117 protein-coding genes and 1 riboswitch (2 of these 118 cut by a window edge) are annotated in these 105,103 nt (G+C 71.5%); of the genes, 61 read left to right on the forward strand and 56 right to left on the reverse strand.

The window, feature by feature from the left end; genetic code table 11:
* From soxX to ACY0MJ_RS12950, 4 genes are all read left to right on the forward strand, one after another.
* A protein-coding gene (gene soxX, locus ACY0MJ_RS12935) for a sulfur oxidation c-type cytochrome SoxX (RefSeq protein ID WP_462638878.1) crosses the window boundary here: on the forward strand, positions 1–32 show its 3' portion. It extends 622 nt beyond the left edge of the window; 32 of the gene's 654 nt are visible here — the last part of the coding sequence; its start codon lies off the left edge, out of view; the stop codon is at positions 30–32.
* A gap of 7 nt (positions 33–39) precedes the next feature.
* On the forward strand, positions 40–1,779 hold the full coding sequence (gene soxB / locus ACY0MJ_RS12940) for a thiosulfohydrolase SoxB (protein WP_462638879.1): 1,740 nt from the start codon (positions 40–42) through the stop codon (positions 1,777–1,779).
* 31 nt (positions 1,780–1,810) lie between these two features.
* A complete protein-coding gene (locus tag ACY0MJ_RS12945; protein WP_462638880.1) occupies positions 1,811–2,929 on the forward strand; it encodes a YeeE/YedE family protein in 1,119 nt (372 codons plus the stop codon).
* Positions 2,930–3,001: 72 nt separating this feature from the next.
* Complete coding sequence (locus ACY0MJ_RS12950; protein WP_462638881.1) at positions 3,002–4,897, forward strand: ABC transporter ATP-binding protein; 1,896 nt, start codon at positions 3,002–3,004, stop codon at positions 4,895–4,897.
* Here the strand turns inward: ACY0MJ_RS12950 and ACY0MJ_RS12955 are convergent.
* Positions 4,894–5,139, reverse strand: coding sequence for a hypothetical protein (locus tag ACY0MJ_RS12955; protein ID WP_462638882.1), 246 nt, complete (start codon positions 5,137–5,139; stop codon positions 4,894–4,896). The two genes, ACY0MJ_RS12950 and ACY0MJ_RS12955, sit on opposite strands and share 4 nt — an antisense overlap.
* A gap of 149 nt (positions 5,140–5,288) precedes the next feature.
* Here ACY0MJ_RS12955 and ACY0MJ_RS12960 point away from each other — a divergent pair, with 149 nt between their 5' ends.
* From ACY0MJ_RS12960 to ACY0MJ_RS12990, 7 genes are read left to right on the forward strand one after another with little or no spacing between them, the layout of a single operon-like run.
* Entirely contained in the window at positions 5,289–5,795 is a 507-nt protein-coding gene (locus ACY0MJ_RS12960) for a hypothetical protein (protein ID WP_462638883.1), read from the forward strand.
* A gap of 2 nt (positions 5,796–5,797) precedes the next feature.
* Positions 5,798–7,150 (forward strand): c-type cytochrome, encoded by a 1,353-nt coding sequence (locus ACY0MJ_RS12965; protein ID WP_462638884.1) that lies wholly within the window; start codon positions 5,798–5,800, stop codon positions 7,148–7,150.
* A 13-nt stretch (positions 7,151–7,163) separates the two neighbouring features.
* Positions 7,164–8,966, forward strand: coding sequence for a cytochrome c oxidase subunit I (locus ACY0MJ_RS12970; protein ID WP_462638885.1), 1,803 nt, complete (start codon positions 7,164–7,166; stop codon positions 8,964–8,966).
* A gap of 4 nt (positions 8,967–8,970) precedes the next feature.
* Positions 8,971–9,663: a cytochrome c oxidase subunit 3 gene (locus ACY0MJ_RS12975; protein WP_462638886.1), complete on the forward strand. Its 693-nt coding sequence runs from the start codon at positions 8,971–8,973 to the stop codon at positions 9,661–9,663.
* A gap of 11 nt (positions 9,664–9,674) precedes the next feature.
* Positions 9,675–10,388 carry a heme-copper oxidase subunit III family protein gene (locus ACY0MJ_RS12980; RefSeq protein WP_462638887.1) on the forward strand — a complete coding sequence of 238 codons (714 nt, stop codon included), beginning with the start codon at positions 9,675–9,677 and terminating at the stop codon, positions 10,386–10,388.
* 9 nt (positions 10,389–10,397) lie between these two features.
* Entirely contained in the window at positions 10,398–10,790 is a 393-nt protein-coding gene (locus ACY0MJ_RS12985) for a cytochrome C oxidase subunit IV family protein (protein WP_462638888.1), read from the forward strand.
* An 11-nt stretch (positions 10,791–10,801) separates the two neighbouring features.
* On the forward strand, positions 10,802–11,317 hold the full coding sequence (locus ACY0MJ_RS12990) for a DUF1269 domain-containing protein (RefSeq protein WP_462638889.1): 516 nt from the start codon (positions 10,802–10,804) through the stop codon (positions 11,315–11,317).
* Positions 11,318–11,383: 66 nt separating this feature from the next.
* Here ACY0MJ_RS12990 and ACY0MJ_RS12995 read toward each other — a convergent pair whose 3' ends face one another.
* Genes ACY0MJ_RS12995 through rfbC form a run of 7 tightly spaced genes read right to left on the reverse strand, consistent with a single transcriptional unit; the run spans position 11,384 to position 18,266 of the window.
* On the reverse strand, positions 11,384–12,349 hold the full coding sequence (locus ACY0MJ_RS12995) for a D-2-hydroxyacid dehydrogenase (protein WP_462639092.1): 966 nt from the start codon (positions 12,347–12,349) through the stop codon (positions 11,384–11,386).
* Positions 12,350–12,369: 20 nt separating this feature from the next.
* Positions 12,370–13,563, reverse strand: a complete 1,194-nt coding sequence (locus tag ACY0MJ_RS13000) for a mandelate racemase/muconate lactonizing enzyme family protein (protein ID WP_462638890.1) — start codon at positions 13,561–13,563, stop codon at positions 12,370–12,372.
* Positions 13,560–14,900, reverse strand: a complete 1,341-nt coding sequence (locus ACY0MJ_RS13005; RefSeq protein ID WP_462638891.1) for a Rieske 2Fe-2S domain-containing protein — start codon at positions 14,898–14,900, stop codon at positions 13,560–13,562. Before ACY0MJ_RS13005 ends, ACY0MJ_RS13000 begins: the two co-directional genes overlap by 4 nt.
* Before the next feature lie 22 nt (positions 14,901–14,922).
* The gene (locus ACY0MJ_RS13010; protein ID WP_462638892.1) at positions 14,923–15,744 is read right to left on the reverse strand and encodes a pyridoxamine 5'-phosphate oxidase family protein; all 822 of its coding nucleotides are present in this window, start codon (positions 15,742–15,744) and stop codon (positions 14,923–14,925) included.
* Positions 15,741–16,712 (reverse strand): Bug family tripartite tricarboxylate transporter substrate binding protein, encoded by a 972-nt coding sequence (locus ACY0MJ_RS13015; RefSeq protein ID WP_462638893.1) that lies wholly within the window; start codon positions 16,710–16,712, stop codon positions 15,741–15,743. The genes ACY0MJ_RS13010 and ACY0MJ_RS13015 overlap by 4 nt, the downstream gene beginning before the upstream one ends.
* A gap of 13 nt (positions 16,713–16,725) precedes the next feature.
* Positions 16,726–17,700: a Bug family tripartite tricarboxylate transporter substrate binding protein gene (locus ACY0MJ_RS13020; RefSeq protein ID WP_462638894.1), complete on the reverse strand. Its 975-nt coding sequence runs from the start codon at positions 17,698–17,700 to the stop codon at positions 16,726–16,728.
* A complete protein-coding gene (gene rfbC, locus ACY0MJ_RS13025; RefSeq protein WP_462638895.1) occupies positions 17,697–18,266 on the reverse strand; it encodes a dTDP-4-dehydrorhamnose 3,5-epimerase in 570 nt (189 codons plus the stop codon). Before rfbC ends, ACY0MJ_RS13020 begins: the two co-directional genes overlap by 4 nt.
* Positions 18,267–18,362: 96 nt before the next feature.
* Here rfbC and ACY0MJ_RS13030 point away from each other — a divergent pair, with 96 nt between their 5' ends.
* The 4 genes from ACY0MJ_RS13030 to ACY0MJ_RS13045 all read left to right on the forward strand — a co-directional run bounded on the left by ACY0MJ_RS13030 (position 18,363) and on the right by ACY0MJ_RS13045 (position 22,752).
* Entirely contained in the window at positions 18,363–19,343 is a 981-nt protein-coding gene (locus tag ACY0MJ_RS13030; protein WP_462638896.1) for a DODA-type extradiol aromatic ring-opening family dioxygenase, read from the forward strand.
* 25 nt (positions 19,344–19,368) lie between these two features.
* Positions 19,369–20,331 (forward strand): PDR/VanB family oxidoreductase, encoded by a 963-nt coding sequence (locus tag ACY0MJ_RS13035; protein ID WP_462639093.1) that lies wholly within the window; start codon positions 19,369–19,371, stop codon positions 20,329–20,331.
* A gap of 62 nt (positions 20,332–20,393) precedes the next feature.
* A complete protein-coding gene (locus tag ACY0MJ_RS13040) occupies positions 20,394–21,254 on the forward strand; it encodes an IclR family transcriptional regulator (protein ID WP_462638897.1) in 861 nt (286 codons plus the stop codon).
* Positions 21,255–21,273: 19 nt separating this feature from the next.
* Positions 21,274–22,752: a carboxylesterase/lipase family protein gene (locus ACY0MJ_RS13045; protein ID WP_462638898.1), complete on the forward strand. Its 1,479-nt coding sequence runs from the start codon at positions 21,274–21,276 to the stop codon at positions 22,750–22,752.
* 1 nt (position 22,753) lies between these two features.
* On the opposite strand, the gene ACY0MJ_RS13050 is transcribed toward ACY0MJ_RS13045, so the two are convergent.
* The 5 genes from ACY0MJ_RS13050 to ACY0MJ_RS13070 all read right to left on the reverse strand — a co-directional run bounded on the left by ACY0MJ_RS13050 (position 22,754) and on the right by ACY0MJ_RS13070 (position 28,458).
* Positions 22,754–23,479, reverse strand: a complete 726-nt coding sequence (locus ACY0MJ_RS13050) for an arylmalonate decarboxylase (RefSeq protein ID WP_462638899.1) — start codon at positions 23,477–23,479, stop codon at positions 22,754–22,756.
* Positions 23,476–24,447, reverse strand: coding sequence for a tripartite tricarboxylate transporter substrate-binding protein (locus tag ACY0MJ_RS13055; protein ID WP_462638900.1), 972 nt, complete (start codon positions 24,445–24,447; stop codon positions 23,476–23,478). The genes ACY0MJ_RS13050 and ACY0MJ_RS13055 overlap by 4 nt, the downstream gene beginning before the upstream one ends.
* 31 nt (positions 24,448–24,478) lie before the next feature.
* On the reverse strand, positions 24,479–25,633 hold the full coding sequence (locus tag ACY0MJ_RS13060) for a mandelate racemase/muconate lactonizing enzyme family protein (RefSeq protein ID WP_462638901.1): 1,155 nt from the start codon (positions 25,631–25,633) through the stop codon (positions 24,479–24,481).
* Positions 25,634–25,726: 93 nt separating this feature from the next.
* Positions 25,727–26,638 carry a LysR family transcriptional regulator gene (locus ACY0MJ_RS13065; protein ID WP_462638902.1) on the reverse strand — a complete coding sequence of 304 codons (912 nt, stop codon included), beginning with the start codon at positions 26,636–26,638 and terminating at the stop codon, positions 25,727–25,729.
* A complete protein-coding gene (locus tag ACY0MJ_RS13070; RefSeq protein WP_462638903.1) occupies positions 26,635–28,458 on the reverse strand; it encodes a CocE/NonD family hydrolase in 1,824 nt (607 codons plus the stop codon). Before ACY0MJ_RS13070 ends, ACY0MJ_RS13065 begins: the two co-directional genes overlap by 4 nt.
* Positions 28,459–28,547: 89 nt before the next feature.
* On the opposite strand from ACY0MJ_RS13070, the gene ACY0MJ_RS13075 reads away from it, so the two are divergent.
* Positions 28,548–29,528 (forward strand): Bug family tripartite tricarboxylate transporter substrate binding protein, encoded by a 981-nt coding sequence (locus ACY0MJ_RS13075; protein ID WP_462638904.1) that lies wholly within the window; start codon positions 28,548–28,550, stop codon positions 29,526–29,528.
* 128 nt (positions 29,529–29,656) lie between these two features.
* On the opposite strand, the gene ACY0MJ_RS13080 is transcribed toward ACY0MJ_RS13075, so the two are convergent.
* Positions 29,657–30,076, reverse strand: a complete 420-nt coding sequence (locus ACY0MJ_RS13080; protein ID WP_462638905.1) for a PACE efflux transporter — start codon at positions 30,074–30,076, stop codon at positions 29,657–29,659.
* Positions 30,077–30,133: 57 nt separating this feature from the next.
* Positions 30,134–30,964, reverse strand: a complete 831-nt coding sequence (locus ACY0MJ_RS13085; RefSeq protein WP_462638906.1) for an aldo/keto reductase — start codon at positions 30,962–30,964, stop codon at positions 30,134–30,136.
* 59 nt (positions 30,965–31,023) lie between these two features.
* Here ACY0MJ_RS13085 and ACY0MJ_RS13090 point away from each other — a divergent pair, with 59 nt between their 5' ends.
* Positions 31,024–31,755, forward strand: a complete 732-nt coding sequence (locus ACY0MJ_RS13090; protein WP_462638907.1) for a TerC family protein — start codon at positions 31,024–31,026, stop codon at positions 31,753–31,755.
* Between the two features lie 18 nt (positions 31,756–31,773).
* On the opposite strand, the gene ACY0MJ_RS13095 is transcribed toward ACY0MJ_RS13090, so the two are convergent.
* On the reverse strand, positions 31,774–32,985 hold the full coding sequence (locus ACY0MJ_RS13095; RefSeq protein ID WP_462638908.1) for a CaiB/BaiF CoA transferase family protein: 1,212 nt from the start codon (positions 32,983–32,985) through the stop codon (positions 31,774–31,776).
* Between the two features lie 84 nt (positions 32,986–33,069).
* A riboswitch (glycine riboswitch) is annotated at positions 33,070–33,164 on the forward strand.
* A gap of 158 nt (positions 33,165–33,322) precedes the next feature.
* Between ACY0MJ_RS13095 and ACY0MJ_RS13100 the strand changes: the two genes are divergently transcribed.
* A complete protein-coding gene (locus ACY0MJ_RS13100) occupies positions 33,323–34,582 on the forward strand; it encodes a D-amino acid dehydrogenase (RefSeq protein ID WP_462638909.1) in 1,260 nt (419 codons plus the stop codon).
* A gap of 104 nt (positions 34,583–34,686) precedes the next feature.
* Positions 34,687–36,615 (forward strand): FAD-binding monooxygenase, encoded by a 1,929-nt coding sequence (locus ACY0MJ_RS13105; RefSeq protein WP_462638910.1) that lies wholly within the window; start codon positions 34,687–34,689, stop codon positions 36,613–36,615.
* 12 nt (positions 36,616–36,627) lie between these two features.
* Here ACY0MJ_RS13105 and ACY0MJ_RS13110 read toward each other — a convergent pair whose 3' ends face one another.
* Complete coding sequence (locus ACY0MJ_RS13110; protein ID WP_462638911.1) at positions 36,628–37,527, reverse strand: LysR family transcriptional regulator; 900 nt, start codon at positions 37,525–37,527, stop codon at positions 36,628–36,630.
* Between the two features lie 52 nt (positions 37,528–37,579).
* Between ACY0MJ_RS13110 and ACY0MJ_RS13115 the strand changes: the two genes are divergently transcribed.
* From ACY0MJ_RS13115 to ACY0MJ_RS13135, 5 genes are all read left to right on the forward strand, one after another.
* Positions 37,580–37,906 (forward strand): hypothetical protein, encoded by a 327-nt coding sequence (locus tag ACY0MJ_RS13115; RefSeq protein WP_462638912.1) that lies wholly within the window; start codon positions 37,580–37,582, stop codon positions 37,904–37,906.
* A gap of 80 nt (positions 37,907–37,986) precedes the next feature.
* Complete coding sequence (locus ACY0MJ_RS13120; protein ID WP_462638913.1) at positions 37,987–39,096, forward strand: PAS domain-containing sensor histidine kinase; 1,110 nt, start codon at positions 37,987–37,989, stop codon at positions 39,094–39,096.
* Between the two features lie 70 nt (positions 39,097–39,166).
* Positions 39,167–40,513 (forward strand): hypothetical protein, encoded by a 1,347-nt coding sequence (locus ACY0MJ_RS13125; protein ID WP_462638914.1) that lies wholly within the window; start codon positions 39,167–39,169, stop codon positions 40,511–40,513.
* Positions 40,514–40,532: 19 nt separating this feature from the next.
* On the forward strand, positions 40,533–41,816 hold the full coding sequence (locus ACY0MJ_RS13130; RefSeq protein ID WP_462638915.1) for a DUF445 domain-containing protein: 1,284 nt from the start codon (positions 40,533–40,535) through the stop codon (positions 41,814–41,816).
* 88 nt (positions 41,817–41,904) lie between these two features.
* Entirely contained in the window at positions 41,905–43,143 is a 1,239-nt protein-coding gene (locus ACY0MJ_RS13135) for a CaiB/BaiF CoA transferase family protein (protein ID WP_462638916.1), read from the forward strand.
* Here the strand turns inward: ACY0MJ_RS13135 and ACY0MJ_RS13140 are convergent.
* From ACY0MJ_RS13140 to ACY0MJ_RS13150, 3 genes are all read right to left on the reverse strand, one after another.
* Positions 43,046–44,626 (reverse strand): amidase family protein, encoded by a 1,581-nt coding sequence (locus ACY0MJ_RS13140; protein WP_462638917.1) that lies wholly within the window; start codon positions 44,624–44,626, stop codon positions 43,046–43,048. The genes ACY0MJ_RS13135 and ACY0MJ_RS13140 overlap by 98 nt on opposite strands.
* Positions 44,626–45,645 (reverse strand): TRAP transporter substrate-binding protein, encoded by a 1,020-nt coding sequence (locus ACY0MJ_RS13145; RefSeq protein ID WP_462638918.1) that lies wholly within the window; start codon positions 45,643–45,645, stop codon positions 44,626–44,628. Before ACY0MJ_RS13145 ends, ACY0MJ_RS13140 begins: the two co-directional genes overlap by 1 nt.
* A gap of 133 nt (positions 45,646–45,778) precedes the next feature.
* Positions 45,779–46,381, reverse strand: a complete 603-nt coding sequence (locus ACY0MJ_RS13150) for a TetR/AcrR family transcriptional regulator (protein WP_462638919.1) — start codon at positions 46,379–46,381, stop codon at positions 45,779–45,781.
* A gap of 59 nt (positions 46,382–46,440) precedes the next feature.
* Here ACY0MJ_RS13150 and ACY0MJ_RS13155 point away from each other — a divergent pair, with 59 nt between their 5' ends.
* From ACY0MJ_RS13155 to ACY0MJ_RS13165, 3 genes are read left to right on the forward strand one after another with little or no spacing between them, the layout of a single operon-like run.
* The gene (locus tag ACY0MJ_RS13155; protein WP_462638920.1) at positions 46,441–46,884 is read left to right on the forward strand and encodes a cupin domain-containing protein; all 444 of its coding nucleotides are present in this window, start codon (positions 46,441–46,443) and stop codon (positions 46,882–46,884) included.
* Positions 46,885–46,927: 43 nt separating this feature from the next.
* Entirely contained in the window at positions 46,928–47,413 is a 486-nt protein-coding gene (locus ACY0MJ_RS13160; RefSeq protein WP_462638921.1) for an RDD family protein, read from the forward strand.
* 5 nt (positions 47,414–47,418) lie between these two features.
* Entirely contained in the window at positions 47,419–47,841 is a 423-nt protein-coding gene (locus tag ACY0MJ_RS13165) for a septal ring lytic transglycosylase RlpA family protein (protein WP_462638922.1), read from the forward strand.
* A gap of 18 nt (positions 47,842–47,859) precedes the next feature.
* On the opposite strand, the gene ACY0MJ_RS13170 is transcribed toward ACY0MJ_RS13165, so the two are convergent.
* On the reverse strand, positions 47,860–48,333 hold the full coding sequence (locus tag ACY0MJ_RS13170) for a GNAT family N-acetyltransferase (RefSeq protein WP_462638923.1): 474 nt from the start codon (positions 48,331–48,333) through the stop codon (positions 47,860–47,862).
* A 3-nt stretch (positions 48,334–48,336) separates the two neighbouring features.
* Positions 48,337–49,224 (reverse strand): LysR substrate-binding domain-containing protein, encoded by an 888-nt coding sequence (locus tag ACY0MJ_RS13175; RefSeq protein ID WP_462638924.1) that lies wholly within the window; start codon positions 49,222–49,224, stop codon positions 48,337–48,339.
* Between the two features lie 119 nt (positions 49,225–49,343).
* On the opposite strand from ACY0MJ_RS13175, the gene ACY0MJ_RS13180 reads away from it, so the two are divergent.
* Positions 49,344–50,327: a Bug family tripartite tricarboxylate transporter substrate binding protein gene (locus ACY0MJ_RS13180; protein ID WP_462638925.1), complete on the forward strand. Its 984-nt coding sequence runs from the start codon at positions 49,344–49,346 to the stop codon at positions 50,325–50,327.
* Positions 50,328–50,334: 7 nt separating this feature from the next.
* A complete protein-coding gene (locus ACY0MJ_RS13185) occupies positions 50,335–51,615 on the forward strand; it encodes an amidase (RefSeq protein WP_462638926.1) in 1,281 nt (426 codons plus the stop codon).
* Between the two features lie 20 nt (positions 51,616–51,635).
* On the opposite strand, the gene ACY0MJ_RS13190 is transcribed toward ACY0MJ_RS13185, so the two are convergent.
* Positions 51,636–52,310, reverse strand: a complete 675-nt coding sequence (locus tag ACY0MJ_RS13190; RefSeq protein WP_462638927.1) for an aspartate/glutamate racemase family protein — start codon at positions 52,308–52,310, stop codon at positions 51,636–51,638.
* A 38-nt stretch (positions 52,311–52,348) separates the two neighbouring features.
* Here ACY0MJ_RS13190 and ACY0MJ_RS13195 point away from each other — a divergent pair, with 38 nt between their 5' ends.
* Positions 52,349–52,705, forward strand: a complete 357-nt coding sequence (locus ACY0MJ_RS13195) for a hypothetical protein (protein ID WP_462638928.1) — start codon at positions 52,349–52,351, stop codon at positions 52,703–52,705.
* Positions 52,706–52,791: 86 nt separating this feature from the next.
* On the opposite strand, the gene ACY0MJ_RS13200 is transcribed toward ACY0MJ_RS13195, so the two are convergent.
* On the reverse strand, positions 52,792–53,391 hold the full coding sequence (locus tag ACY0MJ_RS13200) for a flavodoxin family protein (protein ID WP_462638929.1): 600 nt from the start codon (positions 53,389–53,391) through the stop codon (positions 52,792–52,794).
* Entirely contained in the window at positions 53,388–53,882 is a 495-nt protein-coding gene (locus ACY0MJ_RS13205) for a DUF2938 domain-containing protein (protein WP_462638930.1), read from the reverse strand. The genes ACY0MJ_RS13200 and ACY0MJ_RS13205 overlap by 4 nt, the downstream gene beginning before the upstream one ends.
* A gap of 78 nt (positions 53,883–53,960) precedes the next feature.
* Here ACY0MJ_RS13205 and ACY0MJ_RS13210 point away from each other — a divergent pair, with 78 nt between their 5' ends.
* Positions 53,961–54,398 (forward strand): helix-turn-helix domain-containing protein, encoded by a 438-nt coding sequence (locus ACY0MJ_RS13210; protein ID WP_462638931.1) that lies wholly within the window; start codon positions 53,961–53,963, stop codon positions 54,396–54,398.
* A 16-nt stretch (positions 54,399–54,414) separates the two neighbouring features.
* On the opposite strand, the gene ACY0MJ_RS13215 is transcribed toward ACY0MJ_RS13210, so the two are convergent.
* Positions 54,415–55,170, reverse strand: a complete 756-nt coding sequence (locus ACY0MJ_RS13215; RefSeq protein ID WP_462638932.1) for an IclR family transcriptional regulator — start codon at positions 55,168–55,170, stop codon at positions 54,415–54,417.
* Between the two features lie 106 nt (positions 55,171–55,276).
* On the opposite strand from ACY0MJ_RS13215, the gene ACY0MJ_RS13220 reads away from it, so the two are divergent.
* From ACY0MJ_RS13220 to ACY0MJ_RS13230, 3 genes are read left to right on the forward strand one after another with little or no spacing between them, the layout of a single operon-like run.
* Entirely contained in the window at positions 55,277–56,245 is a 969-nt protein-coding gene (locus ACY0MJ_RS13220; protein ID WP_462638933.1) for a Bug family tripartite tricarboxylate transporter substrate binding protein, read from the forward strand.
* Positions 56,246–56,251: 6 nt separating this feature from the next.
* Complete coding sequence (locus ACY0MJ_RS13225; protein WP_462638934.1) at positions 56,252–56,932, forward strand: RraA family protein; 681 nt, start codon at positions 56,252–56,254, stop codon at positions 56,930–56,932.
* On the forward strand, positions 56,929–57,864 hold the full coding sequence (locus tag ACY0MJ_RS13230) for a hydroxyacid dehydrogenase (protein ID WP_462638935.1): 936 nt from the start codon (positions 56,929–56,931) through the stop codon (positions 57,862–57,864). Before ACY0MJ_RS13225 ends, ACY0MJ_RS13230 begins: the two co-directional genes overlap by 4 nt.
* Before the next feature lie 10 nt (positions 57,865–57,874).
* On the opposite strand, the gene ACY0MJ_RS13235 is transcribed toward ACY0MJ_RS13230, so the two are convergent.
* From ACY0MJ_RS13235 to ACY0MJ_RS13245, 3 genes are read right to left on the reverse strand one after another with little or no spacing between them, the layout of a single operon-like run.
* Positions 57,875–58,291, reverse strand: coding sequence for a DUF3830 family protein (locus ACY0MJ_RS13235; RefSeq protein WP_462638936.1), 417 nt, complete (start codon positions 58,289–58,291; stop codon positions 57,875–57,877).
* A 32-nt stretch (positions 58,292–58,323) separates the two neighbouring features.
* Positions 58,324–59,673 carry a sensor histidine kinase gene (locus ACY0MJ_RS13240; protein WP_462638937.1) on the reverse strand — a complete coding sequence of 450 codons (1,350 nt, stop codon included), beginning with the start codon at positions 59,671–59,673 and terminating at the stop codon, positions 58,324–58,326.
* Positions 59,670–60,329: a response regulator gene (locus ACY0MJ_RS13245; protein ID WP_462638938.1), complete on the reverse strand. Its 660-nt coding sequence runs from the start codon at positions 60,327–60,329 to the stop codon at positions 59,670–59,672. Before ACY0MJ_RS13245 ends, ACY0MJ_RS13240 begins: the two co-directional genes overlap by 4 nt.
* Before the next feature lie 107 nt (positions 60,330–60,436).
* On the opposite strand from ACY0MJ_RS13245, the gene ACY0MJ_RS13250 reads away from it, so the two are divergent.
* Positions 60,437–62,449: a S9 family peptidase gene (locus tag ACY0MJ_RS13250; protein ID WP_462638939.1), complete on the forward strand. Its 2,013-nt coding sequence runs from the start codon at positions 60,437–60,439 to the stop codon at positions 62,447–62,449.
* Positions 62,450–62,488: 39 nt separating this feature from the next.
* Here the strand turns inward: ACY0MJ_RS13250 and ACY0MJ_RS13255 are convergent, their stop codons facing one another.
* Positions 62,489–63,370, reverse strand: a complete 882-nt coding sequence (locus ACY0MJ_RS13255; protein WP_462638940.1) for a DMT family transporter — start codon at positions 63,368–63,370, stop codon at positions 62,489–62,491.
* Positions 63,371–63,456: 86 nt separating this feature from the next.
* Between ACY0MJ_RS13255 and ACY0MJ_RS13260 the strand changes: the two genes are divergently transcribed.
* The 3 genes from ACY0MJ_RS13260 (at position 63,457) to ACY0MJ_RS13270 (ending at position 65,890) form a co-directional block, all read left to right on the forward strand.
* Positions 63,457–64,662 (forward strand): MFS transporter, encoded by a 1,206-nt coding sequence (locus ACY0MJ_RS13260; RefSeq protein ID WP_462638941.1) that lies wholly within the window; start codon positions 63,457–63,459, stop codon positions 64,660–64,662.
* Positions 64,663–64,818: 156 nt separating this feature from the next.
* Positions 64,819–65,388 carry a hypothetical protein gene (locus ACY0MJ_RS13265; RefSeq protein WP_462638942.1) on the forward strand — a complete coding sequence of 190 codons (570 nt, stop codon included), beginning with the start codon at positions 64,819–64,821 and terminating at the stop codon, positions 65,386–65,388.
* Between the two features lie 37 nt (positions 65,389–65,425).
* The gene (locus ACY0MJ_RS13270) at positions 65,426–65,890 is read left to right on the forward strand and encodes a redoxin domain-containing protein (RefSeq protein WP_462638943.1); all 465 of its coding nucleotides are present in this window, start codon (positions 65,426–65,428) and stop codon (positions 65,888–65,890) included.
* Here the strand turns inward: ACY0MJ_RS13270 and tcuB are convergent, their stop codons facing one another.
* Together tcuB and tcuA are read right to left on the reverse strand one after the other, a co-directional pair.
* Positions 65,891–67,039, reverse strand: a complete 1,149-nt coding sequence (tcuB, locus tag ACY0MJ_RS13275) for a tricarballylate utilization 4Fe-4S protein TcuB (RefSeq protein ID WP_462638944.1) — start codon at positions 67,037–67,039, stop codon at positions 65,891–65,893.
* A complete protein-coding gene (tcuA, locus tag ACY0MJ_RS13280) occupies positions 67,026–68,432 on the reverse strand; it encodes an FAD-dependent tricarballylate dehydrogenase TcuA (RefSeq protein WP_462638945.1) in 1,407 nt (468 codons plus the stop codon). Before tcuA ends, tcuB begins: the two co-directional genes overlap by 14 nt.
* A 79-nt stretch (positions 68,433–68,511) precedes the next feature.
* Here tcuA and ACY0MJ_RS13285 point away from each other — a divergent pair, with 79 nt between their 5' ends.
* Positions 68,512–69,603 carry an FUSC family protein gene (locus ACY0MJ_RS13285; protein ID WP_462638946.1) on the forward strand — a complete coding sequence of 364 codons (1,092 nt, stop codon included), beginning with the start codon at positions 68,512–68,514 and terminating at the stop codon, positions 69,601–69,603.
* On the forward strand, positions 69,600–70,337 hold the full coding sequence (locus ACY0MJ_RS13290; protein ID WP_462638947.1) for an RNA pseudouridine synthase: 738 nt from the start codon (positions 69,600–69,602) through the stop codon (positions 70,335–70,337). The genes ACY0MJ_RS13285 and ACY0MJ_RS13290 overlap by 4 nt, the downstream gene beginning before the upstream one ends.
* Before the next feature lie 10 nt (positions 70,338–70,347).
* Here the strand turns inward: ACY0MJ_RS13290 and ACY0MJ_RS13295 are convergent, their stop codons facing one another.
* On the reverse strand, positions 70,348–70,647 hold the full coding sequence (locus tag ACY0MJ_RS13295) for a hypothetical protein (protein WP_462638948.1): 300 nt from the start codon (positions 70,645–70,647) through the stop codon (positions 70,348–70,350).
* A 62-nt stretch (positions 70,648–70,709) separates the two neighbouring features.
* A complete protein-coding gene (sugE, locus tag ACY0MJ_RS13300) occupies positions 70,710–71,030 on the reverse strand; it encodes a quaternary ammonium compound efflux SMR transporter SugE (RefSeq protein WP_462638949.1) in 321 nt (106 codons plus the stop codon).
* A 220-nt stretch (positions 71,031–71,250) separates the two neighbouring features.
* On the opposite strand from sugE, the gene ACY0MJ_RS13305 reads away from it, so the two are divergent.
* Positions 71,251–71,766, forward strand: a complete 516-nt coding sequence (locus tag ACY0MJ_RS13305; protein WP_462638950.1) for a hypothetical protein — start codon at positions 71,251–71,253, stop codon at positions 71,764–71,766.
* 61 nt (positions 71,767–71,827) lie between these two features.
* On the opposite strand, the gene ACY0MJ_RS13310 is transcribed toward ACY0MJ_RS13305, so the two are convergent.
* Complete coding sequence (locus ACY0MJ_RS13310) at positions 71,828–72,445, reverse strand: EamA family transporter (protein ID WP_462638951.1); 618 nt, start codon at positions 72,443–72,445, stop codon at positions 71,828–71,830.
* 148 nt (positions 72,446–72,593) lie between these two features.
* Here ACY0MJ_RS13310 and ACY0MJ_RS13315 point away from each other — a divergent pair, with 148 nt between their 5' ends.
* Positions 72,594–72,809, forward strand: a complete 216-nt coding sequence (locus tag ACY0MJ_RS13315) for a hypothetical protein (RefSeq protein WP_462638952.1) — start codon at positions 72,594–72,596, stop codon at positions 72,807–72,809.
* 13 nt (positions 72,810–72,822) lie between these two features.
* Here the strand turns inward: ACY0MJ_RS13315 and fghA are convergent, their stop codons facing one another.
* Together fghA and ACY0MJ_RS13325 are read right to left on the reverse strand one after the other, a co-directional pair.
* Positions 72,823–73,656 carry an S-formylglutathione hydrolase gene (gene fghA / locus ACY0MJ_RS13320; RefSeq protein WP_462638953.1) on the reverse strand — a complete coding sequence of 278 codons (834 nt, stop codon included), beginning with the start codon at positions 73,654–73,656 and terminating at the stop codon, positions 72,823–72,825.
* Entirely contained in the window at positions 73,656–74,765 is a 1,110-nt protein-coding gene (locus tag ACY0MJ_RS13325) for an S-(hydroxymethyl)glutathione dehydrogenase/class III alcohol dehydrogenase (RefSeq protein WP_462638954.1), read from the reverse strand. The genes fghA and ACY0MJ_RS13325 overlap by 1 nt, the downstream gene beginning before the upstream one ends.
* Before the next feature lie 50 nt (positions 74,766–74,815).
* Here ACY0MJ_RS13325 and ACY0MJ_RS13330 point away from each other — a divergent pair, with 50 nt between their 5' ends.
* The 3 genes from ACY0MJ_RS13330 to ACY0MJ_RS13340 all read left to right on the forward strand — a co-directional run bounded on the left by ACY0MJ_RS13330 (position 74,816) and on the right by ACY0MJ_RS13340 (position 77,758).
* Positions 74,816–75,706, forward strand: coding sequence for a LysR family transcriptional regulator (locus tag ACY0MJ_RS13330; protein ID WP_462638955.1), 891 nt, complete (start codon positions 74,816–74,818; stop codon positions 75,704–75,706).
* A 94-nt stretch (positions 75,707–75,800) separates the two neighbouring features.
* A complete protein-coding gene (locus tag ACY0MJ_RS13335) occupies positions 75,801–76,769 on the forward strand; it encodes a Bug family tripartite tricarboxylate transporter substrate binding protein (protein WP_462638956.1) in 969 nt (322 codons plus the stop codon).
* The gene (locus tag ACY0MJ_RS13340) at positions 76,766–77,758 is read left to right on the forward strand and encodes a M14 family metallopeptidase (protein ID WP_462638957.1); all 993 of its coding nucleotides are present in this window, start codon (positions 76,766–76,768) and stop codon (positions 77,756–77,758) included. Before ACY0MJ_RS13335 ends, ACY0MJ_RS13340 begins: the two co-directional genes overlap by 4 nt.
* On the opposite strand, the gene ACY0MJ_RS13345 is transcribed toward ACY0MJ_RS13340, so the two are convergent.
* Positions 77,755–78,738 (reverse strand): LLM class flavin-dependent oxidoreductase, encoded by a 984-nt coding sequence (locus ACY0MJ_RS13345; RefSeq protein WP_462638958.1) that lies wholly within the window; start codon positions 78,736–78,738, stop codon positions 77,755–77,757. The genes ACY0MJ_RS13340 and ACY0MJ_RS13345 overlap by 4 nt on opposite strands.
* A gap of 52 nt (positions 78,739–78,790) precedes the next feature.
* Positions 78,791–79,531, reverse strand: a complete 741-nt coding sequence (locus ACY0MJ_RS13350; protein ID WP_462638959.1) for a sulfite exporter TauE/SafE family protein — start codon at positions 79,529–79,531, stop codon at positions 78,791–78,793.
* Positions 79,532–79,617: 86 nt separating this feature from the next.
* On the opposite strand from ACY0MJ_RS13350, the gene ACY0MJ_RS13355 reads away from it, so the two are divergent.
* Positions 79,618–80,505, forward strand: a complete 888-nt coding sequence (locus ACY0MJ_RS13355; protein ID WP_462638960.1) for a LysR family transcriptional regulator — start codon at positions 79,618–79,620, stop codon at positions 80,503–80,505.
* On the opposite strand, the gene ACY0MJ_RS13360 is transcribed toward ACY0MJ_RS13355, so the two are convergent.
* Genes ACY0MJ_RS13360 through ACY0MJ_RS13370 form a run of 3 tightly spaced genes read right to left on the reverse strand, consistent with a single transcriptional unit; the run spans position 80,502 to position 81,885 of the window.
* Positions 80,502–80,813 (reverse strand): ATPase with chaperone activity, encoded by a 312-nt coding sequence (locus ACY0MJ_RS13360; RefSeq protein ID WP_462638961.1) that lies wholly within the window; start codon positions 80,811–80,813, stop codon positions 80,502–80,504. The two genes, ACY0MJ_RS13355 and ACY0MJ_RS13360, sit on opposite strands and share 4 nt — an antisense overlap.
* A gap of 6 nt (positions 80,814–80,819) precedes the next feature.
* Positions 80,820–81,038, reverse strand: coding sequence for a hypothetical protein (locus ACY0MJ_RS13365; RefSeq protein ID WP_462638962.1), 219 nt, complete (start codon positions 81,036–81,038; stop codon positions 80,820–80,822).
* Between the two features lie 25 nt (positions 81,039–81,063).
* The gene (locus ACY0MJ_RS13370; protein WP_462638963.1) at positions 81,064–81,885 is read right to left on the reverse strand and encodes a YiiX/YebB-like N1pC/P60 family cysteine hydrolase; all 822 of its coding nucleotides are present in this window, start codon (positions 81,883–81,885) and stop codon (positions 81,064–81,066) included.
* Between the two features lie 158 nt (positions 81,886–82,043).
* Here ACY0MJ_RS13370 and ACY0MJ_RS13375 point away from each other — a divergent pair, with 158 nt between their 5' ends.
* Positions 82,044–82,481: a DUF1810 domain-containing protein gene (locus tag ACY0MJ_RS13375; RefSeq protein ID WP_462638964.1), complete on the forward strand. Its 438-nt coding sequence runs from the start codon at positions 82,044–82,046 to the stop codon at positions 82,479–82,481.
* Here ACY0MJ_RS13375 and ACY0MJ_RS13380 read toward each other — a convergent pair.
* Positions 82,447–82,746 (reverse strand): copper-binding protein, encoded by a 300-nt coding sequence (locus ACY0MJ_RS13380; RefSeq protein WP_462638965.1) that lies wholly within the window; start codon positions 82,744–82,746, stop codon positions 82,447–82,449. The two genes, ACY0MJ_RS13375 and ACY0MJ_RS13380, sit on opposite strands and share 35 nt — an antisense overlap.
* A 48-nt stretch (positions 82,747–82,794) precedes the next feature.
* Between ACY0MJ_RS13380 and ACY0MJ_RS13385 the strand changes: the two genes are divergently transcribed.
* From ACY0MJ_RS13385 to arfB, 3 genes are read left to right on the forward strand one after another with little or no spacing between them, the layout of a single operon-like run.
* Positions 82,795–83,091, forward strand: a complete 297-nt coding sequence (locus ACY0MJ_RS13385) for a hypothetical protein (protein ID WP_462638966.1) — start codon at positions 82,795–82,797, stop codon at positions 83,089–83,091.
* 49 nt (positions 83,092–83,140) lie between these two features.
* Complete coding sequence (gene dbpA / locus ACY0MJ_RS13390; protein ID WP_462638967.1) at positions 83,141–84,529, forward strand: ATP-dependent RNA helicase DbpA; 1,389 nt, start codon at positions 83,141–83,143, stop codon at positions 84,527–84,529.
* A gap of 4 nt (positions 84,530–84,533) precedes the next feature.
* Entirely contained in the window at positions 84,534–84,932 is a 399-nt protein-coding gene (gene arfB / locus ACY0MJ_RS13395) for an alternative ribosome rescue aminoacyl-tRNA hydrolase ArfB (protein WP_462638968.1), read from the forward strand.
* A 46-nt stretch (positions 84,933–84,978) separates the two neighbouring features.
* Here arfB and ACY0MJ_RS13400 read toward each other — a convergent pair whose 3' ends face one another.
* The gene (locus ACY0MJ_RS13400) at positions 84,979–85,353 is read right to left on the reverse strand and encodes a nuclear transport factor 2 family protein (protein WP_462638969.1); all 375 of its coding nucleotides are present in this window, start codon (positions 85,351–85,353) and stop codon (positions 84,979–84,981) included.
* 109 nt (positions 85,354–85,462) lie between these two features.
* Here ACY0MJ_RS13400 and ACY0MJ_RS13405 point away from each other — a divergent pair, with 109 nt between their 5' ends.
* Both ACY0MJ_RS13405 and ACY0MJ_RS13410 read left to right on the forward strand, forming a co-directional pair.
* Positions 85,463–86,734 (forward strand): BaiN/RdsA family NAD(P)/FAD-dependent oxidoreductase, encoded by a 1,272-nt coding sequence (locus ACY0MJ_RS13405; RefSeq protein WP_462638970.1) that lies wholly within the window; start codon positions 85,463–85,465, stop codon positions 86,732–86,734.
* 99 nt (positions 86,735–86,833) lie between these two features.
* Positions 86,834–88,066: an MFS transporter gene (locus ACY0MJ_RS13410; protein ID WP_462638971.1), complete on the forward strand. Its 1,233-nt coding sequence runs from the start codon at positions 86,834–86,836 to the stop codon at positions 88,064–88,066.
* Here ACY0MJ_RS13410 and ACY0MJ_RS13415 read toward each other — a convergent pair.
* Positions 88,040–88,723 (reverse strand): hypothetical protein, encoded by a 684-nt coding sequence (locus ACY0MJ_RS13415; RefSeq protein WP_462638972.1) that lies wholly within the window; start codon positions 88,721–88,723, stop codon positions 88,040–88,042. The genes ACY0MJ_RS13410 and ACY0MJ_RS13415 overlap by 27 nt on opposite strands.
* Positions 88,724–88,880: 157 nt before the next feature.
* Here ACY0MJ_RS13415 and ACY0MJ_RS13420 point away from each other — a divergent pair, with 157 nt between their 5' ends.
* Both ACY0MJ_RS13420 and wrbA read left to right on the forward strand, forming a co-directional pair.
* Complete coding sequence (locus ACY0MJ_RS13420) at positions 88,881–89,756, forward strand: pirin family protein (RefSeq protein ID WP_462638973.1); 876 nt, start codon at positions 88,881–88,883, stop codon at positions 89,754–89,756.
* 178 nt (positions 89,757–89,934) lie between these two features.
* Complete coding sequence (gene wrbA / locus ACY0MJ_RS13425) at positions 89,935–90,537, forward strand: NAD(P)H:quinone oxidoreductase (protein WP_462638974.1); 603 nt, start codon at positions 89,935–89,937, stop codon at positions 90,535–90,537.
* Here wrbA and ACY0MJ_RS13430 read toward each other — a convergent pair.
* Entirely contained in the window at positions 90,534–91,466 is a 933-nt protein-coding gene (locus ACY0MJ_RS13430; RefSeq protein ID WP_462638975.1) for a LysR family transcriptional regulator, read from the reverse strand. The two genes, wrbA and ACY0MJ_RS13430, sit on opposite strands and share 4 nt — an antisense overlap.
* Before the next feature lie 105 nt (positions 91,467–91,571).
* Here ACY0MJ_RS13430 and ACY0MJ_RS13435 point away from each other — a divergent pair, with 105 nt between their 5' ends.
* The 3 genes from ACY0MJ_RS13435 to ACY0MJ_RS13445 all read left to right on the forward strand — a co-directional run bounded on the left by ACY0MJ_RS13435 (position 91,572) and on the right by ACY0MJ_RS13445 (position 93,175).
* Complete coding sequence (locus ACY0MJ_RS13435; protein ID WP_462638976.1) at positions 91,572–91,847, forward strand: KTSC domain-containing protein; 276 nt, start codon at positions 91,572–91,574, stop codon at positions 91,845–91,847.
* Positions 91,848–91,922: 75 nt separating this feature from the next.
* Entirely contained in the window at positions 91,923–92,882 is a 960-nt protein-coding gene (locus tag ACY0MJ_RS13440; protein ID WP_462638977.1) for a DnaJ C-terminal domain-containing protein, read from the forward strand.
* A 2-nt stretch (positions 92,883–92,884) separates the two neighbouring features.
* Entirely contained in the window at positions 92,885–93,175 is a 291-nt protein-coding gene (locus ACY0MJ_RS13445) for a chaperone modulator CbpM (RefSeq protein WP_462638978.1), read from the forward strand.
* Positions 93,176–93,205: 30 nt separating this feature from the next.
* Here the strand turns inward: ACY0MJ_RS13445 and ACY0MJ_RS13450 are convergent, their stop codons facing one another.
* The 3 genes from ACY0MJ_RS13450 to ACY0MJ_RS13460 all read right to left on the reverse strand — a co-directional run bounded on the left by ACY0MJ_RS13450 (position 93,206) and on the right by ACY0MJ_RS13460 (position 94,771).
* On the reverse strand, positions 93,206–93,646 hold the full coding sequence (locus tag ACY0MJ_RS13450) for a DUF7673 family protein (RefSeq protein WP_462638979.1): 441 nt from the start codon (positions 93,644–93,646) through the stop codon (positions 93,206–93,208).
* An 85-nt stretch (positions 93,647–93,731) separates the two neighbouring features.
* Entirely contained in the window at positions 93,732–94,487 is a 756-nt protein-coding gene (locus tag ACY0MJ_RS13455; RefSeq protein WP_462639094.1) for an alpha/beta fold hydrolase, read from the reverse strand.
* Positions 94,409–94,771 carry a hypothetical protein gene (locus ACY0MJ_RS13460; RefSeq protein ID WP_462638980.1) on the reverse strand — a complete coding sequence of 121 codons (363 nt, stop codon included), beginning with the start codon at positions 94,769–94,771 and terminating at the stop codon, positions 94,409–94,411. The genes ACY0MJ_RS13455 and ACY0MJ_RS13460 overlap by 79 nt, the downstream gene beginning before the upstream one ends.
* A 162-nt stretch (positions 94,772–94,933) precedes the next feature.
* Between ACY0MJ_RS13460 and ACY0MJ_RS13465 the strand changes: the two genes are divergently transcribed.
* The 3 genes from ACY0MJ_RS13465 (at position 94,934) to ACY0MJ_RS13475 (ending at position 97,488) form a co-directional block, all read left to right on the forward strand.
* Entirely contained in the window at positions 94,934–95,350 is a 417-nt protein-coding gene (locus tag ACY0MJ_RS13465; RefSeq protein WP_462638981.1) for a hypothetical protein, read from the forward strand.
* Between the two features lie 20 nt (positions 95,351–95,370).
* The gene (locus ACY0MJ_RS13470; protein ID WP_462638982.1) at positions 95,371–96,108 is read left to right on the forward strand and encodes an ABC transporter substrate-binding protein; all 738 of its coding nucleotides are present in this window, start codon (positions 95,371–95,373) and stop codon (positions 96,106–96,108) included.
* Between the two features lie 87 nt (positions 96,109–96,195).
* Positions 96,196–97,488 (forward strand): lytic murein transglycosylase, encoded by a 1,293-nt coding sequence (locus ACY0MJ_RS13475; protein WP_462638983.1) that lies wholly within the window; start codon positions 96,196–96,198, stop codon positions 97,486–97,488.
* On the opposite strand, the gene ACY0MJ_RS13480 is transcribed toward ACY0MJ_RS13475, so the two are convergent.
* Both ACY0MJ_RS13480 and ACY0MJ_RS13485 read right to left on the reverse strand, forming a co-directional pair.
* Positions 97,485–97,958: a hypothetical protein gene (locus ACY0MJ_RS13480; protein ID WP_462638984.1), complete on the reverse strand. Its 474-nt coding sequence runs from the start codon at positions 97,956–97,958 to the stop codon at positions 97,485–97,487. The two genes, ACY0MJ_RS13475 and ACY0MJ_RS13480, sit on opposite strands and share 4 nt — an antisense overlap.
* Positions 97,959–98,132: 174 nt before the next feature.
* A complete protein-coding gene (locus ACY0MJ_RS13485) occupies positions 98,133–98,804 on the reverse strand; it encodes a hypothetical protein (RefSeq protein ID WP_462638985.1) in 672 nt (223 codons plus the stop codon).
* 164 nt (positions 98,805–98,968) lie between these two features.
* Here ACY0MJ_RS13485 and ACY0MJ_RS13490 point away from each other — a divergent pair, with 164 nt between their 5' ends.
* Positions 98,969–100,021, forward strand: a complete 1,053-nt coding sequence (locus ACY0MJ_RS13490) for an NUDIX domain-containing protein (protein WP_462638986.1) — start codon at positions 98,969–98,971, stop codon at positions 100,019–100,021.
* Here ACY0MJ_RS13490 and garD read toward each other — a convergent pair.
* From garD to kdgD, 5 genes are all read right to left on the reverse strand, one after another.
* Positions 99,999–101,549 carry a galactarate dehydratase gene (gene garD, locus ACY0MJ_RS13495; protein WP_462638987.1) on the reverse strand — a complete coding sequence of 517 codons (1,551 nt, stop codon included), beginning with the start codon at positions 101,547–101,549 and terminating at the stop codon, positions 99,999–100,001. The two genes, ACY0MJ_RS13490 and garD, sit on opposite strands and share 23 nt — an antisense overlap.
* 114 nt (positions 101,550–101,663) lie before the next feature.
* A complete protein-coding gene (locus tag ACY0MJ_RS13500) occupies positions 101,664–101,816 on the reverse strand; it encodes a hypothetical protein (protein WP_462638988.1) in 153 nt (50 codons plus the stop codon).
* 115 nt (positions 101,817–101,931) lie between these two features.
* Positions 101,932–103,254, reverse strand: a complete 1,323-nt coding sequence (gene gudD / locus ACY0MJ_RS13505) for a glucarate dehydratase (protein ID WP_462638989.1) — start codon at positions 103,252–103,254, stop codon at positions 101,932–101,934.
* Between the two features lie 2 nt (positions 103,255–103,256).
* On the reverse strand, positions 103,257–104,216 hold the full coding sequence (locus ACY0MJ_RS13510) for a Bug family tripartite tricarboxylate transporter substrate binding protein (RefSeq protein ID WP_462639095.1): 960 nt from the start codon (positions 104,214–104,216) through the stop codon (positions 103,257–103,259).
* A 24-nt stretch (positions 104,217–104,240) separates the two neighbouring features.
* Positions 104,241–105,103: the 3' portion of a 5-dehydro-4-deoxyglucarate dehydratase gene (gene kdgD / locus ACY0MJ_RS13515; protein ID WP_462638990.1), read on the reverse strand. It continues 49 nt past the right edge of the window; the window shows 863 of its 912 coding nt (coding positions 50–912); the start codon falls outside the window, past its right edge; the stop codon is at positions 104,241–104,243.

Here is a 105,103-nt window from a genome sequence, read left to right on the forward strand (position 1 = left end):
TGCTGGACCCCGCCTCGCCCGTCAACAAGTAAGTCGCGCATGAACCTGTCGAAACGGGACTTCCTGCAGGTCCTGGGGGCGGCTTCGGCCGCCGGAATGGGATTGGGCCGCTGGGCGGACGCGGACGCTGCGACGGCGGCCGAGGGCCTGTACGAGCTGCCGCGCTTTGGCAACGTGTCGCTGCTGCACATGACGGACTGCCATGCGCAGCTGCTGCCGGTGCACTTCCGCGAGCCGAGCGTCAACCTGGGCGTGGGCGACATGCGCGGGCGCCTGCCGCACCTGGTGGGCGAGCAGCTGCTCAAGATCGCCAAGGTGCCGCGCGGCAGCGCCGAGGCGCACGCGCTCACCTACCTCGATTTCGAGGCAGCCGCGCGCCGCTACGGCAAGGTCGGCGGCTTCGCCCACCTCGCCACGCTGGTCAAGCGCCTCAAGGCGAGCCGCCCCGGCGCGCTGCTGCTCGATGGCGGCGACACCTGGCAGGGCTCGGCCACCGCGCTCTGGACCAGGGGCCAGGACATGGTGGAAGCCGCCAAGCTCCTGGGCGTGGACATCATGACCGGCCACTGGGAATTCACGCTGGGCATGGACCGCGTGAAGGAGATCATCGAGAAGGACTTCGCCGGCAAGGTCGAATTCCTGGCGCAGAACGTCAAGACCACGGACTTTGGCGACCCGGTGTTCAAGCCGTACACGATCCGCGAGATCAACGGCGTGCCGGTCGCCATCATCGGCCAGGCCTTCCCCTACACGCCGATCGCGAACCCGCGCTACTTCGTCTCCGACTGGCAGTTCGGCATCCAGGACGAGCACCTGCAGGAGATGGTGGACGAGGCGCGCGGCAAGGGCGCGCAGGCCGTCGTGGTGCTGAGCCACAACGGCATGGACGTCGACCTGAAGATGGCCACGCGCCTGTCCGGCGTCGACGCGATCCTGGGCGGCCACACGCACGACGGCGTGCCCGTGCCCGTGCTGGTGGCCAACAAGGGCGGCGGCAAGACCATCGTCACCAACGCGGGCTCCAACGGCAAGTTCCTCGGCGTGCTGGACTTCGACGTGAAGAACGGCAAGGTGGCGGACTTCCGCTACCGCCTGCTGCCGGTGTTCGCCGACATGCTGCCGGCCGATCCGCAGATGCAGGCGCTGATCCAGCGCGTGCGCGGGCCCTACGAGGCCAAGCTGGCGCAGAAGCTGGCGGTGACCGAGGGCACGCTGTACCGCCGCGGCAACTTCAACGGCTCGGGCGACCAGCTGCTGCTGGACGCGCTGATGGACGTGCAGGGCGCCGAGATCGCGTTCTCGCCGGGCTTCCGCTGGGGCACCTCGCTGCTGGCGGGCCAGGAGATCACGCGCGAGTGGCTGATGGACATGACGGCCACCACCTACTCGCACACGACGGTGAGCGACATCAGCGGCGAGATGATCAAGACCATCCTCGAGGACGTCGCCGACAACCTGTTCAACCCCGACCCGTACTACCAGCAGGGCGGCGACATGGTGCGCGTGGGCGGGCTGCAGTACACCTGCAATCCCGCGGCGGCGATGGGCAAGCGGATCGAGGACATGCGCCTGAACGGCAAGCCGATCGACGCCAGGCGCACGTACAAGGTCGCCGGCTGGGCCCCCGTCTCCGAGGAAGCCGCCAAGGCGGGCACCCCGCCGATGTGGGACCTGGTGGAGCAGTGGCTGCAGGCGCGCGGCGGCAAGGTGGCCCCGCGGCGCATCAACACGCCCAAGCTCACGGGCGCGCTGCCCAATCCCGGATTCGCACGGGCGTGAGGGGGTTCCGGGGACTTCCTAGAATCCCCGCATGACGCCCGCCGAGCTGTCCACGCTGAACCAGCAGGTGCTGTGGGCGGCCTTCGTGCTGTCCGCGCTGTTCGGCGCGCTGGTGCAGCGCACCGGCTTCTGCACCATGGGCGCGGTGAGCGATGCGGTCGTGATGCGCGACTACACGCGCCTGCGCCAGTGGGCGCTGGCCGCCGCCGTCGCGACGCTCGGCTTCGCCGTGCTGGCCGCCACCGGCGTGCTGCGCGCGCCCCAGACCCTGTACGCGACGCCGCGCTGGCTGTGGCTCTCCGGGCTCGTCGGGGGCGGCGTGTTCGGCTTCGGCATGGTCCTGTCTTCCGGCTGCATCAGCAAGACGCTGGTGCGCGTGGGCGGCGGCAGCCTGAAGTCGCTGGTGGTGATGGTCGTGACGGCGATCACGGCCTTCGCGACGCTCAAGGGACTGACGGCGGTGTGGCGGGTGAACACGGTGGATCGGGTCGCGGTGGACCTCGGCGCGAACGCGGATCTCGCGACGCTGCTCGCGCGCGGCACCGGCCTCGAACTCGCCGCGGCCTCCCTGGTCGCCGGCGGCGTGCTGGGGGCGCTGCTGCTGTTCTTCGCGCTCGCGTCCGGCGAGTCGCGCCGGCCGATCAACCTGCTGGCCGGCGCCGGCATCGGCTTGCTGGTGCTGGGGATGTGGGGCGTGACCGGCGTGCTGGGTCACCTGGCCGAACATCCCGAGACGCTGGAGGAGAGCTGGCTCGCCACCAATTCCACGCGGGCCGAGGGCTTCAGCTTCGTCGCGCCGACGGCGTTCGCGCTGGACTGGCTGCTGTTCTACAGCGACGTGAGCAAGCGCCTCACGGTGGGCATCGTCTCGGTGGTCGGCGTGATCCTGGGCTCCGCCGCCATGGCGCTGGCGCGCCGCAGCTTCCGCTGGGAAGGCTTCGCCGGCACGCCCGACCTGGGGCACCACCTGGCGGGCGGCGCGCTGATGGGGATAGGCGGCGTGACGGCGCTGGGGTGCAGCATCGGGCAGGGCGTGACGGGGCTGTCGACGCTGAGCCTGACCAGCCTGGTGGCCGCCGCTTCCATCATCGGCGGGGCGGTGGCCGGGGTGAAGTACCAGGCTTGGCGGCTGGAACGCGAGCTGGCGTGAGAGAGAGTAAAGCCTCGGGATAACCCGTAATCCGTCGTCAACCGAACTCTTGCTCATCCGTTGGAAGGCCTTGTGAGCCGTGCCTTCCTGCTCCCTTTCCTGTTGTTCCTGCCCCGCCGCCGCGCGCGTCCCGGGCCGGACATGTGGGCGCTTGCCCACCGGGCATTGCCCTGGCTGCGCGGCTTCGGCCGGCCGATCGCCAAGGTGCTGGGCCTCGCGCTCGTCCTGGCCACCGTCAGCGCCGCGGCGCCGCTGGCCGTCATGCAACTGGTCGACACGCTGGGGCAGGTGGCCGCCCGGCCGGGCGCCGTCGCGCCGACGACCGGCCGCGCGATCCTGTTCGCGCTGGCGCTGGTCGCCGCCGCCGAACTGGGGCAGATCTGGCTGTCGCGCCTGCTGGAAGGGCGCAGCTGGCGGGTGCGGCTGGACATCGACTTCGCGCTGCGCCAGCGCGTCACGGCGCGGCTGCACGAGCTGCCCCTGACCTGGCACCAGCAGCACACCGTGGGCGGCACGGTCAGCCGGGTCAACAGCGCCATCAACGGGTTCGTCAGCGCCGTCGGCGAGCTCGCCTTCAAGGCGCTGCCCGCCGTCGCCTATCTCGTGCTCGCGCTGGCCGCCCTGGTGGAACTCGATTGGCGCCTGGCGCTGGCCGTCGTCGTGTTCGCGCCGCTGCCCGCCGTCATCGGCATGCTGGCGGCGCCGGAGCAGACCCGGCGCGACCGCGTGCTGCTGGATCACTGGACGGCCACCTTCGGCCGCTGGACCGAGGTGCTGGCCGGCATCCGCACCGTCAAGGGCTTCGCGATGGAGAAGGACGAGGAGAAGCGCTTCCTCGACGCCGTCGCGCAAGGCAACGACAAGGTCACGCGCGGCGCCCGCCGCGACGCCCGCACCAATGCGCTGCAGGGCCTGTCGGCCGCCGCCGCGCGCCTGTCCGTCGCCGGCCTGGGCGCCTGGCTCGTGCTGCGCGGCCACGGCACGGTCGGCACGCTGGTCGCCGCGCTGCAGTACGTGGGCGGCCTGTTCGGTCCCATCCAGGGCCTGACCAACGTGTATGCGACCGTGCGCCGCGCCGGCGTCTCGCTGGAGGCCGTCTCCGCCATCCTGCACGCGCCCGACCCGCTGGCCGATGCGCCGGACGCGCGCGAGCTGGTGGTCGAAGCGGGCGCCGTCAGCTTCGAGAACGTGTCCTTCGACTACGGCGACGGCCGCCCCGTGCTGCGCGAGCTGTCGCTGTCCGTCGCGGCCGGCGAGACGGTGGCCTTGGTGGGCCCGAGCGGCTGCGGCAAGACGACGCTCGTGTCGCTGCTGGAGCGCCTGCACGCGCCCACCGCCGGCCGCATCCTGGTGGACGGCACGGACGTGCGCGAGTGCACGCAGCGGTCGCTGCGCAGCCAAGTGGGCACCGTGATGCAGGACGTCCACCTGTTCCACGATACGGTGCTGGCCAACATCACCTACGGCACGCCCGGCGCCACCCGCGAGCAGGCGGAAGCGGCGGCGCGCGCCGCCAACGCGCACGAGTTCATCCAGAAGCTGCCGGCCGGCTACGACACCGTGGTGGGCGAGCGCGGCGCCGGACTCTCCGGCGGGCAGAAGCAGCGCATCGCGATCGCGCGGGCGCTGCTGAAGAACCCGCCGATCCTGGTGCTGGACGAGGCGACCAGCGCCCTCGACAACGAAAGCGAGGCGCTGGTGCAGGCCGCGCTCAAGCGCCTGACACGTGGGCGCACGACGCTCGTGATCGCGCACCGCCTGTCCACGGTGGTCGACGCCGACCGCATCGTGGTGCTGCGCGAAGGCCGCATCGACGCGATCGGCACGCACGCGCAACTGCTGGCGCAGGGCGGCTACTACGCCCGCCTGTTCGCGCGCGACGGCGCGGCCAACGACGACGGCGCGCCGCCGCAGGCCCTCACCCCGGCCCTCTCCCGCAAGCGGGAGAGGGAGCGCCGCGCGGGCTAGCTCTTCCGTTCGCTGCGCCGGGGCTGGCGGCCGGCGTTGCTGCTGCGGGAATTCAGGTCGCTGCGGGCGCTGGCCCGGTCGGCGCGGCCGCCGGTGCTGGCGCTGCGGCCGGCCGGCGCCTCGGCCGGCGTGCTGCGCAGGCCGCCGCCGCTCGCGCGTGCGCGCGTGGCCGCCGGTTCCGAGCGCTTCTTCTGCGCGGTGGTGCGGCCGGGCTTGCCGGACGATGCATTGCGGGATGCCATGGCGCTTGCTCCTTTGCTCCCCACCATCTGGGGGACGATCGTCCCGCGCACGTAGTCGCGGCACGCGGTCTGGCGTCGGCCGGTTCTTGCACAGCGCACGCGAACGGGTGTACAACGGCTTCCCCGTTTCGCGCGATTGGGAGTCCACCATGGACACTTCCCTGGATATGCGGAGTTGGAGCTGGCGCACGCCAGACTGGGCCGCCGCCGCGGTCTCCGGTCTCGCGGCCGGCGCGGTGCTGATGGTGCTCGACCTGCTGTGGTCGAGCTGGTTCACGCCGGAGGGGCCCTGGCGCACCTCGCACATGATCGCGCCGATCTTCCTGGGCAAGTCCGCCGTCGGCGCGGGCTACAGCTTCAGCATCACGGTCGTCAGCATCGCGCTGGTCACGCACTATGCGCTGGGCGTGATCTTCGGGCTGGTCATGGGCGCCGTGCTGGCGCAGCTGCGGCTGGATCGCACGCCGGGCCAGGCGGCGTCCGCCGGCGCGATCATGGGGCTGGTGCTGTACCTCGTGAACTTCGACCTGCTGGTCGTGTTCTTCCCGTGGCTCGCGTGGTTGCGCGGCTGGGACACGGTGGCCGCGCACGTCGTCTTCGGCGTCGCCGCCGCCTACCTGTACTGGAGACTCAAGAGAACCGGCGCGGAAGGCTGATCATGCCGATCGCCATCGCATTGCTGGTCCTGGCACTGGGCTCGGTGCTGTTCCACTTCCTGAGCCCCTGGTACTTCACGCCGATCGCGTCCAACTGGCACACGATCGACACCACCATCTCCATCACCTTCTGGGTCACGGGCATCGTGTTCGTGGCGGTGAGCGTCTTCATGGCCTGGTCGCTGGTGCGCTACCGCCACCGCGCGGGCGGGCGCGCCGCCTACCAGCCGGAAAACAGGAAGCTCGAATGGTGGCTGCTCGTCGTCACGGCCGGCGGCGTCGCGGCCATGCTGGCGCCCGGGCTGCTGGTGTGGGCCGACGTCGTGCACGTGCCGCAGGACGCGCAGGTCGTGGAAGTCGTGGCGCAGCAGTGGAACTGGAAGTACCGGCTTCCGGGGCAGGACGGCAAGCTGGGCACCGTGCACTCGCGCTACGTCAGCGACGCCAATCCCTTCGGCATGAACCCGGCCGACGCGCACGGCGGCGACGACGTGCTGCTCGCCGGCCCCGAACTGCACGTGCCGCTGGGCCAGCCGGTCAAGCTGCTGCTGCGCTCCAAGGACGTGTTGCACGACTTCGGCGTGGCGCAGCTGCGCGTGAAGATGGACATGGTGCCGGGCCTCGTCTCCTACGTCTGGTTCACGCCCACCAAGGCCGGCGCCTACGACATCCTGTGCGAGGAACTGTGCGGCACGGGCCACTTCGCGATGCGCGGCAAGATCGTGGTCGACGAACCGGCGGCCTACCAGGCGTGGCAGCAGCAGCAGGTGACGTACGCGCAGCTGCGCGACCGGCCGCAGGGCGACGTCGCCGCCGGCCAGGCCGCCTATGCGGTGTGCGCCGCCTGCCACGGCGCGCAGGGCGAAGGCAACGTCGCCCTGAACGCGCCCAAGCTGAGCGGGCAGGGCGCCTGGTACCTCGAGCGGCAGCTGAAGCTGTTCAAGGCCGGCGCGCGCGGCGCGAGCGACAAGGACACCTTCGGCAAGATGATGGCGCCCATGGCCGCGACGCTGGCCGACGACGCCGCCGTCGCCAACGTCGTCGCCTACATCGCGAGCCTGCCCGACACGCCCGTGCCGCCCACGATCCACGGCGACGTGGACACCGGGCGCGCGCGCTACGCCACTTGCGCCGCCTGCCACGGCGCCGACGGACGCGGCATCGCGGCCACCAACGCCCCCCGCCTCAAGGGAATGAGCGACTGGTACATGGCCAGGCAGCTGAGGAACTTCAAGGACGGCGTCCGCGGCGCGCACGCGCAGGACGTCCACGGCGCCCAGATGGCGCTGGTCGCCGGCATGCTGGCCGACGACGCGGCCATCGGCGACATCCTGGCCTACATCAACTCGCGCTGAGCCTGGAGGTGCGATGGCTGCTACCCACGTTGCCCACGACGAGTCCGACTTCGCGCCACCGGCGGAGGTGGCGGAGGTCGCCCTCTACCACCCCCGCACCTTCATCGGCAAGTACGTCTGGAGCCAGGACGCCAAGGTCATCGCCATCCAGTACGCGTTCACCGCGATCGGCATCGGCCTGGTCGCGCTTGTCTTCTCCTGGCTGATGCGGCTGCAGCTCGGGTTCCCGGGGCGCCTGGCCTTCATCACGCCCAGCGTCTACCTGCAGCTCGTGAGCATGCACGGGATGATCATGGTGATCTACCTGCTGACGGCGCTGTTCCTGGGCGGCTTCGGCAACTACCTGATCCCGCTGATGGTCGGCGCGCGCGACATGGTGTTCCCGTACGTCAACATGCTCAGCTACTGGGTCTACCTGCTGGCCGTGCTGCTGCTGGTGGCGAGCTTCTTCGTGCCCGGCGGGCCGACGGGCGCCGGCTGGACGCTCTATCCACCGCAGGCGATCCTGGACGGCACGCCCGGGTCGCACGCCGGCATCATCCTCATGCTCGTGTCGCTCGCCGTCTTCGTGATCGGCTTCACGATGGGCGGCCTGAACTACGTCGTGACCGTGCTGCAGGCGCGCACGCGCGGCATGACGATGATGCGGCTGCCGCTGACGGTGTGGGGCATCTTCATGGCCACCGTGCTGGCGCTGCTGGCGTTCCCGGCGCTGTTCGTGAGCGCCATCATGATGTTCCTGGACCTGACGCTGGGCACCAGCTTCTTCATGCCGGCCCTGGTCTCGCGCGGCGAGCAGATGGGCTACACGGGCGGCAACCCGCTGCTGTTCCAGCACCTGTTCTGGTTCTTCGGCCACCCCGAGGTCTACATCGTGGCGCTGCCGGCCTTCGGCATCGTCTCCGACCTGATCGCCACGCACGCGCGCAAGAACATCTTCGGCTATCGCATGATGGTCTGGGCCATCCTGATCATCGGCGGCCTGAGCTTCATCGTGTGGGCGCACCACATGTACGTGAGCGGCATGAACCCGTACTTCGGCTTCTTCTTCGCCACGACGACGCTGCTGATCGCGATCCCCACGGCCATCAAGGTCTACAACTGGGTGCTGACGCTCTGGAAGGGCAACATCCACCTGACGGTGCCGATGCTCTTCGCCATCGCCTTCGTCTTCACCTTCGTCAACGGCGGCCTGTCGGGCCTGTTCCTCGGCAACGTGGTGGTCGACCTGCCGCTGTCGGACACCATGTTCGTCGTCGCGCACTTCCACATGGTCATGGGCATCGCGCCGGTGCTGGTGGTGTTCGGCGCCCTCTACCACTGGTATCCCAAGATCACCGGGCGCATGCTGGACGACACGCTGGGCAAGGTGCACTTCTGGGTCACCTTCGTCGGCACCTACGCGATCTTCTACCCGATGCACTACCTCGGGTTCATGGGCATCCCGCGCCGCTACTACGCGATCTCGGGCACCGGCTTCATCCCCGACTCGGCGCACCTGCTCAATGCCTGGATCTCGCTGGCCGCCTTCGTGGTGGGCGCGGCGCAGATGGTGTTCCTCTACAACCTGTTCCACAGCTGGAAGTGGGGGCGGCCCTCCGGCGGCAATCCCTGGAACGCCACGACGCTGGAATGGCAGACGCCCGAGACGCCGCCCAAGCACGGCAACTTCGGCAAGGAACTGCCGGTGGTCTACCGCTGGCCCTACGACTACGGCGTGCCCGGCGTGAAGGCCGACTACATCCCGCAGAACGTGCCGCCGGCCGACGTGCCCGCGGAGGCGTGGGCGCGCCAGCAGCCGGCGACGCAGGGTTGACGCCATGACCATCGGGCTGGTCTTCCTGTCGCTGCTGATGGCGGTCATCGTCGGGTGGCTGTTCCGGCAGACGATGCACGTGCAGCCCTGGAGCGCGCAGGCCGCCCTCGCGACGACGGGCGCGCCGGTGGCGGCGCCGGCGCGCATGGCGCTGTGGGTGTTCCTCGGCGTCGCGAGTTCGCTGTTCGTGCTGTTCGTGAGCGCCTATGCGATGCGCCTGGGCCTGGCCGACTGGACGCCGCTGCCGCGCCCGCGCCTTCTGATGGTGAACACGGGGCTGCTGGTGGCGGCCAGCCTCGCGATGCAGTGGACGGTGCACCTCGCGCGCCGCGGCGACCTGCCGGGCCTGCGCCGCGGTCTCGCGGCGGGCGGGCTGTTCAGCATCGCCTTCCTCGCCGGCCAGCTCTACGTGTGGATGCAGATGGTGGACGCCGGCTACTTCGTCTCCACCAATGCGGCCACCGCCTTCTTCTACCTGTTCACCGCGGTGCACGGGCTGCACGTGCTGGGCGGGCTGGTGGCCTGGCTGCGGGCGTCGGTGCGCGCGTGGCGCGGCGTCGGGGCCGCGCGGCTGCGGCTGGCCGTCGAACTGTGCGCGACCTACTGGCACTACCTGCTCGCCGTCTGGGTGGTGCTGTACGCGCTGCTCGTCTCCAACGACTTCGGGCTGGCGATCTGCTCGCTGGCTCCCCTGTGAGGAGCACCGCCATGGCGAACCACGAGGCCACAGCCGCCCTGCCCGGACGCGAGGGCTGGCGCAGCGTCGTCGCCGACGCTTCCTCGGACCAGCGCGTGTTCAAGGGCGTGCCCTGGGGCAAGCCGATGATGTGGATCTTCCTGCTGAGCGACACCTTCATCTTCGGCAGCTTCCTCATCTCGTACATGACGGTGCGCGCCTCGACCACCGTGCCCTGGCCCAACCCGAGCGAGGTGTTCGGCCTCACGGTGTTCGGGCAGAGCGTCCCGCTGCTGCTGATCGCGATCATGACCTTCATCCTGATCACCAGCAGCGGCACCATGGCGCTGGCCGTGAACTTCGGCTACCGGCGCGACCGGCAGCGCACCTTCGCGCTGCTGCTGGCCACGGCGGCGCTGGGCGCGAGCTTCGTCGGCATGCAGGCGCTGGAATGGACCAAGCTGATCCTGGAAGGCGTGCGGCCCTGGGGCAACCCGTGGGGCGCGGCGCAGTTCGGCGCGGCCTTCTTCATGATCACCGGCTTCCACGGCACGCACGTGACCATCGGCGTGATCTTCCTGGTGATCGTCGCGACCAAGGTGCTGCGCGGCGACCTCGATCACGAGCGCCCCGGCTTCCTGACCGGCCGCAAGGGCAACTACGAGATCGTCGAGATCCTGGGCCTGTACTGGCACTTCGTGGACCTGGTCTGGGTCTTCATCTTCGCGTTCTTCTATCTCTGGTAAGGGGTCGCCATGGACATCGCCCACGAAGCGCACATCGCACCCGCCGCCCAGGAGCCCCAGGCGCATGCGCCGGGGCAGACGCACCCGCTGGGCATCTACTTCAGGATCTGGGCGCTGCTGTTCGTGCTGAGCACGGCGTCCTACCTGGTGGACTACTTCCACTTCCAGGGCCTGCTGCGCTGGACCCTGATCGTCGCGTTCATGCTGCTGAAGGCCGGCCTCATCGTCGCCGTCTTCATGCACATGCTGTGGGAACGGCTCGCGCTGGTGTACGCGATCGTCGTTCCGCCCCTGCTGCTGCTGGTGCTGCTGGGCATCGGCGCGCTCGAGGCCGACTACACCTTCCTGGCGCGCGGGGCGTTCTTTGCGCCGGTCGCCGGCGAGCAGCCGGCGAAGCCCTGAGGAGCTGCATCATGTACCGACGCATCTACTGGCTGCTGCCCGACGTCGAAAGCGCCCGGGCGACGATGGACGACCTGCTGCTCGCGCGCATCGAGGAGCGCCGCATGCACTTCGTGGGGCGCGAGGATGCGGACATGCGGGGGCTGCACGCGGCCGGCGTGCTGCAGACCTCCGACTTCGTGCGCGCCGCCGAACGCGGCCTGATCGTCGGCGCCTCGCTGGGCGGCCTGCTGGGCGCGCTGATCGCCGTGCACTACCCGATCGTGGGCGACGAGCCGCAGTGGGGCATCGCCGCGGGCCTGGCCATCGGCGGCGCGCTGTTCGGCACCTGGACGTCCACCATGATCGGCATCTCCATCCCGAGCAAGCGGCTGGAGCGCTTCACGCCTGCGATCGAGGAAGGCAAGATCCTGCTGATGGTGGACGTGCCGATGTGGCGCGTGGAGGAAATCGAGGCGCGGCTGCGGACCCTGCACCCCGAGGCGCACCTCGAGGGCACGGAGCCCGACATCCCCGCCTTCCCCTGATCCTCTCCCTCTCCCTCTCCCTCTCCCGCTCGCGGGAGAGGGCGGGGTGAGGGCAGGCGCGCTCCGCTAGCCTTCCGACACGACGTGCCTCAGCGGCTCCCCCGCCTTCAGCCGCCGCACGTTCCCCGCCACGCTCTCCGCCAGCCGCTGCACGCTCCGCGGATTCCCCGAGCCCGCGTAATGCGGTGAGATGAGCACGTTGGGGCAGTCCCACAGCGGGTCGTTCGCCGGCAGCGGCTCCGGGTCGCTCACGTCCAGCCCGGCCCCGCCGATCTGCCCGCCGTGCAGCGCCCGCACCAGCGCGGCCTGGTCCAGCACCGGCCCGCGCGCCACGTTCACCAGCAGCGCGCCGGGCCGGCAGGCCGCGAATTCCGCCTCGCCCAGCAGGTGCGTCGTCTCCGGCGTGAGCGCGATGCAGACGGCGACCGCGTCGGCTTGCCCCAGCGCCTCGCGCAGGGCGGAGAGCGGCAGGGCCTCGTCGACCAGCGCATCGCGCACGGGCGAGCGCGAGACGGTGACGATGCGCATGCCGAACGCGCGCGCCCGCTGCGCCAGCTCCCTGCCGATCTGCCCGTAGCCGACGATGGCCAGCGTGCCGCCTTCCAGCGAGCGGGCCTTCGGCGCCACCAGCGTGCGGTCCCAGGCGCGTTGCGGCATCACGGTGCGCACGAGGTCGGGCACCCGGCGGCCCAGCGCCAGCAGCAGCGCCATCGCGTGCTCGGCCACGCCGGGCGCCACGGCGCCGGCGGCGTAGGTGACGGTGACGCCCGGCGGCCAGCCCAGTTCCTCGTAACCCTCGCGGCCTGCGGAGATGAAGTGCAACCACCGCACCGTGCTGCCCGGCGCGCGCAGCACCTCGTAGACCTGCCTGGCTTCGTGCTGCGGCCCGTGCACGAGCACCAGGCCCGCGGCGCCGGGCAGGGCCTCCAGCGTCTCCGGCAGGGTCGTGGTCACCGTCAGTTCCACGCCGGGCACGGCCTGGACGGACGCGATGATCTCCTGCTTCGCCAGCTGCAGCCTGGCCCAGTACACGATGCGCAATGCGGTCTCCTTCAGGGGCGGCGCGGCGGGCGCGCGCGCAAGGCCTTCTCGTCGATGTCGGTTCCCCAGCCCGGACGGTCCGGGACGAGCAGGTCGCCGCGCTCCAGCACCGGCGGGTGCGTGAGCCAGTCGCGGATCCACGGCGCCTCGTCGACGCGCAGCTCCAGGATGCGCAGGTTGGGCGCCGCCGCCGCGAGGTGCAGGCTCATGAGCGTGCCGAGTTCGCCCACCGGATTGTGCGGCGCCATCGTGGTCTCGTGCGCGTCGGCGAAAGCCGCGATGCGCGCCGACTGCCAGCAGCCGTTCCACATGGGATCGACGATGCACGTGTCCACCGCCTGCGCCTGCAGGAAGGGCCGGTACTCGGCCAAGCCGTGCAGCGACTCCAGCGAGGCGATCGGCACGCGGCAGTGCCCGCGCAGGAAGGCCAGCGCCTGCGGATCGGGCGTGTCGACCTCCAGCCACGCCAGGTCCAGCGGCTCCAGCGCATGCGCGATGCGCAAATAGCCTTCCGTGCGCTGGCTGAAGCTGAGGTCCAGCATCAGGCCGACGTCGGGCCCGACCGCTTCGCGGTAGGCCGTCATCTGCTCGACGATCGCATGGAGCTGCCGCTCGGTGATGGAGCGATCCAGGAAACCCGGCGCCACGCGGAAGCCGCCGCTGAAGAAGCGCGGCTCGCCGCCATCGAAGAACACCGGGTTGGTCTTCACGGCGCGGAAGCCGCGCGCGACGGCCTCCTTCGCGACGGCGGCCAGGTCCTCCAGCGTGCGGATCGGCGGGCAGCCCAGCTCCTTCGTATAGAAGGCCGCGCGCGGCCCCACGCGGTAGCTGCCGCAGTGCGTCCAGTACACCGGAACGCGCTCGCGCAACGGCCCGCCCAGCAGCACGCACACGGGCACGCCCAGCGCCTTGCCCGCGATGTCGAGGCAGGCGTTCTCGATCGCGGCGATCGCCTGCTGCGCCAGGCCGCCCGCGGCGAGCCGCGTGGTGGCCAGCAGGGTCTCGCTCACCCGCCCGAACTGGCGCGGGTCCATGCCGATCGCGTGGCGGGCGAAGTCCTGGATCAGCGGATCGATGCGCGCGCCGGAGAAGCTGTCGTAGTACTCCGCCCAGCCGACGAGGCCCTCGTCGGTGCTGAGCTTGAGGTACGAGCAGGTCCGGTACCCGCCGTCGGCGTGCAGGCTCTCGGCGGCGGTGATCCTCACTTGGCCGGCACGGCTTCCCGCGCCGCGGCCGCCTGCTTCAGCACGCGGTCGGCGCTGCGCATCTTGTCCGCATAGGCCTGCTGCCACTCCACCGAATCCGGCATCTCGAAGTAGCCGCTGCGCGCGCCCATCATCACCTCGGGCGCCTCCACGCCGGGCGCGGGCGTGCCCGCCGCAAAGGCGCGGGCCGCCTGCAGCGCGCGCCGGCGCGTGCGCGCGATCATCAGGTCGCCGGGGCCCAGGTGCTCCCTCGAGTGGTCGGTGATCGGGCCCATGCTCTCCGTCACGGCCTGGTCCTGCAGGCCGATGTGGTCGATGCCGGAGTAGATGCGGTTGGTGCGCTGTGCCTCGCGGTCGATCAGCCAGTCGTTGGACTCGTCGGCGACCACGCGGTAGCGATCCAGCCAGCCCGTGCCCGTCGGGTGGAAGTCCGGCTGCGGGCGCGCGCCACCGAGCGGCTTGCCGTTCTTCAGCGGCTCGTTGCTGCTGCGCGGTCCGCCGGTGCGCCGGCGCCAGAAGATCATCATGGTGTGGTGGTCGTCCAGCGGAACCCAGGCGCGCGCCTGGATGTTGACCGGGAACTCGCCCTGCGGCGTCTGCGTCCAGAACGGGAACATGTAGTTGGCGAAGCGCCAGTAGAAGGTCTGCGGCTTCACCGTGCGGTAGGCGCCGTAGGTGGTGCCCCAGTCGGTGTCGCGCACGTGGTATTCGGGCGCGCGTTCGCCGGCGGTGTGTTCCAGCGGGTGGCCTTCGGGCACCTCGTCGGGGTCGAGGTGGCCGACGTGCAGGAAGCCGAAGTGCGAGGTGTCGATGTCGCCTTCCAGCGCCTGCATCCAGTTGCAGCTGCGCATCATGAAGGAGATGTCCACGTCCTTTTCGGCCAGCAGCGTGGCCTCCACCATCGGCAGCGCCGGCGGGTCGTCCTGGCGCGGGCCCATGTAGACCCACACGATGCCGTTGCGGTCCACCGCCTTGTAGGCGCGCGCGTGCACCTTGTCCTTGAAGCACTGGGCGGGCGGCACGCTGGGCATGTCCACGCAGCGGCCGTTCACGTCGAACTTCCAGCCGTGGTAGATGCAGCGCAGGCCGTCCTCCTCGTTGCGTCCCAGGACGAGCGAGGCGTTGCGGTGCGGGCACATGTGGTCCATCACGCCCACGCGGCCGGTGGAGTCGCGGAAGGCCACCAGCTTCTCGCCCAGCAGCAGCAGGCGCATCGGCGTGCCGTCGGCCGCCAGTTCGCTCGACTTCGCGGCGGGAATCCAGTACTGCCGCATGAAGTTGCCCATCACGGTGCCTGCGCCCACGTGGGTCAGGTCTTCGCTGTCTTTCGGTGTCATCGTTGCTCCATCAAGAATCTTGTCATGCGCCCGCCGGGTCGCGCAGCATGCGCACCTGGTCCACCTGGCCCATAGCGCCCAGGCCGGCGTAGCCCTCCACCCGGTCGAGGTCCACCACCACGGCCACGCCCAGCATCGCGAAGTCGTGGGCGCGCTCGGCCGCCGGGGCGCGGTCGAACACGCGCTGCCGCTCCTGCGGGACCTGCGTCACGCGGGCGCGGCCCTGGAACTGGTAGGTGGCCTTCGCCTCCTCGTCGCGGTACATCAGGGCGATGCGCGGGTTGGCGCGGATCGCCCGGATGAATCCGCCTTCCGCGCTGCGGATCCACATCGCCAGCTGGTCGTCGCCGAACACCTGCACCGAGCCGCGGAAGCTCAGCACCGGCTGGCCGTCCTCGCCGACGTGCGCCACCAGCATCGGGTGGCGCTCCACCAGCGCGTTGTCGATGCGCCGCCGCAAGGCCTCGGGCAGCACGATGGGCCGCGCATCCGGTGGCGGCGGGGGCGTGCGCTGCTCCTGCAGCAGCGCGATGGCGTCGCCGTCGAAGCGCACGGTGAGGACGAGACCGCGGTCGCGCGTGCCTTCGCGCCGCACGCCGCTCACGCGGGCTTGCGCGCCTGCGATCTCGGGCGCCTGCCAGTCGAGGCGGCGGGCCAGTTCGCCGTTGGCGCCCGCCAGCAGCTCGGTGGCGACGGCCTCCGCGCCCTCGGCGTTGCGGCCCAGCATCTCGTAGCGCGCCTGCGGATGCAGCAGCGCCAGCAGCCGCGCGCGCGCATCGCCGGTGCCGGCCTGGCGGGCCTGCACGAGTTCGCCGAGGCTGCGGGCGATGGCTGCCGAGGTCACAGCGTCTCCGGCTGGTAGCCGCTGTCCTTGGCCAGCTGGCCGAAGCGCTGGCGCTCCGCCGCGAGCCAGCTCGCCAGCTCCGTGCCCGTCATCGGCTGCGGCGCCATGCCCTGGCCGGCCATCTTCTCCAGCGCCGCGGGCGACTTCAGCATGGGCGCGAGCGCCGTGGACAGGCGCTCGACGATCTCGCGCGGCAGCTTCGCCGGGCCGTACAACGCCGCCGAGTTCTCGATGACGACGTCGATGCCCTGTTCCTTCATGGTCGGCACGTCCGGCACCAGCGGCGAGCGGTTCGCACCGGACACGGCCACCAGCTTCAGCTTGCCCGCCTTGTGCTGCACCGCGAGCGGGCTGGTGCCGGTGATCATCATCGGCAGCCGGCCGGCGCCGAGGTCGACGATGCCGACGCCGCTGTCCTTGTAGTGCACGGGCTTGAGCGGCAGGCCGCTCGCGCGCGCCAGCGCGATGCCGAAGAAGTGCGAGGACGATCCGGCGCCGGGTGCGTCGCCGTACACCGCGCCGTCCGGGCGGGCCTTGGCCCAGGCCAGCAGCTGCTTCAGGTCGGCGGCGCCCGTCATGGGCCCGGTGGCCAGGCCGACGTCGAAGGAGCTCACGCCGGCGATGGGCGTGAAGTCGCTCACCGGGTCGTAGTCGAGCCTGGTGTAGATGTGCGGATAGATCGCGAAGGGGCTGCTGGTGGAGAACATCAGCGTGCGCCCGTCCGGGGCGGCGCGCTTCAGTTCGCCCAGCGCCACGCGGCCGCCGGCGCCCAGCTTGCTGAGCACGACGACCGGCCGGCCGAGCGCGTGGTGCAGGTGCTCCGCGACCAGGCGCGCGGTGAAGTCCATCGAGGAGGCGGCGCCCACCAGGATGGTGATGGGCGTGTCGTTCTGCGCCAGGACGGCGGGCGCGGCGGTGGCGGCGGCCGTGGCAGCGAGCGATTGGAGGAGGGTGCGGCGTCGGATCATCGCGGTCTTCCTTTCAGGCGTCCTGCTTCACGAAACCGCTGGCGTGCGCCAGCTGGCCGAAGTGCTGCCGCTCCTGCGCGATCGACGCGGCGAGCCCCTTGCCGTCCACTTCCCAGATCGTCATCGCCTGCGCGACCAGCTTCTCCTGGATCGCGGGGTTGGACAGCATCGGCGCGATCGCGTCGTGGTAGCGCTGGACCAGCTCCGGCGCCATGCCGGCCGGGCCGAACACGCCGGTGGACGTGCTGCTGCTGATGGGGATGCCCGCCTCGGCCAGCGTCGGCACTTCCGGCACCAGCGGCGAGCGCTTGTCGCCGGAGACGGCGAGGATCTTGATCTTGCCGGCCTTGTGCAGCTGGATCTGCGGCTGCAGGCCGGTGATCATGATCGGCAGCCGCCCGGCGGACAGGTCGATCAGGCCGACCCCGCTGTCCTTGTAGGCCACGTGCACGAGCTTGGTGTTGGTGGCCAGCCCGATCGAGACGCCGAGGAAGTGCGAGAGCGAGCCGTTGCCCGGCGCGGAGCCGAACACCGCGTCCCCGGGCTTGCGCGCCTTGGCCCAGGCGATCAGCTGCTTGAGGTCGGTGGCGCCGGTGACCGAGCCGGTGGAGATCGCCACGTCGAACTTGGAGACGCCGATGATGGGCGTGAAGTCCGCGACCGGGTCGTAGTCGAGCTTGGAATAGACGTGCGGATAGATCGCGAACGGGCCGCTGGTGGCGAACACCAGCGTGCGGCCGTCGGGCGCTGCGCGCTTGCATTCGCCGAGCGCGAGCCGCTGGCCGGCGCCCAGCTTGCTCAGCACGACGGCCGTGCGGTTCAGTGCACCGTGCATCTGGTCGGCGATGACGCGGGCGGTGTAGTCCATCGAGGAGGCCGCGCCCACCAGGATGGTGATGGGCTGCGTGTCCTGGGCGAAGCCGCGGCCGGCCACCAGGGTGGCGGCTGAGGCGGCGAGACCGCGCAAGGCGGTACGGCGGGTGGTCATGTTTGTCTCCTGTGGTGGAAGGGGGAGTCCAGCGCCTCCAGGGCCGGCCACTGCCGGTCCACCGGAAACACCCAGGCCGGCCGGTCCCCGCATGGCCAGGCAATGCCCAGCGCCGGGTCGTCCCACAGCAGGCCTCCCGCGTGGTCGCGGTTGTTGTAGTCGGTCAGTCGAAAGGCGATCTCGGTATCCGGCTCCAGCGTGCAGAAGCCATGCGCGAAGCCGGGCGGGACGTGGAGCTGACGCCAGTCGCCGGCGGCGAGTTCCACGACCGCGTGTTTTCCATAGGTGGGGGAACCCCGGCGCACGTCGACGCAGACGTCCCAGATGCGCCCGCGCGTGACGCGCACCACCTTGTGCTGGGCGTGCGGCGGCTTCTGGAAGTGCAGCCCGCGCACGGTGTGCTTCAGCGCGTAGCGCGACGCGTGCTCCTGCACGTAGTGCGACGCCGCGCCGGCGGCGGCGAACGCCTGCTCGCTGTAGTAGCAGCTGTAGCGGCCATGGTCGTCCGAGCTGGTGTCCGGCTCGAGGACGAAGAGGCCTTCCATGCCCAGGGGGCTTGTCTCCATGGGGGCTTTCTTTGACGTCCGGGTTTGATCTGGATCAAAATATAATTCCATTTTTCGATGCACGCAAACAGGAAAGCCCCCACGGGGCGCAAGACCATGGCCAAGATCGTCCTGGGTATCGGCACCTCCCACACCCCCATGCTCAATGCGCCGGTCGGCGACTGGGCCCGCTTCATCGAGCGCGACCGCCTGCGCGCGCACCTCACCAAGGAGGGGCGCCCTGTCAGCTACGACGAGCTCGAGCGGCTCGCCCCCGCCGACGTGCAGGCGCAGCTCACGCCCGAGGTGTTCGCGGACAAGCACCAGCGCGCGCTGGCGGAAGTCGAGCGGCTCGGCGCCGTCGTGCGCAACGCGAAGCTCGACACGCTGATCGTCGTCGGCGACGACCAGAAGGAGCTCTACGACGACGACAACATGCCGGCCATGCTGCTCTACCGCGGCGAGACCATCCGCAACGTCCCGCTGCAGAGCCACCCGGGGCCGGAGTGGGCGCGCCAGGCGTCCGCGCGCTACTTCGAGCCGGAACGTCCCCGCGACTACCCGGTGGACGCGTCCCTGGCCGAGCACCTGATCTCGGAGCTGATGGAGGACTTCGACCTCTCCTGCGCCAACACGCTGGCCGATGGCTACGGCGAGGGCCATGCCTTCGGCTTCGTGCACAACCGGCTGCTCGCGGGCACGGTCGTTCCTGTGGTCCCCGTGTTCCTCAACACCTACTACCCGCCCAACCAGCCCACGCCGGGACGCTGCTACCGGCTCGGCCAGGCCATCCGCAAGGCCGTGGAACGCTTCCCCGCCGACAGGCGCATCGGCGTGCTCGCCTCGGGCGGGCTCAGCCACTTCACCGTGGACGAGGAACTCGACGGCCGCATCGTGCGCGCGCTGCAGGACAAGGACGCGGCCGCGCTGGCGGCGCTGCCGCGCGAGCAGCTGAATTCCGGCAGCTCGGAGATCCGCAACTGGATCTGCATGGCCGGCGCGGTGGAACACCTGGCCCTGCGGCACATCGCGTACATCCCGGCCTACCGCACGCCGGCGGGCACGGGCACGGGCCTTTGCTTCGCCGACTGGAGCTGAAGTGGACGCATCCACCAGTGCTGCCATGGACGCCGCGTCCGCCGAGCGCACGGCGACGCTGCGCGCGCGCCTCACCGCGATCCGCTACGCCGCCGAAGGCATCCATCTCTACGAGTTCTCCCCGCTGGACGGGGCGGACCTCCCGCCCTTCAGCGCCGGCGCCCACGTCGACGTGCACCTGCCCAACGGGCTCGTGCGCCAGTATTCGCTGTGCAACCCGCAGCAGGAGCGCCACCGCTACGTCGTCGGCATCAAGCGCGACCCGGCCAGCCGCGGCGGCTCCAGCTACGTGCACGAACAGCTGAGGGTCGGCGCGGTGCTGCAGCTGGGCGGCCCCCGCAACCACTTCGCCCTGCACGAGGAGGCGCCGCATTCGGTGCTGATCGCGGGCGGCATCGGCGTGACGCCGATCGCCTGCATGGCGCAGCGCCTGCGCGCCATCGGTGCCTCCTTCGAGGTGCACTACAGCGTGCGCCGCCGCGAGGAGGCGGCCTTCCTGGACGTGCTCGCGGGCCCCGGGCTGCACCTGCACGTCGATGCGGAGCAGGGCGGCGCGCCGCTGCCCCTGCAGCGCATCGTGGGCGGCGTGCCCGCGCCGGCGCACCTGTATTGCTGCGGACCGACGCCCATGCTCGATGCCTTCGAGTCCGCCTGCGCCGGCCGCCCCGCCGGCCACGTGCACCTGGAGCGCTTCGCCGCCAAGGCCGTCGCGGCGGCCGAGGGCGGCTTCACGGTGCAACTGGCCCGCGCCGGCCGCAGCGTGCACGTCCCGCCCGGCTGCTCCATCCTCGACGCGCTGCGCCAGAACGGCGTCGCCGTGCAGGCCTCGTGCGAGCAGGGCATCTGCGGCAGCTGCGAGACGCGGGTGCTGGGCGGCACGCCGGACCACCGCGACTCGCTGCTCTCCGACGAGGAGAAACGGGCCAACCAGGTGATGATGGTCTGCTGCTCCGGCAGCAAGGACCCCGTGCTCGTGCTGGACCTCTGACCATGGACCGCGATGCCGCCTCGCTAGACTTGCGGTCTTCGACGCAGGACAGGAGAGGACACGTGGGGCGCCCCAGCCGCAAGGACAAGCCGGTGCTGCCGGACTATTCCGAGGGCATCCAGATCAAGACCGAGGACGACGACCCGCGCTTCAACAACGCGGTCGCCCGCGGCCTGGCCATCCTGCGGACCTTCCAGTTCGACCGCAAGCTCCTGGGCAACGTGGAGATCGCCGCGGCCACCGGCCTGCCCAAGCCCACCGTCTCGCGGCTGACCTATACCCTCACGCAGCTGGGCTACCTCCGCTACCTGCCGGAGTTCGGCAAGTACGAGCTGGCCGCCGGCGTGGTGACGCTGGCGTATCCCTACCTGGTGAACATGCCGGTGCCGACCATCGCGCGTCCGTTGATGGAGGAACTGGCCGCGCGCACGAAGACCAACGTGGGCCTGGGCGTGCACGAGGGCCTGAGCGTGCTCTACCTCGAATACGCGCTGGGCGAGACCAACCCGAACCGGCGCCAGCGCGTCGGCTTCCGCGTGCCCCTGATCCGCACGGCCATGGGCCGCGCGTGCATCGCCGCGATGCACGCGCAGGAGCGCGCCGCCCTGTACGACGAACTGAAGGACCACTACCGCAAGGAGTGGCCGCAGCTGCAGGCCGACCTCGACGACGCCGTGGAGCAGGTGGACCGGCGCGGCTTCTGCATCGCCGCCGGCACCTTCCAGAAGACCACCAGCTCGGTCGCCGTGCCCTTCGTGCACACCGACGGCCGCACGCTGATGGCCTTCAATTCGCAGGCCAATGCGAGCCAGCAGACCGCCGCCGTGATGGAACGCAACGGCAAGCGCCTGCTCGAGATGGCCGCCGAGGTGCGCCGGCGGGTCGCCGCCGAGCCGCCCACGCCCTCGCTGGGGCGCCGCTGACAGGGAGAACGCAATGGGCATGGGCGAGACCCGGGGCTACGTCACCGTCGAAACGCAGGCCGGCGCCTTGCGCGGCTGGCAGCTGCGCGAGGGCGCCGTGTTCCGCGGCATTCCCTATGCCGCGCCGCCCGCGGGCCCGCTGCGCTGGCGCGCGCCGCAGCCGCTGCCGGGATGGCACGGCGTGCGCGATGCGCTGGAGTTCGGCCCCGACTTTCCGCAGGCCCCGAACACGCGCTTCCGGGCGCCGCGGCAGGACGAGGACTGCCTCTCGCTGAACGTCTGGACGCCGACGCTCGATCGCGGCGCCGCGCTGCCGGTGCTCGTGTGGCTGCACGGCGGCGGCTTCACCGGCGGCAGCGGCTCCGACGTGCGCTGCGACGGCGAGCGGCTCGCGGCCGAAGGCGCGGTGGTCGTGACGCTCAACTACCGCAGCGGCCTGTTCGGCTTCCTCGCGCATCCCGCCCTCAGCCGCGAATCCGACGCTGGCGTGTCCGGCAACTACGGCCTCCTCGACCAGCTCGCGGCGCTGGCCTGGGTGCGCGACAACATCGAGGCCTTCGGCGGCGATGCCGCGCGCATCACCGTGTTCGGAGTCTCGGCGGGGTCTGCCTCCATCTCGCTGCTGCTGGTGGCGCCGCAGGCGAAGGGCCTGTTCCACCGCGCCATCCTGCACAGCCCCGGCGCCGGGCGGCCGCTGGCCAGCCTCGCGGACGCGGAACGTGCCGGCCGCGCCTTGGGGGAGGACCTCGCCGCGCTGCGCGCGCTGCCGGCCGCCGAAGTCCTCGCGCGCACCTCGCTGCTGAATCCCGCCGTGCGCGGCCTCACCACGCCCCGCGTGCTGCGCCCGATCCGCGACGGCTGGCTGCTGCCCGAGGACGAGCGCCCGGCGATGCAGGGCGGCCGCATGCACGCGATGCCGCTGATCGTGGGCAGCAACCGCGACGAGGGCACGCTGCTCACGCGGACCTGGCCGGTCGACACGCTGGATGCCTGGCGCAAGCAGGTGGACCACAACTTCGGTCCGGCCGCCGCGGAGGCGGCAGCGCTGTATCCCGCCCGCAGCGACGCGGAAGCGCGGGCGGCCGTCGCGGCGATGTTCGCCGACACGCAGTTCAACTACGGCACGCGCCTGCTGGCCCGCAGCATGGCGCGGCTTGCGCAGCCCACGTGGAAGTACCTGTTCACGCGCCGCCGCCCGGGGCAGGCGGACGGGCCGCACCACGGCGAGGAAGTGGCGCACGCGTTCGGCAACGTCGAGGCGGGCGGGCGGGGCGAGACCGTCCGCAGCGACGAGCGCGACGCGGCCCTGTCACGCATGATGCGCAGGGCCTGGGTCGCGTTCGCGGCGCAGGGCGACCCGAATGCAGCGGGCCTGCCGCGCTGGGACGAGTACCGCGCGGAGGACGACAACCACCTGGAGCTCGGAGACGAGGTCCGCAGCGGCGCCGCGTGGCGCCGGGCCCAGCTGGATTTCCTCGAGCGCTTCTACAGCCGCTGAATCAGCCGGCGGCGAACAGCCGCCCGTGACCCGCGCTGGAGGCATCGCCTCCGGCGAGCCGCACCACGTCCCAGAAGCCCGCTGGCGAACTGGCCGTTGCCGGCAGCCCCAGTTCGTCCTCGAGACGCCTGATGGCATCCAGCGTCAGCAGCCCGCCGCAGGAGATGAAGATACCCTCGGCCGACGGGTCCTGCGCGTGGACCTTCTTCGCCAGCGCCACGAGCGCATCGGTGCCCACCTCGCCGACCTCCTTCACGCACGTGATCGACATGCCCTCGATCGCCGTCACCGTGAAGCCGGCGTGCGCGAGATAGGCCGCCAGCTTGTCGTTCAGTTCGGCGATGTAGGAAGTCGCGACGGCCACGCGCTTCACGCCCAGCTGCCGCAGCGCGCGCACGATCGCATGGCTCATCGTCGTGCAGGGAAGCCCGGTGGCCTCCTCCATCGCGCGCCGCAGCGACTCGGTGAACTCCGGTCCGCGGTAGAAGCTGATCGAGGTGCCCATCATCGAGACCACCTCGGCGCCCGCGTCCCGCAGTTCGACGGCGCGCTGCACGATGCCGTCCACCACGGGCGCGAAGCCCTCCGGCGACACGCCCGCGATGCCGAGGCCGCGCGCGATGAAGCGGTAGCGGTCGCCGTAGAGCGTCGCCGCGTCCTGAGGCACCTGCCCGTGGCCCGGCGGCACGACCAGGCCGATGCACTTCGCCGCGCGCGCCGTGCTCATTGCGCCGAGATCTTCTGCGCCTTGATGACCTTGCCCCATTCCGCCGATTCGCGCTGCATCTCGCGGCCGAGGGCGGCCGGCTCCATGTAGGCGGGAATGGCGCCCTGCAGCGCCGCGGCCTGCGCCAGGTCGGCGCTCGCGATCACCTTGTGCACGGCGGCATCGAGCTTCGCGATGATGGCGGCGGGCGTGCCGGCGGGCGCCAGCAGCATCAGGCGCGGCGCGACGTTGAAGCCGGGCAGCGCGTCGGCCATGGCCGGCACGTTCTCGGCGCCCGCGAGCTTCTCGGTGTTCATCAGGCCGATGGCGCGCAGCTTGCCCGACTTCGCCTGCGCCAGCCCCGCGGCGGCGCTCACCACGCCGATCGGCACCTGGCCGCTGATCACGTCCGGCACGATCTGCGAGGCGCCGCGGTAGGGCACGTGCACGACGAAGGCGCCGGTGCGCGCCTTCATCAGCTCGAAGCCCAGGTGGTGCACCGTGCCGACACCCGAGGTCGCGTAGGAATACTTGCCGGGGTTCTTCTTCAGCAGGTCGATCAGCTCCTTCGGGTTGCGCGCCGGCAGCTCGTTGTTGGCCACGATCATCAGCGGCGCGATGAAGGTGCCGGCCACCGGCACCAGCGCCTTCAGCGGATCGATCGGCGCCTTCGCCTGCAGGTAGGGCGCGACCAGCAGGCCGGTCTCGCCCATGAGCAGCGTGTAGCCGTCCGGCGCGGACTGGGCCACCAGGTCCGCCGCGATCATGCCGGTGGCGCCGGCGCGGTTCTCCACGACCACCTGCTGGCCCAGGATGGCCGGCAGGCGCGTGGACAGCATGCGGGCCAGCGCATCGACGCCGCCGCCGGCGTTGTAGCCCACCAGCAGGCGGATCGGCTTGTTCGGGAAGGCGGACTGGGCGCTCGCCAGCGGCGCGGCGGCGGCGAGGACGGCGGCCAGGACGGCGCGGCGCGTGAGGGAAGTGTTCATCGCTTGTCTCCTTGTGTTGTCGTTCGCGGGTTCAGGCCTTGCCGGCGCCGCGCGAGCCGGGGCGCTTCGCGAGTTCGGCGATGCGCTCCCGGTTCGGGCGGAAGCCGAGGCCCGGCGTCTCCGGCAGGGGCAGCACGCCCTGCACCGGTTCGGGGAGTCCGTCGAAGACCTGCTTGCAGACCTCGACGGCCACCGAGTGGTATTCCACCAGGGATCCGTTGGCCAGGCCCGCGTGCAGGTGCATGTTGTGGTGCGGCCAGGCGCCGCCGTTGGCGAACTGCGCGTTGAACGCCGCGGCCATGCCGGCGATGCGCAGGCACTGCGTGTAGCCGCCGGTGATGCACGCGTTGGGCTGCACCACGTCCACGGCCTGCGCCACCAGCATGTCGCGGAAGCGGCTGGCCAGGCCCTCGTTCTGGCCGGCGGCCAGCGGGATGCGCGTCTTCGCGCGCAGCTTCACCATGTTGGGGATGTCGTTCTGCGATACCGGCTCCTCGAAGAAGGCGATGCCCAGGTCCTCGATGCGCTGCGCCAGCGCGGACGCGTGGAACCAGTCCAGGCTGCAGTTGGCGTCGATGAAGATCTGCACGTCGGGGCCGACGGCGGAACGCACGGCCTCGATGCGCTTCACGTCCTCGGCGATCACCTCGGGCAGCGGCCGCGGCTCGTCGCGCCGCTGCAGCGCGTGGTGGCCCACGGTCATCTTCAGGCGCTTGAAGCCGCGCTCCACCCAGTTCTGCGCGGCCGCCGCCAGTTCCTCGCGGTCGTAGAAGGCGAAGCCGAAGGTGGCGTACACGGGCACCTGGGGCCGCGCGCCGCCGAACAGGCGCCACACGGGCTGGCCCAGGATCTGGCCCTTCAGGTCCCACAGCGCCAGGTCGATCGCGGCGATCGCATGGCTCGCGTAGCCGGACTGGCCGCGCGGCGTCAGCAGCCAGTACAGCTTGTCCCACACCTGCTCGTGGCGCAGCGGGTCCATGCCCACCAGGTGGTGCGAGGCGACGTCGTTGACGATGGAGGCGACCACCTCTTCCTCGGTGATCGCGGTCATGCCCGTGCCGACGCGGCCGTCGTCGAGCTCGACGTCGACCAGGCACAGGGACAGGAAAGTGGACTTGGCCCGGGCGCCCTGGCCCATGGTGACGGGCAGGTTGAGCGGGGTGGCACGAACGGCAGCGATCTTCATCGGTCCAGTCTCGGCCCACCCTCCGGCCGGGGCAAGCGGCCCGCGGCGAAGGGGCCTTTCGCCTTTGGCGAAATCCGGGTCATCCCTGAGTGCTCAGGCGCGCAGCGCCTGGGCGAGCGTGCGTGCCGCGGCGGGGGCTTCCTCGCCGGCGCGCAGCGCCAGTTGGTGCGTGCGCCGCGCCCAGTCCTCCGCCACGGGCACCGCCTTCAGGGGCAGGTGCGCGAGCTGCGGCGCGATGGCCTGCTGCGGCAGCACCGCGACGCCCAGCCCCGCCGCCACCATGCGGCTGGCGGCGTCGAAGCTGCGCATCTGCATGCGGATCTGGATCGGCTCGCCCAGGGCGGCGACGGCGTTGAACAGGCGCGTCTTCACGGCATTGGGGCCGGCCAGCACGATGAAGTTCTCGTGCAGCAGCTGGCGCAGCTGCACCTCGCGCTCGGCCGCGAGCACGTGGCCCGCGGGCAGCACCACCGCGAGCTGGTCCTGGAAGAAGGGCAGGAACTCGAGGCCGGGGTTCGGCGTCGCGGCGTCGACCACGCCGATGTCGGCGCTCCCATCGAGCAGCGCCACCAGGATCTCGGGGCTCATGCGCTCCTCCACCTCCACGTGGATGCGGGGATGGCTGTCCATGAAGGCCACCAGGCGCTGCGGCAGCACTTCCAGCAGCGCGGAGGCGTTGCTCAGCATGCGCACGTGGCCGGCCAGGCCCAGGCTCCAGGCGCGCAGGTCCACGGCCAGCCGGTCGGCGTCGCCCACGAGTTCGCGCCCGCGCTGCACCAGCATGCGCCCGGCGGGCGTGAGCGCCACGCCCCGCGGCGAGCGCTCGAAGATGCGCACGCCCAGCGCAGCCTCCAGCGAGGAGATGCGCGCGCTGGCGGCAGCGACGGCCAGTTGCAGGCGGTCGCTGCCGGCGCTGATCGAACCGGATTCGGCGACGGCCACCACCACGCGCAGGGTCAGCAGGTCCAGGCCTGCCGGTGCCGGTGCGCGCGGCGCGGAGCTCATGACCGCAAGGGCAACTCGACGCAGGAGGCGGCGTCGCCGCCGAGCGTGAATTCCAGCCGCGGCGGCCGCCCATGCGTGACCTGCGCGAAGTGGTCGGCGTCGGCGCCGGCGATCGCGATGCGCAGGCGGCTGCCGGCCTGCAGCGTCCACGAGACCGGAAGCAGCGCGAAGCGCACCGTTTCCGCGACGCCCGGCTGCATGTGCTTCGCGTGCTCGCGGCGGAAGCTGCGGTAGGGCCAGTTCGCGCGGTAGCTGGAAGGCGCGGGCGCTTCGGCGCGGTGCAGCAGGCGCAGCAGGCCTTCGGTGATGTACCAGGAGCGACCCTCGGCATCGACTTCCGAAAGGTACACGAACAGGCCGGCGTCGTGCTCCGAGGTGGAGACGTCCAGCTGCACGATCGTGTGGCCGGAGAGTTCCGTCGCGCGCTCGAAGGGCTGCGTGGCGAAGGTCAGCAGGCGGTCCTCGCGGCCGTTCCAGTCCTTGTAGTAGTCGACCACGGGCAGGGCGCCCAGGCGCTCGAAGCGGCTGTTCGGTCCCGTGCCGGTGGTGAAGCGCACGTCGTACGACGCGCGCGAGGTCTCGCGCGGCTTCTCCAGCGCCAGGCTTCCCTGCGGCGCCAGGTACAGGCGCGTGCGCGCGTCGTGCGGCGGCCAGGTGTCCGCGGCCTGCCACTTCTCCTCGCGCACGGTATGGAAGTGCACCGGCGCTTCCTTGCGCAGCCCGGTGTCGCGTCCGGCCAGGTGCTCGTCGAAGAAGCGCAGCACTTCGCCCAGCACGGGGAAGCGCGGCTGCGGCGGGCCGTCGCGCCACGGCGAGCCGTTGGTGCGCGCGCCGTGGTCCCAGGGGCCCAGCAGCAGGCGGTTGTCGGCCCCGGGGTTGCTCAGGAAGCGCGCGATCGAGCCGTTGACGAAGGCGCTGCCGTCGTACCAGCCGGACACCGACAGGATGTTCACCTTGCCCGGCACCTGCTCCAGGTACCAGTAGGGGCTGAAGGCGCCGCTGTGCAGGGACGGGTCGTGCGAAGCCGCTTCCTCGCGGAAGGCGAACTCCGGCGCGATGTCGCGCATCTTGAAGCTGTCGTGGTGCTGGTCGATCGCCTGGGCGAGCAGCTTGCCGTCCGGGTCCTCGTCCACCGGCGCCGGGCCGGCGTAGCGCTTGTCATTGAAGTACGGATAGGGCGCGAGCTGCTCGCGCTGGTCCAGGTCCAGCGCCTGCACCAGGGCGTCGTAGTTCTCCGTGACCGTGGTGCACTTGATGCCGCCGGGGAACACGTGGTCCGCGTAGGTGTCCTGCACGGCGAACAGCGGCGCGATCGCCTTCACGGCCGGATGGCCCGTGCTCGCGAGGAAGCAGGCAGCGGCGCCGAGGTAGGAGATGCCGGTGGAGCCGATCACGCCCGACGACCAGGGCTGCGCCACGATCCAGTCGGCGATGGCGCGGTGATCCTCGCGTTCACGCGGCGAGCGGAAGCAGTCGCGCGTGCCGAAGCTCGCGCCGCAGCCGCGCACGTCCACCGTGACCAGCGCGTAGCCGCGCGGCACGAAGAAGTCGCGGTAGATGGCGATGTTGGGGGCCGGCTCGGCGCCTTCGCCGACCACCTTGAAGCGGCGGTAGTAGGGCGTGAGCACCGCGATGGCGGGGATGCGGTCGGGCCGCTCCGCGCCTTCGGGCAGGTAGACGTCCACGGCCAGCCGCACGCCGTCGGGCATGGTGACGTAGCAGGAGCGCGGCGCGCCGGCCGTGAAGGTGGCGGGCCGTTGTTTCAGGTAGTCGGTGGGGGAGGTGTGCCAGGCTTGGCCGAGGTCGTCTCTGTCAGACATTGGTTCTTGGAGTGCGGGAGGCCCTTAAACTTCGGGGCGCTGGCATTGTGCCAGCCATGCAGTATCCACCCCGACAGGACATCTCGACCATGCGTTCCACGCGCCGCGTGCTTCTCGGCTCGCTTGCCTCCCTCGCCCTCGCTTCCAGCTCCGCCTTCGCGGCCACGCCGGAGTTCCCCTCGCGGCCGATCCGGCTGGTGATCCCGCAGGCGCCCGGTTCCGGCGCCGACGTCGTCGGCCGCATGCTGGCCGACTTCATGTCCAAGGACCTGAAGCAGTCGGTCGTCGTCGACAACAAGCCGGGCGCCAACGGCATCATCGCCTCGCAGATGGTGCAGCGCGAGGCGGCCGACGGCTACACGGTGCTGCTCACGAGCGTGTCGCTGGTGAGCTTCAACCAGTTCCTCTACAAGAACGTCCCCTACGACCCCCTGAAGGACTTCACCTTCGTGGCGCCCGTGTCGGACGCCGGATTCGTGTTCGTGGCCAGCAAGGCCAGCGGCATCACCTCCTGGGACGACTTCCTGAAGAAGGCCAAGGCCCAGCCCGAGGGCCTGACCTTCGCGAGCGCCGGCCTCGGCAACTCGACCCACCTGTACACCGAGATGATCGCGCTGCGCAACGGCATCAAGCTGCGCCACATCCCGTACAAGAGCTCGGGCCCGGCGCTGATGGCCGTGGTCTCGGGTGAGGCGGACGTGATGACCGTGACCACCGCCACCGGCCTGGCGCAGATCAAGGGCGGCAAGGTCGTCGGCCTCGCGCAGTCGGGCAACGCGCGCTCGCCGCAACTGCCGGACCTGCCGCTGCTGAAGGAACTGACGCCCGACGTGCCCGCGCTGCCCGGCTGGTACGCGCTGGTCGGCCCGGCGAAGATGGATCCCAAGGTCACGCAGAAGCTGGCGGCCTCGGTCAATCACTTCCTTGCCGACCCGGTGATGAAGCAGAAGCTGATCGACCAGTTCCTGTTCCCGATTCCCGGCACGCCCGCCGACATCCAGAAGCGCGCGGAGAACGAAGCGCGCATCTGGGGCGGCCTGATCCGCGACCTGAAGATCCAGATCGACTGATCGCGTGATCTGCTCCCTCTCCCGCTCGCGGGAGAGGGCGGGGGTGAGGGTCGTGCCGGCGCGCGGTGCCCTCACCCCGACCCTACCCAGAGGGAGAGGGAGGAAAACGGGAGCTGCCGTTCAGGCCACTACCGCGCCGACAGCGGCAACCCGAACAGCCGGTCGAACGCCAGGTTGAACAGGAAGTTGTAGGCGAGGAAGAAGGCGATCATCGCCAGGTTGAGCACCAGCGCTTCCACGAGGCCCACGCCCAGCACCCACGCGAACAGCGGCACCAGCATCACGACCAGTCCCGCCTCGAAGCCGAGCGCGTGCATCGCCCGGCGCAGCACGCTGCGGCCCTTGCGCGCCTGCCGCGACTCCCAGGCCTCGAACAGGGTGTTGTAGACGAAGTTCCAGGACATCGCGACCACCGAGGCGCCGACCGCCGCCGCCCCGGCGAACACCAGCGGGCTGTCCGACAGCAGCTTCAGCAGCGTGCTGGAGAGCGCGATGGCGATGATCTCGAAGGAAACGACGTAGACGATCTTGCGTTTGAGGCCTTGCACGCGGCGGGGCTCCTGGTGTCCGATGGGCGAAGCCGCGGATTCTAGGATGCGCGGGCTTCAGAGCATGGCGAGGGGCCGCGGCCCGTCCGGCGGCGCGAACAGCCCATCGAGCTCGCGCAGGTCCGCCGCGGACAGCGGGTGCGCCAGCGCGGCCGCGTTGTCCCGCAGCCGTTCGGGGCTGCCGGTCTTGGGGATCGCGATCACGCCCTCCTGCGCGAGCAGCCAGGCGATGGCCACCTGCGCCGGCGTCATGCCGCGCTCGCGCGCGAAGGCGAGCAGCGGGCGCTTGCGCAGCAATCGCCCCTGGTCGAAAGGCGAATAGGCCATCACGGGCAGGCCCTGCGCGCGCATCCAGGGCTGCAGGTCCCATTCGATGCCGCGTTCGCCGAGGTTGTAGAGGACCTGGTTGACCTGCGCGGCGCGCCCGCCGGGCGTGCGCCACAGCGCCTGCATCGCTTCCGCGTCGAAGTTGCTCACGCCCCAGTGCCGGATCTTGCCCGCGCGCTGCAAGGCCTCGAAGGCCTCCACCGTCTCGTCCAGCGGCACCGCGCCGGGCCAGTGCAGGAGGTACAGGTCGATGGTCTCCACGCCCAGGCGCCGCAGGCTCGCCTCGCAGGAGCGGGGCATCGCGCGGCGCGACGCGTTGTGCGGATAGACCTTGCTGACCAGGAAGACCTGGTCGCGCCGGCCGGCGATGGCCTCGCCGACCAGTTGCTCCGAGCGGCCGTCGCCGTACATCTCCGCCGTGTCGATCAGCGTCAGCCCGAGGTCGATGCCGCGCTGCAGGCTCGTGCGTTCCGCGTCGCGCGTGCGCGGGTCGTCGCCGAGGTTCCAGGTGCCCTGTCCGAGCGCTGCGACCCGTTCGCCGCAAGGGAGGATGCGTTGCATGCGCGGAGTATGCGTCTTACCATCGGCCGGGAGACCATCGAGCGAAGGCATCCCCCCGCATGGAAGAATTCCTGAGTCCCTCCTTCTGGGCCGCGGTCGGCCAGATCATCGTCATCGACATCCTGCTGGGCGGGGACAACGCCGTTGTCATCGCGCTGGCCTGCCGCGGGCTGCCGCCGAAGCGGCGCACGCTGGGCATCGTCTACGGCACGGCCGGGGCGATCGCGCTGCGCGTGATCCTGATCGCCTTCGCGCTGGCCCTGCTGGCCATTCCCTACCTGAAGCTCGTCGGCGGCCTGCTGCTCGTCTGGATCGGGGTCAAGCTGCTCGCGCCGCCGGAGGACGAGGGCCATGGCGACATCCAGTCCAGCGACAAGCTCTGGGGCGCGGTCAAGACGATCATCGTCGCCGACCTCGTGATGAGCGTCGACAACGTGCTCGCCATCGCCGGGGCGGCCGATACGGCAGGCGCGCACCAGGTGCCGCTGGTGATCTTCGGCCTGCTGGTCAGCATCCCCATCATCGTGGCGGGCAGCCAGCTGGTGCTGAAGCTGATGGACCGCTTCCCGATCATCATCACGCTCGGCGCGATGCTGCTCGGCTGGGTGGCCGGCCACATGATCTTCACCGACCCGGGACTCCAGGCCTACCTGCCTTCCGGCAAGCCCTGGGAGTACGGGGCCGGCGCGGCCGGCGCCCTGCTGGTGCTGGTGCTCGGCAAGCTGCGCGCGCTGCGCATGCTGGCCAAGGCCGCGGCGCCCCAACTGCCCCGGCACGAAACGGAGGGCTGACGGGCGCGGCCGCGCGGATCAGTCCACGATCCCGCGCTGCCTCAGCGCTTCGATCTGCTGCGCCGTGAGGCCGATCTCGCGCAGGACCGCATCGGTGTCCTGGCCCAGCGCGGGCGCGTTGCGGCGATGCCCGCCCGGCGTGCGCGACAGCTTGGGCACGATGCCCGGCACGGCCACCGTGCTGCCGTCGTCCATGCGCACCTGCTGCAGCATGCCTCGCGCCTGGTAGTGCGGGTCGGCGGCGATGTCCGCGATCGTGTAGATCTTCCCTGCCGGCACCGAGGCCCCGGCCAGCGCCGACAGCACCTCGTCCACCGAACGTTGTGCCGTCCACGCGCCGATGGCGGCATCGAGTTCGGCCACGCGGGCGACGCGGCCGGCGTTGTCGGCCAGCGCGGGATCGTTCGCGAGGTCGTCGCGCCCGATCAGCGTCATGAGGCGGCGGAAGATGCTGTCGCCGTTGCCCGCGACCAGCGCATAGCCGCCGTCCTTGCACAGGTAGGCGTTCGTCGGCGCGATGCCGGGCAGGGCGCTGCCCGCGGGGCCGCGCACCGCGCCGAAGGCGCTGTATTCCGGCAGCAGGCTTTCCATGCAGTTGAACACCGCCTCGTACAGCGCGACGTCGATCACCTGCCCCTGCCCCGTCGCATGGCGATGGTGCAGCGCCAGCAGGATGCCGATCACGCCGTGCAGCGCCGCCAGCGTGTCGCCGATGCTCACGCCCACGCGCACCGGCACGCGTCCCGGTTCGGCCGTGAGGTGGCGCAGCCCGCCCATCGCCTCGGCCACCACGCCGAAGCCGGGCCGGTCGCGATAAGGCCCGGTCTGGCCGTAGCCGCTGATGCGCAGCATGATGAGGCGCGGGTTTGCGGCGAGCAGCGCGTCGGGGCCGAGGCCCCAGCCCTCCATCGCGCCGGGGCGGAAGTTCTCGACCAGCACGTCGGCCTCGGCGGCGAGCTGGCGCACGATGGCCTGGCCTTCGGCCTCGCGCAGGTCCAGCGCCAGCGAGCGCTTGTTGCGCGACTGGACCTGCCACCACACCGAGGTGCCGTCCTTCAGCAGGCGCCACTTGCGCAGGGGATCGCCCGTGCCGGGCGGTTCGATCTTGAGCACGTCGGCGCCGAAGTCGGCGAGCGTCTTCGCCGCGAAGGGGCCGGCGATCAGCTGGCCGAGTTCCACGACTTTCAGGCCGGCGAGCGGGCCGGTGTTCGGGGTGCTTGCACTTTCCATGCGCGGAGTGTGGTGCGGCGCCACACCCCTGTCCACCGGATCGCCCCGGTCGCGCGCAGCTGGGTTACAGTGGATGCTCTGCCGAACCCCTGGTCGGGAGAGACCCGCGGCCCACCGCCGCGGGCGCCGAAGGAGCAACCGCCCCGGAAACTCTCAGGCAAAAGGACCGACCAGGCGCAAGAACTCTGAAGAGTTGCCGGAATCGTCAGCCGGCACACCGCAGGAGCAAGCGCAGCCCGCCGCGGCCGCGTGAATCTCTCAGGTACCAAACAGAGGGGGCGCGCGCCGCGCATGGGGCCCGGCGCGCTTCCACCCCCGACGTCTGGAGCCTGATTCCATGAAATCGATCGCCATCATCGGCGGCGGCATCACGGGCGTGACCACCGCCTATGCCCTCGCGCGCCGCGGCTTTGCCGTCACGCTGTTCGAGAAGAACCGCTATCCCGCCATGGAGACCTCGTTCGCCAACGGCGGACAGCTGTCCGCCTCGAACGCGGAGGTATGGACGCACTGGTCCACCCTGGCCAAGGGACTGAAGTGGATGCTGCGCAGCGACGCGCCGCTGCTGGTGAACCCGCGCCCCACCTGGCACAAGCTGTCGTGGTTCGCCGAGTTCATCGCGAGCATCCCGCACTACCGGCGCAACACGATCGCGACGGCCCGCCTCGCGGTCGCGGCGCGCGAGCACCTGTTCGCGTGGGCCGAGGCCGAGGGCGTGGACTTCGACCTGGAGAAGAAGGGCATCCTGCACATCTACCGCGACAAGGCGGGCTTCGACCACGCGGGCGAGGTGTCGAAGCTGCTGGCCGAAGGCGGCCTGCCGCGCCGCGCCGTCACGCCCTCCGAGATGCGCGCCATCGAGCCGACCCTTGCGGGTGACTACTACGGCGGCTACTTCACCGAGAGCGATTCCACCGGCGACATCCACAAGTTCACCGTCGGCATGGCCGCCGCGATCGAGCGGCTGGGCGTGCGCTGCGAATACGGCGCGCAGATCGCGTCGGTCCGCAGCGACGGCACGCGCGCGACGGTGATGCTCGCTCGCGATGGGGAAGCCGAGATGCGGGAGTTCGACGCGCTGGTGGTCTGCGCCGGCATCGCCAGCCGCAAGCTCGCCGCCCAGCTGGGCGACCGGGTGAACATCTATCCCGTCAAGGGCTACTCGATCACGGTGAACCTGCTCGACGCGCAGAGCCAGGCGGCCGCGCCGACGGTGAGCCTGCTGGACGACGAGACCAAGCTCGTGACCAGCCGGCTCGGCGCGGACCGCTTCCGCGTCGCCGGCACGGCCGAATTCAACGGCGCCAACAAGGACATCCGCGCCGACCGCATCAAGCCGCTGGTGGACTGGGTCAACGCCTGCTTTCCCGGCGTGAGCACGCGCCAGGTCGTGCCCTGGGCCGGCCTGCGGCCGATGCTGCCGGACATGATGCCGCGGGTGGGGCGCGGCAAGCGGGCGAACGTGTTCTACAACACGGGCCATGGGCACCTGGGGTGGACCTTGTCGGCCGTGACGGCGGACATGGTCGGCGGGATCATCCAGGAGGCGATGCCGCAGGGGCGGGCGGCCGTGGCGGGGCAGTTGCGTCCGGCCTGACGGCTCCGCTGCCGCCCCGGCCGGGGCATCGGCTTGGATGATAAGTATGCATACGATATCATCCGCCCATCCCCGCCACCGGCCAGAAAGCGAGCAGCGCAGCCATGCAATTCCACCTGAACGGCTTCAAGCCCGGCGACCCGCGCGTCGCCGAGGCATCCGCGGACGCCCTGCAGCACGGAGATGCCGTGCCGGCGCAGGTGGACGTGCTCATCGTCGGCTGCGGCCCGGCCGGCCTGACGCTCGCGGCGCAGCTCGCCGCCTTTCCCGACATCCGCACCTGCATCGTGGAGCAGAAGGAGGGTCCGCTGCAGCTCGGCCAGGCCGACGGGATCGCCTGCCGCACCATGGAGATGTTCCAGGCCTTCGGCTTCGCCGAGCGGGTGCTGCAGGAGGCCTGCTGGATCAACGAGGTCACCTTCTGGAAGCCGGACGAGAAGCAGCCGGGCGGCATCGTCCGCCACGGCCGCGTGCAGGACACGGAGGACGGCCTCTCGGAATTCCCGCACGTGGTGCTGAACCAGGCCCGCGTGCACGACTTCTACCTCGACGTCATGCGCAACGCGCCGACCCGCCTGGAGCCGCACTACGCGCGCCGGCTGCTGGACGTGCGCGTGGATGAAAGCGCCAGCGATTTCCCGGTGACCGTGACGCTGGAGCGCACCGATCCCGCGCACGCGGGGCAGGTCGAAACGCTCCGGGCCCGCTACGTCGTTGGCTGCGACGGCGCGCGCAGCGCGGTGCGCAAGTCGATCGGCCGGCAGCTGGTGGGCGACTCGGCCAACCAGGCCTGGGGCGTGATGGACGTGCTGGCCGTGACGGACTTCCCGGACATCCGCTACAAGTCCGCCGTGCAGTCGGTGCACGGCAACCTTCTCGTCATCCCGCGCGAGGGCGGCTACCTGGTGCGCCTGTACGTGGAGATGGACAAGCTGGGCGAGGAGGAGCGCGTGGCGAACCGCGGCATCACGCTGGAGCACCTCGTCGCCACGGCGCAGCGCATCCTGCATCCCTACACGCTGGAAGTGAAGGAAGTGCCCTGGTGGTCGGTCTACGAGATCGGCCAGCGCATCTGCGACAAGTACGACGACGTGCCGGCGCCGCAGGCGGGCGCGCGGCAGCCGCGCGTGTTCATCGCCGGCGACGCCTGCCACACGCACAGCCCGAAAGCGGGGCAGGGCATGAACTTCTCCATGCAGGACAGCTTCAACCTCGGCTGGAAGCTCGCGGCCGTGCTGCGCGGCCAGGCGGCGCCCGCGCTGCTGCACACGTATTCCGAGGAGCGCCAGCCCGCGGCCCAGGCGCTGATCGACTTCGACCGCGAGTGGGCCAAGATGTTCAGCGACCGGCCGAAGCAGGCGGACGGCAGCGAAGCCGAAGGCGTGGACCCGAAGGAGTTCCAGCGCTACTTCGAGCAGCACGGGCGCTTCACGGCGGGCATGGGCACGCACTATCCGCCTTCGCTGATCACGGGCGAGGCGACGCACCAGCACCTGGCCAAGGGCTTCGTGATCGGCACGCGCTTCCACTCCGCGCCGGTGGTGCGCATCACCGACGCGAAGCCGGTGCAGCTGGGACACGCGGGAGAGGCGGACGGCCGCTGGCGCCTGTACGCCTTCGCCGGCGCGAGGGACCACGTGGAAACGGAGCGCGGCCTGCGCGCGCTGTGCCGCTTCCTGGAGAATTCGCCCGATTCGCCGGTGCGCAAGTACACGGCTTCCGGCCGGGATCCCGACGCGGTGTTCGACCTGCGCGCGATCTTCCAGCCATCCCACCGCGATCTCGCCATCGAGGGCATGCCGGCCCTGCTGCTGCCGCGCAAGGGCCGCCACGGGCTGCGCGACTACGAGAAGGTGTTCTCGCCCGACCTGAAGAACGGGCCGGACATCTTCGATGCGCGCGGCATCGATCGCGCGCAGGGCGCGCTGGTCGTGGTGCGGCCGGACCAGTACATCGCGCACGTGCTGCCGCTGGATGCGCACGCGGAACTGGCGGCGTTCTTCGGGCGCTTCCTGCTGCCGCAGCAAGGCTGAGGCGGCGTCGCTTCAGGACAGCACGGACGGCCCTTCGCTGCGGACCATGTTCCAGAAGGCCCGCCCCGCGGGCGACAGGCGCCTCTCGTCCAGGCACGCCAGCGCCACGCGGCGCGCCGTGCGCGGCGTGAGCGGCAGGAACACCAGCCCCGCGCGCTTCTCGGGCACGGCGAGCGAGGCGAGCACCGAGACGCCGTTGCCGCGCGCGACGAACTCCAGGATGGAGATCACCTGCGAGAGTTCGTGCGCCACGTTGGGCCGCACGTCCGCGCGCTCGAACATGCGCAGCACCATGTCCTGCGAGCCGGCCTGCGTGAGCACCAGCGGATAGCGGGCGAGCTCCCGCACAGCCACCGTCTTGCCGCCCGCCAGCGGATGGCCCTGCGGCGGGACGGCCACCAGTTCGTCGGTGGCCAGGGCCAGCGTGTCCAGGTTCGGCTGCGGCAGCCGCACGACGCCGATGTCGACGCGCCGGCCGATCAGGTCCTGCTCGATCTCGGCGTCCGCCCGCTCGGTGACGTGCATCTCGACGCCCGGATACTTCTTGCGGAAGCGGTCGAGCAGCGGCGGCAGCAGGCGCAGCGAGGTGCTGGTGCCGATCGAGCCGATGCGCAGCCGCCCCGTCTGCAGCCCGCGCGAGGCGGAGGCCAGCGCGCGCACCTGCTGCAGCGAGGCGAAGACGTCGCGCGCGGCCGGCAGCGCGAGCTCGCCCGCGTGCGTGAGCATCACGCCGGGCGCGAGGCGGTCCACCACCTCGACGCCGAGCGCGCGTTCCAGCGCCCGCAGCGCATGGCTCGTGGCCGAGGCGCTCATGCCGACGCGTGCGCCCGCCGCCGCGATGCTGGTCGCGCCGGGCAGCGCCAGCAGGAGCTCGAGTTGCCGCAGCGTGGGCAGGTCCGGTTCGGTACGCATTGAAATCGGATTCAATTGAATGGGAGGCGGCTTGAATCCTAAACTGTCCCCCATGCAAGCCACCACCCGCTCCATTGCCCTCCAGCCCGGCGAGGCCCTGGCGCCCGACCGGCACGCGTCGACGCGGCTGTTCGTGACTGAGGGCGAGGTGCTGGTCCAGGCCCCCGCGCAATGGCTGGCCGAGGCGGTGGTCGTGAGTGCGCCCCGCCGGATCGTGGCGCCGGCGGCGATCGCCTGCAAGGACATCGCCGCGCTCACGGCGATCGGCGCCGTCAAGTTGCACATCGAGGAACCCGTCGGCTTGCTGGAACGATGGGGCGCCGCGTGGAAGGCCTGGCGCCCGGTGGGCGCGGGCGGCCCGCTGCTCTCGCGCGAGTAGTCGCGCCAGCATCGCGGCGGCGATGCAACTCGACCGTACGCGCCGCCACGGACGCCTGCCGCGTGTGGCATATTGAGCCGATGGACCGGCCGCTCTCGCCCGCGGAATACCGCCTGCTCGTGGAGCATGCGCCGGTGATGGTCTGGCGCTCGGGGCTGGACGCCAGGTGCGACTACTTCAACGAGACCTGGCTCGCCTTCACCGGGCGGAGCATGGCGCAGGAGATGGGCGACGGGTGGGCCGAAGGCGTGCACCCGGACGACCTGCAGCGCTGCGTCGCGCACTACCTGGACCACTTCCAGCGCCGCCAGCCCTTCGAGATGGAATACCGCCTGCGCCGCCATGACGGCGCGTTCCGGTGGATCTTCGACCGCGGCGTGCCGTGCGTGGACGACGAGGGCGCGTTCGTCGGCTTCGTCGGCAGCTGCGTGGACGTGGACGAGCGGCGGCGCGCGCAGGACGCGCAGCAGCAGCACACGCGCGAGCAGCTGGAGCTCGCCCGCGATTTCGAGAAGTGGATCCTGGCCATCGTGAGCCACGACATCCGGGATCCGCTGAACAGCATCCAGCTCGCCGCGCATGTGCTGGCCCGCACGCCCGACGCCGGCGCCGGCGCGAAGAAGCAGGCCGAAGTGGTCACGCGCGCCGTCGGGCGCATCCAGCACATCGTCGGCGACCTGCTGGATCTCGCGCGCGAGCGCGAAGGCACCGGCATTTCCGTGGACCCCGCGCCCACGGACCTGCGCGCGCTGTGCCAGAACATCGTGGAGGAAGTGCGCGGCATCGCGAAGGGGCGCGAGATCACGTTCGATTGCGAGGCCGACGGCCGCGGCGCATGGGACGAGCACCGCATCCTGCAGGCGATCTCCAACCTCACGTCCAACGCGGTGCAGCACGGCGAGCCCGGCTCGCCGGTGCGGCTGCGCCTCACGGGCGACGCCGAGCGCGTCACCGTGGAAGTGCACAACCAGGGCAGCATCCCCGGCGAGGTCATGCCGCGCATCTTCGAACCCTTCCGTTCGGGCCGGCACCACGGCCGCCGCGGCGAAGGCCTGGGGCTCGGGCTCTTCATCGCCAAGGCGATCGCGCTCGCCCACGGTGGCGGCCTGGAGGTCGACTCCTCGCCGGGCGGCACGACCTTCCGCTTGGTCCTGCCGCGGCAGCCGGGCCCCGCGCAGCTCGCGGCCTGAGCTCCCCAGTCGCGGCCCCCGGGCCGCGCCGCATCGGCGAAACTCGGCTTCTCTTTCGCCGGACCACCCCATGCGACTCGCCTTTTCCCTTGCCTGCGCACTGCTCCTCGCGGGCTGCGCCTCCGCCCCGCGGAACCCGTCCGCGCTCCCCGACGTGGCCGGCGAGCCGGCCCCTGTGGCGATGGCGTGTCCCAAGGAGGTGCCTGCCGCGACGCGCTGCCTCCAAGGCCGCGACGCCGCCGGCGCCTTCTACGTCGTGGCGATGCCCGCGGCGTGGAACGGCACGCTGGTGCTGCACGCGCATGGCGGCCCGGCGTTGGGCGCGCCCACGCTGGCGCGCAGCGTCGCCGACCTCGAACGCTGGGCCGTCGTCGTGAAGGCCGGCTATGCATGGGCCGGTTCCAGCTTCCACCAGGGCGGCGTGGCCGTGCACGCGGCGGCGGAGGACACCGAGCGCCTGCGCCGCATCTTCCTGCGCCACGTGGCGCAGCCGAAGTTCACCGTCCTGCACGGGCAGTCCTGGGGGGCGTCCGTCGCGGCGGTCGGCGCTTCGGTGTACACGGACGACGGCCAGGGCCGGCGGCCCTACGACGCCGTGCTGCTGTCCAGCGGCGTGCTCGCGGGCGGCACGCGCGCCTATGACTTCCGGCTCGACCTGCGCGTGATCTACCAAGCCTTGTGCGGCAACCATCCGCGCGCGGAGGAAGCGCCGTACCCGCTGTGGATGGGCCTGCCGGAAGGCGCGAAGCTCACGCGCGCCGAGCTGCGGCAGCGCGTCGACGCGTGCCTGGGGCTCGACAAGCCGGCGGCGCAGCGCACGGCGGAGCAGCAGTACAAGGTGGAGACGATCACCCGCGTGCTGAAGATTCCCGCCGCGTCCATCCCGGGCCACCTGGCCTGGGGCACCTGGCACTTCCAGGACATCGCGCAGCGCATGGGCGGGCGCAACGTGTTCGGCAACGTCGGCGCGCGCTACCGCGGCTCGGCCGACGACGCGGGGCTCAACGCCGTGGTGGGCCGCTACGCCGCGGACCCCGCCGCCGTGGCGCGCTTCGGCGCCGACACCGACCCCGACGGGCGCATCCCGGTGCCGGTGCTCACGGTGCACGCGATCGACGACCCGACGGCCTTCGTGGAGATGGAACACACCTTCCGCGAAACGATGGCGCGCGCCGGAACCGCGGACCACCTCGTGCAGGTCTTCACGTCCGATCGCGTGCACAGCTACCTGAGCGATGCGACCTATGTGACGCTGCTGGAGGCGCTCACGCAGTGGGCACGGAGCGGCGCGAAGCCCACGGCCGAAGGCATCGCGCAGCGCTGCCAAGCCTTCGAGACGACCTACGGCGCGGGCTGCCGCTTCCGCCCCGAATACCAGCCGCAGCCGCTGGCGACGCGCGTCACGCCGCGCGATTGAGGCGCGGCCCACGGAGACCATGGCCGAGGACCGCACGTCCGAGCTCGCCCGGGCCAAGCGCAGGGCGCTGCTCCTGCTGCTGGGTGCCGCAGCGCTGTTCCTCCTCACGCTCGTGCTGCCGCCGGACGCGTGGACGCTGGGCCTGCGCGCCTGCACGGAGGCGGCGCTCGTCGGCGGGCTGGCCGACTGGTTCGCCGTGTCGGCGCTGTTCCGCCGCATCCCGACCGGCGTGCCCTACTTCACGCGCCACACCGACGTGCTCGCGCGCAACAAGGACCGCATCGCCATCAACCTCGCGTCCTTCATCGAGGAGAAGTTCCTCGACGCGGAGTCGCTGGCCACGCTCATTCGCCAGAACGACCCCGCCGCGCGCGCGGCGCACTGGCTCGCGCAGGCCGGCAACCAGGGCAGGCTGGCGGACCACGTCGTCGTCACGGTGGCCGCGGCGCTGCGGCTCGTGGACGAAGACCACGTGCGCCAGGCGATCCGCGATGCCGCGCAGACGGCCGTCGGCAAGGTGGACCTGTCCGGCACCGCGGCTGGCGTGCTGCGGACGCTCACGGACCAGGGCCGGCACCAGGAACTGCTGGATCGCATGCTCGCGCACCTGCTCAAGCTGGTGGAGAGCGAGGCGGGACGCGAAGCGATCGCGCAGGGCATCGTCGACTGGATCCGCTCCGACCACCCCATGCGCGCGAAGATCCTGCCCACCGAATGGCTGGGCGACAACGCCGCGGCGCTCGCCGCGCGCGCGGTGCGCCGCCTGCTGGAACAGGTGCGTGCGAACCGCGCGCACGAACTGCGCACCGGCTTCGATGCCGCGGTCGCGGCGCTCGTGCTGCGGCTGGAGGCCGACCCCGTCATGCGCGGCAAGGGCGAGGAGATCAAGCGCTACCTGCTGGAGGACGAGGCCTTCGGCGCCTATCTCGACGGCCTGTGGGGATCGCTGCGCACGTGGATGGCGGCCGACCTGCAGCGGCCCGACTCGGTGCTCCACGCCAGGATCCGCGAGGCGAGCGGGTGGCTCGGCGAACGGCTCGCGCAGGACCCCGCCCTGCGCGCGGAGCTCGACGCGCACCTCGAGGACGCCGCGCGCGGCGCCGCGCCGGAATTCGCGCGCTTCCTGACCACCCACATCCGCGACACCGTCCAGCGCTGGGACGCGCGCGACATGGCTCGAGAGGTGGAGCACAGCATCGGCCGCGACCTGCAGACGATCCGCATCAGCGGCACCTTCGTGGGCGGCGCGATCGGGTTGGGGCTGTACCTGGTGTCGCTGCTTGCTTCGCAGGTGGGCGGCTGAGCACCGGCGAATCCCTAGAATGATCCGACCGCCGCCTTCGGCGCAGAGAACGGCAGTGACTGCATCCGCACCTCCTTCCGAAAACGCCATGCCGCTGCCGCTCGCCGGCATCCGCGTGATGGAACTGACGCACATGATCATGGGGCCCTCGTGCGGGCTGCTGCTGGCCGACCTGGGCGCCGAGGTGATCAAGGTGGAGCCGCCCGGCAAGTCCGCCGACCGGCCGGGCGACCCGACGCGCTACCTGGTGAGCTCGGGCGCCGGCTTCTTCGCGGCCTGCAACCGCAACAAGAAGAGCGTCATCCTCGACCTGGAAAGCGAGGAGGGCCGCGCCGCCGCGCTTCGCCTGGCCGAAACCGCCGACGTGCTGATCGAGAACTTCCGTCCCGGCGCGCTCGCCGGCAAGGGGCTGGACTACGAATCGCTGCGCGCGCGCAACCCGCGGCTCGTCTACTGCTCCCTCAAGGGCTTCCTCGCGGGCCCCTACGAACACCGCACCGCGCTGGACGAGGTGGTGCAGATGATGAGCGGGCTGGCCACCATGACCGGCCCCGTCGGCCGCCCCTTGCGCGCCGGCGCGCCGGTCAACGACATGATGGGCGGCATGTTCGGTGCCGTCGCCATCATGGCGGCGCTGCGCCAGCGCGACGCCACGGGCCGCGGCCAGCACGTGCAGAGCGGCCTGTTCGAGAACGCCGCGTGGCTGGTGTCCACGCACATGCTGCAGCACGCGGTGACCGGGGTGCAGCCCGTGCCGATGTCCGCCGGCAAGCGGGCCTGGGGCGTCTACGACGTCTTCCAGACGAGCGACGGCATCGCCATCTTCATCGGCGTGGTGACGGAACGCCAGTGGGAGATCTTCACCGCCGCATTGGGCGAACCGGAATTGCAGGTGGAGGCGTACCGGACCAACAAGCTGCGCGCGCAGGCGCGCGAAACGCTGATCCCGCTGGTGGCGCGGCTGCTGTCGCGGCACACCTTCGCCGAACTGGAGCAGTTGTGCGAGCAGGCGGGCCTGCCTTTCGCGCGCATCGCCCACCCGTCCGACCTGTTCGAGGACCCGCACCTGAACAGCGGCGGCGGCATGATCCCGATCACGCTGCAGGACGGCCGCAAGACGGCGGTCCCCGCGCTGCCCATCGCCTTCGACGGCGAGCGGCTGGGCCTGCGCCTGGACCTCCCTGCGCCGGGCGAGCACACCGAGGAAGTGCTGAGCGAGCTCTCCGCGCCTAGCCCTCCAACACCGGCGCCCGCCGATGCCGCGTCGCCTGCTCGTACGCGTACGCGTAGCCCAGGATCTTCCCGTCGTCGTACGGCCGGCCCATGATCGCGAGGCCCATCGGCAGGCCCAGCGTGCCGAAGCCCATGGGAACCACGATCATGGGGAAGCCCTCCGACCCGTAGCCGGCGATGGAATTCGGCGCCACCTTTCCCGGCGCCGCGACGAAGGCCGGGTCCTTCTGCTCCTCGATGGGCGTGACGATGGGTTCCGCGAACATCGGCTGGTAGGGCATGACGATCGCGTCGACGCCGTTGCGGTCGAACAGGGCGCGCTTCTCGCGCGTGAGCAGGGGCAGCGTCTCCTGGACCATCCGCTGGTAGGCGGGCTCGGCCGAGGAATGCGCGAGCGCTTCCTTCAGCACCAGGATGGCCTGCGAGGGCCGCGCCCGCTCGGGCGGGAAAGCCGATGCCGCGATTTCCGTCTCGTACAGGCGGACCCATTCCTCCACCGTCTTCGGCACGCCCGGCGCGAGCTTCGCCAGGTAGGCTTCGAACACCTCGCGGAACGGATACATCAGGACCGGCATCACGTCGCGCAGCGCGTTCTGCACGTACCGCTCGAAGAACTGCGGATCGAAGCGCACGTCGACGACGTCGGCGCCGAGCCCACGCATCTTCGCCACGGCCGCCTCCGCGAGCGCATCGATCTCCGGGTCGCCGCCGAAGAAATCGCGGCCGACGCCGATGCGGGCGCCTTCCAGCACGTCGTTCGCGAGGAAGCGCGTGAAGTCCCCATAGCCGCCGCCGTCCTTCGCCGGATGCCGCTCGAAAGTGCGCAGGGACAAGGCGTCGGCGGGGTCGGGTCCCGCGATCGCATTCAGCAGCAGCGCGGCGTCCCTGACGGTGCGCGCCATCGGCCCGGCCGTGTCGATGCCGACCTTGCGCGGCACCAGCCCGCCCGCGCTGACCAGCCCGGTGGTGGGGCGCAGCCCCACGATGTTCGTGAGCGCGGCCGGCGTGCGCACGGAAGTGAGCGTGTCTTCTCCCACCGCCACGAGCGTGAGGTTTGCGGCGACGGCGACGCCGCTGCCGCTGCTCGATCCGCCCGGCACCCGCCGCGGGTCGTAGGGATTGCGAGGGATGCCCACGATCGTGCTGTAGCTGGACCCGGACAGGTCGCCCAGCGTGTTCTTGCCGAGGATGATGGCGCCGGCCTGCTTCAGCCGGACGACGAGGAAGGCGTCCTTCTCCGGGACCGAGTCGCGCAGCAGCGCCGATCCGGCGGTCGTCGGGATGCCCGCGGTCTCGATGCTGTCCTTCAGCGTGACGGGCACGCCATGCAGCGGCCGCAAGCGGCCGGTCGCGCGGAATTCCGAGTCGAGCGCCTCCGCCTCCTGCAGCGCCGACGGGTTGAGGTTGATGAAGGCGTTGAGCCGGGGCCCCTGCTCCGAATACGCGGCGATGCGCGCGAGGTAGGCGGCCACCAGCTGCCTGCAGGTGAGCGAGCCTGCGCGGAAGGCCGCGTGCACGCCGGCGATCGTCGCTTCCTCGATCGCGCCGTGCACGCCGGCGGAAGACGGCGCGGACACTAGCGGGAAGCCTTCGCGATCTCCGAGCGCAGCTCCGACAGCACCTTCGCCGGATCGGCCAGGCCCCTGGCCTTCGCGCGCTCGACCCACTTCGCCTCCAGCGGCGCGATGCGCGCCTTGATCTGGCCGACCAAGTTGGCATCCGCCCTGGTGATCTGCACGCCGTTGGCCTGCATCAGCGCCATGCCGCGCCGGTCGGCCTTGTCCCATTCGCGGCCGAACAGGCGGGCGGCCGTTTCGCCGGAGACGGCGTCGACGGCCTTCTTCTCTTCCGGCGTCAGCTTGTCGTAGCGCGCCTTGTTCATGACGAAGACGAAGCTCGTGTTGTACAGGCCGCCGGGGATCGCGGTCGCGCACTTGACCAGCTTGTCGATCTTGAAGGGCTCCACCGCGTCCGCGGGGAACAGGGTGCCGTCCATGACGCCGCCCGACAGCAGCTCGTAGGTGTCGGTCGCCGGCTTGAGCGTGCCGTTCATGCCCAGCGCGTTGGCGATGTCGTTGACGAGGCCGCCGCCGATGCGCCACTTGAGGCCTTCGAGGTCCTCGAGCCGCGTCACCGGGCGTTTCGTGTTGAGCAGCATGCCGGGCGCGTCGGTGAACCAGGCGAGCACGTGGACGTCGCGCAGCTCCTGCGCGAACGCCGGGTGGCGGGACGCGACGCGCTGGTAGGCGACCGACATGGCCTCGGCCGAGTCGCCCAGGAAGGGGAACTCCGCCACCTGCGGCAGCACGAAGCGGCCGGGGGTGTAGCCCGGCACGGCGAAGGACACGTCGGCCAGTCCCGACTTGATCGCATCGTAGGTGCCGGGCGGGTTGGCGACGGCGCGCGGCAGGATGTTGCAGCGCATCTTGCCCGCCGTGTTCTTCTGCAGCAGGTCGCACCACTGGTGCGTGGCGATGCTCAGGGGAACCGAGGCAGGCACCCAGATGGAAACGGTCAGGACGGTCTGCGCCTGGGCCGGCAGCGTGGCGGCCAGCAGCGCGGCTGCGGCGAACAGGGGACGGGCGATGCGGGGCACGGGAATCCTCCTCGGGGCGTGGAGACGCGGGTCGCGTCGCGGCCATGCTAGTTCCGCCGCGCAGCGCCGATAAATGAACTTTCTGCGCGGACTGATAGGGTTTCCTTATCTGCCCGCAGGGCCGGCCGGTCCCTCAGCCCTCCAGCCCGCGCAACGCGTCGCGGATCGCCTGCTCCGCAGCGGCGATGCTGTCCTTCAGCGAGAACTGGAAGTAGCTGCGGTAGTAGTTCCACGTGCTCGCCGACAGCATGTGGCGGATGTTCGCGGCGGCGTAGGCGCGCTCGCGCTCGCTGCGCCGGGGCGCCCAGGCATCGAGCAGCCGGCGGATCGCGTCCCAGCGCTCCCGGGCGACGGTCTGGCGGATGCGGTCGAACAGCTCCGAATGCAGCGCCGCCTGCGTGAGCCGCGCATGCGCCTCGTAGGCCCGGTACAGCGCCTGCGGCGCCGCGGCCAGCGCCTCGACGGAGTCCGGCAGCGGCGGCAGTTCCAGCCGCAGCGCCACCTCCATGGCCAGCGCGTCGAGCAGTTCGTCGCGGGAGGCGAAGTGGCGGAAGATCGTGCGCTCGGCCACGCCGGCGCGGCGGGCGATGGCGCGCATCGTGAGGTCGGCCGGGCTGCCCGAGGAAAGATGCTCGACCATGGCGTCGAGCAGGACGCGCCGGGTCATGGCGTACTGCCGGTCCTTCAGGCTCTGCGGCGCCGATGGGGCCGCGCTCGTCGGAATCCTGCTTGCCATGGGGGCTGTCATGGTGTCATAGTGTATGACATCACCAGGCATCTTCCCAAGGAGGTCCCATGGACAGGCAGCAGATGGTGGTCAGGTCGGGCGAGGGCGAAGCCCTCCGGGTCATGGGCGCAGGCGTGAAGTTCCTGTGCACGGCGGACCGCACGGACCGGCAGTGGTCCCTCATGGAGGTGGAACTCCCCGAAGGCGCGGGGCCGCCGCCCCACGCGCACCCCTGGGACGAGGCCTACTACGTGGTCGCCGGCGAGGTCGCGTTCTCGCTCTCGGGCGCCGAGCAGCGCGTGGGCGCGGGCGACTTCGTCTACGCGCCCGCGGGCACGCTGCACGGGTTCAGCGGGGCGTCGCAGTCACCGGCGCGCATGATCATCTTCGATGCGCCCGCCCACGCGGAGTCGTTCTTCCGTGAGGTGGACCGCGAAGTGAAGGGACCGGCCGACCTGCCCAAGGTGCCGGTCATCGGGCAGCGGCACCAGATCGCGTTCCAGGCGCCGTAGTCCCCCGGCTTCTTCGCGAGAATGCGGCGAGGGAGGAGCACGCATGAGCGAAGAACTGGAGTACGTCGGCTTCTGGCCCCGGGTGGTGGCGAGCCTCATTGACATCCTGTTGCAGGTCATCATCACCGCGCCGCTGACGATCGCGGTGTACGGCTACTACATGTCGCCCGACGACAACCTGTACCAGGGCCCGGCCGACGTATTGATCAACGTCGTCTTTCCGGCCGTGGCGGTGATCGCCTTCTGGGTCTGGAAGGGCGCGACGCCCGGCAAGATGGCCATGTCGGCAAAGGTGGTCGATGCCAGGACCGGCGGCGCCGTGGGGCCGGGCAAGGCCTTGCTGCGCTACGTGGGCTACATCCTTTCCACGCTGCCGTTCTGCGTCGGCTTCCTGTGGATCGCGCTCGATCGCAAGAAGCAGGGCTGGCACGACAAGATCGCCGGCACGGTGGTGATCCGCCCCGCCGGCAACGAGCGCGTCCAGTTCGTTCGCCAGGAGCCGGTGTTCCGGGCGACGCAGCCCTTCTGAGCACGATGCGCGCGGGCGTCGCGAGCGTCCTTCGGTCCGGCTGGGCGCTGGGCCTCGTCCTGTCGCTGCTCGCCGGCTGTTCCACGACATCCGATCGCGCCGGCCCGGACACCGACGCGGCGGGGGCTTCGTCGCGCGCGGAACTCGGCCGCGGCAAGGCGTCGTGGTACGGCCCGGGCTTCCAGGGCAGGCGCACCGCGAGCGGCGAGCGCTTCGACATGAACGCCTTCACCGCCGCGCACCGGACGCTCGCCTTCGGCACCCGCGTCCTCGTGCGCAACACGAGCAACGGCCGCGAGGTGGTCGTGCGCATCACCGACCGTGGCCCGCACGTGCGCGACCGCATCATCGACGTGAGCCAGGCCGCGGCCGCCGCGCTGGGCATGCTGGCGGACGGGGTAGCGCCCGTCGTCCTGATCGGGCTTTGAGCGCCGCCTCCGCGCGCCTCAGGTTTCCCCGGGATCGCGAAGCCACTTTTCGAGCAGCACCCCGTCCACGCCGTCGCTGTAGCGGCCGCGGCGGATCGCGATCTCGTGGTAGCCCAGCTCGTTGTAGAAGTTGCGTGCCGGCACGTTGTCGAGCCTCGCCTCGAGGCGGATGCGCCGCGCTCCCGCGACGCGCGCGGACCCTTCGAGCCAGCGCACCAGTGCGCTGCCGATGCCGCGCCGCTGGTGCGTGTCGCGCACGGCCAGCAGGGCGAGGTAGGCGTCCTCTTCCAGGTATTCCATGATGCCGAAGCCGACGAGGACGCCGTCCATGCGGACGACAGCCACGTTGGTGTCGGCGTTGCCGATCGCCCGGCGAACCCGGCCCGGGCGCCAGTTCCAGGGCAGGCCCCGCTCGATGAGGTCGCGCGACAGCGCCGCGATGTCCTCGGCGTCCGCGGGTTCGGCGAGGCGGACCGGTGGATCCACCGTCATGCCTCAGGCCCGCAGCGCCGCGATGAAGTTGCCGACCACCGGCGTGGATTCGCCGGAGCGCGTGACGCAGTGGAGCACGGCGCGCGCGGCCGGACCGCCGCCGCGCAGCGGCCGGTAGGCGACGCCGCCGGCGCGCAGCACCTGCGCCGACGCCGGCACGATGGCGGCGCCCATGCCGGCCTCCACCAGCGCGAGCAGCGTCGGCAGCACGCTCTCCATCACGACCCGCGGCCGCACGCCGGCAGCGCCGAAGATGGACTCGAGCACCGCGCGGAAGTAGGGCGACTGCGCCGCGGAGAACCCCACCAGCGGCAGGCCGTCCAGCCGGCGCACGTCGACCGACTTGAATGCCTGCAAGGGATGGTTCCGGGGCAGGGCCAGCACCATCGCTTCCTCCTGCACGGGCTGCGTGTCCAGGTCGCTGCCGCCGTCCAGCGCGCCGAGGCGCAGCAGCGCCACGTCGATGCGGCGCATGCGCAGGTCTTCCAGGAGCTCGACCGAGACACGCTCGCTCAGCTCGAGCGAACTCGCGGGCCAGGCGGCCGTGAAGCGCGCGAGCACCTCCGGCAGCACGCGATAGGCCGAACTGCTGGTGAACCCCAGCCGCAGGTGCCCGGTGTCCCCGCGCGCCGCGCGGCGGATCGCCTCCTCCGCGTCGCCGGCCGCGCGCAGCAGCGCCCCGGCCCGCGCGAGCAGCACTTCACCGGCCGGCGTGAGGCGCACCGAGCGCGTCGTGCGCGTGAAGAGCTGCGTGCCGAGCGCGGCTTCGAGCTGCCGGATGCGCTGGCTCAGCGGCGGCTGCGTCATGCGCAGGCGCTCGGCCGCGCTGCCGAAGTGCAGTTCCTCGGCGACGGCGACGAAGTAGCGCAGCAAGTCCAGGGGCAGGGCCATTGAGGCATTTTGGCACTGGATCCGGACGAAAAAGATATTGGACGTATCAATACCCCCTTCCTACGATGCCCCCGTCTGCAGCGGACCTCCGTCCGCTGGATCGTTCTGGAGCCTCGCCCATGACTTGCAGGAACCGCTGGCGCGCGCTGGTCGCCGCCGCCCTTTCGCCGCTGCTGCTGTGGCCCGCCGCCGGCTGGTCGCAGGCCGGCAGCTATCCGGCCAGGCCGGTCACGATGGTGGTGCCCTTCGGGCCCGGCAGCCTGACGGACACGCTGGCGCGCGTCGTCGGCCAGCGCCTGTCGCCCGTGCTGGGCCAACCGGTCGTGGTGGAGAACAAGCCGGGCGCCGGCGGCAACATCGGTGCCGCGCAGGTCGCTGCCGCGCCCAAGGACGGCTACACGCTGCTGGTGGGCCCCGCGAGCACCAACGCGATCAATCCCAGCCTGTACGACAACCTGCGCTTCGACCCGCAGCGCGACTTCACGGGCATCACCAACCTGGCCAGCGTGGCCAACGTGCTGGTGGTGCACTCGAGCGTGCCGGCCCGCAGCGTGAAGGAACTCGTCGCGCTCCTGGACAAGAAGAAGCTGAACTACGGCTCGGGCGGCGCGGGCGGCAGCCAGCACCTCTCGGCGGAACTGTTCAAGTCCATCACGGGCAAGGACATGGTGCACGTCGCCTACAAGGGCATGAACGCCGCGCTGCAGGACCTGCTGGCCGGCCGCGTCGAGGTCATGTTCTGCAACCTGCCGGTGTGCCTGCCGCACATCCGCTCCGGCAAGCTCGTGCCGCTGGCCGTGACCAGCCCCAGCCGCTCCGCGCTGCTGCCCGAGGTGCCGACGATGCAGGAAGCAGGCATCGCCAACTACGTGGTGGAAGGCTGGTTCGGCCTGTTCGCGCCCACGGGCACGCCGCCCGCCGTCGTCGATCGGCTGAACCGCGAAGTCGTGAAGATCCTCAAGGATCCCGCCGTCGCCGCGCAGCTGCGGGGCCTCGGCGCCGAACCCGATCCGCAGGCGCCGAAGGCGTTCACCGACTTCGTCGCCGGCGAGCGGACCCGCTGGGCCAAGGTGATTCGCGACGCGCACATCACGCTGGAGTGAGTCCTCGATGACGGCAAGCCAGCCCCGCGAGTGGACCGCGGTCGAACAGGTGCGCGCGATGGAGGAAGGGCGGCTCACCAGCGAGGCGCTGGTGCGCTCCTGCCTCGAGCGCATCGAGGCGCGCGACGGTGACGTGCGCGCCTTCGCGGCGCTCGACCCGGCCGCCGCGCTGCAGGCCGCGCGCGCGGCCGATGCCGCTCCGCGCCGCCGGCTGCTGCAGGGGCTGCCGTTCGCGGCCAAGGACCTGCTCGACACCGCCTCGCTGCCCACCGCCTACGGCTCGCCCATCTATGCGGGGCACCGTCCCGCGGCCGACGCGGCCTGCGTCGCGCAGGCGGGCGAGCAGGGGGCGGTCCTCCTGGGCAAGGCGGCCACCAGCGAATTCGGAACGCAGACGCCGGCGGCCACGCGCAATCCCCTCGATCTCTCGCGCACGCCCGGCGGGTCGTCCAGCGGTTCGGCGGCCGCCGTGGCCGATCGCATGGTGCCCGTCGCCTTCGGCACGCAGACGACGGGCTCGATCATCCGGCCCGCCGCCTACTGCGGCGTCGTCGGCTACAAGCCCACGCAAGGCCTGATCAGCTGCGCCGGCATGAAGGCGCTGAGCCCCTTGCACGACACGGTGGGCCTGCTGGCGCGCAACGTCGCGGACGCCGCCTTCTTCGCCTTCGCTCTTGCCGGCCGTCCGCTGCCCGCCATGGAAGGCGGGCGCGCGAAGATCGCCGTGTGCACGTCGGCGCAATGGGCGCATGCTTCCGCTGACATGGTGGACGCAGTCGAACGCACGGCGGCTGCCATGGAGCGCGCGGGCATGCAGGTGCAGCGCGTCGCGCTGCCGCCGGAGCTGGAAGCGCTGGCCGAGGCGCAGCCGCGCATCGTGGCCTTCGAGGCGCGCCGCGCGCTGGGGCACGAGCGCCTGCATTTCGCCGACGCGTTGAGCCCGCGGCTGACGGCGCGCCTGGCCGGCGGCGTGGAGGTTTCGTGGGAGGAATACGTCGGCTTGCGGCGCGCGGCCGAACACGCGCGGCAGAGCTTCGCCGCGCTGTACCGCGAACACGACGCGCTGCTCTACCCGGCCGCCGACGGCGAAGCGGAAACGGGCCTCCAGGATTCGGGCTCCCCGCGCTTCGGCGCGCTGTGGACCTTGCTGCACCTGCCTTGCGTGTGCTTTCCCGCGGGACGCGGGCGGGCCGGGCTGCCGCTGGGCGTGCAGCTGGTCGGGCACTTCGGCGAAGACGCGAAGCTGCTGATGCTGGCGCATGCGGCGAGCCAGGCGGTGAGAGGTTGAGCCTGGAGGGCCACCGGCGCTCACCCCGTGGCGAGCGCCGCCCATTGCTGCAGCAGCAGCGTCTCGATGTCATGCACCTCGCGGACCGTCGCGCGCGCGATCGCCTTCCGGTAGGGCGGCATGTTGGTGCACTCCAGGACGATGTCGGTCACGCCGGGATGGCGTCGCACCAGCTCCCGTGCCGCTGAAACCACGTCCGCTTCGGCCTGCCGCAGGTCCATCGTCTCTTCGTCCGTGAGGATGCGCCGATGGAATTCGCTGCCAGGCGCCACGCCTTGCACCGGCGTGTCGGGAGGCACGCCAGCGCCCTGCAGGACCGCGGGATCGAGCGAGGCGGCATCGATGGTCAGGATGCCTGGGCTTGCGAAACGCCTCGCCTGAAGCAGGCTGGAAGTGATCACCGGAATCGACACGGCCCTCGCGAGCAAAGGCTGCCAGGCAGCGAGGAAGCCGCAACTGGTGGAGAGCAGCGCCGCGCCTTCGCGCTCGAGTTGCCGGGCCGCGTCCACGAAGGGCTGCAGCAGTTGAGGATCCCTCTCCCGCACGATCCGCTGCGGCGAGGCGCCGCGGACCGTCGCGAAGCGCACGGGAATGCCGGCACGCGTGAAGGTCTCCGCGTTGCCGACGTCGCCGACCGGGCGCGGAAAGCGCGTGTCGAGCATCAGGATGCCGAGGAAAGCGTCGGGGCCGGCCACGCCTGCATTCTCCGCTTTCGCGGCATGATGCCGGGACCATGCGACTGCGCTACCTGGACTTCGACACCAGCGAGGAAGACTCGGGCCGCTGCAGCTTCGACGCGATGGCCTGCGTCGCGCCGCAGCGCCTGCCCGAACTGCTGGAGGAGATCTCGGCCGTGCTGCGCTGGGCCGGCGACGCCTTCGGCCCGGCCGGCGCGCTGCAGGACGAGGGCGACTGGGACTACGCCCTGCACGCGACCGCGGAGCCGGACACGTCGCTGGACGTCGCATTCGACGGCAGCGCGGTCGTGCTCGGGGCGCCAGGGGCATCGCTCACGACCGTGACCCTCACGCTGAGCGGCTCACCCGCGTTCTGCGCCGCCTTCCGCGCGGCCTTCGAAGCGGCGGACTGACGCGTCGGACACGAGCCGCTGCACCACGAGGGACATCAGCCCGGACAGGACCAGTCCGAACAGCGCGGGTGCGAAGCGAGCGGGGATCATGCGGTGGCCTCCAGCGCCTCCGCGCGTTGCGCGCCGCAGTCCATCCGCCGCAGCGCCCGCGCGAAGTTCTCCCCGAACATCCGCGCCGTCTTGACGTCGCCGGGCGCGAAGGCGTCGGCCGGCGCGGAATGGCCGGCCTGGGCCATCAGGCCCGACCAGGAGTTCAGCCGGTTGGCCGCTTCCTCGTAGGGCACGCCGCGATGCTGCTCGGGCAGGATGGGATTGCCGATCCAGACCATCCCGTGCTGCATCGCGAAGACGAACATGGACAGCAGCGTGGACTGCTTGTCGCCGGCGGGCAGCGACGACACCGTGAACCCGGCGGCCAGCCTGCCTTTCAACGCCTGCGCCGCCCAGAGGCCGCCGGTCGCATCCATGAAGGACTTGAACGGGCCCGAGACGCCGCCAAGGTAGGTGGGCGAACCCAGCACGATGCCGTCGTAGGCGAGCAGCGCGCGGGGATCGCGCGCGACTTCCTCGGCGCGCAGGACATGGACTTCGACGCCCGCGACGCGGCGGGCGCCGTCGGCGACGTGCTGCGCGATGTGCGCGGTGTGGCCGTGGCCGCTGTGATGGACGAGGGCGAGTTTCTTCATTGCATGCTTTCGATGAGGACGGCGGCCAGGTAAAGGCCCAGGCCGAAGACGGTGTGGTTGGCGAGGCTGCGCAGGCGGTTGCGCCCGGGCGCCGGCGTGCGCGAGGAGGCGATGCCCGCGCCCATGGCCGGCTGCATCAGGAACCAGGGCGCGACGACGCTGCCGATGCCGACGGCGAGCGCCGGCAGCAGGCTGGGCTGGCGCAGCCATGCCGTGCCGTACAAGGCCACCAGCACGGCCGCGAACACGATGCCGGTCGCGTAGTGCGTCGCCCAGCCCCAGGCGAGTTCTCCGCGCACCGCGGGCGCCTTCGCAATCGCCTCGTGCCGCCACCGCCCGCGCACGCCGTGCACGACCCAGCGGCCGATGAAGGCGAAGTCGAGCGTGGGCACCTTCAGCCGTTGCAGCAGCAACAGCCAGGCGTCCATGAAGAGGGTGGCGCCCATGCCGATGAGCACGGTGCGCGCCGCGGGTTCCGCGAGTGGGTTCATGAGTTCACCTCGTTGACGTTGGAAAGCGATGCGGGCAGGATAGGAATTCAAGTCGACTTGAAGTCAAGGGGTTCCCGCATGGACATCGCCGAAGTCGCGAAGCGCTCGGGGCTGCCGGCCTCGACGCTGCGCTTCTACGAGGAGAAGGGGCTCATCGCCTCCGTGGGCCGCGACGGCCTGCGGCGACGCTTCGCGCCCGGCGTGCTGGAGCAGCTGGCCCTGATCGCGCTGGGCCGCGCGGCCGGTTTCTCGCTGGACGAGATCGGCGCGATGTTCTCGCCCCAGGGCCGGCCGAGCATCGACCGCGGCATGCTCGCGGCGAAGGCGCGCGAGATCGACGGAACCATCCGCCGCCTGAAGGCCATGAGCGAAGGCCTCAAGCACGCGGCCGTGTGCCCGGAGCCCAGCCACGCGGAGTGCCCGAGCTTCCAGCGGCTGCTGCGCGCAGCGGCCTCGGGGACGCTCGCGCCGCCCGAGCCGCGCACGCCGCCTGCGCGTCGGCGTTCGCGCGCGTGACGGGCGGCCTGCCGCGTCACGGATGCCAGCGCGACACCGCCGCCGGCGTCGCCGCCGAGCGGCTGCCCGCCAGCGCGTAGGAGAGCTGGTTGGCCGCGGCGATCACGCTCTTCGCGTGCTTGCGCAGCATCGCCTCGCTCAGCCGCGAACTCGGCCCCGAGATGCACATGGAACCCAGCAGCCGCCAGTTGAGGCCGAACACCGGCGCCGCCACGCTCGCCACCTCGGCCTCGCGCTCGCCCAGCGAGATGTGGAAGCCGCGTTCGCGGATCGCCTCGTAGGGCTCGCCCCGCGCCCCGCTGAACGCCAGGATGACGCGCCCCGGGGCGCCCTTGTTCAGCGGCAGGCGTTCGCCGATGCGCACGTTGTGGCGCACCGAGCGGGGGCCCTCGACGCGGGCGACGCAGGAGCGGATGTCGCCCTCGCGCACGTAGAAGGACGCGCTCTCGCCCGTTTCCTTCACCAGCTGGTGCAGCGCGGGCTCGACCACGTTGTTCACGTCGAAGCCGGCCTGGTAGCGGGCGCCCAGCCAGCCTGCCGCCGGGCCGAGGCGCCACTGGCCGTCGTCGGTCTGCACCATGTACTGCGACAGGGCGAGCGTGCGCGCGAGCCGCAGCGCCGTGGTCTTGTGCATGCCGGCCCGGCGGCTCAACTCCGCCAGCGAAAGCGCCGACTCGCCGACCGAGAACGCTTCCATGAGCGCGAGCGCCCGCGTGACCGCGGCGACGCCGCCGCCGTCCTGTTCCGTTGCCTCTTTCGTCGCGTTGCGCATGCTGCACCCTGGTTCATTGTGCGAAACGCTATTGTACGGAGTGCAACGCGCACCTACAGTCCGCGCCAGCGCCGCGAACCGCGCGCCCCTCACACGGAGACAACCCATGCAACTTTCCCGACGATTCGCGCTGGCCCTGGCGGCCGCATCCGTCCTCGGTACCGCCGCCCTGGCCCAGGGCTGGCCGGCCAAGCCCGTTCGGCTCATCGTTCCGTTCCCGGCCGGCGGAGGCACCGACCTGATCAGCCGCGAGGTGGCCAACAAGGTCGCGCATTCCGGCTACACCTTCGTGGTCGACAACAAGCCGGGCTCCGGCGGCAACCTGGGCGTGGACGCCGGCGCCAAGGCGCCCGCGGACGGCTACACCTTCGTGATGGGACAGACCAGCAACCTGGCGATCAACCCGACCCTGTACTCGAAGCTGCCGTACGACCCGACCAGGGACCTCACGCCCATCAGCCTGGTGGCGAGCGCGCCGCTGGTGATCGTGACCGGCGCCGATTCGCCGTACAAGACGCTCGCCGACGTGGTGAAGGCCTCTCAGGCGCAGCCGGGCAGCATCAACTTCGCCACCTCGGGCAACGGCACGGTGGCGCACCTCGCGACCGAATCCTTCCAGAAAGCCGCCGGCATCAGGATGACGCACATCCCCTACAAGGGTGCGGCGCAGGGTGCCACCGACGTGATCAGCGGCCAGGTGCAGCTGTACGTGTCGTCCATCCCCACGCTGCTGGGCCACATCCGCAGCGGCAAGATGCGCGCGCTGGCCGTCACCGCGTCGAAGCGGGCGGACGACCTGCCGCAGGTCCCGACCATCGCCGAATCCGGCTACCCCGGCTTCGAGGCCGTCACGTGGTTCGGCATCCTGGGCCCGGCCAACCTGCCGAAGGACGTCGTCGCCAGGTTCAACGCCGACATCAACAAGGCGCTGCAGGATCCCGAGCTGCGCAAGAAGCTGGGCAGCCAGGGCGCCGACGTGGCCGGCAGCACGCCCGAGCAATTCGCGAAGCTCATTCGCGACGACATCGCCCGCTGGGGCCGCATCGTCCGCGAATCGGGCGCCAAGATCGACTGAGGTTCCATGACTCCCGACATCCTGCGCGACTTCGAGCGCGTATCGCCGCAACTCGTGCGGCAGGCGGCCGAATTCCAGGCCGCCATCCTGGCCGACGTGGCCGGCCGGCGCGGCGCGCTGCACGGGCGCATCGCGCCCCTGCGGCCCCGCATGAAGCTGTGCGGCCCGGCGCTCACGGTGGACGTGCGGCCCGGCGACAACCTGATGATCCACGCGGCCATGGCGCTGGCGAAACCCGGCGACGTGCTGGTGATCGACGGCAAGGGCGACCGCACCGCCGCGCTCATGGGCACGATCATGATGACGGCCTGCCAGCAGCTGGGCCTGGCCGGCGTCGTCATCGACGGCGCCGCGCGCGACAGCCTCGAGATCGACGAGATGGACTTCCCCGTCTTCGCGGTCGGCTGCAACCCGAACGGCCCGACGAAGAACGTGCCGGGCCGCATCGGCCATCCCGTCAGCTGCGGCGGCGTCACCGTGCGCTCCGGCGACCTGGTGCTGGGCGACGCGGACGGCGTGGTGGTGGTCGAGCGCGAGCGCGTGGAGTCCCTGCTGCCGCTCGCGCGCAGGAAGGTCGAGGACGAGGCGGCGCGCATCGCGCAGATCCGCAAGGGCAACACCAGCGCCTCGTGGCTGATGCCGGCGCTGCGCGCGGCCGGCGTGCTGAAGGAAGGCGAGAGCCTGTGAGCACGCGGCGAGCGGTCCTCGTCACGGGCGCGGACCTCGCGCCCCAGGCGCTGGACCTGTTGAAGGACTTCGAGGTCGTCTATGCCGGCAAGGCGCCGCAGGAGGACGATCTCGTGAGCCTGTGCCGCCGGCACGATCCGGTGGCGATCATCGTGCGCTACGGCAAGGTGGGCGCCGCGGTGATGGACGCGGCGCCTTCGCTGCGTGTCGTCTCCAAGCACGGCAGCGGCACCGACACCATCGACAAGGCCGCAGCCCAGGCGCGCGGCATCGCCGTGCGCGCCGCCGCCGGGGCCAACGCCGCGGCCGTGGCGGAGCAGGCCATGGCCTTGCTGCTCGCCTGCGCCAAGTCGGTCGTGCAGCTCAACGCGCGCATGCATGCCGGCCACTGGGACAAGGCCACGCACAAGAGCATCGAGCTGCACGGCCGCACCGTGGGCCTGGTCGGCCTCGGCGCCATCGGCCAGCGCTTCGCGCGCATCTGCCAGGCGATGGGCATGCAGGTGCTGGGCCACGATCCCTTCGCGCCGCAAGCGGATGACGGCGTGCGCCGGGTGGACCTGGCCACGCTCTGGCGCGAGTCGGATGCGATCTCGCTGCACTGCCCGCTCACGCCGGAGAACCGCAACCTGGTCGACGCGCAGGTGCTGGCCGCCTGCAAGCCGGGCGTGCTGCTGGTGAACACGGCGCGCGGCGGGCTCGTGGACGAGGCCGCGCTGCTCGCGGCCGTGCGCTCGGGCCAGGTCGCGGCGGCGGGGCTGGACAGCTTCGCGGTCGAGCCGATGACGGCGCCCCACCCGTTCCACGGCGAGCCCAACATCATCCTCAGTCCCCACATCGGCGGCGTGACCGGCCACGCCTACGTGAACATGGGGGTGGGCGCGGCGCGCAACGTCCTGGCCGTGCTGGAGGAGCTTCCGCAGGTGGCGTGAAGGGGCGCGCTCAGTCCTGCTGCAACTCGAACAGCACGTCCTGCGCCCCTTCCCACAGCACCTTGGTCCCGAGCTCGCGCAGGCGTTCCTTTCCCTGCACGACGGTCAGGAAGTGGTTGCCGGCGAGCTGGCCCATCTTGCTCGCGAAGCTGCAGGCGCCGTAGGCCAGGATGATCTCGGTCTCGCTGTAGCCGCCCGGGTACAGCAGGATGTCGCCCACCGAGGGATGGCTCGTGTGGTTCTCGAAACCCACGCCCAGCTGGAAGTCGCCGAGCGGGATCCACACGCCTTCGCCGCTCCAGCGCACGTGGATCAGCTTCTGGCGGTAGGGCAGCAGCTTCAGGAAGGCGGCCGTCGTCTGCGGCGCATCGGGGTGGGTCTCCGCCAGGAATTCGATGCCGGCGGCGGTGATCTTCAGGAGGGGCATGGGGCCTTGCGCGGGGTCGGGAGGCCCGCAGCTTACCCCGGCCGGAATCCGGCCACCGGAATGCTCACGTCCAGGCCCACGCCGCAGCCGGCCAGGCCTTCGCTGAACGAGACCCGTCCGCGCAGGCGCGCGGCCGCCTGCCGCACGATGGCCAGGCCCAGGCCGGAGCCGGAGGCTTCCTGCCCGGCGGCGCGGTAGAAGCGCTCGAACACCAGCGAACGCTCGCGTTCGGGAATGCCGGGACCGTCGTCCTTCACCTGCAGCGTCAGGCGCTCACCGTCGCCCACCAGCTTCACCAGCACGTTGCCGCCCGCGCGTCCGTAGCGGATGGCGTTGTCCACCAGGTTCACGACGACGGATTGCAGCGCCGCCTCGTCCACGGTGGCCCAGTGGCTCTCCGGCGCCTCGAGCGAGAGCTCGATGCCGCGCTGCATGGCCACCGGCGCGAGCTGCGCGAGCATTTCCCGCAGCGCCTGCGCCACGTCGATGCGGCGGACCGCCGTCGCCTGCGTGCTGTCCAGGCTGGCCAGCAGCAGCAGTTGCTGCGCCAGGTGCGAGGCGCGTTCGACGGCCTGGTGCAGCAGCACGTGCGCGCGGGCGCGGTCTTCGGCACCCGCGGCATGCGCCATCACGTGCGCCTGCGTCATCACCACGGCCAGGGGGGTCCGCAGCTCGTGGGCCGCGTCCTGCACGAACTGGCGCTCGCGGTCGAAGCGTTCGCGCAGCTGCTGCAGCAAGGCGTCGAGGGCGGCGGCCAGCGGCTTCAGTTCGCGGTGGGCCGGCACCTCGGCCAGGGGACGCAGGTCGTGCGGACGCCGCTGCGCGATGGCGGCCGCGAAGTCCGCGAGCGGCCGCAGTCCCCGCCGCACCGACCACCACACGGGCACCAGCACGAAGGGCAGCGCCAGCAGCAGGTACTCGCCGATGAAGGGCAGGTTGTAGGCCACGAAGGTGCCGGCGCTGCGCTTGGGCTCGGCGACGCGCAGGGCCCAGCGCCGGCCCCGGCCTTCGTAGTGCAGGTGCGGGCCGATGTGCGGGTCGAGCGAGCTGTGCACCAGCTCGCCCTGCACGTCGCGCAGCTCGAACTGCACGCGCCCGGGCAGGCGGCCGATCTCCTGCCGGCGCTGGTTCATCCAGCGCTCGGTGGCGCGCAGGGTCGCCGCGGCCTGCTCGCGGTCGGCGATGTCGTCGAGCGACAGAAGAACGGCGGCGCCGAACTTCTGGAAGGGCTGCTCCTCCTGCAGCATGCGCTCGTACTTCAGGTACTGGTACGCGAGCAGGACCGCCCAGACCAGCACGAAGGCGGCCATGACATAGGCGACGCTGCGCCGCTGCAGGCTGGCGTCGGCGACCCAGGCGCGCAAGCGGGCGGCCGGCGTCATGCTTCCACCAGCATGTAGCCGACGCCGCGCACGGTGCGGATGCAGTCCGCGCCGAGCTTGCGCCGCAGATTGGACACGTGCACCTCGATCGCGCTGAACTCCATGGGCTCGCCCAGCTGATCGAGGCGCTGCGCGAGCACGCCCTTGGGCACCACGGCGCCGGGATCGCGCGCGAGCTCCACCAGCAGCTGGAATTCGCGCGGCGACAGGTCGACGGGCTCGCCACCGCGGACCACGCGATGGGCCCGGGGCTCGATGGCGAGCGCGCCGAACAGCCAGCGCTCGCCGGCCTGGCGGGCGCTGCGGCGCAGGACGGCGCGGATGCGCGACACCAGTTCCGCGGTGGCGAAGGGCTTGATGACGAAATCGTCGGCGCCGCCATCGAGCCCGCGCAAGCGGTCCTCCACCGCGCCGCGGGCGGTCACCACGACGACGGGCACGCGCTGGCCTTCGGAGCGCCAGCGCGCGAGCAGGTCGAAGCCGCTGCCATCGGGCAGCCCCAGGTCCAGCAGGACGCAGGCTATCCCGGTTCCGTCCAGCTGCAGGGGGGCGTCGGCGACCCGGCGGACCCATGCGCTGCTCAGGCCCTCGATCTTCAGCGCCGCCTGCAGCGCCCGGCCCAGGTCCAGGTCGTCCTCGATCAGCAGGATGTGCATGCGACGGATTCTGTGCCCCGCTCCCTTAAGCGCGGCTAAAGGCTTTCCCGTCTTTGGCCGGCCTTAAGCATCCAGCCGCCACAATCGCCGCCGAACAGGGAGGTCCCATGCCCGCTTCACGACGCCTCGCCGCCTGCCTGGCCGCGTGCGCCTTCATGCTGGCCGGGTGCGCCACGGCGCCCCGCCATCCCGCCCTCGTGCAGGCCGAGGCCGCCGGCACGCTGGCGCCGCTGGTGCCCGTTCGGCGCTTCATCGCCAACGTGGACTTCGCGGGCGGCTTCGCGCTGTCGCCCGACGGCCAGTCGCTCCTGTGGTCGCGGGTGGTCGGCACGGACCTGGGGCTGGCGGTGCGGCCCGTCGCGGGCGGAGAGGAACGCACGTTCCGCACCGGCTACCTGGCGCGGCCCGCCGGCCCGACGTACACGTGGTTGCCGGACAGCCGGCACGTCGCCTACCTGAAGGACCTGCGCGGCGACGAGAACACGCAGATCCACGTCTTCGACACGCAAGGACCCTTCGCGCCCTGGGCGGTGACGCCGTGGCCGGGCGTGCGCTCGACCCTGGTCTCCGGCGGCGCCGAGGGCACCGCGAAGTTCTTCTTCGCAAGCAACCGCCGCGACCGCGCCACCATGGACCTGTACGAGGCCGACGCCGCTACGCGCAGCGTGCGGGAAGTGGCGCGCAGCGACGGCGAGGTGCTCGCCTGGATCATCGGCACCGACCACCGCCTGGCCGCGCGCATCCGGCAACTGGGGCGCCAGGACGGCTCCGACGTGGCCTTCGAGCTGCTGCAGGCCGATGGCGCCTGGAAGGCCCTGCGCACCGTCGGCGGATGGGACTCGCTGCAGGTGCATCGCGTGGATCGGGCGGCCGGCCAGGCGTGGGCGACCTCCAACACCGGGCGCGACAAGTCGGCGCTGGTGGAGATCGACCTCGCGAGCGGACGGGAGACGGTGCTGGCCGAACATCCGGTGGTGGACCTGTCCTGGGTGTACTACCCGCGGCTGCGCGGCGGGCCCATCGCGTACATCACCGACGCGGGCGTGCCGCAGGTGCACTTCCTCGACGCCGCGTTCGCGGCCCTGGTCGCGCAGGCGCAGCAGCAGGCCCTGCGCGACGGCGCGCTGCAGGAGGCGCCGCGGCTCACGCGTCCCCAGAGCAGTTCGCTGGACGGGCGCCGGTGGGTGCTGCGCGCCATCGGCGACCACGACGAAGCGGAACTGCTGGTGGACAGCGACTCGGGCGCGGTGCAGCGGCTCGGCCCGCCGGAGCCTGAGCGCAAGGCGTGGCTCGCCGCCGAAGAGGCGTACAGCTTCCGCGCATCGGACGGGCGCGTGATCCACGGCTACCTCATCCGCCCGCGCGGCGTCCGCGGGCCGGCGCCGCTGGTGGTCGACATCCACGGCGGGCCGTGGGCGCGCGACCGGTGGAACCCGGCCTCGTTCAACTTCGACCAGATGCTGGCGAACCGCGGCTACGCGGTGCTGAACGTCAACTATCGCGGCTCCACCGGCTACGGGCGCGACTACATGATGGCCGGGCGCAAGGTCGTCTCCACGCGCCTGCAGCAGGACATCGCCGAGGCCGCGCAGTGGGCCATCGACCAGGGCATCGCCGATCCGTCGCGCATGGCCGTGGTGGGCGCGAGCTTCGGCGGCTTCTCGGTGCTGTCGCAGCTGATCCGCAAGGACCACGACTGGAAGTGCGGCGTGGACATCGTCGGCGTCGCGAACTGGCCGCGCGTCATCGAGAACTGGCCGCCGTACTGGCGCGGCCGCCACTATGCCGAGGCCTTCTACGGCGACGTGAAGGATCCGCAGGACCGCGCCCGCATGCTGGCGGAGTCGCCGATCTCGCACCTGGACCGGATCACGGCGCCGCTGCTGGTCATCCACGGTGCCAACGACGTGCGCGTGGTCCGCCAGGATTCCGACGACGTGGTCGCCACGCTGCGGCAGCTCGGTCGGCCGGTGGAGTACCTGACTTTCGCCAACGAGGGGCACCAGGTCCGCCGCTGGCGCAACCGCCTCGCGATGTGGCGGCGCATCGAGGACACGCTGGCCTCCTGCCTGGGCGGGCGCAGTGCCGGATGGGACTTCTACGAGCTGGTGCCGCGCTAGCGGGGTGCTGCCTGCAGAATCCGTTCGGCGACCGCTTGCTCAGGCGGCCGCGCGCAGCCGAAGCGGGTTGAATTCCGTCACCAGCGCGCAGGCCACCAGCACCAGCGCCACGCCGGGCACCATGCCCGAGGTGACCGGCTCGCCCAGGAACAGCGCGCCCCAGGTCACGCCGAACATCGGGATCATGAAGGCCGACGAGGTCGCGGCGCTGGCCGGGATCTCGCGCATCAGCCGCATGCTGATCCAGTACATGAAGCCGGAAGTGAAGGTGCCCAGCACGGCGAGCGCGATGGCCGCGTCAAGCCGCAGGTGCACCGAAGGCGCCATGGCGGCGGCCGGCAGCAGCAGCACCACCGCACCGGCGATGTGCACGGCCGCGGAGGCGGCCAGCGGCTGGTGCGTGCGCGTGGCGCGCTTCATCAGCACCGCGCCGAAGCCGTAGCAGGCCGAGGCCGCCACGCAGGCCAGCACGCCCAGCAGCACCGGCCAGCTCACGCTCACGGGCCCCAGCTGCACCAGCAAGGCGACGCCGGCCAGGCCCACCACGCAGCCGGCCAGCTTGCGGCTGGTGAGCCGCTCCTCGCCGAACACCGCGCCCGCCAGCACGCCGAACATCGGCGCCAGCGCGTTGAGCACCGCGGAATAGCCGGCCGGCAGCACCAGCCCCGCCGCATTGAAGAACACGAAGGGCGCGACCACGGTGAGCAGGCCCAGCACGGTGAGCGCGCGCCAGTGCTCCCGCCCCGGCCACGCCTTGCGGCCGATGCGCATGATCGCGCCGAGCACCAGGGCGGCCAGCACGCAGCGCAGGAAGGCCATGGGCAGCGGCCCGAAGGCCGGCGCCGCGATGCGGATCAGGGGAAAGGACGCGCCCCAGACGGCGGACAGCAGGACGAGCTGCAGGAAATGGCGGGCGTGCATGCGGGATTGGAAGGGGGCCGGCGGAGGGCCGCCGCTTCTTCTGTGATGATGGAGGGCTGCGCGCGCGGGCGCGCCATGAATGCAGCATGGATCATAAGAGGGACGTCCCGGCCAGCGGTGCGTGGTGGACATTGGCCGTCACGCTGGCCATCCAGGCCCTGGTGTCGATGGCCGTGATCACCGTCCCGGTGCTCGCGCCCGCCCTGGCCGCGGAGCTTTCGGTGTCGCCGGCGCTGGTGGGCGTGTACATCGCGCTGGTCTATGCGGCGGCGATGCTCGCCAGCCTGGCGGGCGGGGCGCTGGTGTCCCGCTTCGGCGCGATCCGCGTGAGCCAGGCCTGCCTGGGCCTTTGCGCGCTGGGCCTGGCCGTCGGCGCGCTGCCGCACGTGGCGGCCGTCGCGCTCGGCGCGTTCCTGATCGGCCTGGGCTACGGGCCGGTCACGCCGGCCAGTTCGCACGTGCTGGCCAAGACGACGCCGGCGCACCGCATGTCGCTGGTCTTCTCGCTCAAGCAGACCGGCGTGCCGCTCGGCGGCGTGCTGGCGGGCGCCGTGGTGCCGGTGCTGCTGGGGGCCGGCTGGCAGGCGACGCTGCTGTGCGTGGCGCTCGCCAACCTCGTGTGCGCCTGGGCCGCGCAGCCCCTGCGCGAGGCGATCGACGCCGACCGCGACGCGCAGCGGCCCTTCGTGATGGGCAACCTGGGCAAGCCGATCCGCATGGTGCTCTCGCATCCGGAGCTGCGCATGCTGGCCGCCTGCTCCTTCGTGTTCTCCATCGCGCAGCTGTCGCTCACGACCTACCTGGTCACCTACCTGCACGCGACGCTCGGCTACGGGCTGGTGGCCGCGGGGCTCGCGCTGTCGGTCTCGCAGTTCGCCGGCGTCGGCGGCCGCATCGCCTGGGGCTACGTCGCCGACCGCTGGCTCGGCGCGCGCCGCATGCTGGCGGTGCTGGCCGCGGTGATGTGCCTGTCGGCGCTCGCCACCGCCTTGCTGCCGGCGGCGCTGCCCTCGGCCGTGGTGCTGGCGATCCTGGCGGTGTTCGGCATGTCGGCGATCGGCTGGAACGGCGTCTACCTGGCCGAAGTGGCGCGGCAGGCGCCGGCCGGGCAGGCGAGCGTGGCCACGGGCGGCACGCTCGCCTTCACCTTCCTCGGCGTCGTGCTGGGCCCACCGGTGTTCGGCGCGCTGGCGGGCGCGACCGGCAGCTACCGCACGGGCTTCGCCGCCGTCGCATCGATCGTCGGCCTGTGCGCCGCGGCGATGCTGCGCGCCGGCCGCGCGCGCAGCTGAAATAGCGCGTTACGACTCTCCGACCGTTGCTCCGCCAAAAACCGCCTTTCCGCTGCCCGGCTGTTGTGAATACGCGAAGCGTCTGGCGATCCCACGGATGAGCATGCTCCACTGCCTCCCATTCGCAACGCGGCGACGACCGCACGGGAGAGCAGTATGGACAGGGACGGAAACGTTGGGGGAGGCGCCTGGCGGCGCATCGGGAGGGTGGCGGCGGTCGCGGGGTTCGCCCTCGTGTTCGGGTCCGCGCAGGCGCAGGAGGTGAAATCGCAGGCCATGAACGCGGCGATCGCCGACGGGGTCTCGACGGCGGCCGGCCTCGCGCTGGGCGCGGTGGAGATGAACCCGCTGGGCCCCTTGCTCGCCGTGGGCATGAAGGCGGTGGTGTTCCACGTCGCCGAGGGCATGCCGGACACCGAGCGGCCGGCGGCCTACGCGACGGCGGCCTCGCTGTGGTCCGGCGCCGCGGCCAACAACGTCTGCATTGCCGCGGCCATCCTCACCGGCGGCAGTTTCGCGCCCGCCTGCCTGGCGGTGGGCGTCGCCTGGGGCGTGAAGACCTGGAAGGACACGGAGCACGAGCGCGAGTTCTGGGAAGGTTGCGCCATGCTGCGCGCCTATGCGAACGAGCCGGAGTTGACCTGCATCTACACGCCGCCGGAAACCCAGGTCGCGAGCGCCCCGGGCGAAACCGTCGCCGCCAGCGCGGACATGATCGCGCCCTGACACCCGCGCGGCGGGGCTGCGGTACGCTGGCGGTGCCATGGAACACGCACTGTCCGCCAGCCGCTGGTTCAACGCCCCGCCATCCACCACGCTCGCCAGCCTGCGCGGCGAGCAGCGGCGCGTCGTCGTGGTGCTCGCCTTCCAGATGCTGTGTCCCGGCTGCGTGGCGACGGCGATCCCGCAGATGAAGAAGGTGCACGAGGCCTTCGGCGGGGAGCAGCTCGCCGTCGCGGGGCTGCACACGGTGTTCGAGCACCACGAGGCGATGGCGCCGGTGGCGCTTCAGGCCTTCCTGCACGAATACCGCGTGCGTTTCCCGGTGGCCGTGGACGAGCCCTCGCCGGACGGGCCCATCCCCAGGACCATGGCGGCCTACGAGATGCAGGGCACGCCGACGCTGCTGGTGTTCGATCGCGACGGCCAGCTGCGCCTGAACCACTTCGGGCACATCGAGGACATCGCGCTCGGCGCGGTGCTGGGGCGCTTGATGGCCGCGGCCTGATCAGTCGGCGCCGAGCTGCAGCCGGTTCGGCTGCCGCCGTTCCACGGCCCACTTCAGCAGGGCCGCACTTCGGTACACCGCATGCGCGAACTTGCCGTAGGGCAGCGTGAGGAAGAGCGCGAGCACCGTGCCGAGGTGCACGGCGAGCAGCAGCGCCATCGCGCCCGTGTCGCGCAGCGCGAGCAGCGCCAGGCCCGTGAGGCTGGTGGCGAACAGCAGCACGATGAAGGCACGGTCCATCGGGCGCTGTTGCGGGTCGCCGTGCAGCGGGTGCCGCCGCAGGTTCAGCCACAGCAGGCCCGCGGGGCCCGCGAGCAGGCCGATGCCGCCCAGCGTTCCCAGGATCACCGGCAGGCTGGCGACGGGATAGGGCGCGGGCTGCCCGAGCACGTAGTGGTACAGCGTCGCGACGCTGGTGGACGCGAAGCAGAGCAGGAAGCCGTAGAAGGTCAGGTGGTGGAAGCGGCGCCGCGCCAGCGTGAAGCGGTCGTCCTGCTCGTTGCACCCGTCGCCGTGGCCGCCGTCCAGGTAGGTGAGGGCCAGCACGTTGCGCGTGGCCTCCTTCGCGGCGCCCGCGCTCACGGGGCCCGGCGATTCGCCGCGCCAGAAGCGCGCCGCGCCGACGGCGAGCGCCAGCACCGCCCAGGCGAAGGCCAGGCCGAACAGCGTGACCAGCAGGTTGTGCGGGAAGACCGCGTAGAAGTCGCCCGCCAGTGGCGCATGCAGCAGCGTGCCGCGCAGCGCGAGCACGAGCACCAGGAACAGCGCGAGCCCGCCCGCGGTGGCGAGCGCCAGCACCGTGCCATTGCGCCGGTACAGGGCGCCGAGCGGACGCGGCCAGGCGAATTCCTCGTAGGTGGCGCGCCGCACCTGCGCCATCGCGCGCGGCACGTTGACGGCGAACTCGTGCGGCGGCGCGTACTGGCAGGCGTGCAGGCAGGCGCCGCAGTTGTGGCACAGGTTGGCCAGGTAGTGCACGTCGGCGGTCGCGAAGTCCAGGCGGCGCGTCATCGCCGGGAACACGGCGCAGAAGGTCTCGCAATAGCGGCAGGCATTGCAGATCTGCATCTGCCGCGCCACCTCGGCGACGGCGGCGGGGCCGTCAGCCAGCGCCGCGGCTTCGCGCGCGAGGGCCTCAAGCGACTGCATGCGCGGCCTCCGTGCGTGCGGCGCGCGCCGCTTCCGTCCCGGCGATCCGCCCGAAGGCGGTGCCGATGCTCATGCCGACCCCGGCGGTGTAGCCCTGGCCCAGCACGTTGCCGGCCATCATCTCGCCGGCCACGAACAGGTTGGCGCTCGGCGCGCCGCCGAAGTGCACGCGGGCCTGCGCGTCGGTCTTCAGGCCCAGGTAGGTGAAGGTGATGCCCGGGCGCAGCGCGTAGCCGTAAAAGGGCGCGCGGACGATGGGTCGGGCCCAGTGCGTCTTGGGCGGAACGAGTCCCTCGGTGTGGCAGTCGTCGAGCACGGTGTGGTCGAAGCGGCCGACGCGGCAGGCCGCGTTGTAGTCCTGCAGCGTCCGCATGAAAGTCCCTTCGGGCAGGTCCAGCGCGCGCGCGAGTCCGTCCAGCGTGCCGGCCTGCACGCCCGGGAACACGGGCGGCATGAAGCGGCCGATGGCCTGGCTGTCGATGATGCAGTAGCCGATCTGCCCCGGCTGCATCGCCACCAGCCGGCCCCAGATCGCGTAGCGCTTGGGCCAGAAGTCCTCGCCTTCGTCGTAGAAGCGCAGGCCCTCGCGATTGACCATCACGCCCAGCGAGACCGCGTCCACCCGCGTCACGATGCCGCCGTCGTACAGCGGCGCCCGCGCATCGATGGCCACGCAGTGCGCCTGCGTCGGGTCGCCGATGATGTCGGCGCCCTGGTCCATCATGTGCCGGATCAGCACGCCCTGGTTGAAGCGCGTGCCGCGGATCAGGAAGTTGTCGGCGGGCCATTCGCCGCGCTCGTTGCGGCCCCAGGCTTCGCGCAGCCATGCGCGGTTGGACTCGAAGCCGCCGGCCGCCAGCACGCAGGCACGCGCCGCGATGCGCTCGCCGCCGGCGGTGCGCGCGGCGATGAAGCGGCCGTCGCGCAGTTCCAGCGCCTCCACCGGCGTGTCGTAGCGGACCTCCACGCCCAGGTTTTCCGCGCTGCGGTAGTAGGCGTTCACCAGCGCCTTGCCGCCGCCCATGAAGAAGGCGTTGGTGCGCGACAGGTGCAGCGTGCCCGCGAGCGAGGGCTGGAAGCGCACGCCGTGCTTGCGCATCCAGGGCCGGCAGGTGGAGGACGCGCGGATCACGAGCCGCGCGAGCTGCTCGTCGGTCCGGCCGCCGGTGACCTTCAGCAGGTCCTGCCAGAACTCTTCCTCGCCGTAGGCCTCGACCAGCACGTCCTGCGGTTCGTCGTGCATGCAGCGCAGGTTGCGGGTGTGCTGCGAATTGCCGCCCCGCCATTCGCGCGGCGAGGCTTCCAGCAGCAGCACGCTGGCGCCGGCCTCGCGGGCCATGAGCGCGGCGCAGAGGGCGGCGTTGCCGCCGCCGATCACGAGGACGTCATGCATCGGATGCGCACTGTAGACGAAACGGGCGCACCCTCCGGCGTGTTCGCGCCACTAAACTCCCTGCTCACCAAGGAGCAGCATGTCCGCCACCTCGCCCTGGCAGCGATGGAAGACGCTGGCCGCCGACGAAGTGCGGCAGCTGGCGCGCGTGAACCGCAGCGACCGGCCCTGGGAGATGCCGATCGCCGCGGCGCTGGCCACGGGCCTGCCGATCTTCATCGGGGCCGCCTACGGCGAGCTGGGGCTGGGGCTGGTCGCCTCGATCGGCGGCCTCACCTTCCTGTACCTGCCGGCCACCTCGCTGTCGCACCGCATGGCCTGGCTGATGGCGTGCGCCTTCGGCATGTGCGGCAGCTACGCGCTGGGCATGGCCAGCCACCTGCATCCGCCGCTGGCGCTGGCCGTGCTGGTGGTGGTGAGCATCGTGGTCACCATGATCTGCCGCTTCTACGCCGTGCCGCCGCCGGGCGGCCTGTTCTTCATCATGGCCGCCGCCATCGGCGCCTACAGCCCCGCGCATGGCCGCGACGTGCTGGTGCAGGTGGGCGCGTTCACGATGGGGTGCGTGCTCGCGGCGGCCATCGCGTTTCTCTACAGCCTGCGCATCCTGAGCCGGCGCGACGCCGCGCCCGCCGCGCGGCCGCAGCCGGACTTCGAGTTCGTGGTGCTCGACTCGGTGGTGATCGGCGGCTTCGTCGGCCTGTCGCTGCTGGTCGCGCACCTGTTGCAGGTGGACCGTCCCTACTGGGTTCCGGTGAGCTGCCTGGCCGTGATCCAGGGCGCGTCGCTGCGGGCGATCTGGTCGCGCCAGCTGCAGCGCATCGCCGGCACGGCGGTGGGGCTGCTCGTGTTCCTGGCGATCGCGGAGATCCCGCTGGACGCGTGGGGCATCGCGGCCGTGCTGACGGGGCTGACCTTCGTCATCGAGACGCTGGTGGTGCGGCACTACGCGCTGGCCGTCGTGTTCATCACGCCGCTGACCATCCTGCTGGCCGAGGCGGCGCAGCAAGGGACCCTGCCGGCGCAGGCCGTGATGCAGGCGCGCCTGGTCGACACGGTGATCGGCGCCGTCGTGGGGCTGGTCGGCGGCGCCTGCCTGCACAGCGAGCGCTTCCGCGCGCTGGTGGGGACGGGCTTGCGCAGGGTGCTGCCCGGAGGCGGCGAGCCATGACGGGCGAGACGGCCCCCGTGCCCGGCGAACCGCAGCGCCTCGCCAAGGTGGTCGCGGCGCTGGTGCCCTGCTCGCGCCGCGAGGCGGAGCAGTACATCGCCGAAGGCCGGGTCCGCGTGGACGGTCACGTGGTCGACGAGCCGCAGGAGCGCGTGGCCGCGGGCCAGCGGGTGGAGGTCGACACGCAGGCCCGCCTGCAGCCCCCGCAGCCAGCGACCTTCCTGGTGCACAAGCCCGCCGGCATGCCGATCGAGGCAGCGCGCGAGCTGCTCGGCGCGGCGAACCGGTGGGAGGGCGACGCCTCCGGCCTCCGGCGCGTCAGGAGCCATGGCGCCGGGCTCGTCGCGTTGCTGCCCTTGCCGCCGCAGGCCAGCGGCCTGGCGGTCTTCAGCCAGGACGGGCGCATCGTGCGCAAGCTGCAGGAAGACGCGGCGCTGATGGAGCAGGAGCTGGTGGCGGAAGTCGCCGGCCCCATCGCGCCGGACGGGCTGCAGCGCCTGTCCCGCGGCCTGGTGCACGAGGGCCGCCCGCTGCCGCCGGCGCGCGTGAGCTGGCAGAGCGAGACGCGCCTGCGCTTCGCCGGAAAGGGCATCGCGCCGGAGTCGCTGCCCTGGATGTGCGCGCAGGTGGGCCTGGAACTCGTCGCGCTGCGGCGCATCCGCATCGGGCGCATCGCGATGGCGGGACTGCCGCCCGGGCAGTGGCGCTACCTGCCCGCGGGCGAGCGGTTCTAGGCGGACTCGGCTATTCCGGCACGGACAGCAGGCTCGCGATCGCGGCGAGGTGCGCGTCGCTGAGCGTCTGCGGCTTGACCTCGTCTTCCGCGGCCGTCTCGTTCTCGTGGCCCTGCAGCGCGGCGCGGATGGCCTCGCGCGAGGTCCACACGATCTCCTGGCCGCGCGGGCACATGTGGGCCATCGTGTGGTACCAGTAGTAGCCGTCCGGGCCGCCGAACAGCTTGTCGATGCCGGCCAGGTCGGTGGGTTTCACGTGGTGCTCGCGGAGCACGTCGTCGAGCACCTGGCGGGAGAGGATGAAAAGCATGGGGGCGGGCGCGGGGGCGCGAAGCGGGGCTGCGATTGTATGTCCGCTCGCCCGCCTTGCACTCAGGCCGCGCTGAACACCTTCAGCCCCAGGATGCCGGCGACGATCAGGCCCAGGCACACGAGCCGCGCGGCGGCGGCGGATTCGCCGAACAGCACGATGCCGAGCAGGGCGGTCCCCACGGCCCCGATGCCCGTCCACACGGCGTAGGCGGTGCCGACGGGCAACTGCTTCATCGCGAGCCCGAGCAGCAGCACGCTGCCAGTCATCGCGGCGACCGTCGCGACGCTGGGCCACAGGCGCGTGAAGCCTTCGGTGTATTTCAGGCCGATGGCCCAGCCGACTTCGAGCAGGCCGGCGAAGAACAGGATGATCCAGGACATGGACGGACTCCGTGGAGTGGGGCCGTCCCCTGCGATGCAGTGGCGGGGTCGTCCCCGCGCGGGCCATTCTAGCGGCCGCCCCGCGTGCCGGCCTTGTCGGGCGAGGCCCGACAAGGGGATCGGTCCCGGACTACAAGCCTGCCAGCGCGAGCGGACCTACCCTGACGCCTCCTCTCAACGCCGTGCGGGCGGCCCGCACGGCACCTCCAAGGAGCAATGAATGAACGATCACAAGCGTGACCGGCCCGGCGTGCGGGACGAGCATCCCGCGGCCAAGGCCGGGACGGGAGCGGTGGCGGGCGGTGTCGTCGGCGGCGTCGCCGGCGGTGCGGCTGCGGGCGCGGCCGCGGGCGGCCTGACGGGGCCCGTGGGTGCGGCCATCGGCGCGGCGGTCGGCGCCGTCGCGGGCGCCGTGGCGGGCCGCATGCGCGCGGACCCCGTGGCGGAAGACACGTACTGGCGCGACAACTACGCGAGCCGTCCCTACGTCACCGGCGGCACCAGCTACGACGAGTACGCGCCCGCGTACCGGCACGGCGTGGAAGCCTACAACCGCTATCCGGATCGCTCGTTCGACGAGATCGAACCGGAACTGGGCCGTGACTGGGCCACGGCGCGCGGCACCTCCTCGCTGGAATGGGAGCGGGCCAAGCATGCGTCGCGCGACGCCTGGCAGCGCGTGAGCAACGGCGTGGAACGCGCCGTGCCCGGCGACTCCGACCACGACGGCCGCTGAGCGCGCCGAGGCTGGCAAGGGCATGCGCCGATGCGGCGCGTGCCCTTTTCTTCGTCCCAGGTCAGCGCGGCGCGGCCGGCCGCCCCGAGGGTGCGCGCCAGTTCCGCAGCAAGCCATCGCCCGTGTAGATCACCAGCGCCAGCCAGATCAGCAGGAACCCGGCCAGGCGAGGGCCGCCGAAGGGCTCGCGGAACAGCCACACGCCCAGCGCGAACTGGATGGTCGGCCCGATGTACTGCAGCACGCCGAGGGTCGTCAACGGGATGCGCCTGGCGCCCGCGGCAAACAGCAAGAGGGGGAGCGCGGTCAGCGGACCGCTCAATGCCAGGAGCACGAGCAGTGCGCCGTCGCCGCCGGAAGCGCCGTGTGTGATGAAGTAGCCCAGGCTCGACTCGACGACGCGGCCATTGTTGACCGCCCACACGTAGACCAGCCAGTTGGTCGACAGCAGCAGCGCGCTCAAGGCAAAGATGCCCAGCGTCCTGGGACGGCGCGCGATGTCGCGCAGCCACGCCCATCGCCGCTGGACCATGAGCAGCACGAGCACGAACGCCAGTGACCAGAGCGAGCGCTGGAGGACGATGTCCAGCGGCGCGACGGCGGCCAGGAGATGGAAATACAGCGGCAGCACGCCCCACATCGCATACGCGAGGGACGCCTGGAGGACACCGGAGGACATGGCGGATTGTGGCAGCGGCGGCGGTTGCGGAATCCGGCGACACCCGGGGCCGGCGGCGGATCACGCCACCGATCCGGGTTGACTGACAAGCTCGCCGAGCCGGCCGGGACAACACTGCGCGCATCGGCGCTTCAGCCCGGAGACTTCGATGACCACCGAGACCCTCGCCAACGTTGCCCACATCCGCTCGCAGCTCGCGGCGATCAGCAGGAACGCCGAACGTGCGTTCGAGCGCGCCTTCGACCTCCAGCAGGCCGGTGCGCCCGAGGATCGTGTCGAAGCTGCCCTGGCCGAGACCAGCCGCCTGCAGGAGCGCGCCCGCCGCCTGCGCGAGCAGTTGGGCGAGCAGGCCACGCTGCATTGAGGAGGCCGTGCCCTCAGCCGCGCAGCGCCGCCGCGTGGTGCGCGAAGTGCTCGCCGAGGAAGCTGGCGATGAAGTAGTAGCTGTGGTCGTAGCCCGGCTGCACGCGCAGCGTCAGCGGGTGGCCCGCCGCCGCGCAGGCGGCCTGCAGCAGCTCGGGCCGCAGCTGCGGCTCCAGGAATTCGTCGGCGCCGCCCTGGTCGACCAGCAGCGGCAGGCGCTCCTGCGCGCGCCGCACCAGTTCCACCGCGTCCCATTCCTGCCAGGCCGCGGCGTCGTCGCCGAGGTAGGCCGTGAAGGCCTTCCTGCCCCAGGGCACCTGCGAGGGCGCGACGATGGGCGAGAAGGCCGAGACGCTGCGGTAGCGGCCCGGATGGCGCAGCGCCGTCACGAGCGCGCCGTGCCCGCCCATCGAGTGGCCCGAGACCGCGCGCGCCTGCGTCGTGGCGAAGTGCGCCTCGACCAGCTGCGGCAGCTCCTGCGCGACGTAGTCCTGCATGCGGTAGTGCGCGGCCCAGGGCGCCTGGGTGGCGTTCAGGTAGAAGCCCGCGCCCTGGCCGAGGTCGTAGGCCGGGTCGTCGGCCACCCCCTCGCCGCGCGGGCTGGTGTCCGGCGCCACGACGATGATCCCGTGGCGGGCCGCATGCTCCTGCGCGTTGGCCTTGGTGATGAAGTTCTGCTCGGTGCAGGTCAGCCCGGAAAGCCAGTAGAGCACCGGGCAGGCTTCGCCGCGCAGCGCGGGCCCGGGCAGGTAGATGCCGAACTTCATGTCGCAGCCGAGCACGGCGGAGGCGTGCTTCCACACCTCCTGCCGGCCGCCGAAGCTGGCGTGCTGTTCGACGCGTTCCATCAGTAGTGCACCACCGAGCGGATGGACTTGCCTTCGTGCATCAGGTCGAAGGCCGTGTTGATGTCCGTGAGCGGCATCGTGTGCGTGACGAAGGGCGCGAGCTGGATGCGGCCCTCCATCGCATCGCGCACCATCCCCGGCAGCTGGCTGCGTCCCTTGACGCCGCCGAACGCCGTGCCCAGCCAGCGCCGGCCCGTCACGAGCTGGAAGGGACGCGTGGAGATCTCCTGGCCCGCGCCCGCCACGCCGATGATCACCGACTGCCCCCAGCCGCGGTGCGCGCATTCCAGCGCCGCGCGCATCACGTTGACGTTGCCGATGCACTCGAACGAGTGGTCCACGCCCCAGCCCGTCATCTCCACGATCACCTGCTGGATCGGCTTGTCGTGGTCCTTGGGATTGACGCAGTCCGTGGCGCCGAAGGTGCGCGCCAGGTCGAACTTGGCGGGATTGGTGTCGATGGCGATGATGCGGCCGGCCTTCGCCAGCTTCGCGCCCTGGATCACGGCGAGCCCGATGCCGCCCAGGCCGAACACGGCGACGCTGTCGCCTTCCTGCACCTTCGCCGTGTTCTTCACGGCCCCCAGGCCGGTGGTGACGCCGCAGCCCAGCAGGCACACCTGCTCGGGGTTGGCCTGGGGATCGATCTTCGCGAGCGAGACCTCGGCGACCACCGTGTACTCGCTGAACGTGGAGCAGCCCATGTAGTGGTACACGGGTTGCCCGTTGTACGAGAAGCGGCTCGTGCCGTCCGGCATCACGCCCTTGCCCTGCGTCGCGCGCACGGCCACGCACAGGTTGGTCTTGCCGCTCTTGCAGAACAGGCACTCGCCGCATTCGGCCGTGTACAGGGGAATCACGTGGTCGCCGGGCTTGACGCTCGTCACGCCCTCGCCGACTTCCATGACGATGCCCGCGCCCTCGTGGCCCAGGACGGCGGGGAACAGGCCCTCGGGATCGTCGCCCGAGAGGGTGAAGGCGTCGGTGTGGCAGACGCCGGTGTGGGTGATCTTCACCAGCACCTCGCCCTTGCGGGGCGGGGCGACGTCGATTTCGACGACTTGCAGCGGTTGTCCGGCGGCAAAAGCGACGGCGGCGCGAGACTTCATGATGGACCTCCGTTGTGAAGCGGCATTCTCGCCCTTCCTAGAATGCCCCCATGCAGACCGCCTGGCTCGAAGACCTGCTAGCGCTCTCCGAAACCCGCAGCTTCAGCCGGGCCGCGGAGCGGCGCCACCTGACGCAGCCGGCGTTCGGCCGGAGGATCCGCATGCTCGAGCAATGGGCCGGCACGGCGCTGGTGCTGCGCAGCCGCGCGCCCGTGGCGCTCACGCCCGCGGGCGAGCGGCTGCTGCAGTACGCGGTCGAAGCCGTGCAGGCGATGGCCCAGGCGCGCGACGAGCTGAAGGGCCTGCATGGCGGCTCGCGCGAAGCGGTCACGCTGGTCGCGGGGCGGACGCTTGCGCGCACGCTCGCCGCGGACTGGCTGGCGCGCGTGCGGCGCAAGACCGGCGCTGCCGACCTGCGCGTGCGCACGGGCTCGATGGCCGAGACCCTGAAGTGGCTGGAACAGGGCGAAGCGGAATTCATGATCGCGTACCACCACCCACTCATCGCGCTGCGCCTGAATTCCGCGCAGTTCCTGCAGCGGACGCTGGCGAACGACAAGCTCGTGCCGATGGTGAAGCCGGGCCTGCTCGAGGCGGGCGAAGGGCAGGCGGCCGCGAAGCCGGCGCCCTATCTCGCCTATGCGGAGAAGCTGGCGCTGGGCCGGCTCGTGCGGGACCACCTGGTCAATCACGCCGAGGCGCCGCGGCTGGTGCAGGTGCTCGAATCGGATTCGCCCGATGCCCTGCTCGAATACACGCTCAAGGGCCTCGGGGTCGCGTGGCTGCCCTGGTCGCTGGCGGTCGGGGCGGCGAAGGCCGGGCGCCTCGTTCCGTTCGGGGGCAAGTCGCTCCAGATCGGCTTCGAGGTCCGTGTCGCCCGGCCGAAGCGGCGCCTGGGCCCGGTGGCGGAATCCATGTGGTCGGCGGTCGACAGCGCCTGAGGCGCGATGCACGATCGGCATCATGCGGTGCCGAAACGGTTTCCGGCTTCGGTGGTGCGCGGCCCACCATCGGCCGCCACAACAGGAGACCGCCATGCAGACCCTTCGCCGACTCTGGTTCCTTCCGCTCCTCTGCGCGCTCGCCCCGGCCGCGTCCGCCCAAGGCGACGGCTTCCCCGACCGCCCGATCACCGTGGTCGTGGGCTACCCGCCCGGCGGCAGCACGGACCTCACGGGCCGCGCCGTCGCCGACCAGCTGGCGAAGCAACTCGGGGCGACCGTGATCGTGGAGAACGCCAGCGGGGCCGGCGGCGCGATCGCGGCCCAGAAGGTGTCGCGGGCCGCCCCCGACGGCTACACGCTGCTGCTGGGCGCGAACAACGAGATCGCGATCAGCCGCCTCGTCTCCTCCAGCGTCAAGTACAGCTACAAGGACTTCACGCCGGTCGGCCTGGTCGCCTACCAGCCCATGGTACTGGTCGCCTCCAGGCGCTCCGGCGTCCGGACGGTGGACGACTTCCTCAAGGCCGCACGTGCCCATCCCGGCCGCTACAGCTACGGAAGCTCGGGCGTGGGCACGGCGCTGCACCTGGCCGGCGAGATGGTCAAGCAGCAGGCCGGCATCTCCCTCACGCACGTGCCGTACCGCGGCGTCGCGCCGCTCACGACCGACCTGATCGGTGGTTCGCTGGATTTCGGCGTCTTCGTGCTGTCCAGCGGCCTGCCGCACATCCGGGGCGGCAAGGTCGTCGCGCTCGGGCTGACCGAGAAGCAGCGATCCGCTTCGGCCCCCGACATTCCCGCGCTGGCGGAGCATCCCGCGCTGAAGGACATGGACATCTCGGTGTGGTTCGCCCTGATGGCGCCGCCGGGGTTGCCGCAACCCGTGGCGGCGAAGCTCAGGACGGCGCTCGCCGGCGTGCTCCGCGCGCCCGAGTTCAGGAAGCGGCTGGAGGACGCCGGCTCCAGGATCGCACCCGCCGACGTCGACATGGAGCGCTTCCTGGACAGCGAAGACGCCAAGTACCAGCGGATCGCGGACTTCGCGAAGATCAAGGAATGAGCGCGCCCTTTGCCATCGACCGGCCGGCGCTCGGCGCCTGGCGCGACGGCAACACCGGCGTCGAAGGGGTCTGGCATTTCGAGGCCGACGCGCCGGGGCCCGTGGTCATGATCACCTGCCTGGTCCACGGCAACGAGCTGTGCGGCGCCTGGGCGGTGCGAGGCCTGCTGGAAGCCGGGCTGCGCCCGCGGCGCGGGGCCCTCACGCTGGCCTTCTGCAACCTCGCCGCCTTCGACCGCTTCGATCCGGCCGACCATGACGCGTCGCGCTTCGTCGACGAGGACATGAACCGCCAGTGGTCGGATCGGCGTCTCGCGCGGGCGGATTCCGTCGAGCGCGTCCGTGCCGCCAGCCTGCGGCCCTTCGTCGAACGCGCGGACTGGCTGCTCGACCTGCATTCGATGCACGAGCCGGGGCCGGCCTTGCTGCTCGCAGGGCCGCATCGTCGGGGCATCGCGTTCGCGCGGGCATTGCGGGGCGTGGCCCACATCGTGCGCGATGCGGGCCACGCCGACGGGGTGCGCATGCGGGACTTCGGCCGGTTCGGGGTGCCGGACGATGCCCCCGACGCGCGCACCGCGCTGTTGATCGAGTGCGGCTTCCATGGCGACCCGTCCTCGATCGCCGTGGCGCGCGACATGTGCTCGCGGTTCCTGCGCGAGACCGGTGCGGTCGCGCCGCAGGCGCTGGAGGCCGTCCTGCCGGGCTGGCAGGCCCCGGCAGCGGAGGAGCAGGTCGTGCTGGAGGTGAACGGGGCCGTGGTGGCGAAGGACGAGAGCTTCAGCTTCGTCCGCACCTGGCAGCCCCTCGAGATCGTTCCGCGGGCTGGCACGGTGATCGGCCGCAACGGCGGCGAGTGGGTGAAGACGCCGTTCGACGACTGCGTGCTCGTGATGCCTTCCACGCGCCAGGCGCGCGCCGGGGTCACCGTGGTGCGTTATGCGCGGCGGCGCTCTCTGGAGGAAGTCCTCCAGCCGGTTGCCGCCTAGCGCGCCGCTTCCGCCGCGATCTCGTACGACCGCAACCGCGCCGCGTGGTCGAAGACCTGCGACGTCACCATCAGCTCGTCCGCGCCGGTCCTCTCGACGAAAGCGTGCAGTGCCTGCCGCACCGTGTCCGGCGCGCCGATGGCGCTGCAGGACAGCACGTCGTCCAGCATCGCCCGCGCCTGCGGGGGCAGGCCCTCCAGATAGCCGGGCACCGGCGGCGGCAGCTTCGAGGGGCGGCCGGTGCGCAGGTTGACGAAGGCCTGCTGCGTCGAGGTCGCGAGCAGCTGCGCTTGCTCGTCGCTGTCGGCCGCGAAGACGTTGAAGCCCAGCATGACGTAGGGCCTGGCGAGTTGCGCCGAAGGCCGGAACTCTTCGCGGTACAGGGCGATGGCCTGCATCATCTGCGCCGGGGCGAAGTGCGATGCGAAGGCATAGGGCAGGCCCAGCATCGCGGCAAGACGCGCGCCGAACAGGCTGGAGCCGAGGATCCACACGGGCACCTTGGCGCCCTTGCCCGGCACGGCCTGCACCGACTGCCGCGGCTCGTCGGAGAGGAAGTCCAGCAGTTCCACCACGTCCTGCGGGAAGGCGTCGGGGTGGCTGGCCAGGTCGCGTCGCAAGGCGCGCGAGGTCGCCTGGTCGGAACCGGGCGCGCGGCCGAGTCCCAGGTCGATGCGGCCGGGGTAGAGCGCCTCCAGCGTGCCGAACTGCTCCGCGATCACCAGCGGCGAGTGGTTGGGCAGCATGATGCCGCCGGCCCCGACGCGGATGGTGCGCGTGCCGCCGGCGATGTGGCCGATCAGCACCGCCGTCGCGGCGCTGGCGATGCCGGGCATGCCGTGGTGCTCGGCCAGCCAGAAGCGGCGATAGCCGAGCCGCTCCGCCTGCTGGGCCAGCTCCAGCGAGCGCCGGAAGGAAGTCGAGGCGTCGCTGCCCTCGGTGATGGGAGCGAGGTCGAGGACGGAAAGCGCGATGGACATCCGACGCATTTTGGGGCGGAACGCGCTCGTGCAACCGCGCCCTCGCGCTGCGTCATCCCGCCGTCAGCCACGCGCCCAGCAGCACCAGCCCGCCGAAGAAGCAGCGCCGGAAGGCCGCCTCGCTCATGCCGTCGCGCAGCTTCTGTCCCACGAACATGCCCAGCAGCGCCGGCACGAGCGCGAGCGCCGAGCCCAGCGACGCTGCCATGCCCAGGTCCCCGCGCACCGCCAGCAGCGCCGCGAGCGCGAGCGTCGCCGTCGTGAACGCGAGCGCCAGCGCCTGCGGCAAGGCATGCCGGTCCAGTTGCAGCGACTGCAGGTAGGGCACCGCCGGCAGCACGAACACGCCCGTCACGCCGGTGACGACACCGGTGAGCGCGCCCGCGACCGCACCGGTCGCGTGCTGCCAGCGCTCGGGGACCACGGGCAGCCGCCAGCCGGCCCAGCCCGAGACGCCATACGCCAGCAGGCACGCGCCCAGCAGCAGGCGGGCGAAGCCCGGTTCGTGCCAGGGCAGCCAGGCCGCAATGGCGACGCCTGCCGCGATGCCGGCGAGCATGCTCCACAGGCGCGCGAGCAGGACGCGCAAGGCGCGGCCGGCGCAGGCCTGCCACACGTTGGTCACCAGCGAGGGCAGGGTGATCAGCGCCGCCGCCTGCGCCACGGGCATCGCCAGCCCCAGCAGGCCCATCGCGAGCGTCGGCAGGCCCATGCCCAGCGTGCCCTTGACGAGTCCGGCGGCGAAGAAGACGCCGCCCACCAGCATGATTTCCTGGAGGTGTGCCTGGCCCATGCACCGCAGTGTGGCGGGTCCGCGCGCCGGCCACCATCCATCTTTGATTGAGGCTCGCGCGCGGGGCGCTGCCGATAATCCGCGCCATGCGCTTCGAGTGGACGGACCTGCGGATCTTCCTGCACGTGTGCGAGGCGGGGAGCATGACCGCCGCGGCGGCGCGCGCGCACCTGACGCTGGCGGCCGTGAGCGCGCGCATGCGCAGCCTCGAGGCGTCGTGCGGGATCATGCTGCTGGAGCGGCGGGCACGCGGCGTCGTGCCCACGGCGGCCGGCGAGGTGCTCGCCGCGCATGCGCGCCTCGTGTTCGAGCAGGTGCAGCGCCTGCAGCGCGACCTGCTGCAGGCGCACGGCGACGCGCCGCGGCGCACCGTGCTGCTGGCGAACAGCTCGGCGCTCGCGCGGCCGTTGGCGGATGCGTTGCTCGAAAACGAGCCTGCGCCAGGCGGCCGGCCCCTCCTCGTGCGCGAGAGCGCCAGCGAGGCGACCGTGCAGGCGCTGCGATCGGGCGCCGCCGACGTGGGCATCGTCTCCGACGCGGTGGAGACCCGCGGGCTGGTCGCGCAGGACCTCGGGCCCGATCCGCTGGTGCTGGTGATCGCGAGCACGCATGCGCTCGCGGCGCGGCCGGCCGTGGCCTTCCGCGAAGCGCTCGCGCAGCCCTGGGTGGCCTGGGGCGAGCAGGGCGCCTTGTCGGCGCACCTGCAGATGCGCGCCATCGCGCTGGGCACGCCGATCGTCCCGCGCGTCAGCTATCCGGCGCTCGCGGGCGTGCTGCGCCTGGTCGCCGGCGGGCTGGGCGTGACGGTGCTGCCCCGGGCGGTGGTGCCCGCGGATGCGGACGCGGCCGGCGTCGCGTGCATCGCCCTGGAAGACCCTTGGGCTGGCCGGCGCCTGCTCGTGTGCAGGCCGGAAGGCGGGGATGCCTCGCGGGCGGAGCTGGTGGAGCGGATCCGCCGCGCCTGGCGCGCCTAGCCGGCGGCCGGCCCTTCCCAGCCCAGGAGTTCGGCGATGCGCGTCACCACCCAGCCGGGTTCGCTGCCTTGCAAGGGGCCGTCTTCGGCGGACAGCGCCGCCTGCATGCCGGCCAGCACTTCGCCTTCGGGCGCGCCGGAGCGGAAGGCCGCCGTGGAGGCCTGTTCGCAGAGCATCTGCGCCAGGTCTTCGCACAGCTCGTAGCGCTCGCGCACCGCGCCCATGGGTGCCACCAGGCGATGGCCGCCGGGCGCGGTGAACAAGGCGAGGAACGAGGGAGGGACTTCGATCTGGTTGGGATCGTCCACTGCCGCTCAGGCGTTGGAGAGGTGGTTGCCCAGGGCGAACACGGAAACGGGGATGCGGCCGGCGAGTTCCGCCGGGGTATGGCCGAGCCAGGCCTTGCGCTTGTGTTCCTCGATGGCCGCCTTGCGCTCCTGCGCCAGTTCCTTGGCGGTGAGCTCGGCTTCGTCCTCGAGCACGATGTGGATCTCTGCTTCGGCCAGCGTGGCCGATCCGTCTTTGTTCTGCATCGGCCCGATTGTCAGGGAAAACCCGCTAAACCGCCGCCTCCCCGGCCGGCTGTCCCTCCACTCCGATGGGTTGGAGTTGCGCAATGTCGTCATCCCAGCGTAGGAGGTGGTGGTTGAACCCGAAGGCGAGCGTCGGCTTGACCACCTCGAAGTAGGGCGATACGTCGAAGTCGCGGGGGACGTAGAGGCTGTGGTGACGCACGTGCAGGATGTGCTCGATGCAGCCGACGCAATGCGGGTCGCTGGAAGGCAGCGCCTCGATCTGCGGCAGGATCGGGTAGCGCACGGACTGGAAGGCCGACGCGATCAGGGTGGAGCAGATCGCGCGCGTGGGGTCGCCGCTGCCCAGCGCGATCATGCGGCGGCGCCAGCGCTGCGGCACGGGCGGCGTGGGGAACAGGTAGCGCGCCAGGTCGAAGACGTTGCGCAGGTCGTACCGGTAGCCCAGCCGCGCGGTGACGTAGCCGATGACGGTGGCGATCTCCGCCGCGCTCAGGCCCACGGGCCGGCAGATGCGGCAATGCAGCCCCTCGAATTCGGCCACGCTGACGGCCCGCACGCCTTCCTGCAGGTCGGCCTCGACGAAGGAGCGCTCCAGGCCGCGCGCATCGACGCCGCCGACCGGCTGGCCCGTGTACAGCGCGGCGTGCGACCAGGTGGACTGCGTCAGGTACTTGATCGCGCCGCTGATGCGGCTGTGGCCCTCCACCAGCAACACGTCGCCCGGCTGCAGGCAGGCGAGCAGCTTCGCGGTGTCGGTCGCGGCGGCGGTGCTGGCGCCGGGGACCGTCTTGCTCAGGTAGGCGCCCAGGCGGGCGCCGATCCAGCGCCGGGCGGCGGTGAACAAGGGGGGAAGGGGAACGGGCATGGGGGACTCGGGCGTGCGGGCGACGGGCCGAGCATATAGACGCCACCAGCGGCGCCTGCGTTTCCTGCCGACCGGCGGCGGCCTTGGCGCCCCATTCGGCGTGCACGGGACTATGCTGGCGGCGCGCGAGGCACGACATGGGCAAGGAAGCGGACGCACTCGAGCGCTTCGTCGAAGCGCAATCCCCCGTCTGGACCGAGGTCCAGGGCGAACTGCGGGCCGGGCGCAAGACGAGCCACTGGATGTGGTTCATCTTCCCGCAACTGGAGGCGCTGGGACGCAGCGCCACCGCGAAGTTCTACGGCCTGCGCGACGCGGACGAAGCCCGCGCGTACATCGCGCACCCGGTGCTGGGTGCGCGCCTCGTGGAATGCTGCGAGATCCTGCTGCAGGTGCCGGAGCACGACGCCGTCGCGATCTTCGGCAGCATCGACGCGATGAAGCTGCGCTCGTGCCTGACGCTTTTTGCACACGTGGCGCCGCAGCACCCGCAGTTCCGCGCCTGCCTGGAGAAATTCTTCGCCGGCGAGGCGGACCCGCTCACGGCCGGCCTGCTCGGAGCCGGATCGCCGTGAGCACGTTCTCGCCGTCGCGCCGCTCCGCGAGGAACTCGACGCGGGCGCCGGGCTTCATGCCTTCGAGCAGCGCCGGGTCGAGCACGCGGTAGCTGAGGGTGGAGAACGGGATCTTGCGTTCGGGGGCCAGCTTGATGTGCGCGTAGCGGCGCCCGTCCTTCTCCTGCGACGCGGAGCGGAACTCGCCTTGCGTGTACACCGGGTCGGCCCAGGCCTGGCCCATCCAGAGTGCGGACGCCACGAGGGCCAGGATCAGTTCGCGCATGCCCGAGGATAGCGGACCGGCGCGCCGCCTGCGATAGAGTCTCGCCCCATGCAATGGCTCCGCTCCCTCATCGCCCGCGCGCCGAAGCGCGCCACGGCGATCGGCAAGGCGCTGTTCCTCGCCGGCGGCGTGCTCGTGCTCGCCGCGCTGTTCGGCAGGATCGGCCTGGTGGCCGTCAACGGGGAGCGCGCGCAGGCCGGGCTCTCCACGCTGCACACACTGGCCGAGGCTTATCCGCAGTATCCGACCTGGTTCGTGCCGGAAGGGCCCGTCGGCTTCGCCGTCGCCGCGCTGCTGGTGCTGGCGGGGATGGTGGTGATCCAGCTGGCGGAAAAGGCGAAATAGCCGCGCGCGGCCGCGCGCCCGCCCTCGCGCCGCTGTGGAATGATCGCGCATGTCCCCGCAACCCTCGACGAGCTTCGCCTCGCTTCCGCTTCCTGCCGCCGCGCTGGAGAACCTGCGCCGCCTCGGCTATCTCGAGATGACGCCCATCCAGGCCGCCAGCCTGCCCGCGGCCCTGGCCGGCAAGGACCTGATCGCGCAGGCCAAGACTGGCAGCGGCAAGACCGCCGCCTTCGCGCTGGCGCTGCTGGCGAGCCTCGACGCGCGCCGCTTCGCCGTGCAGGCGCTGGTGCTGTGCCCCACGCGCGAGCTGGCCGACCAGGTCACCACCGAGATCCGGCGCCTCGCGCGCGCCGAGGACAACGTGAAGGTCACCGCGCTCGCGGGCGGCGTGCCGCTGCGCGGCCAGGCCACCAGCCTCGCGGCCGGCACCCACGTCGTCGTCGGCACGCCCGGCCGCGTGCTGGACCACCTGGACCGCGGCAACCTGCAGCTCGGCGAGCTGAAGACGCTGGTGCTCGACGAAGCGGACCGCATGCTCGACATGGGCTTCGTCGACGACATCGCACGGGTCGCGCGCCAATGCCCGGCGCGGCGGCAGACGCTGCTGTTCTCCGCGACCTATCCGGAAGGCATCGCGAAGCTCGCGGCGCAGTTCCTGCGCGATCCCGTCACGGTGAAGGTGGAGGCGCAGCACGGCGGCGAGCAGATCCAGCAGCGCTGGTACGAGGTCACCGAGTCGCAGCGCCTGCTGACGGTGGCCCGCCTGCTGGAGCACTTCCGCCCGGCCAGCACGCTCGCCTTCTGCAACACGCGGGCGCGCTGCCGCGAACTGGCGGAACTGCTGCAGGCACAGGGCTACGTGGCGCTCGCGCTGCACGGCGACCTGGAGCAGCGCGACCGCGACCAGGTGCTGGTGCGCTTCGCCAACGGCAGCTGCTCGGTGCTGGTCGCGACCGACGTCGCCGCGCGCGGCCTGGACGTCGCCGGCCTCGCCGCGGTGATCAACGTCGACGTGGCGCCGGACCCCGAGGTGCACGTGCACCGCATCGGCCGCACCGGCCGGGCCGGCGAAACGGGCCTGGCCCTGAGCCTCGCGAGCCTGGACGAGATGGGTGCCGTCGGCCGCATCGAGCAGCTGCAGGGACGCGAGTCCACCTGGCACGCCCTCGCCGAACTCACCCCGGCGCCGGGCGGCCGCCTGCTGCCGGCGATGGCGACCGTGCACATCCAGGCGGGGCGCAAGGAAAAGATCCGCGCCGGCGACGTGCTGGGCGCGCTGACGGCGGACCTGGGCTACACCCGCGAGCAGGTGGGCAAGATCGACATCAACGAGTTCGCCACCTACGTGGCCGTCGCGCGCGGCATCGCCGACGACTTGGTGGCGCGCCTGAACCGCATCAAGGGGCGCAGCGTCAAGGCGCGCCTGCTGAAGGACTGAGGCGATGGCGGCGCTGGTGCGCGAGGAGGAAGTCGAGTTCACCGCGATGCGGGCGCAGGGGCCCGGTGGGCAGAACGTCAACAAGGTGTCGAGCGCGGTGCACCTGCGCTTCGACATCCGCGCGTCCTCGCTGCCGGAGGACGTGAAGGAGCGCCTGCTCGCCTTGCCGGGACGGCGGGTGAGCAAGGACGGCATCCTGGTGCTGAAGGCGCAGTCGGCCCGCAGCCAGGAACAGAACAAGGCGGCCGCCCTCGCGCGGCTGGAGGCCATCGTCGCGGAAGCTTCGCAGGTGCAGCCGGTGCGCCGGCCGACGAAGCCGACCTATGCCTCGAAGCAGCGCCGCCTGCAGGGCAAGGCCATCCGCTCCGAGCTGAAGGCCGCCCGCCGCAAGATCGACGACTGATCCCTGCTCCCTCTCCCGCTCGCGGGAGAGGGCTGGGGTGAGGGCTTCAGAGCGCGGCCGGCTGCTCGCCGAAGAACCCCACGACGCGCCCGATGCGTCCATCGACGTCCAGGTCCATGAAGTCCACGCCCGCGAGCACGGCTTCGCCCGCCGGGTTCACGAGCCGCCAGCCGTAGCGCACGAACTGGTGGTGCGCGTCGAGCGCCGTGCTGCGCTCGAAGCGGTGGCCCGGGAACTGCGCGAGCAGGGTCGCGGCCTGGTCCGAGATGCCGGCGTGTCCGGCCGATTCCAGCGGCGGGTCGACCAGGCGCGCGCCTTCGCTCCAGCTCTCGCGGATCAGCGCCATGCGGCGGGCCGCGTCGGGCTCGCAGTAGGCGGCGAGATGCGTGTCGACCATCTTCTCGAGTGCGGGGATGTTCATGCGGGACTCCTTGTGGTTGGGAAATCGATGGAGCCATTCTTCGAGGCCCCCGCCTGCCGGTCCATGACCTCGCAGGTCATGCGAGGCGCATCCGGCGGACAATCGCGCGGTGAGCTCTTCTCCTTCCTGCGCCGTCGTCGGCGGCGGCCCGGCCGGATTGATGGCGGCCGAGGTGCTGGCCCGCGAGGGCGTGGCCGTCGACCTGTTCGATGCCATGCCCTCCGTCGGCCGCAAGTTCCTGCTGGCCGGCCGCGGCGGCCTCAACCTGACGCATTCCGAGGACGCCTCGCGCTTCCTCGCGCGCTTCGGCGCACGTAGCGCCGACCTGCGCGAGGCGCTCACCGCCTTCGGCCCCGAGGCCGTGCGCCAATGGGCGGCGGGCCTCGGCATCGAGACCTTCGTCGGCACCTCGGGCCGCGTGTTCCCGGTCGGCCTGAAGGCGGCGCCGCTGCTGCGCGCCTGGCTGCACCGGCTGCGCGAAGCCGGCGTGCGCGTGCACACGCGGCATCGCTGGACCGGGTGGCAGGACGAAAGCGGCGACCTGGTTTTCGCGACACCCCAGGGAACGGTCGCCCACCACGCCGATGGCACCGTGCTCGCGCTCGGCGGCGCGAGCTGGCCGCGGCTCGGGTCGGACGGCGCCTGGGCGCCGTGGCTCGCGGCGCGCGGCGTGGCGCTCGCGCCGCTGCGGCCGGCCAACTGCGGCTTCGACGTGCAGCCCACGCGGCCCGGCGCCGCGGGATGGAGCGACTTCCTGCGCGAGCGCTTCGCCGGCCAGCCGGTGAAGCCCGTGGCGGCGCGCCTGCCGTCGCAGGCCCCCGAAGAAAGCATCCAGGGCGAGTTCGTGCTGACCGACACCGGCATCGAAGGCAGCCTGGTCTACGCCTTCGCCGCGCCGCTGCGCGACGCGATCGAAGCCCAGGGCCAGGCGACGTGGCTCATCGACCTGCTGCCGCAGCGCGGCGCCGCGCAGGTGCTGGCCGAAGTGACGCACCCGCGCGGTCCGCGCAGCCTGGCGACGCACCTGAAGAGCCGCCTCGGCATCGCCGGCATCAAGTCGGCGCTGCTGCACGAGCTGCTGTCGCCGGCGCAACTGGCCGACCCCGCGGCGCTGGCCGCGGCGCTGAAGGCGCTCCCCGTTCCGCTGGCGCGCCCGCGTCCGGTGGAGGAAGCCATCAGCACCGCCGGTGGCGTGTGCCTGGAGGCCCTGGACGAGAACACCATGCTGCGCGCGCTGCCGGGCGTGTTCTGCGCCGGCGAGATGCTCGACTGGGAAGCGCCCACCGGCGGCTACCTGCTCACGGCCTGCCTGGCGACGGGCCGCATGGCGGGGCAGGGTGCGGCGCGCTGGCTGCGCTCCGCAGCGGCGGCGCGCGACTAGAATTCCGGACGCGGGGACACCGGCAGACTCCCCGCGCCCCAAGAGGCGCCCGCCTCCAAGTTCTGCTCCCGACGGGCACGAGCCCGCAAGGAGCGCGACTTGCACCTCTCTCCCCGACACTGGAACGACGTGGACCGCCTGCTGGCGGCCAAGGCCTTGCGCGGCTTCGCGGATGGCTTCGTCAGCCTGCTGCTGCCGATCCACCTGCTGCACCTGGGCTTCACGCCCTTCCAGGTCGGCTGCATCGCCACCACGACGCTGCTCGGCTCGGGTGCGCTGACCCTCGCCGTCGGCGCGCAGGCCGGCCGCACCCCTTGGCGCACGCTGCTGCTCGCCGCCACCGCGCTCATGGCCGGCACCGGCCTGGCGCTCGCGTCGCTCGAAGGCTTCTGGCCGCTGATGCTGGTGGCGCTGGCCGGCACCATCAATCCGTCGGCCGGTGACGTCAGCGTGTTCCTGCCGCTGGAGCACGCGCTGCTGTCGTCCAGCGTCACCCCGCGCGAGCGGACCTCCGCCTTCGCGCGCTACAGCCTGGTGGGCAGCCTCGCCGGCGCGTGCGGTGCGCTGGCCGCGGGCCTGCCGGCCCTCCTGGCGCAACGCCTGCGGCTGGACCTGCCCGCCGCGGTGCAGGCGATGTTCCTGCTGTATGCGGCGCTGGCGCTGGCCGCCGCGCTCGTCTATCGCGGCCTGCCGCGGCGGCACGCCGAGGTTGCGGACGGCGTGCGCTCGGTGCTCGGGCCGTCCCGCCGCAAGGTGGTCCTGCTCGCCTCGCTGTTCAGCCTCGACGCGTTCGGCGGCGGCTTCCTCGTCCAGTCGCTGATCGCGCTGTGGCTGTTCCAGCGTTTCGGCCTCTCCATCGCGGCGGCCGGCACGCTGTTCTTCTGGACCGGCGTGCTCACCGCGTTCTCCTACCTCGTGGCCGTGCGCATTGCGCGGCGCATCGGCCTGGTCCGCACGATGGTCTACACGCACCTGCCTTCCAGCCTGTGCCTGCTGGCCATTCCCTTCTGCCGGGAAGTCGCCTGGGTGATCGCGCTGCTGCTGGTGCGCAGCGCGCTGTCGCAGATGGACGTGCCGACGCGCAGCTCCTACGTGATGGCGATTGTCACGCCGCCGGAGCGCCCCGCCGCGGCGAGCCTCACCTCGGTGCCGCGCAGCCTGGCAGCGGCGCTGAGTCCCGCGCTCGCGGGCTACCTGCTGGGACTCTCCGCCTTCGGCTGGCCCTTGGTGGCCGGCGGCGCGCTGAAGATCGTGTACGACCTGCTGCTGCTCGCCGCCTTCCGGGGCGTGCGGCCGCCGGAGGAATCAGGCGGCGAAGAAGCCGCGCCCTGAGGCGAAGGCGCGCGGCGCGCGATGGGCGTCGACCCAGTAGCCGAAGGCCACGAGCAGCCACTGCGCCTGTCCCACCCAGGCGATGGCGGTCGTGTTCGGCGGCGGCGGGCCGAACAGGTTGCCGGCGTAGATCACCAGCAGCAGCGCCACGAGTCCCACGAGCCCCCAGCGGCCGACGCCGTCCTGCGGGCGCGTGTCGCCGGCATAGAGCGCGACGCCGGCGGCGAACAGCGCCACTTCCACGGCCAGCGTCGCCGGCAGAGAATTCCAGAGGCCGAGGCCCACCACCGTGTCGAGCCCCGGCGCCACGGGCAGGTCGGGCACGTGCACCAGCGCGTCGAGCAGCCAGTGGCTCAGGACCAGCAGGCCCACGACGAGCGCGGCGCGCGGCTTGCCGCGCGCGGCGAGGTAGAGCCCGCCGACGACCACGGACCACGCGAGCGCGGCGAGCAGGCTGTGCGACAGCGGATAGTGCTCGAAGGCGAGCGGCGTCACGCCGCTGGCGCCCGGCGCGATGCGCACGGACTCGAGCCCGGCCAGCAGCAGCGTGGGCCACAGCAGGTCCAGGAACTGCGCGCCGAGGAACGCCGTGCCGAGCGACAGGCGCGGTGCCGCCTTCCTGGCGGCGAAGCCGAGCGCGAAATGACCGATGAACATGGCCGGAGTCCTCCCTTCAATGACGAGCCGCCGCGAGTGTATGCGTCCCGGCCATGGGACGGTGTGTTGCGGGCACCGTGCTTTATCCGGCGCCGTCCGGCCCCATCTGAAACGACGCGGGATGCGTGTCGCGTCCCGCGCCACACAAGGAGCATGCATGAAGAAGATCCTGTCCACGCGCGACGCGCCGAACCGCCACTGGGTGGGCGACGGCTTTCCCGTGCATGGCATGTTCGGCTACAACGCCGGCGCCGCGGAACGCAGCCCCTTCCTGCTGCTGGACTATGCCGCGCCCACGCGCTTCGAGCCGACCAGCGCGCGCCGCGGCGTGGGCCAGCATCCGCACCGCGGCTTCGAGACCGTCACCATGGTCTACGAGGGCGAGGTGGAGCATCGCGACTCCACGGGGCAGGGCGGCGTCATCGGCCGCGGCGACGTGCAGTGGATGACGGCCGGCGCCGGCATCCTGCACGAGGAGTTCCACTCGGCGGAGTTCGCCCGCACCGGCGGCCCCTTCGAGATGGTGCAGCTGTGGGTCAACCTGCCGGCGAAGGACAAGATGGCGCCGCCCGGCTACCAGGCGATCACGAACGCCGACATCCCCGTGGTGCCGCTGTCCGATGCCGCCGGCGCGTCGGCCGGCCAGGTCCGCGTGATCGCCGGCGGCTTCGGCGAGGCGCGCGGCCCGGCCCGCACCTTCACGCCCATGAACGTGTGGGACGTGCGCGTCGACGCGGGCCGCACTGTGTCGCTCGCGCAGCCCGAAGGCTGGACCAGCCTGCTGGTGGTGCTGGACGGAACGGTGGAAGTCAACGGCGAGGCCGTGCTGCGGCCGGCGCAGATGGCGACGCTCTCGCACGAAGGCAGCGAGATCCGCATCGAGGCGAACGGCGACGCCAAGCTGCTGCTGCTGGCCGGCGAGCCCATCGCCGAGCCGGTGGTGGGCTACGGGCCGTTCGTGATGAACAGCCAGGCCGAGATCGTGCAGGCGATCGAGGACTTCAACGGCGGCAGGTTCGGCCGCATGCAGTGAGGCGCGCCGGGCGATCGTTGCCATTCCAGCAACGCCGCATGGACGCCGGGACGGTTTTTCGGAGCCGGTCCGGCGTCCACAATCGTTCCATGCACTTCGCATGGCCGCGCCGCGGCCCGCAGCGCGAAGACCGCGTTCCACGCACCGACTTCAACAATCCAGAAAAGGAGATTCGACCATGGCGAAGGTTCTCGTCCTCTATCACAGCTTCTACGGGCACATCGAGGCGATGGCGCAGGCCGTTGCCGAAGGCGCGCGCGGCGTGCCCGGCGTGACCGTCGACCTCAAGCGGGTCCCCGAAACCGTCCCTGCCGACGTGTTCAAGTCCGCCGGCGGCAAGGCCGACCAGGCGGCGGACGTCGCGCAACCGGCCGAACTGGCCGACTACGACGCGATCATCTTCGGCTCGCCCACGCGCTTCGGCAACGTCACGGCGCAGATGCGCAACTTCATCGACCAGACCGGCGGCCTGTGGGCGCAGGGCAAGCTGGTGGGCAAGGTGGGCTCCGTGTTCACGTCGTCGGCCACGCAGCACGGCGGCCAGGAAAGCACCATCCTCACCTTCATCCCGACGCTCCTGCACCACGGCATGGTCGTGGTCGGCCTGCCGTATGCCGAGCAGCGGCAGATGGGCATCGACGAGATCAAGGGCGGCAGCCCCTACGGCGCATCCACCATCGCGGGCGGCCAGGGCGAGCGCATGCCGAGCGCGCAGGAGCTCGGCATGGCCCAGTTCCAGGGCCGGCACGTGGCCGAGATCGCGAAGAAGCTGGCCGGCTAAGGCTGCGGCAGGTCGATCCCGAGCCCCTGGATCGCCTGCCGGGAGTGGTCCACGAGGTAGTCCAGGAAGGCCCGCGTGCGCGCGGGCATGTACTCGCGGCTCGGGAGGGCCGCCACGAGGCTCAGGCGCGCGGTGATCCAGGGCGACAGCACGCGCCGCAACAGGCCGGCCTTCAGCAGCGGCGCCAGCAGGTCCAGCGGCTGGCTGCTGATGCCGCCGCCTTCCAGCGTGGCGCGCAGCAGCGTGTCGGTGTGGTTGGCGGTCAGCACGGCCGGCACGTCCAGTTCCAGCACGCTGTCTTCCCGTGTCGGGTCCAGCAGGCGCATCGGCCCCAGCCGCGCGCCGGGCGTGCGCAGGCGCAGGCAGCGGTGCCGCAGCAGTTCGTCCGGCTCGGCCGGTTCGCCGTGCCGCTCCAGGTAGGCGGGTGAAGCGCAGAACACCGCCAGGCTCAGCACGACCGGCCGGGCGATCACGTCGGAAGCGATGTTGGCGTTGCTGTTCAGGACCGCCAGGTCGTATTCGTGCACGGCCGGATCGGGCGAGTCCTCGACGTGCACGTCCACGCGCACGGCCGGATGCAGGCGCTGGAAGCCGATGATCGCGGGCGCCAGCATGTGCGTGGCCGCGACCGGCGGCGCGAGCACCCGCACCGTGCCGCGCATTTCGTGCGTCTGCGACTGCACCATCGCGTCGGCGTCGTCGATCTGCGCGAGGATGGTGCGCACGCGTTCCAGGTAGGCCTCGCCCGCCTGCGTCAAGGACAGGCGCCGCGTCGTGCGCTGGAGCAGGCGGCCACCGAGGTGCTTCTCGAGATCGTTCACCAGCCGCGTGACGACGGCCGGCGCCAGGTCCAGCTTGCGCGCCGCGGCGGCGAAGCCGCCTTCGTCCACCACCTGCTGGAACACGCGCATGGACTGAAGACGATCCATCCGGGGACACCTCTGCGATTCGACGGGGGATTATCGGTCGACCCAGGCGCGGGCACGCGCGTGCGCGCGGTGCTATCTTGTGCGCTCCGTCCTCCGGAGCCCGCCATGATCACCAAGACCTTCACCACGGGCCGCATCCGCAAGGCGGAGTACGACCCTGCCACGCGCCAGCTGGACCTCCACTGGGACAACGGGACCGTGCTCGCCTACAAGCACGTGCCCGACGAAGTGTTCCGCCGCCTCGGCAGCGCGCCGAATCCCACGACCTACTGGGAAGACCGAATCGCCGAGGAGTACCCGAAGGGCACGCCCCGGAAATCCGGCGCGGCCCCGGGCGAGGGCAAGACCCTGCGCGACCTGTTCGGCGACGCGGACGAATAGGCCGGCGCCCCGCGCCGCGCCGCTCCGCTGCATCATTGACGCAGGCGCGGCCGTGCGGCCGGGCTGGAGCGATGCATGGAGTTCAAGGACTACTACAAGGTGCTCGGCGTCGACAAGGGCGCGAGCCAGGACGAGATCAAGAAGGCCTACCGCAAGCTCGCGCGCAAGTACCACCCGGACGTGAGCAAGGAAGCCGACGCGGCCGCGCGCATGGCCGAGGTCAACGAGGCCAACACGGTGCTCTCCGATCCGGAGAAGCGCGCCGCCTATGACCAGCTCTCGGCGCAGCCGCGCGGGCGCGAGTTCCGCCCGCCGCCGGACTGGCAACCGGGCTTCGACTTCGCCTCGGCCGGCGGGGCGCCCGGCGGCGACGAGCACTTCAGCGATTTCTTCGAGGAGCTGTTCGGCCGCGCCGCGCGTGCGCGCTCCGGCCGCGGCGGCGCGGGCCGCGCGCAGGTGCCGCTGCCCGGCGAGGACCAGCACGCGCGCATCGAGCTCGAGCTGCGCGACGCCTACCAGGGCGCGCAGCGCACGCTCGCGCTGCAGGTGACGCACGTCGACGAGCAGGGCCAGCTGCGCCGCGACGAGCGGCACCTGGAAGTGCGCATCCCCAAGGGCGTGCGCGAAGGCCAGCACATCCGGCTCGCGGGCCAGGGCGGGCCGGGCCTCAACGGCGGGCCGCCCGGCGACCTGCTGCTGGAGGTGGTGTTCAGGCCCGATGCGCGCTGGCGCGCCGAAGGCAAGGACGTGCACGGCCGCCTGTGGCTCGCGCCCTGGGAAGCCGCGCTGGGCGCGGCCGTGGCCGTGCGCACGCCGGGCGGCGACGAGGTGGAAGTGACGGTGCCGGCCGGCTGGAAGCCGGGCCGCAAGCTGCGCCTGAAGGGCCGGGGCATTCCCGCCTACGAGCCCGGCGACCTCTACCTGGAGCTGGACGTGGCGCTGCCCGCCGCCGAGACCGACGCGCAGCGCGCGGCCTACACGGCGCTGGCCCAGGCCTTTCCCGGATTCGACGCGCGCACGGCAGGAGGAGCCTGACCATGGAACGGGTACACGATGCGGAAGTGCTGGGCGAGGCGGCTTTCTCGCTGGAGGAAGCGGCGCGCGCCTGCAGGGTGGAGGTGCACTGGATCGAGGAGCGCGTGCAGGCCGGCGTGCTGCAGGCGCGCGTGAGCGGCGGCCAGTGGCGCTTCGACAGCGCGACGCTGGTGCGGGCGCGGCGCGTGGCGCAGCTGGAGGCGTGCTTCGATGCGGATCCGCAGCTGGCGGCGTTGACGGCGGACCTGATGGAGGAGGTGGAGAGTTTGCGGAGGCGCCTGGGAATGCGGTGAGCGGTGGGGTTCGCTGCGCTCACCGCCACCCTACGAGGCCGCGGCGCGGCTGCGCTCCAGCAGGCGCGCCACGCGTCGAGGACCGCCTTCCACCTGTTCGACGAGGTTCAGCCGCGCGTAGCGGAAGGCGTCGAGCACGGCCAGCATGTCGTCGCCGACGCCCTCGTCCAGGCCGCGCAGCGTGAGCAGCGGCAGCGGCTGGTTGTTCCAGACGGCGGCGACGAAGCGGGCGATGTCCGGGTGGCCTCGCTGGCCCGCCTCCTCGGCCCGGCGCAGGAGGCGGGCCAGCGCCTGCAGGCCAAGTTCCGTCGCCTCGTGCGCGCGGATTTCCTCCACCATCAGGCGCGCGCGTTCCAGCAGCGTGCCCTCGTGGTCCACGCGCAGCCGGTCGCCGCGCCCCACCACCAGCTGCACTTCCTGGATGCGCTCGAGGTTCGCGTGGTGGCGGCGCTCGCGTTCTGCCTGGTTCATGGCGGATTCCCCTTCCAGCCCGGGTGCTGCCCTTGTACTGCAGCGCAGCCGCGCGGGGAAGCGGACCTGCCCGGAGGCCCCGCGTTCAGGCGAGCTTCATCAGCTCGGTCGCGAGCTCCTGCGGCATGTCCACCATGATGTCGTGGCCGCACGGCATCCTCAGCACGCGCCATCCGGGCTGGCCTTCGAACTTCGCGGCGAAGTAGCGGAAGGGGCTCGGGTCCCAGCCATCCGCCAGGATGTAGACGCGCTGCTTCACCGCCGCGCCGGCGCCCGACAGCAGGATGGGCACCTCGAAGGTGGCCAGCGCCTGCGGCACGCAGCGCCGGTCCACCCAGGCGCGGTTCGGCTCCGAGATGTTGAAGGCCGCGGCGGGGATCGGCGCCATGAGGCCGCTGTGCTCCGCCTGCGCGCTGCCGCGGAAGGCCGAGAGGAACTGGTTCGCCACCTCGGGGCCGAGCGCGATCGGCAGCAGCCCGTTGAGGGACTGGCCGTTCTGCGGCACGAAGGCATCCAGGTACACCAGCGCCTTCACGCGATCGGCCATGCGGTCGGCCACGCCCGTGATCACCATGCCGCCGTAGGAATGGCCGCAGAGCACCACGTCCGACAGCTCCTCCGCCTCGATCGCGCCGCAGACGTCGCGGATGTGCGTCTCCAGCGTGATGCGCTCGCTCGCCTCTCCTTCACGCTGCGTTGGGGGGCAGCCATCTTGGTCCCGGCGGGCGGGCCCGTAAAGCTGCGGTGCGGGAAGGGCGCAGCTCAGCCGCGCGCGCTGGCCAGGGCGCTGTTGCCGCGCTCCATCACGCGCAGGCAGCGGCGGGCCAGCGCGTCGATGCAGGCGAGGTGTTCTTCCAGCTGCGGCCGGACGTCGGGCGCGGGGCCCGCGGGCGTGGCCGGCTGGGTGCTGCGCCACAGGGCGTGGACCAGGTCGGCGTGCGAAACGAGCAACGCGGCCCAGGCGGCGGCCACGTCGGGCAGCAGCGTGCAGTCGCGCTGGATCTCGTCGATCTCCTCGCTGACGATGCGATAGAGTTCCATGTCCAGCCAGGTCGCCGCCAGCTTGCGCACGTGCCGCTCGTAGCGGGCGAGCGCCGTCGCCGCATGGAGCGCGGTGGCGCGCATGGCTGGAAAATGGCTGGCCGACATGGATCCCCCTCGCTGCGCGGCCCGGCCGCGCAAGCCTCTGTCCCTGGAGGGACAGCATAGGCCCGGCGTGGAGAAATTGTCGAGTGAGTCCTTCCTTGCAGCTCGGCTATTGACGCGCCGAGCCGACAGAGACGCACGATGACCGAAGCAGTCGACGCCAACGATGCCTACCGCCAGGCCCGCCCCGGCCGCCGCGTGATCGGCTGGAAGCTGCCGCGCGGCGAACGCGACACCTTGCTCGCGCGCTTCGCGCCCGCCTATGCGAACGTGGTCGCCGACCACGTCACCCTGCGCGCGCACGTGGATGCGCGCTCGGCCTTGCCGCCGGCCACCACCGGGCTGATCGTCGGGCGCAGCGACGACGGGCGCGGCGTCGAAGCGATGGTGGTGCGGCTCGAAGGCAGCACCGACCGGCCGGACGGCAGCACCTACCACGTCACCTGGTCGCTCGGCCCGAACCGCCGCGCTGTCGAGAGCAACGACGTGATCGCCCGGCACGGCTGGCAGCCGGTGGATCCGCCGGTGCCCGTCACGCTGGAGCCCGCGCTGTTCTGAATGCGCTATGGTGCGGGCCCATGGCCCCGCCTGCATCCATCGTGTCCGCCTTCACGCCGCAGGGTCCCCTGCGCGCCGCGATCAACCTCGGCAACCCGATCCTGGCCGGCCGCGATCCGGCCACCGGCGAAGCGCGCGGCGTGTCGGTGGACCTCGCGCGCGAATTCGCGCGCCGGCTCGGCGTGCCGCTGCAGCTGGTGGTCGTCGACACGGCCGGCAAGTCGGTCGACATCGTCGCGGGCGAGCAGGCGGACATCGGCTTCTTCGCCATCGACCCGAAGCGCGGCGAGCACATCGCCTTCACCGCGCCCTACGTACTGATCGAGGGCTGCTATCTCGTGCGCGAGGATTCGCCCCTGCAGGCCAACGAGGAAGTGGACCGCGCCGGCAACCGCGTGGTGGTGGGCCGCGGCAGCGCCTACGACCTGTACCTCGCGCGCGAACTGAAGCACGCGCAGCTGGTGCACGCGCCTTCTTCTCCCGCGGTCGTGCAGCACTTCGTCGACACCGGCGCCGAGGTTGCCGCCGGCGTGAAGCAGCAATTGGAGATGGACGCGCGCCGCATCGGCGGCCTGCGGCTGCTGCCGGGCCGCTTCATGGTGATCCGGCAGGCGATGGGCTGCCCGCGCAGCCGCGGCGCCGAAGCGGCCGGGGCGCTCGCCGCCTTCGTGGAGGAGATGAAGGCGAGCGGCTTCGTCGCGCAGGCACTGGCGCGCCACGGCATCGCAGGGGCTTCGGTGGCGCCGGCGGGAAGCTGAGCCGCAGGGGCGCGGCAGCTGCCTCAGCCGTCCCCACGGCGCGCCGCCCAAACCTATACTGGCCCGCACTTTCGCGCAGCCATGCCCTTGCACCGACTCTTCCTTTCCCTTTCCGCCCTGCTGGCCATGCTGGCACTGCAGCCCGGCGTCGCTTCCGCGGCCCTGCTGGACCAGCCCCTGCCGCCCGAGCAGTTCCAGGCCTGCGTGGAGCGCCTCGCGGACCAGACCGCGCTCTCGGGCCGGCCGCTCTCGCGCGCCGACTTCGAACGGATCGCGGCGAACGCGCGCTACGACGATCGCGTGCGCCAGTCGCTGCTGGTGCAGGCCGGCGAGCCGACCTACTGGTGGGACGAGCTCGCCGCCGTCACCGACGACGACCGCGTGCAGCAGGGCCAGCGCGTGCTGGCGCAGAACCTCGACACGCTGCAGCGCATCGAGACGCAGTTCGGCGTGCCCAAGGAGATCGTCGTCGCCATCTACGGCATCGAGACCAACTACGGGCCCTCGCAGGGCAAGATCCCCGTGCTCGATGCGGCGCTGAGCCTCGCCTGCCTGCGGCCCTGCCCGGAAAGCGCGAACACGCCGGGCAGTTGCATGGCGCGCGAGCGCGCGTACGCCACGGTGCGCGTGCTGCGCGACGGGCGGGTGCGGCCGGAGAGCTTCCAGGGTTCCTGGGCGGCCGCCTTCGGGCGCACGCAGTTCGTTCCCGACAGCTTCGAGCAGCTCGCGGTGGACTTCGACGGCGACGGCGTCGCCGACATCATCAACTCCGAAGCCGACGCCTGGGCCACGACGGCCAACCACCTGAAGCAGCGCGGCGGCTGGAACATGGCCGTTCCGGTGTACGTGGAGGTGAGCATCCCGGCGGCGCAGCAGGCGGAGTTCAACACCGGCGGCGAGTCGAAGCGCTACCAGGACCGCGCGAAGCCGATGTCGCAGTGGGCGGCCATGGGCTGGACGGGCTTCGGTCCCAACGGCGAGAGCGTGCCGCTGCAGTTGCCCGGCGACGCGGAGGTCTATCCCTTCCTGCCGGTGGGACTGCCGGGGCCGGCCTTCCTGGTCACGCGCAACTTCGACACCATCCTGCGGTACAACCGCTCGGTGCGCTACGTGATGGAAGTGGCGCTGCTCGCGCGCCGCATCGCGGGCGGGCCCGGCTTCTTCACGCCCTGGCCGACCGACGATCCCGGCCTGAGCCGCGCGCAGGTGCGCGAACTGCAGGCGTGGCTTGCGCAGCGCGGACACACCGACGTGGTGCCCGACGGGGTGATGGGCCGCATCACGCGCGACGCGATCGCGGCGGAATTCGCCGCCAGGGGATTGCCGCCGCAGCGGCGGGTGGGGCAGCGCACGCTGCGCCTGCTGATGGCGCCGTCCTAGGGCGACAGCATCGAGATGTCGAGCGGCCAGGGGTGCTCGCCGGCGCGCGCCTGCGGGCCGAGGTCGAAGCGCAGGCGCAGCTGAAGGCGCTCGCGCCACAGGCCCCGGCCGGCGGCGGGGCGCGCGGCGATCGCGTTCGCATCGCCGACCAGCAGGGCCGAAGGCAGGCCCCCCACGTGCACCTGTCGCACCTGTTCGCCGCGGCGCTCGAACACGAGCGCGTAGCCCTCGCGCACGTTGCTCTGCACTTCCACTTCCACGGGCGCGGCCAGTTCCACGTAGCCACGGGCGACGTCGGCCTCGGAGATGGTGAGCGTGGATGGCGGCGCGATGCGGATGCTGGCGTGGCGCAGCACGGTGGCGCGCACCACCACCGCCTGCGAGGCGCCGGCCGCTGCCTGCGTGCCGGGCAGCAGCAGGCCCAGCACCGCGGAGGCGGTGGCGAGGCAGGAGCGCAGGCAGGCGGGCATGGAGGTCATTCTGGAAAGCGGCGGGGATGAGCGGCAAGCAGCGGGCGACGGATGGCGAGGCTCGCGGATTACTTCCGGACCGCCTGGTGGCGCATTCCCGTGATGCAGATCACAGCGATGCCCTCCAGGCACGACAGGACGCCCCCGCAGTGCGGGTTTGTCTGGAGTCGCCGGTCAGGTCAGGCCCAGGCCCGCGAAGGTGCTCATGGGCGAGCCGGCCAGGGGCGGCAGCATGATCGAAGCCTGGGTGACGTTCTCGTCCTCCAGCTCCGTGGCCACCAGGCCGTCGCGCACCTCGTCGCCGAGGCGCTCGTGCAGCGTCGCATAGCTCGACGCGGAGAGGTAGATCGTTCCGGGCGAGCAGGCGGCCAACGCCGACTCGGCGTGGTCGATCGCATTGCCGATGACGAAGCGGTGCGCCACGCCATCGAGCTCGAAGAAGGCGACGACCGCGCGCGCCGTGTTGAGCGCGGTGCGCACGCGGCCGTGTCCGCCCAGGCGCTGCAGCACCACCGCGGCACGCAGCGCCGCGCGCGCTTCGTCGCAGGCCAGCACGATGTCGGCGGCGCGCGAGGCCTCCAGCCGGCCGGCCAGCCGCTGGGCCAGGACGTCGCGGTCGGCCGGGTTGCCGCGCACCAGCGGCACGTCGGCCACGAGCAGCGTGAGCTCGCGCTCCTCGAAGCGGATGGTGCCGAAGGCGGGGCCCAGGAACAGCTGGCGCCACAGCTCGGCGCCGCTGTGGCGCAGGATGCGCTCGGACAGCGCTTCCAGCAACGCGGCGCGGCCGCGTGCCAGCTCGGATTCGCCGCCGCTGGCGGCCATGCTGATTTCCCGAACGACTTCCATGCTGCTTCCTTTTCGATGCTGCGCACGTCGCGCCTGTCTGTTTCAAAGTGTTGCACCAGCGCGGCCGTGAGGGAAGGCGTGATTGGCTGTACCCGGCCTTGGGAGTTTTATGTAGGCGCCGCGATCGCCCCCGGGGCGCGCGGACCTTGCACAGAATGGCCTCCATGGCGCGCGACACCTTCGAATGGGCGGCCTGCATCGGCCGCTTCCAGCTGTTCCACAACGCGCAGCTGGCGCTGATCCGCGAGGCGCTGCGGCTGGCCCCGCGCTGCGCGGTGCTGGTCGGCTCCGCGTACCAGGCGCGCTCGCCGCGCCATCCCTTCACGTGGCAGGAACGCGTCGAGGCGATCCGCCTCGCGCTCGCCGAGGACGAGCGCGCCCGCGTCCACTTCGTGCCGGTGCGCGATGTGTACGACGAACATCGCTGGGTGCGCCAGGTGCAGGAGGCGATGGCGCAGCTGGCCGGACATCCGAATCCGCGCGTGGTGCTGGTGGGCCACCGCAAGGACCCGACCAGCGACTATCTCGCCGCCTTTCCCGGCTGGCCGCTGCACGACGTGGGCCGGCAGGGCGAGGTGCACGGCAAGGCGCTGCGCGCGCTCCTCTACAGCCCGGGATCGCTGGAGGCGGCGCTCGCCGCGATGACGCAGCAGGTGCCGCCCAGCATGCTGGAGTTCCTGCGCGCGTGGGCGCAGCTGCCCTTCCTGGCGCGGCTGCGCGAGGAATGGGCCGAGCTCGCCGAGGAACACGACAAGTGGGCGATGGCGCCTTATCCGCCGGTGTTCGTGACGGTCGACGCCGTCGTGCGCGTCGCCGACCAGGTGCTCCTGATCCGGCGCGGACGCGCGCCGGGCAAGGGGTTGCTGGCGGTGCCCGGCGGCTTCATCGAGCAGCGCGAGACGGCCTACCAGTCGGCGGTGCGCGAACTGCAGGAGGAAACCGGCTTCGAGCTGCTGCCGGTGGAGATGGCCCACGCGATGAAGCAGATGCGCGTCTTCGACCACCCGGACCGCAGCCAGCGCGGTCGCGTGATCACGCACGCCTTCTACTTCGACCTGGGCGAGCGCATGCTGCCGGAGATCGCCGGCAGCGACGACGCGGCGGAGGCGCGCTGGGTGCCGATCGCGGAACTGCCCTCGCTGGAGGAACAGTTCCACGACGACCACTTCCACATCCTGGACGCGTTCCTGGGGATCACGTCACCGGCGCCGGATTGAACAGCACCAGCTGGTTGTGCAGCTTCCACTGCTCGGCCCAGGTCTTCCGGCCGCTGGCCACGTCGAGCATCAGGCGGAACAGCTGCCAGCCCACGTCCTCGATGCTGGCCTTCCCTTCGGCGATGCTGCCCGCATCCACGTCCATCAGGTCGTGCCAGCGGCGCGCGAGATCGCTGCGCGTCGCCACCTTGATGACCGGCACTTCGGCCAGGCCGTAGGGCGTGCCGCGGCCCGTCGTGAACACGTGCAGGTTCATGCCGGCGGCCACCTGCAGCGTGCCGCAGATGAAGTCGCTGGCGGGCGTGGCGGCGTAGTACAAGCCCTTGCCCTTCAGCTTCTCGCCGGGCGGCAGCACGCCGGCTATGCGCGAGGAGCCGGACTTCACGATCGAGCCCATCGCCTTCTCGACGATGTTGGCGAGGCCCCCTTTCTTGTTCCCCGGCGTCGTGTTGGCGCTGCGGTCCACGCTGCCGCGCTGCAGGTAGGCGTCGTACCAGGCCATCTCGCGCACGATCGCCTGCGCCACTTCGGGCGTGGCGGCGCGCGCGGTGAGCTGGGCGACCCCGTCGCGCACCTCGGTGGTCTCGGAGAACATCACGGTGGCGCCGGCGCGCACCAGCAGGTCGGTGCAGAAGCCCACGGCCGGATTGGCCGTGACGCCGGAGAAGGCGTCGCTGCCGCCGCACTGCACGCCCACCACCAGCTCGCTCGCGGGGACGGTCTCGCGCCGGCGGCGGTCGAGGCGCGCGAGGTGCACCTCGGTCTGGCGCAGGATGGAGTCGACCATGGACATGAAGCCGACGTGCGCTTCGTCCTGCAGGCAGACGACATCCAGGCTCGGATCCTCTTCGCGGTGTTCCGCGATGGGAATCGTGCCGGGCGGCATCAGGCGTTCGGGCTGCAGCTTCTCGCAGCCCAGGCTCACCACCATCACCTCGCCGCCGAAGTTCGGGTTGAGGCTGATGTTGCGCAGCGTGCGGATCGGGATCACCGCGTCGGGCGCATCGATCGCGACGCCGCAGCCGTAGCCATGCTCCAGCGCCACCACGTCGTCGACGTTCGGGTACTTCGGCAGCAGCTGCGACTTGATGCGTTCGATGGCGAAGCGCGTGACGCCGGCCACGCACTGCACGGACTGCGTGATCGCGAGGATGTTGCGCGTGCCGACGGAGCCGTCCGGGTTGCGGTAGCCCTGGAAGGTGTAGCCCTCCAGCGGCGCGGCGGGTGCCGGGGCCGCGGTCGCCATCGGCAGGTCTTGCAGGCCGCGCGCCGCGGGCATGCGCAGCAGGCGCTCGTGCACCCAGCTGCCGGCGGGGATGGCGCGCTCGGCGTAGCCGATGGGCACGTCGTAGCGGCGCACGGCCTCGCCGGCGGGAATGTCCACCAGGGCCACCTTGTGCCCCTGCGGAACCTTCTCGCGCAGAACCAGCCCGCCGGCCAGCACCGCGCCCGCGGGCAGCCCGCCGTCATTGGCGACGATGCCGACGTTGTCGGCGGGGTGCATGGTGATGATGAGGGGCTCGGTCATTTGTCTTTCCTCCCTCTCCCCTTTGGGGAGAGGGTTGGGGTGAGGGCGGCGCGGCACGGCGCCACCACCCTCACCCCCGCCCTCTCCCGCGAGCGGGAGAGGGAGTGGTGCGGGTCATCGGATGAGGCAAGGCTTCTTCGGGTCGAACTTCCAGTCCCGCAGCACGAGCCCGCCCTCCAGCACCGCGCCCGCCGGCAGCCCGCCGTCATTGGCGACGATGCCGACGTTGTCGGCGGGGTGCATGGTGATGATGAGGGGCTCGGTCATTTGTCTTTCCTCCCTCTCCCCTTTGGGGAGAGGGTTGGGGTGAGGGGCGGCGCGGCACGGCGCCACCACCCTCACCCCCGCCCTCTCCCGCGAGCGGGAGAGGGAGTGGTGCGGGTCATCGGATGAGGCAGGGCTTCTTCGGGTCGAACTTCCAGTCCGGCACCAGGAACTGCATCGCGATCGCGTCGTCGCGGGCGCCCAGGCCGTGCTGCTGGTAGAGCGCGTGGGCCTTCGCCAGTTCCGCTTCGTCGATCTCCATGCCGAGGCCCGGCTCCTTCGGCACCTGCACGTAGCCGCCCTCGATCTTCAGCGGCTCCTTCGTCAGGCGCTGCCCGTCCTGCCAGATCCAGTGCGTGTCGATCGCCGTCACCTTGCCGGGCGCGGCGGCGCCGACGTGCGTGAACATGGCCAGCGAGATGTCGAAGTGGTTGTTGGAATGCGAGCCCCAGGTCAGGCCCCAGTCGCGGCAGGTCTGCGCCACGCGCACCGAGCCGGCCATCGTCCAGAAGTGCGGGTCCGCCAGCGGGATGTCCACCGCCTGCAGCGCCAGCGCGTGCGCCATCTGGCGCCAGTCGGTGGCGATCATGTTGGTCGCGGTCGGCAGGCCGGTGGCGCGGCGGAACTCCGCCATCACCTCGCGGCCGGAGAAGCCTTCCTCGGCGCCGCACGGATCCTCGGCGTACGCGATCACGCCGTGCATGTCGCGCATCAGCCGGATGGCGTCCTTCAGCAGCCAGCCGCCGTTGGGATCGAGCGTCACGCGCGCCTGCGGGAAGCGCTCGTGCAGCGCGCGGATCGCCTCGACTTCCTCCTCGCCGCGCAGCACGCCGCCCTTGAGCTTGAAGTCCTGGAAGCCGTAGCGCGCCTGCGCCGCCTCCGCCAACCGCACCACCGCCTGGGGCGTCAGCGCTTCCTCGTGCCGCAGACGCAGCCAGTCGTCCTGCGCATCCGGCTCGGACGCGTAGGGCAGGTCGGTCTTGCGACGGTCGCCGACGTAGAACAGGTAGCCGAGCATCTGCACGGCCTCGCGCTGCTGGCCCTCTCCGAGCAGCGCCGCGACCGGCACGCCCAGGTGCTGGCCTTGCAGGTCCAGCAGCGCCGATTCCACGGCGGTCACCGCGTGGATGGTGGTGCGCAGGTCGAAGGTCTGGTTGCCGCGCCCGCCGGCGTCGCGGTCGGCGAACTTCGCGCGCATCGCATTGAGCACCGCCTGCAGGTTGCCGATCGGCTGGCCTTCCACCAGCGGGCGGGCGTCCTCCAGCGTCCGGCGGATCTTCTCGCCGCCCGGCACCTCGCCCAGGCCGGTGTGGCCGGCGCTGTCGGTGACCAGGACGACGTTGCGCGTGAAAAAGGGCGCATGCGCGCCCGAGAGGTTGAGCAGCATGCCGTCCCGGCCGGCGACCGGGACCACGCGCATGCCCTTGACGACAGGGGACATCGTCAGTCGGCGCGGATGTTCCGCGCCTCGATCAGGTTCTTCCACTTCGCGTACTCCGCGGCCTGGAACTTCGCGAACTGCTCCGGCGTGTTGCCCACGATCTCGAAGCCCTGCGCCAGCAGCTTGTCCTTGATCGAGGGATCGTTCAGCGCGGCGACGATCGCGTCGTGCAGCTTCGCCTTGATGTCCGCGGGCAGGCCCCTCGGCGCCGCGACGGCTTGCCAGGATTGCACTTCGGCACCCTTGACGCCCTGCTCGGCGAGCGTGGGCACGTCGGGCAGCAGCGGCGAACGCTGCGCCGAGGAGATGCCCAGCGCGCGCACCTTGCCGGCGCGGATGTGCTGGATGATGCTGTTGATGTTCACGAAGGCCGCGTCCACCTGGCCGCCCAGCAGGTCGTTGATGGCGGGGCCGCCGCCCTTGTACGGCACGTGCAGGCCTTCGGTGTGGCTCTGCTGCCAGAACAGTTCGGCCGAGAGGTGGTCGGAGGAGCCGTTGCCGGAAGAGGCGAAGCTCACCTTGCCGGGCGTGCGCTTCAGGTGCGCCAGCAGGTCGGCCAGGTTCTTGTCGGCCGACGCGGCGGGCACGACCAGCACGTTCGGCGCCTGCACCAGCACCGTGATCGGGTCGAGGTCCTTCAGCGCGTCGTACTGCACGCCCTTGATCAGGTGCGGCGCGATCACGAACGGGCCGAGCGAGGACACGAACAGCGTGTAGCCGTCGGCGGGCGCGCGCTTCACGAAGGCGGCGCCGATCGTGCCGGTGGCGCCGGGCTTGTTGTCGATGACGAAGGTCTGGTTGAACTTCTCCGACAGCTTCTGGCCGATGACGCGGGCGATCGAATCGGTGGAGCCGCCCGGCGGGAAGGGCACGACCATCGTGACGGGCTTGTCGGGCCAGGCCGCGAAGGCGGAAACGGTGGCGGACATGGCGAGCGCCAGGCCCAGCAGGGTCTTCTTGATCATGGGTCTCCTTGGGTGGTGTGTTTACTGCGCGCCCAGCTTGCGGATCAGGGCGGCCAGTTCCTCGACTTCCTGCGGCTTCAGGTCCGACAGCGGCGGCCGCACCGGGCCGGCGCCGTGGCCGACCAGCGCGGCGCCGGCCTTCACGATGGACACGGCGTAGCCCTGGCCCTTGTTGCGGATGGCCAGGTAGGGCAGGAAGAATTCGTCGATCAGGCGGCGGGTGGTGGTCAGGTCGCCGCTGGCATACGCGTTGTAGAACTCGATCGCCGTGCGCGGGATGAAGTTGAACACCGCGGAAGAATAGGTGGGCACGCCCAGCGCCTTGTAGGGCGCGGCGTAGACCTCGTGCGTCGGCATGCCGCCGATGAAGGCGAAGCGGTCGCCCAGCCGGTGGCGGATGGAGACGATGCGCTCGATGTCGCCGAGGCCGTCCTTGAAGCCGATCAGGTTGGGGCAGCGCTCGGCCAGCTTCAGCAGCGATTCGGCCGTGAGCCTGGTCGCGCCGCGGTTGTAGACCACCACGCCGATCTTCACGCTCCTGCAGACGGCTTCCACGTGCGCGACCAGGCCGTCCTGCGTCGCCTCGGTCAGGTAGTGCGGCAGCAGCAGCACGCCCTGCGCGCCGTTGCGCTCGGCTTCCTGCGCGTACTTGATGGCGAGCGTGGTGCCGCCACCGGCGCCGCCCACGATGGGCACGCGGCCGCGGCAGGTGTCGGCGGCCGTCTTGATGACGGCGGCGTATTCCTGCGGTTCCAGCGAGAAGAACTCGCCCGTGCCGCCGGCAGCGAACAGCACGCTGGCGCCATAGGGCATGAGCCATTCCAGGCGGGCGGCGTAGCCCTTCGGATCGAAGCGCAGCTCGCTGTCGAAATCGGTGAGCGGGA

The sequence above is a fragment of the Ramlibacter sp. bp-362 genome (genome assembly GCF_054956735.1).

Bases quoted from the DNA above. Each gene is read 5' to 3' on its own strand.
- ACY0MJ_RS13420 (WP_462638973.1), top strand. From the start codon at position 88,881: ATGAAGAAGATCCTGTCCACGCGCGACGCGCCGAACCGCCACTGGGTG.
- ACY0MJ_RS12955 (WP_462638882.1), bottom strand. From the start codon at position 5,139: ATGGCATCCCGCAATGCATCGTCCGGCAAGCCCGGCCGCACCACCGCG.
- wrbA (WP_462638974.1), top strand. From the start codon at position 89,935: ATGGCGAAGGTTCTCGTCCTCTATCACAGCTTCTACGGGCACATCGAG.
- ACY0MJ_RS12945 (WP_462638880.1), top strand. From the start codon at position 1,811: ATGACGCCCGCCGAGCTGTCCACGCTGAACCAGCAGGTGCTGTGGGCG.
- ACY0MJ_RS13225 (WP_462638934.1), top strand. From the start codon at position 56,252: ATGACTCCCGACATCCTGCGCGACTTCGAGCGCGTATCGCCGCAACTC.
- ACY0MJ_RS13220 (WP_462638933.1), top strand. From the start codon at position 55,277: ATGCAACTTTCCCGACGATTCGCGCTGGCCCTGGCGGCCGCATCCGTC.
- ACY0MJ_RS13290 (WP_462638947.1), top strand. From the start codon at position 69,600: ATGACGGGCGAGACGGCCCCCGTGCCCGGCGAACCGCAGCGCCTCGCC.
- ACY0MJ_RS13315 (WP_462638952.1), top strand. From the start codon at position 72,594: ATGACCACCGAGACCCTCGCCAACGTTGCCCACATCCGCTCGCAGCTC.
- ACY0MJ_RS13330 (WP_462638955.1), top strand. From the start codon at position 74,816: ATGCAGACCGCCTGGCTCGAAGACCTGCTAGCGCTCTCCGAAACCCGC.
- ACY0MJ_RS13465 (WP_462638981.1), top strand. From the start codon at position 94,934: ATGACCGAAGCAGTCGACGCCAACGATGCCTACCGCCAGGCCCGCCCC.
- ACY0MJ_RS13345 (WP_462638958.1), bottom strand. From the start codon at position 78,738: ATGTCCATCGCGCTTTCCGTCCTCGACCTCGCTCCCATCACCGAGGGC.
- ACY0MJ_RS13400 (WP_462638969.1), bottom strand. From the start codon at position 85,353: ATGAACATCCCCGCACTCGAGAAGATGGTCGACACGCATCTCGCCGCC.
- ACY0MJ_RS13165 (WP_462638922.1), top strand. From the start codon at position 47,419: ATGCGCGCGGGCGTCGCGAGCGTCCTTCGGTCCGGCTGGGCGCTGGGC.
- ACY0MJ_RS13015 (WP_462638893.1), bottom strand. From the start codon at position 16,712: ATGATCCGACGCCGCACCCTCCTCCAATCGCTCGCTGCCACGGCCGCC.
- ACY0MJ_RS13115 (WP_462638912.1), top strand. From the start codon at position 37,580: ATGCAAGCCACCACCCGCTCCATTGCCCTCCAGCCCGGCGAGGCCCTG.
- ACY0MJ_RS13060 (WP_462638901.1), bottom strand. From the start codon at position 25,633: ATGAAGATCGCTGCCGTTCGTGCCACCCCGCTCAACCTGCCCGTCACC.
- ACY0MJ_RS12970 (WP_462638885.1), top strand. From the start codon at position 7,164: ATGGCTGCTACCCACGTTGCCCACGACGAGTCCGACTTCGCGCCACCG.
- ACY0MJ_RS13085 (WP_462638906.1), bottom strand. From the start codon at position 30,964: ATGCAACGCATCCTCCCTTGCGGCGAACGGGTCGCAGCGCTCGGACAG.
- ACY0MJ_RS12985 (WP_462638888.1), top strand. From the start codon at position 10,398: ATGGACATCGCCCACGAAGCGCACATCGCACCCGCCGCCCAGGAGCCC.
- ACY0MJ_RS13340 (WP_462638957.1), top strand. From the start codon at position 76,766: ATGAGCGCGCCCTTTGCCATCGACCGGCCGGCGCTCGGCGCCTGGCGC.
- ACY0MJ_RS13105 (WP_462638910.1), top strand. From the start codon at position 34,687: ATGCAATTCCACCTGAACGGCTTCAAGCCCGGCGACCCGCGCGTCGCC.
- ACY0MJ_RS13380 (WP_462638965.1), bottom strand. From the start codon at position 82,746: ATGCGCGAACTGATCCTGGCCCTCGTGGCGTCCGCACTCTGGATGGGC.
- garD (WP_462638987.1), bottom strand. From the start codon at position 101,549: ATGACCGAGCCCCTCATCATCACCATGCACCCCGCCGACAACGTCGGC.
- arfB (WP_462638968.1), top strand. From the start codon at position 84,534: ATGGCGGCGCTGGTGCGCGAGGAGGAAGTCGAGTTCACCGCGATGCGG.
- ACY0MJ_RS12980 (WP_462638887.1), top strand. From the start codon at position 9,675: ATGGCGAACCACGAGGCCACAGCCGCCCTGCCCGGACGCGAGGGCTGG.
- ACY0MJ_RS13435 (WP_462638976.1), top strand. From the start codon at position 91,572: ATGATCACCAAGACCTTCACCACGGGCCGCATCCGCAAGGCGGAGTAC.
- ACY0MJ_RS13075 (WP_462638904.1), top strand. From the start codon at position 28,548: ATGCGTTCCACGCGCCGCGTGCTTCTCGGCTCGCTTGCCTCCCTCGCC.
- ACY0MJ_RS13045 (WP_462638898.1), top strand. From the start codon at position 21,274: ATGGGCGAGACCCGGGGCTACGTCACCGTCGAAACGCAGGCCGGCGCC.
- ACY0MJ_RS13245 (WP_462638938.1), bottom strand. From the start codon at position 60,329: ATGCACATCCTGCTGATCGAGGACGACCTGGACCTGGGCCGGGCGCTG.
- ACY0MJ_RS13460 (WP_462638980.1), bottom strand. From the start codon at position 94,771: ATGCGCGCCACCGCGCTCCATGCGGCGACGGCGCTCGCCCGCTACGAG.
- ACY0MJ_RS13295 (WP_462638948.1), bottom strand. From the start codon at position 70,647: ATGCTTTTCATCCTCTCCCGCCAGGTGCTCGACGACGTGCTCCGCGAG.
- ACY0MJ_RS13470 (WP_462638982.1), top strand. From the start codon at position 95,371: ATGGCCCCGCCTGCATCCATCGTGTCCGCCTTCACGCCGCAGGGTCCC.
- ACY0MJ_RS13110 (WP_462638911.1), bottom strand. From the start codon at position 37,527: ATGCGTACCGAACCGGACCTGCCCACGCTGCGGCAACTCGAGCTCCTG.
- ACY0MJ_RS13120 (WP_462638913.1), top strand. From the start codon at position 37,987: ATGGACCGGCCGCTCTCGCCCGCGGAATACCGCCTGCTCGTGGAGCAT.
- ACY0MJ_RS13090 (WP_462638907.1), top strand. From the start codon at position 31,024: ATGGAAGAATTCCTGAGTCCCTCCTTCTGGGCCGCGGTCGGCCAGATC.
- ACY0MJ_RS13350 (WP_462638959.1), bottom strand. From the start codon at position 79,531: ATGGGCCAGGCACACCTCCAGGAAATCATGCTGGTGGGCGGCGTCTTC.
- ACY0MJ_RS13250 (WP_462638939.1), top strand. From the start codon at position 60,437: ATGCCCGCTTCACGACGCCTCGCCGCCTGCCTGGCCGCGTGCGCCTTC.
- rfbC (WP_462638895.1), bottom strand. From the start codon at position 18,266: ATGGAGACAAGCCCCCTGGGCATGGAAGGCCTCTTCGTCCTCGAGCCG.
- ACY0MJ_RS13185 (WP_462638926.1), top strand. From the start codon at position 50,335: ATGACGGCAAGCCAGCCCCGCGAGTGGACCGCGGTCGAACAGGTGCGC.
- ACY0MJ_RS13160 (WP_462638921.1), top strand. From the start codon at position 46,928: ATGAGCGAAGAACTGGAGTACGTCGGCTTCTGGCCCCGGGTGGTGGCG.
- ACY0MJ_RS12960 (WP_462638883.1), top strand. From the start codon at position 5,289: ATGGACACTTCCCTGGATATGCGGAGTTGGAGCTGGCGCACGCCAGAC.
- ACY0MJ_RS13285 (WP_462638946.1), top strand. From the start codon at position 68,512: ATGTCCGCCACCTCGCCCTGGCAGCGATGGAAGACGCTGGCCGCCGAC.
- ACY0MJ_RS13020 (WP_462638894.1), bottom strand. From the start codon at position 17,700: ATGACCACCCGCCGTACCGCCTTGCGCGGTCTCGCCGCCTCAGCCGCC.
- ACY0MJ_RS13210 (WP_462638931.1), top strand. From the start codon at position 53,961: ATGGACATCGCCGAAGTCGCGAAGCGCTCGGGGCTGCCGGCCTCGACG.
- ACY0MJ_RS12965 (WP_462638884.1), top strand. From the start codon at position 5,798: ATGCCGATCGCCATCGCATTGCTGGTCCTGGCACTGGGCTCGGTGCTG.
- ACY0MJ_RS13500 (WP_462638988.1), bottom strand. From the start codon at position 101,816: ATGACCGAGCCCCTCATCATCACCATGCACCCCGCCGACAACGTCGGC.
- ACY0MJ_RS13355 (WP_462638960.1), top strand. From the start codon at position 79,618: ATGCGCTTCGAGTGGACGGACCTGCGGATCTTCCTGCACGTGTGCGAG.
- ACY0MJ_RS13485 (WP_462638985.1), bottom strand. From the start codon at position 98,804: ATGGAAGTCGTTCGGGAAATCAGCATGGCCGCCAGCGGCGGCGAATCC.
- fghA (WP_462638953.1), bottom strand. From the start codon at position 73,656: ATGGAACGCGTCGAACAGCACGCCAGCTTCGGCGGCCGGCAGGAGGTG.
- gudD (WP_462638989.1), bottom strand. From the start codon at position 103,254: ATGTCCCCTGTCGTCAAGGGCATGCGCGTGGTCCCGGTCGCCGGCCGG.
- ACY0MJ_RS13175 (WP_462638924.1), bottom strand. From the start codon at position 49,224: ATGGCCCTGCCCCTGGACTTGCTGCGCTACTTCGTCGCCGTCGCCGAG.
- ACY0MJ_RS13055 (WP_462638900.1), bottom strand. From the start codon at position 24,447: ATGAACACTTCCCTCACGCGCCGCGCCGTCCTGGCCGCCGTCCTCGCC.
- ACY0MJ_RS13065 (WP_462638902.1), bottom strand. From the start codon at position 26,638: ATGAGCTCCGCGCCGCGCGCACCGGCACCGGCAGGCCTGGACCTGCTG.
- ACY0MJ_RS13200 (WP_462638929.1), bottom strand. From the start codon at position 53,391: ATGAAGAAACTCGCCCTCGTCCATCACAGCGGCCACGGCCACACCGCG.
- ACY0MJ_RS13095 (WP_462638908.1), bottom strand. From the start codon at position 32,985: ATGGAAAGTGCAAGCACCCCGAACACCGGCCCGCTCGCCGGCCTGAAA.
- ACY0MJ_RS13195 (WP_462638928.1), top strand. From the start codon at position 52,349: ATGCGACTGCGCTACCTGGACTTCGACACCAGCGAGGAAGACTCGGGC.
- ACY0MJ_RS13415 (WP_462638972.1), bottom strand. From the start codon at position 88,723: ATGTTCATCGGTCATTTCGCGCTCGGCTTCGCCGCCAGGAAGGCGGCA.
- ACY0MJ_RS13265 (WP_462638942.1), top strand. From the start codon at position 64,819: ATGGACAGGGACGGAAACGTTGGGGGAGGCGCCTGGCGGCGCATCGGG.
- ACY0MJ_RS13480 (WP_462638984.1), bottom strand. From the start codon at position 97,958: ATGCCCGCCTGCCTGCGCTCCTGCCTCGCCACCGCCTCCGCGGTGCTG.
- tcuA (WP_462638945.1), bottom strand. From the start codon at position 68,432: ATGCATGACGTCCTCGTGATCGGCGGCGGCAACGCCGCCCTCTGCGCC.
- ACY0MJ_RS13130 (WP_462638915.1), top strand. From the start codon at position 40,533: ATGGCCGAGGACCGCACGTCCGAGCTCGCCCGGGCCAAGCGCAGGGCG.
- ACY0MJ_RS13450 (WP_462638979.1), bottom strand. From the start codon at position 93,646: ATGAACCAGGCAGAACGCGAGCGCCGCCACCACGCGAACCTCGAGCGC.
- ACY0MJ_RS13325 (WP_462638954.1), bottom strand. From the start codon at position 74,765: ATGAAGTCTCGCGCCGCCGTCGCTTTTGCCGCCGGACAACCGCTGCAA.
- ACY0MJ_RS13430 (WP_462638975.1), bottom strand. From the start codon at position 91,466: ATGGATCGTCTTCAGTCCATGCGCGTGTTCCAGCAGGTGGTGGACGAA.
- ACY0MJ_RS13150 (WP_462638919.1), bottom strand. From the start codon at position 46,381: ATGGCAAGCAGGATTCCGACGAGCGCGGCCCCATCGGCGCCGCAGAGC.
- soxB (WP_462638879.1), top strand. From the start codon at position 40: ATGAACCTGTCGAAACGGGACTTCCTGCAGGTCCTGGGGGCGGCTTCG.
- ACY0MJ_RS13335 (WP_462638956.1), top strand. From the start codon at position 75,801: ATGCAGACCCTTCGCCGACTCTGGTTCCTTCCGCTCCTCTGCGCGCTC.
- ACY0MJ_RS13310 (WP_462638951.1), bottom strand. From the start codon at position 72,445: ATGTCCTCCGGTGTCCTCCAGGCGTCCCTCGCGTATGCGATGTGGGGC.
- ACY0MJ_RS13135 (WP_462638916.1), top strand. From the start codon at position 41,905: ATGCCGCTGCCGCTCGCCGGCATCCGCGTGATGGAACTGACGCACATG.
- dbpA (WP_462638967.1), top strand. From the start codon at position 83,141: ATGTCCCCGCAACCCTCGACGAGCTTCGCCTCGCTTCCGCTTCCTGCC.
- ACY0MJ_RS13260 (WP_462638941.1), top strand. From the start codon at position 63,457: ATGGATCATAAGAGGGACGTCCCGGCCAGCGGTGCGTGGTGGACATTG.
- ACY0MJ_RS13070 (WP_462638903.1), bottom strand. From the start codon at position 28,458: ATGTCTGACAGAGACGACCTCGGCCAAGCCTGGCACACCTCCCCCACC.
- tcuB (WP_462638944.1), bottom strand. From the start codon at position 67,039: ATGCAGTCGCTTGAGGCCCTCGCGCGCGAAGCCGCGGCGCTGGCTGAC.
- ACY0MJ_RS13375 (WP_462638964.1), top strand. From the start codon at position 82,044: ATGGGCAAGGAAGCGGACGCACTCGAGCGCTTCGTCGAAGCGCAATCC.
- ACY0MJ_RS13180 (WP_462638925.1), top strand. From the start codon at position 49,344: ATGACTTGCAGGAACCGCTGGCGCGCGCTGGTCGCCGCCGCCCTTTCG.
- ACY0MJ_RS12975 (WP_462638886.1), top strand. From the start codon at position 8,971: ATGACCATCGGGCTGGTCTTCCTGTCGCTGCTGATGGCGGTCATCGTC.
- ACY0MJ_RS13490 (WP_462638986.1), top strand. From the start codon at position 98,969: ATGGCGCGCGACACCTTCGAATGGGCGGCCTGCATCGGCCGCTTCCAG.
- ACY0MJ_RS13440 (WP_462638977.1), top strand. From the start codon at position 91,923: ATGGAGTTCAAGGACTACTACAAGGTGCTCGGCGTCGACAAGGGCGCG.
- ACY0MJ_RS13125 (WP_462638914.1), top strand. From the start codon at position 39,167: ATGCGACTCGCCTTTTCCCTTGCCTGCGCACTGCTCCTCGCGGGCTGC.
- sugE (WP_462638949.1), bottom strand. From the start codon at position 71,030: ATGTCCTGGATCATCCTGTTCTTCGCCGGCCTGCTCGAAGTCGGCTGG.
- ACY0MJ_RS13305 (WP_462638950.1), top strand. From the start codon at position 71,251: ATGAACGATCACAAGCGTGACCGGCCCGGCGTGCGGGACGAGCATCCC.
- ACY0MJ_RS13050 (WP_462638899.1), bottom strand. From the start codon at position 23,479: ATGAGCACGGCGCGCGCGGCGAAGTGCATCGGCCTGGTCGTGCCGCCG.
- ACY0MJ_RS13270 (WP_462638943.1), top strand. From the start codon at position 65,426: ATGGAACACGCACTGTCCGCCAGCCGCTGGTTCAACGCCCCGCCATCC.
- ACY0MJ_RS13205 (WP_462638930.1), bottom strand. From the start codon at position 53,882: ATGAACCCACTCGCGGAACCCGCGGCGCGCACCGTGCTCATCGGCATG.
- ACY0MJ_RS13255 (WP_462638940.1), bottom strand. From the start codon at position 63,370: ATGCACGCCCGCCATTTCCTGCAGCTCGTCCTGCTGTCCGCCGTCTGG.
- ACY0MJ_RS13385 (WP_462638966.1), top strand. From the start codon at position 82,795: ATGCAATGGCTCCGCTCCCTCATCGCCCGCGCGCCGAAGCGCGCCACG.
- ACY0MJ_RS13445 (WP_462638978.1), top strand. From the start codon at position 92,885: ATGGAACGGGTACACGATGCGGAAGTGCTGGGCGAGGCGGCTTTCTCG.
- ACY0MJ_RS12990 (WP_462638889.1), top strand. From the start codon at position 10,802: ATGTACCGACGCATCTACTGGCTGCTGCCCGACGTCGAAAGCGCCCGG.
- ACY0MJ_RS13030 (WP_462638896.1), top strand. From the start codon at position 18,363: ATGGCCAAGATCGTCCTGGGTATCGGCACCTCCCACACCCCCATGCTC.
- ACY0MJ_RS13235 (WP_462638936.1), bottom strand. From the start codon at position 58,291: ATGCCCCTCCTGAAGATCACCGCCGCCGGCATCGAATTCCTGGCGGAG.
- ACY0MJ_RS13240 (WP_462638937.1), bottom strand. From the start codon at position 59,673: ATGACGCCGGCCGCCCGCTTGCGCGCCTGGGTCGCCGACGCCAGCCTG.
- ACY0MJ_RS13035 (WP_462639093.1), top strand. From the start codon at position 19,369: ATGGACGCCGCGTCCGCCGAGCGCACGGCGACGCTGCGCGCGCGCCTC.
- ACY0MJ_RS13155 (WP_462638920.1), top strand. From the start codon at position 46,441: ATGGACAGGCAGCAGATGGTGGTCAGGTCGGGCGAGGGCGAAGCCCTC.
- ACY0MJ_RS13005 (WP_462638891.1), bottom strand. From the start codon at position 14,900: ATGACACCGAAAGACAGCGAAGACCTGACCCACGTGGGCGCAGGCACC.
- ACY0MJ_RS13365 (WP_462638962.1), bottom strand. From the start codon at position 81,038: ATGCAGAACAAAGACGGATCGGCCACGCTGGCCGAAGCAGAGATCCAC.
- ACY0MJ_RS13215 (WP_462638932.1), bottom strand. From the start codon at position 55,170: ATGCGCAACGCGACGAAAGAGGCAACGGAACAGGACGGCGGCGGCGTC.
- ACY0MJ_RS13100 (WP_462638909.1), top strand. From the start codon at position 33,323: ATGAAATCGATCGCCATCATCGGCGGCGGCATCACGGGCGTGACCACC.
- ACY0MJ_RS13170 (WP_462638923.1), bottom strand. From the start codon at position 48,333: ATGACGGTGGATCCACCGGTCCGCCTCGCCGAACCCGCGGACGCCGAG.